The sequence below is a fragment of the Halomonas sp. A3H3 genome (assembly GCF_000982975.1).
Taxonomy (GTDB): Bacteria; Pseudomonadota; Gammaproteobacteria; order Pseudomonadales; family Halomonadaceae; genus Vreelandella; species Vreelandella titanicae.
Map to the genome: position 1 here is coordinate 3,731,608 of NZ_HG423343.1, position 109,744 is coordinate 3,841,351.

The 109,744-nt window shown below is 53.3% G+C and carries 101 protein-coding genes and 1 tRNA gene; 69 read left to right on the plus strand and 33 right to left on the minus strand.

Features of this window, described 5'->3' with window-relative positions; translation table 11 throughout:
* On the plus strand, positions 1-1,077 hold a 1,077-nt coding region (locus HALA3H3_RS16710; protein ID WP_158414248.1), incomplete at its 5' end, for a DUF4214 domain-containing protein.
* 230 nt (positions 1,078-1,307) lie between these two features.
* Here HALA3H3_RS16710 and HALA3H3_RS16715 read toward each other — a convergent pair.
* Positions 1,308-1,394, minus strand: a tRNA-Leu gene (locus HALA3H3_RS16715).
* A gap of 249 nt (positions 1,395-1,643) precedes the next feature.
* Here HALA3H3_RS16715 and rnr point away from each other — a divergent pair.
* The 9 genes from rnr (at position 1,644) to HALA3H3_RS16760 (ending at position 9,599) form a co-directional block, all read left to right on the plus strand.
* On the plus strand, positions 1,644-4,061 hold the full coding sequence (gene rnr / locus HALA3H3_RS16720; protein ID WP_022522722.1) for a ribonuclease R: 2,418 nt from the start codon (positions 1,644-1,646) through the stop codon (positions 4,059-4,061).
* Positions 4,062-4,063: 2 nt separating this feature from the next.
* Positions 4,064-4,849, plus strand: a complete 786-nt coding sequence (rlmB, locus tag HALA3H3_RS16725) for a 23S rRNA (guanosine(2251)-2'-O)-methyltransferase RlmB (protein ID WP_009287665.1) — start codon at positions 4,064-4,066, stop codon at positions 4,847-4,849.
* 219 nt (positions 4,850-5,068) lie between these two features.
* Positions 5,069-5,446, plus strand: coding sequence for a 30S ribosomal protein S6 (gene rpsF / locus HALA3H3_RS16730; protein ID WP_007113338.1), 378 nt, complete (start codon positions 5,069-5,071; stop codon positions 5,444-5,446).
* 33 nt (positions 5,447-5,479) lie between these two features.
* Positions 5,480-5,707: a 30S ribosomal protein S18 gene (gene rpsR, locus HALA3H3_RS16735; protein WP_008958980.1), complete on the plus strand. Its 228-nt coding sequence runs from the start codon at positions 5,480-5,482 to the stop codon at positions 5,705-5,707.
* A gap of 12 nt (positions 5,708-5,719) precedes the next feature.
* Positions 5,720-6,571 carry a hypothetical protein gene (locus HALA3H3_RS16740; protein ID WP_022522723.1) on the plus strand — a complete coding sequence of 284 codons (852 nt, stop codon included), beginning with the start codon at positions 5,720-5,722 and terminating at the stop codon, positions 6,569-6,571.
* Positions 6,572-6,586: 15 nt separating this feature from the next.
* On the plus strand, positions 6,587-7,033 hold the full coding sequence (gene rplI / locus HALA3H3_RS16745; RefSeq protein WP_022522724.1) for a 50S ribosomal protein L9: 447 nt from the start codon (positions 6,587-6,589) through the stop codon (positions 7,031-7,033).
* 276 nt (positions 7,034-7,309) lie between these two features.
* Complete coding sequence (gene dnaB, locus HALA3H3_RS16750; RefSeq protein ID WP_009287667.1) at positions 7,310-8,698, plus strand: replicative DNA helicase; 1,389 nt, start codon at positions 7,310-7,312, stop codon at positions 8,696-8,698.
* 107 nt (positions 8,699-8,805) lie between these two features.
* Complete coding sequence (locus tag HALA3H3_RS16755; protein WP_022522725.1) at positions 8,806-9,099, plus strand: hypothetical protein; 294 nt, start codon at positions 8,806-8,808, stop codon at positions 9,097-9,099.
* A 197-nt stretch (positions 9,100-9,296) separates the two neighbouring features.
* Positions 9,297-9,599 (plus strand): DUF6482 family protein, encoded by a 303-nt coding sequence (locus HALA3H3_RS16760; protein ID WP_022522726.1) that lies wholly within the window; start codon positions 9,297-9,299, stop codon positions 9,597-9,599.
* A 15-nt stretch (positions 9,600-9,614) separates the two neighbouring features.
* On the opposite strand, the gene HALA3H3_RS16765 is transcribed toward HALA3H3_RS16760, so the two are convergent.
* Complete coding sequence (locus HALA3H3_RS16765) at positions 9,615-10,013, minus strand: thiol-disulfide oxidoreductase DCC family protein (RefSeq protein WP_022522727.1); 399 nt, start codon at positions 10,011-10,013, stop codon at positions 9,615-9,617.
* Positions 10,010-11,599 carry a cryptochrome/photolyase family protein gene (locus HALA3H3_RS16770; RefSeq protein WP_022522728.1) on the minus strand — a complete coding sequence of 530 codons (1,590 nt, stop codon included), beginning with the start codon at positions 11,597-11,599 and terminating at the stop codon, positions 10,010-10,012. Before HALA3H3_RS16770 ends, HALA3H3_RS16765 begins: the two co-directional genes overlap by 4 nt.
* Positions 11,600-11,729: 130 nt before the next feature.
* Here HALA3H3_RS16770 and hemH point away from each other — a divergent pair, with 130 nt between their 5' ends.
* The 12 genes from hemH to rloA3 all read left to right on the plus strand — a co-directional run bounded on the left by hemH (position 11,730) and on the right by rloA3 (position 22,752).
* Positions 11,730-12,821, plus strand: coding sequence for a ferrochelatase (gene hemH / locus HALA3H3_RS16775; protein WP_022522729.1), 1,092 nt, complete (start codon positions 11,730-11,732; stop codon positions 12,819-12,821).
* 230 nt (positions 12,822-13,051) lie between these two features.
* Positions 13,052-15,391 carry a putative monovalent cation/H+ antiporter subunit A gene (locus HALA3H3_RS16780; protein ID WP_027960148.1) on the plus strand — a complete coding sequence of 780 codons (2,340 nt, stop codon included), beginning with the start codon at positions 13,052-13,054 and terminating at the stop codon, positions 15,389-15,391.
* Positions 15,384-15,815 carry a Na+/H+ antiporter subunit B gene (locus HALA3H3_RS16785; RefSeq protein ID WP_022522731.1) on the plus strand — a complete coding sequence of 144 codons (432 nt, stop codon included), beginning with the start codon at positions 15,384-15,386 and terminating at the stop codon, positions 15,813-15,815. The genes HALA3H3_RS16780 and HALA3H3_RS16785 overlap by 8 nt, the downstream gene beginning before the upstream one ends.
* Positions 15,816-15,833: 18 nt before the next feature.
* A complete protein-coding gene (locus tag HALA3H3_RS16790) occupies positions 15,834-16,181 on the plus strand; it encodes a Na+/H+ antiporter subunit C (protein WP_022522732.1) in 348 nt (115 codons plus the stop codon).
* A complete protein-coding gene (locus tag HALA3H3_RS16795; protein ID WP_022522733.1) occupies positions 16,178-17,782 on the plus strand; it encodes a Na+/H+ antiporter subunit D in 1,605 nt (534 codons plus the stop codon). Before HALA3H3_RS16790 ends, HALA3H3_RS16795 begins: the two co-directional genes overlap by 4 nt.
* Positions 17,779-18,252 (plus strand): Na+/H+ antiporter subunit E, encoded by a 474-nt coding sequence (locus HALA3H3_RS16800; protein WP_022522734.1) that lies wholly within the window; start codon positions 17,779-17,781, stop codon positions 18,250-18,252. Before HALA3H3_RS16795 ends, HALA3H3_RS16800 begins: the two co-directional genes overlap by 4 nt.
* On the plus strand, positions 18,252-18,521 hold the full coding sequence (locus HALA3H3_RS16805; protein ID WP_022522735.1) for a monovalent cation/H+ antiporter complex subunit F: 270 nt from the start codon (positions 18,252-18,254) through the stop codon (positions 18,519-18,521). The genes HALA3H3_RS16800 and HALA3H3_RS16805 overlap by 1 nt, the downstream gene beginning before the upstream one ends.
* The gene (gene mnhG / locus HALA3H3_RS16810) at positions 18,514-18,918 is read left to right on the plus strand and encodes a monovalent cation/H(+) antiporter subunit G (RefSeq protein WP_007113321.1); all 405 of its coding nucleotides are present in this window, start codon (positions 18,514-18,516) and stop codon (positions 18,916-18,918) included. Before HALA3H3_RS16805 ends, mnhG begins: the two co-directional genes overlap by 8 nt.
* 224 nt (positions 18,919-19,142) lie before the next feature.
* Positions 19,143-19,277 carry a DUF2256 domain-containing protein gene (locus HALA3H3_RS26260; protein ID WP_082116922.1) on the plus strand — a complete coding sequence of 45 codons (135 nt, stop codon included), beginning with the start codon at positions 19,143-19,145 and terminating at the stop codon, positions 19,275-19,277.
* Between the two features lie 63 nt (positions 19,278-19,340).
* Entirely contained in the window at positions 19,341-20,786 is a 1,446-nt protein-coding gene (locus HALA3H3_RS16815) for a DASH family cryptochrome (protein ID WP_022522736.1), read from the plus strand.
* An 86-nt stretch (positions 20,787-20,872) separates the two neighbouring features.
* Entirely contained in the window at positions 20,873-22,141 is a 1,269-nt protein-coding gene (locus HALA3H3_RS16820) for a lytic murein transglycosylase (protein WP_022522737.1), read from the plus strand.
* A gap of 41 nt (positions 22,142-22,182) precedes the next feature.
* On the plus strand, positions 22,183-22,752 hold the full coding sequence (gene rloA3, locus HALA3H3_RS16825) for a retropepsin-like aspartic peptidase RloA3 (protein WP_022522738.1): 570 nt from the start codon (positions 22,183-22,185) through the stop codon (positions 22,750-22,752).
* 19 nt (positions 22,753-22,771) lie between these two features.
* On the opposite strand, the gene HALA3H3_RS16830 is transcribed toward rloA3, so the two are convergent.
* Positions 22,772-23,485: a 16S rRNA (uracil(1498)-N(3))-methyltransferase gene (locus tag HALA3H3_RS16830; protein ID WP_022522739.1), complete on the minus strand. Its 714-nt coding sequence runs from the start codon at positions 23,483-23,485 to the stop codon at positions 22,772-22,774.
* Between the two features lie 149 nt (positions 23,486-23,634).
* Here HALA3H3_RS16830 and phaR point away from each other — a divergent pair, with 149 nt between their 5' ends.
* The 7 genes from phaR (at position 23,635) to HALA3H3_RS26265 (ending at position 28,214) form a co-directional block, all read left to right on the plus strand.
* Positions 23,635-24,141, plus strand: coding sequence for a polyhydroxyalkanoate synthesis repressor PhaR (gene phaR / locus HALA3H3_RS16835; RefSeq protein WP_009287676.1), 507 nt, complete (start codon positions 23,635-23,637; stop codon positions 24,139-24,141).
* 67 nt (positions 24,142-24,208) lie between these two features.
* Positions 24,209-25,495: a phosphoribosylamine--glycine ligase gene (purD, locus tag HALA3H3_RS16840; RefSeq protein ID WP_022522741.1), complete on the plus strand. Its 1,287-nt coding sequence runs from the start codon at positions 24,209-24,211 to the stop codon at positions 25,493-25,495.
* A gap of 41 nt (positions 25,496-25,536) precedes the next feature.
* On the plus strand, positions 25,537-25,977 hold the full coding sequence (locus tag HALA3H3_RS16845; RefSeq protein ID WP_022522742.1) for an acyl-CoA thioesterase: 441 nt from the start codon (positions 25,537-25,539) through the stop codon (positions 25,975-25,977).
* Complete coding sequence (locus HALA3H3_RS16850; RefSeq protein WP_009287678.1) at positions 25,977-26,849, plus strand: phosphoribulokinase; 873 nt, start codon at positions 25,977-25,979, stop codon at positions 26,847-26,849. The genes HALA3H3_RS16845 and HALA3H3_RS16850 overlap by 1 nt, the downstream gene beginning before the upstream one ends.
* 112 nt (positions 26,850-26,961) lie before the next feature.
* On the plus strand, positions 26,962-27,303 hold the full coding sequence (locus tag HALA3H3_RS16855) for a histidine triad nucleotide-binding protein (RefSeq protein ID WP_022522743.1): 342 nt from the start codon (positions 26,962-26,964) through the stop codon (positions 27,301-27,303).
* A 39-nt stretch (positions 27,304-27,342) separates the two neighbouring features.
* Positions 27,343-27,984, plus strand: coding sequence for a 2-polyprenyl-3-methyl-6-methoxy-1,4-benzoquinone monooxygenase (gene coq7 / locus HALA3H3_RS16860; protein ID WP_009287679.1), 642 nt, complete (start codon positions 27,343-27,345; stop codon positions 27,982-27,984).
* A gap of 71 nt (positions 27,985-28,055) precedes the next feature.
* Complete coding sequence (locus HALA3H3_RS26265; protein ID WP_022522744.1) at positions 28,056-28,214, plus strand: DUF1328 domain-containing protein; 159 nt, start codon at positions 28,056-28,058, stop codon at positions 28,212-28,214.
* 95 nt (positions 28,215-28,309) lie between these two features.
* On the opposite strand, the gene ettA is transcribed toward HALA3H3_RS26265, so the two are convergent.
* The 4 genes from ettA to HALA3H3_RS16880 form a co-directional block, all read right to left on the minus strand.
* Positions 28,310-29,971, minus strand: coding sequence for an energy-dependent translational throttle protein EttA (gene ettA, locus HALA3H3_RS16865; RefSeq protein WP_009287680.1), 1,662 nt, complete (start codon positions 29,969-29,971; stop codon positions 28,310-28,312).
* 168 nt (positions 29,972-30,139) lie between these two features.
* On the minus strand, positions 30,140-30,367 hold the full coding sequence (locus HALA3H3_RS16870) for a PA3496 family putative envelope integrity protein (RefSeq protein WP_022522745.1): 228 nt from the start codon (positions 30,365-30,367) through the stop codon (positions 30,140-30,142).
* Between the two features lie 188 nt (positions 30,368-30,555).
* The gene (locus HALA3H3_RS16875; protein WP_022522746.1) at positions 30,556-30,990 is read right to left on the minus strand and encodes a PAS domain S-box protein; all 435 of its coding nucleotides are present in this window, start codon (positions 30,988-30,990) and stop codon (positions 30,556-30,558) included.
* A gap of 234 nt (positions 30,991-31,224) precedes the next feature.
* Entirely contained in the window at positions 31,225-32,538 is a 1,314-nt protein-coding gene (locus HALA3H3_RS16880; RefSeq protein ID WP_022522747.1) for an MFS transporter, read from the minus strand.
* A 135-nt stretch (positions 32,539-32,673) separates the two neighbouring features.
* Here HALA3H3_RS16880 and HALA3H3_RS16885 point away from each other — a divergent pair, with 135 nt between their 5' ends.
* The 13 genes from HALA3H3_RS16885 to HALA3H3_RS16940 all read left to right on the plus strand — a co-directional run bounded on the left by HALA3H3_RS16885 (position 32,674) and on the right by HALA3H3_RS16940 (position 51,524).
* Complete coding sequence (locus tag HALA3H3_RS16885) at positions 32,674-32,943, plus strand: Rdx family protein (protein WP_022522748.1); 270 nt, start codon at positions 32,674-32,676, stop codon at positions 32,941-32,943.
* Complete coding sequence (locus tag HALA3H3_RS16890; protein WP_009287682.1) at positions 32,940-33,812, plus strand: DMT family transporter; 873 nt, start codon at positions 32,940-32,942, stop codon at positions 33,810-33,812. The genes HALA3H3_RS16885 and HALA3H3_RS16890 overlap by 4 nt, the downstream gene beginning before the upstream one ends.
* Before the next feature lie 358 nt (positions 33,813-34,170).
* Positions 34,171-35,688 carry a TolC family outer membrane protein gene (locus HALA3H3_RS16895; RefSeq protein ID WP_238326090.1) on the plus strand — a complete coding sequence of 506 codons (1,518 nt, stop codon included), beginning with the start codon at positions 34,171-34,173 and terminating at the stop codon, positions 35,686-35,688.
* 124 nt (positions 35,689-35,812) lie between these two features.
* Complete coding sequence (locus tag HALA3H3_RS16900; protein ID WP_009287684.1) at positions 35,813-37,990, plus strand: type I secretion system permease/ATPase; 2,178 nt, start codon at positions 35,813-35,815, stop codon at positions 37,988-37,990.
* Positions 37,990-39,420: an HlyD family type I secretion periplasmic adaptor subunit gene (locus HALA3H3_RS16905; protein WP_022522750.1), complete on the plus strand. Its 1,431-nt coding sequence runs from the start codon at positions 37,990-37,992 to the stop codon at positions 39,418-39,420. The genes HALA3H3_RS16900 and HALA3H3_RS16905 overlap by 1 nt, the downstream gene beginning before the upstream one ends.
* Positions 39,420-40,052 (plus strand): response regulator transcription factor, encoded by a 633-nt coding sequence (locus HALA3H3_RS16910; protein WP_022522751.1) that lies wholly within the window; start codon positions 39,420-39,422, stop codon positions 40,050-40,052. Before HALA3H3_RS16905 ends, HALA3H3_RS16910 begins: the two co-directional genes overlap by 1 nt.
* 267 nt (positions 40,053-40,319) lie before the next feature.
* Positions 40,320-43,340, plus strand: a complete 3,021-nt coding sequence (locus tag HALA3H3_RS16915; RefSeq protein WP_238326091.1) for a UDP-N-acetylmuramoyl-tripeptide--D-alanyl-D-alanine ligase — start codon at positions 40,320-40,322, stop codon at positions 43,338-43,340.
* Between the two features lie 40 nt (positions 43,341-43,380).
* Positions 43,381-44,349 (plus strand): hypothetical protein, encoded by a 969-nt coding sequence (locus tag HALA3H3_RS16920; RefSeq protein WP_236557307.1) that lies wholly within the window; start codon positions 43,381-43,383, stop codon positions 44,347-44,349.
* The gene (locus tag HALA3H3_RS16925; RefSeq protein ID WP_022522754.1) at positions 44,349-46,178 is read left to right on the plus strand and encodes a hypothetical protein; all 1,830 of its coding nucleotides are present in this window, start codon (positions 44,349-44,351) and stop codon (positions 46,176-46,178) included. The genes HALA3H3_RS16920 and HALA3H3_RS16925 overlap by 1 nt, the downstream gene beginning before the upstream one ends.
* Positions 46,179-46,469: 291 nt before the next feature.
* Positions 46,470-47,702, plus strand: a complete 1,233-nt coding sequence (locus HALA3H3_RS16930) for a retention module-containing protein (protein ID WP_199105089.1) — start codon at positions 46,470-46,472, stop codon at positions 47,700-47,702.
* The gene (locus tag HALA3H3_RS26710) at positions 47,699-50,602 is read left to right on the plus strand and encodes a type I secretion C-terminal target domain-containing protein (protein WP_022522755.1); all 2,904 of its coding nucleotides are present in this window, start codon (positions 47,699-47,701) and stop codon (positions 50,600-50,602) included. The genes HALA3H3_RS16930 and HALA3H3_RS26710 overlap by 4 nt, the downstream gene beginning before the upstream one ends.
* Before the next feature lie 72 nt (positions 50,603-50,674).
* Positions 50,675-51,151 (plus strand): hypothetical protein, encoded by a 477-nt coding sequence (locus HALA3H3_RS16935; protein ID WP_022522756.1) that lies wholly within the window; start codon positions 50,675-50,677, stop codon positions 51,149-51,151.
* Between the two features lie 52 nt (positions 51,152-51,203).
* Positions 51,204-51,524 carry a hypothetical protein gene (locus tag HALA3H3_RS16940; RefSeq protein WP_022522757.1) on the plus strand — a complete coding sequence of 107 codons (321 nt, stop codon included), beginning with the start codon at positions 51,204-51,206 and terminating at the stop codon, positions 51,522-51,524.
* A gap of 23 nt (positions 51,525-51,547) precedes the next feature.
* On the opposite strand, the gene HALA3H3_RS16945 is transcribed toward HALA3H3_RS16940, so the two are convergent.
* From HALA3H3_RS16945 to HALA3H3_RS16955, 3 genes are all read right to left on the minus strand, one after another.
* Positions 51,548-53,449 (minus strand): bifunctional diguanylate cyclase/phosphodiesterase, encoded by a 1,902-nt coding sequence (locus HALA3H3_RS16945; RefSeq protein WP_022522758.1) that lies wholly within the window; start codon positions 53,447-53,449, stop codon positions 51,548-51,550.
* 14 nt (positions 53,450-53,463) lie between these two features.
* Positions 53,464-54,165 (minus strand): transglutaminase-like cysteine peptidase, encoded by a 702-nt coding sequence (locus HALA3H3_RS16950; protein ID WP_009287953.1) that lies wholly within the window; start codon positions 54,163-54,165, stop codon positions 53,464-53,466.
* Positions 54,166-54,251: 86 nt separating this feature from the next.
* On the minus strand, positions 54,252-54,956 hold the full coding sequence (locus HALA3H3_RS16955) for an arylesterase (protein ID WP_022522759.1): 705 nt from the start codon (positions 54,954-54,956) through the stop codon (positions 54,252-54,254).
* 76 nt (positions 54,957-55,032) lie between these two features.
* Between HALA3H3_RS16955 and HALA3H3_RS16960 the strand changes: the two genes are divergently transcribed.
* The 4 genes from HALA3H3_RS16960 (at position 55,033) to HALA3H3_RS16975 (ending at position 60,664) form a co-directional block, all read left to right on the plus strand.
* On the plus strand, positions 55,033-55,833 hold the full coding sequence (locus tag HALA3H3_RS16960; RefSeq protein ID WP_022522761.1) for an ABC transporter ATP-binding protein: 801 nt from the start codon (positions 55,033-55,035) through the stop codon (positions 55,831-55,833).
* Positions 55,830-58,421: an ABC transporter permease gene (locus tag HALA3H3_RS16965; RefSeq protein ID WP_022522762.1), complete on the plus strand. Its 2,592-nt coding sequence runs from the start codon at positions 55,830-55,832 to the stop codon at positions 58,419-58,421. The genes HALA3H3_RS16960 and HALA3H3_RS16965 overlap by 4 nt, the downstream gene beginning before the upstream one ends.
* A gap of 278 nt (positions 58,422-58,699) precedes the next feature.
* On the plus strand, positions 58,700-59,617 hold the full coding sequence (locus HALA3H3_RS16970; protein ID WP_022522764.1) for an alpha/beta fold hydrolase: 918 nt from the start codon (positions 58,700-58,702) through the stop codon (positions 59,615-59,617).
* Between the two features lie 15 nt (positions 59,618-59,632).
* On the plus strand, positions 59,633-60,664 hold the full coding sequence (locus tag HALA3H3_RS16975; RefSeq protein ID WP_022522765.1) for a patatin-like phospholipase family protein: 1,032 nt from the start codon (positions 59,633-59,635) through the stop codon (positions 60,662-60,664).
* 3 nt (positions 60,665-60,667) lie between these two features.
* Here HALA3H3_RS16975 and HALA3H3_RS16980 read toward each other — a convergent pair whose 3' ends face one another.
* Positions 60,668-61,237 carry a Smr/MutS family protein gene (locus tag HALA3H3_RS16980; protein WP_022522766.1) on the minus strand — a complete coding sequence of 190 codons (570 nt, stop codon included), beginning with the start codon at positions 61,235-61,237 and terminating at the stop codon, positions 60,668-60,670.
* A gap of 176 nt (positions 61,238-61,413) precedes the next feature.
* On the opposite strand from HALA3H3_RS16980, the gene prmB reads away from it, so the two are divergent.
* The 5 genes from prmB to phaC all read left to right on the plus strand — a co-directional run bounded on the left by prmB (position 61,414) and on the right by phaC (position 66,752).
* Positions 61,414-62,373, plus strand: coding sequence for a 50S ribosomal protein L3 N(5)-glutamine methyltransferase (gene prmB / locus HALA3H3_RS16985; protein ID WP_009287957.1), 960 nt, complete (start codon positions 61,414-61,416; stop codon positions 62,371-62,373).
* 13 nt (positions 62,374-62,386) lie between these two features.
* Positions 62,387-63,478, plus strand: a complete 1,092-nt coding sequence (gene aroC, locus HALA3H3_RS16990) for a chorismate synthase (protein WP_053857021.1) — start codon at positions 62,387-62,389, stop codon at positions 63,476-63,478.
* A 62-nt stretch (positions 63,479-63,540) separates the two neighbouring features.
* Positions 63,541-64,062, plus strand: coding sequence for a hypothetical protein (locus HALA3H3_RS16995; RefSeq protein ID WP_022522768.1), 522 nt, complete (start codon positions 63,541-63,543; stop codon positions 64,060-64,062).
* A 253-nt stretch (positions 64,063-64,315) separates the two neighbouring features.
* Entirely contained in the window at positions 64,316-64,726 is a 411-nt protein-coding gene (locus HALA3H3_RS17000; RefSeq protein WP_007113285.1) for a phasin family protein, read from the plus strand.
* Positions 64,727-64,844: 118 nt separating this feature from the next.
* Positions 64,845-66,752 carry a class I poly(R)-hydroxyalkanoic acid synthase gene (phaC, locus tag HALA3H3_RS17005; protein ID WP_022522770.1) on the plus strand — a complete coding sequence of 636 codons (1,908 nt, stop codon included), beginning with the start codon at positions 64,845-64,847 and terminating at the stop codon, positions 66,750-66,752.
* A 97-nt stretch (positions 66,753-66,849) separates the two neighbouring features.
* Here phaC and ahpF read toward each other — a convergent pair whose 3' ends face one another.
* Positions 66,850-68,406: an alkyl hydroperoxide reductase subunit F gene (gene ahpF, locus HALA3H3_RS17010; RefSeq protein WP_022522771.1), complete on the minus strand. Its 1,557-nt coding sequence runs from the start codon at positions 68,404-68,406 to the stop codon at positions 66,850-66,852.
* Between the two features lie 173 nt (positions 68,407-68,579).
* The gene (gene ahpC, locus HALA3H3_RS17015) at positions 68,580-69,143 is read right to left on the minus strand and encodes an alkyl hydroperoxide reductase subunit C (RefSeq protein WP_022522772.1); all 564 of its coding nucleotides are present in this window, start codon (positions 69,141-69,143) and stop codon (positions 68,580-68,582) included.
* 387 nt (positions 69,144-69,530) lie between these two features.
* On the opposite strand from ahpC, the gene HALA3H3_RS17020 reads away from it, so the two are divergent.
* The 4 genes from HALA3H3_RS17020 to HALA3H3_RS17035 all read left to right on the plus strand — a co-directional run bounded on the left by HALA3H3_RS17020 (position 69,531) and on the right by HALA3H3_RS17035 (position 73,721).
* Positions 69,531-70,634, plus strand: a complete 1,104-nt coding sequence (locus HALA3H3_RS17020) for a polyamine ABC transporter substrate-binding protein (protein ID WP_022522773.1) — start codon at positions 69,531-69,533, stop codon at positions 70,632-70,634.
* A 101-nt stretch (positions 70,635-70,735) separates the two neighbouring features.
* Positions 70,736-71,917 carry an ABC transporter ATP-binding protein gene (locus HALA3H3_RS17025; protein WP_022522774.1) on the plus strand — a complete coding sequence of 394 codons (1,182 nt, stop codon included), beginning with the start codon at positions 70,736-70,738 and terminating at the stop codon, positions 71,915-71,917.
* 68 nt (positions 71,918-71,985) lie between these two features.
* Positions 71,986-72,894, plus strand: coding sequence for an ABC transporter permease subunit (locus tag HALA3H3_RS17030; protein WP_022522775.1), 909 nt, complete (start codon positions 71,986-71,988; stop codon positions 72,892-72,894).
* A complete protein-coding gene (locus tag HALA3H3_RS17035) occupies positions 72,894-73,721 on the plus strand; it encodes an ABC transporter permease subunit (RefSeq protein WP_022522776.1) in 828 nt (275 codons plus the stop codon). The genes HALA3H3_RS17030 and HALA3H3_RS17035 overlap by 1 nt, the downstream gene beginning before the upstream one ends.
* A gap of 6 nt (positions 73,722-73,727) precedes the next feature.
* Here the strand turns inward: HALA3H3_RS17035 and HALA3H3_RS17040 are convergent, their stop codons facing one another.
* Positions 73,728-73,937, minus strand: a complete 210-nt coding sequence (locus tag HALA3H3_RS17040; protein WP_022522777.1) for a CPXCG motif-containing cysteine-rich protein — start codon at positions 73,935-73,937, stop codon at positions 73,728-73,730.
* Between the two features lie 147 nt (positions 73,938-74,084).
* On the opposite strand from HALA3H3_RS17040, the gene HALA3H3_RS17045 reads away from it, so the two are divergent.
* A complete protein-coding gene (locus HALA3H3_RS17045) occupies positions 74,085-74,513 on the plus strand; it encodes a DUF3617 domain-containing protein (protein WP_022522778.1) in 429 nt (142 codons plus the stop codon).
* Between the two features lie 140 nt (positions 74,514-74,653).
* Here HALA3H3_RS17045 and HALA3H3_RS17050 read toward each other — a convergent pair whose 3' ends face one another.
* Both HALA3H3_RS17050 and HALA3H3_RS17055 read right to left on the minus strand, forming a co-directional pair.
* The gene (locus HALA3H3_RS17050; RefSeq protein ID WP_022522779.1) at positions 74,654-77,776 is read right to left on the minus strand and encodes an efflux RND transporter permease subunit; all 3,123 of its coding nucleotides are present in this window, start codon (positions 77,774-77,776) and stop codon (positions 74,654-74,656) included.
* Positions 77,776-78,858 carry an efflux RND transporter periplasmic adaptor subunit gene (locus HALA3H3_RS17055; RefSeq protein WP_022522780.1) on the minus strand — a complete coding sequence of 361 codons (1,083 nt, stop codon included), beginning with the start codon at positions 78,856-78,858 and terminating at the stop codon, positions 77,776-77,778. The genes HALA3H3_RS17050 and HALA3H3_RS17055 overlap by 1 nt, the downstream gene beginning before the upstream one ends.
* A gap of 136 nt (positions 78,859-78,994) precedes the next feature.
* On the opposite strand from HALA3H3_RS17055, the gene HALA3H3_RS17060 reads away from it, so the two are divergent.
* Positions 78,995-80,179, plus strand: coding sequence for a BaiN/RdsA family NAD(P)/FAD-dependent oxidoreductase (locus HALA3H3_RS17060; RefSeq protein WP_022522781.1), 1,185 nt, complete (start codon positions 78,995-78,997; stop codon positions 80,177-80,179).
* 184 nt (positions 80,180-80,363) lie between these two features.
* Here the strand turns inward: HALA3H3_RS17060 and HALA3H3_RS17065 are convergent, their stop codons facing one another.
* On the minus strand, positions 80,364-82,172 hold the full coding sequence (locus HALA3H3_RS17065; protein ID WP_022522782.1) for a sigma-54-dependent Fis family transcriptional regulator: 1,809 nt from the start codon (positions 82,170-82,172) through the stop codon (positions 80,364-80,366).
* A 225-nt stretch (positions 82,173-82,397) separates the two neighbouring features.
* On the opposite strand from HALA3H3_RS17065, the gene HALA3H3_RS17070 reads away from it, so the two are divergent.
* Genes HALA3H3_RS17070 through HALA3H3_RS17085 form a run of 4 tightly spaced genes read left to right on the plus strand, consistent with a single transcriptional unit; the run spans position 82,398 to position 86,038 of the window.
* Positions 82,398-82,925, plus strand: a complete 528-nt coding sequence (locus tag HALA3H3_RS17070; protein ID WP_022522783.1) for a 2,4'-dihydroxyacetophenone dioxygenase family protein — start codon at positions 82,398-82,400, stop codon at positions 82,923-82,925.
* A gap of 8 nt (positions 82,926-82,933) precedes the next feature.
* Positions 82,934-83,752, plus strand: a complete 819-nt coding sequence (locus HALA3H3_RS17075; RefSeq protein WP_027958417.1) for an SDR family NAD(P)-dependent oxidoreductase — start codon at positions 82,934-82,936, stop codon at positions 83,750-83,752.
* Positions 83,752-84,756: an alcohol dehydrogenase catalytic domain-containing protein gene (locus HALA3H3_RS17080; RefSeq protein ID WP_022522785.1), complete on the plus strand. Its 1,005-nt coding sequence runs from the start codon at positions 83,752-83,754 to the stop codon at positions 84,754-84,756. The genes HALA3H3_RS17075 and HALA3H3_RS17080 overlap by 1 nt, the downstream gene beginning before the upstream one ends.
* Positions 84,749-86,038, plus strand: coding sequence for an MFS transporter (locus tag HALA3H3_RS17085; RefSeq protein ID WP_022522786.1), 1,290 nt, complete (start codon positions 84,749-84,751; stop codon positions 86,036-86,038). The genes HALA3H3_RS17080 and HALA3H3_RS17085 overlap by 8 nt, the downstream gene beginning before the upstream one ends.
* A 211-nt stretch (positions 86,039-86,249) precedes the next feature.
* Here HALA3H3_RS17085 and HALA3H3_RS17090 read toward each other — a convergent pair whose 3' ends face one another.
* The 4 genes from HALA3H3_RS17090 to HALA3H3_RS17105 all read right to left on the minus strand — a co-directional run bounded on the left by HALA3H3_RS17090 (position 86,250) and on the right by HALA3H3_RS17105 (position 88,413).
* On the minus strand, positions 86,250-86,561 hold the full coding sequence (locus HALA3H3_RS17090) for a YqjK-like family protein (protein WP_022522787.1): 312 nt from the start codon (positions 86,559-86,561) through the stop codon (positions 86,250-86,252).
* Positions 86,536-86,940, minus strand: a complete 405-nt coding sequence (locus HALA3H3_RS17095; protein WP_022522788.1) for a phage holin family protein — start codon at positions 86,938-86,940, stop codon at positions 86,536-86,538. The genes HALA3H3_RS17090 and HALA3H3_RS17095 overlap by 26 nt, the downstream gene beginning before the upstream one ends.
* A complete protein-coding gene (locus HALA3H3_RS17100; protein WP_022522789.1) occupies positions 86,940-87,272 on the minus strand; it encodes a DUF883 family protein in 333 nt (110 codons plus the stop codon). The genes HALA3H3_RS17095 and HALA3H3_RS17100 overlap by 1 nt, the downstream gene beginning before the upstream one ends.
* A gap of 109 nt (positions 87,273-87,381) precedes the next feature.
* Positions 87,382-88,413, minus strand: coding sequence for a phospholipase A (locus tag HALA3H3_RS17105; protein WP_022522790.1), 1,032 nt, complete (start codon positions 88,411-88,413; stop codon positions 87,382-87,384).
* A 215-nt stretch (positions 88,414-88,628) separates the two neighbouring features.
* On the opposite strand from HALA3H3_RS17105, the gene mscK reads away from it, so the two are divergent.
* A complete protein-coding gene (gene mscK, locus HALA3H3_RS17110; RefSeq protein ID WP_022522791.1) occupies positions 88,629-91,943 on the plus strand; it encodes a mechanosensitive channel MscK in 3,315 nt (1,104 codons plus the stop codon).
* A 20-nt stretch (positions 91,944-91,963) separates the two neighbouring features.
* Here mscK and HALA3H3_RS17115 read toward each other — a convergent pair whose 3' ends face one another.
* Genes HALA3H3_RS17115 through HALA3H3_RS17125 form a run of 3 tightly spaced genes read right to left on the minus strand, consistent with a single transcriptional unit; the run spans position 91,964 to position 96,079 of the window.
* Complete coding sequence (locus HALA3H3_RS17115; protein WP_022522792.1) at positions 91,964-92,722, minus strand: TlyA family RNA methyltransferase; 759 nt, start codon at positions 92,720-92,722, stop codon at positions 91,964-91,966.
* Between the two features lie 30 nt (positions 92,723-92,752).
* Positions 92,753-94,825, minus strand: a complete 2,073-nt coding sequence (locus HALA3H3_RS17120; protein ID WP_022522793.1) for a hypothetical protein — start codon at positions 94,823-94,825, stop codon at positions 92,753-92,755.
* Positions 94,826-94,855: 30 nt separating this feature from the next.
* Positions 94,856-96,079 (minus strand): ATP-grasp domain-containing protein, encoded by a 1,224-nt coding sequence (locus HALA3H3_RS17125; protein WP_009287975.1) that lies wholly within the window; start codon positions 96,077-96,079, stop codon positions 94,856-94,858.
* A 208-nt stretch (positions 96,080-96,287) separates the two neighbouring features.
* On the opposite strand from HALA3H3_RS17125, the gene HALA3H3_RS17130 reads away from it, so the two are divergent.
* From HALA3H3_RS17130 to HALA3H3_RS17140, 3 genes are all read left to right on the plus strand, one after another.
* A complete protein-coding gene (locus tag HALA3H3_RS17130) occupies positions 96,288-96,617 on the plus strand; it encodes a DUF1820 family protein (RefSeq protein WP_022522794.1) in 330 nt (109 codons plus the stop codon).
* A gap of 88 nt (positions 96,618-96,705) precedes the next feature.
* A complete protein-coding gene (locus tag HALA3H3_RS17135) occupies positions 96,706-97,341 on the plus strand; it encodes a TIGR04211 family SH3 domain-containing protein (RefSeq protein WP_009287976.1) in 636 nt (211 codons plus the stop codon).
* Positions 97,342-97,395: 54 nt separating this feature from the next.
* Positions 97,396-98,028: a class I SAM-dependent methyltransferase gene (locus tag HALA3H3_RS17140; RefSeq protein WP_022522795.1), complete on the plus strand. Its 633-nt coding sequence runs from the start codon at positions 97,396-97,398 to the stop codon at positions 98,026-98,028.
* A 49-nt stretch (positions 98,029-98,077) separates the two neighbouring features.
* Here the strand turns inward: HALA3H3_RS17140 and HALA3H3_RS17145 are convergent, their stop codons facing one another.
* Together HALA3H3_RS17145 and HALA3H3_RS17150 are read right to left on the minus strand one after the other, a co-directional pair.
* Positions 98,078-98,671, minus strand: a complete 594-nt coding sequence (locus tag HALA3H3_RS17145; protein ID WP_022522796.1) for a YajG family lipoprotein — start codon at positions 98,669-98,671, stop codon at positions 98,078-98,080.
* Positions 98,672-98,964: 293 nt separating this feature from the next.
* On the minus strand, positions 98,965-99,867 hold the full coding sequence (locus HALA3H3_RS17150) for a DMT family transporter (RefSeq protein ID WP_022522798.1): 903 nt from the start codon (positions 99,865-99,867) through the stop codon (positions 98,965-98,967).
* Between the two features lie 280 nt (positions 99,868-100,147).
* Here HALA3H3_RS17150 and HALA3H3_RS17160 point away from each other — a divergent pair, with 280 nt between their 5' ends.
* Positions 100,148-100,756 carry an alpha-ketoglutarate-dependent dioxygenase AlkB family protein gene (locus HALA3H3_RS17160; RefSeq protein ID WP_022522800.1) on the plus strand — a complete coding sequence of 203 codons (609 nt, stop codon included), beginning with the start codon at positions 100,148-100,150 and terminating at the stop codon, positions 100,754-100,756.
* 62 nt (positions 100,757-100,818) lie between these two features.
* Here HALA3H3_RS17160 and HALA3H3_RS17165 read toward each other — a convergent pair whose 3' ends face one another.
* The 4 genes from HALA3H3_RS17165 to cysP are packed head-to-tail and all read right to left on the minus strand — an operon-like array spanning position 100,819 to position 104,628.
* Complete coding sequence (locus tag HALA3H3_RS17165) at positions 100,819-101,913, minus strand: sulfate/molybdate ABC transporter ATP-binding protein (RefSeq protein ID WP_022522801.1); 1,095 nt, start codon at positions 101,911-101,913, stop codon at positions 100,819-100,821.
* Positions 101,910-102,737 (minus strand): sulfate ABC transporter permease subunit CysW, encoded by an 828-nt coding sequence (gene cysW, locus HALA3H3_RS17170; protein WP_022522802.1) that lies wholly within the window; start codon positions 102,735-102,737, stop codon positions 101,910-101,912. The genes HALA3H3_RS17165 and cysW overlap by 4 nt, the downstream gene beginning before the upstream one ends.
* On the minus strand, positions 102,737-103,591 hold the full coding sequence (gene cysT / locus HALA3H3_RS17175; protein WP_022522803.1) for a sulfate ABC transporter permease subunit CysT: 855 nt from the start codon (positions 103,589-103,591) through the stop codon (positions 102,737-102,739). Before cysT ends, cysW begins: the two co-directional genes overlap by 1 nt.
* 26 nt (positions 103,592-103,617) lie before the next feature.
* On the minus strand, positions 103,618-104,628 hold the full coding sequence (gene cysP, locus HALA3H3_RS17180) for a thiosulfate ABC transporter substrate-binding protein CysP (protein WP_022522804.1): 1,011 nt from the start codon (positions 104,626-104,628) through the stop codon (positions 103,618-103,620).
* 252 nt (positions 104,629-104,880) lie between these two features.
* On the opposite strand from cysP, the gene rpe reads away from it, so the two are divergent.
* The gene (rpe, locus tag HALA3H3_RS17185; RefSeq protein ID WP_022522805.1) at positions 104,881-105,573 is read left to right on the plus strand and encodes a ribulose-phosphate 3-epimerase; all 693 of its coding nucleotides are present in this window, start codon (positions 104,881-104,883) and stop codon (positions 105,571-105,573) included.
* Positions 105,574-105,594: 21 nt separating this feature from the next.
* Here rpe and HALA3H3_RS17190 read toward each other — a convergent pair whose 3' ends face one another.
* The gene (locus HALA3H3_RS17190; protein ID WP_022522806.1) at positions 105,595-106,893 is read right to left on the minus strand and encodes an NAD(P)/FAD-dependent oxidoreductase; all 1,299 of its coding nucleotides are present in this window, start codon (positions 106,891-106,893) and stop codon (positions 105,595-105,597) included.
* A 103-nt stretch (positions 106,894-106,996) separates the two neighbouring features.
* Here HALA3H3_RS17190 and HALA3H3_RS17195 point away from each other — a divergent pair, with 103 nt between their 5' ends.
* Entirely contained in the window at positions 106,997-107,740 is a 744-nt protein-coding gene (locus HALA3H3_RS17195) for a phosphoglycolate phosphatase (RefSeq protein WP_022522807.1), read from the plus strand.
* 14 nt (positions 107,741-107,754) lie between these two features.
* Here the strand turns inward: HALA3H3_RS17195 and HALA3H3_RS17200 are convergent, their stop codons facing one another.
* Positions 107,755-108,669, minus strand: coding sequence for a metal ABC transporter substrate-binding protein (locus HALA3H3_RS17200; RefSeq protein ID WP_022522808.1), 915 nt, complete (start codon positions 108,667-108,669; stop codon positions 107,755-107,757).
* 633 nt (positions 108,670-109,302) lie between these two features.
* Between HALA3H3_RS17200 and HALA3H3_RS17205 the strand changes: the two genes are divergently transcribed.
* The coding region (locus HALA3H3_RS17205) for a tyrosine-type recombinase/integrase (RefSeq protein ID WP_144410435.1) at positions 109,303-109,744 on the plus strand (442 nt) is incomplete at its 3' end.

Sequence of the window (109,744 nt, forward strand, 5' to 3'; positions counted from 1 at the left end):
CAGCCGCAGCCGCAGCCGCAGCCGCAGCCGCAGCCGCAGCCGCAGCCCGTGCCTGTCCCACAACCGGTCGAGCCTCAGCCAGAGCCTACGCCCGAACCGGCCCCTGAGCCTCAACCAGCACCACAGCCAACTCCCATACCAACTGCGCTGGCCAGCTTTGTAGATGTGCTAACTGAAAAAGGCTGGGAGTGGACCGGCGAGCTAACGGAAGCACTAAGTGAGGAGGATTCATTTAAGCGTTACCCTGAGCTTAATGAATCGCTCAATCCCATCATCCGGCTGTACACCGGCATCCTAGATCGTGCTGCTGACCGGGAAGGCCTTGAGTATTGGGTGTCGCAGTTCAATGCGGGCAGTAGTTTGAACGATATCGAGCGGGCATTTATGTCAGCGGAAGAGGTCGGCACTGTGGTGCAAACCATGGGCAGTGATGACGCGGCTTTTGTGGATACCTTGTATCAATCCGTACTGGGGCGTGCCGCGGATGAAAGCGGCCGTGAATACTGGTTGGACAACCTGCAAAGTGACAACGTCAAGCGAGCTGATATTGCACTGTCGTTTGTCAATTCTGATGAGTATATCGACACCAGTGCACCTTTTGTAACGGCCACAAAGTTGCTGACCTGGGGGGTGAACCTTGAGCAGATGGATATGCTGTCGCTCGGTTTTGGTGATGAGTTGGGTTTTGCGGAGCCGTTAGTGCGACTTCACACTGGCCTTGTGGGCGAAGTGCCTGATGAAACAGCGTTTAGTGGATGGCTAGAGGATGGTCAGTCTCCAGAAGCACTAGCGGAACGTCTGCTGGAAAGTGAAGGTTTACTAACCGATGAGGAAGGGCTAATCGATACGCTTTATGCCCGGGTACTCGACCGCGCGCCAGATGCTGAAGGTGAACAGTACTGGCAAGCGATAATCGAAAGCGGTGACGCAAGTCTGACCGATATGGTGCTGGCGTTTACCGAATCCGACGAGCACCAGCAGCGAAGTCGTTCAGAGGTAGGCGATTACATCGAGGAGGCGATTAGGAGTAGCTTGGTAGGCGTTGAAACCGACCTGGAAACCTATTTGTTTGCCTAAATACCGTGGATAGACTGAGTGCACTGCCCCTTGTTGGCGGTGCGCTCAGCTCGGTTATTGAGCGCGCGAGCTACATGCCAAGTTTAGGCCAATAAAAAAGGCCTCGGTAATGATTATTTACCGGGGGCTTCTAGTAACAGTGTTAAGGAAAGTCTTTAAATTAAAGATCGAGAGAGGAATGAAAACGAGGTGACTAATCAACAATGATGCGGACTGGCCCATGTAAGTCATGGTGCCCAGGAGAGGACTTGAACCTCCACGTCCATACAGACACTAGCACCTGAAGCTAGCGCGTCTACCAATTCCGCCATCTGGGCAAGTGGCGCGTATAATACCGGGGTGATGGTTAAATGCAAGACCCCTAACGTGCTTTTTATAACGCAAATTGTATAAACAACGTCTAAGACGGTTGGGTGATTGAACGTGCAGCGCTATACTGCGCCTATGACTAAACAAAACCCTATTCATTTCAGCCTATCAAGCGTTGAAATATCCAGCCCGCAACGCAACGCGTTTGCGCCTTTTTTATGCCTCTCGCAAATGACGCCATCAAGGATGTTGATCGCATGAAGTATTGGACGTTAAGTGATGATCCGCACGCCGAGCGCGAGGCGCATAAATATGGCAACCCAGCACCAAGCAGGGAGTATTTGCTTGCAGCCTTAGAAAGCTATGGCAAGCCGATCACTCACGAAAATATGAGCCGCATGCTGGGGCTGGAAGACGAAGAGCTTATAGAAGCCGTCAGGCGCCGCTTGGCGGCGATGGAACGCGACGGTCAGGTGCTGCGTGACCGTCGTGGCGCCTATGCGCTGATCGACAAGCTCGATCTGGTCAAAGGCAAGGTGCTGGGGCACCGAGACGGCTTTGGTTTTCTGCTGCGCGATGATGGCAAAAAGCCAGATCTGGTATTGCCCCCGCGCCAAATGCGCCGCGTTTTTCACGGTGACCACGTGCTGGCGCGCATTAGCGGCCGCGATCGCCGTGGTCGTGATGAGGCGACCATTGCCGATGTGATTGCACGCAACACGCAAACTATCGTCGGCGTTTACCGTAGTAATACTCCTGAGTTTGGCATTCTGATACCGGAAAATCCGCGGATTACTCAGGAGGTGATTATTCCTCATAGTGCCTGCGGTGGTGCTAAAGATGGCCAGGTGATCTCGGCCAAAATCGTTCAGCAGCCGGCCACCCGTGTACAGCCGGTGGGTGAAGTGATCGAAGTGCTGGGTGAGCGTATGGACCCCGGTATGGAAATTGATATTGCGATTCGCAGTTACGATATTCCTGCAGAATTCCCGCCTGAAGTGCTTGATCAGACCGCCGGTATTTCGGCAGAAGTGTTAGAAGGGGATAAGCAACACCGCGTTGATTTGCGTGATGTACCGCTGGTTACCATCGACGATGAGTCTGCCAAAGACTTTGATGACGCCGTGTGTGCCTGGAAAACCAAATCCGGCAGTTGGAAGCTGCTCGTCGCCATCGCGGATGTTTCCCACTATGTACGCCCCGGTACGGCTCTTGACGATGAGGCGCGGACTCGGGGCAACTCGGTTTATTTCCCCGGTCAAGTGGTGCCCATGCTGCCGGAGCTGCTCTCCAACGGGCTCTGTTCGCTTAACCCTCATGTGGATCGCTTGGTCATGGTTTGCGAGATGAATATCTCGCAAACCGGCGCGATTAGCCGCTACCGCTTCTACGAAGCTGTGATGAACTCCCATGCTCGCCTGACCTATAACAAGGTGGCCGCCATTCTTGATGAGGAGAGCGAGGAGGGTGAAGCGCTTCGGGCAGAACACAGCGAGCTTGTTAAGCCGCTGAAAAATCTGGAAGAGCTTTACTATTTGTTACGAGAAGCGCGTGTTGAGCGTGGCGCAATTGATTTTGATACTACTGAAACGGCGATCATCTTCAACGACGAGCGCAAAATCGAAAAAATCGTTCCACGTAGCCGTAACAATGCTCATAAGCTTATTGAAGAGTGCATGCTGGCCGCCAACGTGGCGACTGCTCGCTTTCTGGATAAACATGATTTGCCTGCGCTCTACCGAATTCATGAGCGGCCAACGCCAGAACGCCTAGACAAGCTGCGCCTCTTCTTAAACGAGCTGGGGCTTTCTGTTGGCGGTGGTGATATGCCGACGCCACAGGATTATCAGGCGCTGCGTGAGGCGATTGCTGATCGCCCTGACTTCGATATCATCCAAACAGTCATGCTGCGTTCGATGAATCAGGCGGTCTATTCGCCACAGAATGAAGGTCACTTTGGCCTAGCTTATCAAGCTTACGCTCATTTTACTTCGCCGATTCGCCGCTATCCCGATCTGCTGGTACACCGTGCTATTCGTTCGGTGATCCGCGGTCCGCGCCAGACCAACACGGTGTTGCGCGTGGAGGGTGCGCCGGTTGAGCCGCCCAGCAAGTGGTGTCCGTATACCTTCGAGCAGATGCTTGAACTGGGTGAACACTGCTCAATGACTGAACGCCGCGCCGATGAAGCCACCCGTGATGTAGAGAGTTGGCTGAAGTGTGAGTTTATGTCTGACAAGCTTGGCGAGATGTTCGAAGGTACCATCGCGTCGGTCACTCAGTTTGGTCTGTTTGTGCGTCTGGATGAGTTCTTCGTGGAAGGCTTGGTTCACGTGACGTCGCTGCCTTCGGATTATTACCACTACGAAGCTGAGAAGCACCGTCTTAAAGGTGAGCGCACCGGCACGACCTACCGTTTGGGTGATGGTCTTACCGTCCAAGTGGCGCGTGTCGATATGGACGATCGTAAGATTGACTTTGGGCTGGGTGATGAAAAGCCGCGCCCACGCCGCCAGCCGCGTAAGAGCCGCGGTGGGGAAGGGGGCGCTGGTGCTAAAGGTGGTGGTGCTAAGGCATCTGGTAACAAACCATCCAATAGCGAGAAGCCTGCTACGCGTCGCGGCCCACGCCGTACGCGAAATGGCCCACGCAAACCATCACCGAATAAGGGCTGAGTATGAAGTCGGCGTCTTCACGGCGGGGCCCCAAGACCCCTGATGGTTTGGATCAGGTATATGGCGTTCATGCATTGCAAAGCTTGTTAGACAGAGGCGAAGCGCCCCGAGAGCTTTGGGTGCAGCAGGGGGCAGGGAGCCGCTTAAAAGAGCTGATTACCCAGGCCCAGGCGCATGGTGCTCGAGTAAAAGAGCAGCCCCGGGATTTGCTTGATCAGCTAACCCAGGGGGCGGCTCATCAGGGAGTGGTGGCGTTTTGTCCGCCGTTAACTCCTGAAGGTGAAGAGTCGCTCTGGCTTAAGCTACGCGCCTGGCCCTCGAATACACCACCGCTGTTGCTGATTTTGGATGGCGTGACGGATGTGCATAACTTTGGTGCCTGCCTGCGTAGCGCGGATGCCGCCGGTGCCCACGGCGTGATTGTGGCGAAAGATAAAGCCGCTCCGCTCAATGCAACGGTGCGTAAAGTCGCTTGTGGCGCCGCCGAAGTGGTGCCGGTTTATCAAGTGACTAACTTGGCTCGCACCCTGGCCAAGCTAAAAGATGCCGGTGTCTGGATAACCGGTACGGCTGGTGAAGCTGAGGCCAGCGTTTTTGACATTGATATGACCGGCCCCACCGCGCTGGTGATGGGGGCGGAAGGCAAGGGCATGCGGCGCTTGACTCGCGAAGCCTGCGATAATCTTGCCAAGCTTCCCATGGCGGGGGAGGTCTCTAGCCTTAATGTCTCGGTGGCTACTGGTATTTGCCTGTTCGAGGCTGTCCGTCAGCGCCAGCTTGCAAGTTAACCGCCGTGCTACTAAGATACACGCGCCCGTTTGTCTGCAAGCGGGTGTTAGCTGTCGTTGAAGTATTAGCTTTTGCTGAAATGAAAAGTTCTGTTTGATGCCCCTGTGGCCGCCTAGCGCGGTGGCGGAGCACTTCAGTTAACTCCTTGCTTCCCTGTCGTCGTTTATTGCGTTAAGCAATGGCACACAAAGGAAGCTGTCAAACCGCAAGGAGATCCCATGCGTCATTACGAAATCGTGTTTATGGTCCACCCGGATCAAAGCGAGCAGGTGCCGGCAATGGTCGAGCGCTACACCAGCATCGTTACCGAAAACAGCGGCACTGTGCATCGTCTAGAAGATTGGGGCCGTCGTCACTTGGCTTACCCAATCAACAAGATCCACAAAGCCCACTACGTGCTGATGAACGTTGAATGTAGCGGCGAGACTCTCGACGAGATCGAGAACATCTTCCGTTACAACGACGCCATTATCCGCAGCCTGGTTGTTCGCTGCAAAGAAGCTGTTACTGAAGCTTCCCCGATGATGAAACCGGCAGAAGAAAAACGTCCGCGTCGCGAAGAAAAACCGCGCGCTGAAGAAGAAGAAACTGCCTGATTTTATTCACTGCACGTTTTAAGGAGCTAGTCCATGGCACGTTTTTTCCGTCGCCGTAAGTTTTGCCGCTTCACCGCTGAAGGCATCAAGCAGATCGATTACAAAGATCTGGACACGCTGAAGGCTTACATCACCGAAACCGGCAAGATCGTTCCAAGCCGTATTACCGGCACCAAAGCACGCTATCAGCGTCAGTTGGCGACCGCTATCAAGCGTTCGCGTTATCTGGCACTGCTGCCCTACTCCGATAGCCACCAGTAAGCGTTTAACGTGATGCTGGCACTAGCCCGATGGCTAATGCGGGGCACGCCTTACGCTGCAGGCGGGGCGGCCTTGGCAACGCTAGTGCCTTGGCTGTTCTGGTTAGGAGCAGCCATCGCTGCGTTGATGACGCTGCGCAGAGGTTTTGCCCCTGCGCTACCGGTCATCATCGCCGCAGCACTACCAGCCGGTTGGTGGTGGGCTCAGGGTGATGTGATTCCGCTTGCCAGCTTACTGCTGGTTACGCTGATGGCCGTTATCCTGCGCGAGAGGATGCGTTGGGGGGAAACCTTGATTGTGGGGACGTTGGTCGCCGCCGTCATGGTTCAACTCGGTATCTTCAGTCCGCCAGGTGGCACTGAGCTAATGCTTGAGCAGTTGCGAGAAGGTTCAGAAGAAGTGGATCGCATGCTCACGGAATTTGTCAATCAAGGCTACGATACTCAAACCATTGCCGCACTGGTGGTGGGTGGAGTAACCGGGCTTGTGGTGCTGTTGGCAGCCATAGTGTGCTTGGCACTTGCGCGGAGTTGGCAAGCTGGGTTGTACAACCCAGGTGGCTTTCGCGAAGAGTTTCACGCACTGCGCTTGACCCCTAAAGAGCTAGCCGTGCTGGTCGTCATTGGGGTGATAGGTATGCTGCTAGGCGCTCATGCGCTGGCGATGCTTGGTTGGATTCCGCTGTTGGTAGCTGGCGTTGCGTTAGTGCACGGGTTTATTGGAATAAAGGGGATGAACGGGCTGTGGCTGGTAGCATTTTATGTGCTACTGATCACGACCTGGCCCACGATTCTCATTGTGCTGCTGTTGGGGCTGATTGATACATTCGCGAACGTTCGCGCACGCCTTGCCCGCAGCAACTGACAAGAGGTTTACGAGATGGAAGTCATTCTGCTCGACAACATTGGTAAGCTGGGCGGCCTGGGTGACAAGGTCACCGTGAAGCCTGGTTATGGTCGTAACTACTTGGTGCCTTACGGCTTAGCCGTACCGGCCACCAAAGACAACATCGAAGCGTTTGAAGCACAGCGTGCTGAGCTCGAAGCGCAAGCCGCTGAGCGTAAGGCAGAAGCCGAAGCGCGCGCTGAGCAGCTAAACGACATCGAACTGTCTTTGGTTTCCAAAGCAGGCGATGAAGGCAAGCTGTTTGGTTCTATTGGTCCGCGTGACCTGGCCGACGCGATTTCCTCTGCTGGCATCGATATTGCCAAAAGCGAAGTCCGCATGCCAAATGGCCCAATTCGTCAAACTGGCGAATACGACATCACTCTTCACTTGCACGCTGAAGTGGATGCCGTTGTACGCGTAGTGGTAGTTGCAGAGTAATTGAGCGAGTAGTTAAGTTAGTAACGACGTAAAGTCGTTACTAACGGCAGCTAATACAGCTGCCTCAAAAGGCGCGGGGTTTCTCCCGCGCCTTTTGTTTTTCCGGGTATCCGCTAGTTCTGGATATTCGCTATTTTTTGGGCGTTGCCAAAACTATCCAGCCCATCTCCCGCTGGGTATTTTAAGACAACGCCTTGATCATGTTGGTAGTCGCACCGCATGCGGCTAAGATAAGCATCTTCACCGGCTACGCAGTAGTGTTTAAAGGAGCTCGCTATGCAGGACCAGCCTTCTGCTGATACAGAAACGGCAGCGCTAAAACTGCCGCCGCATTCATTAGAGGCGGAGCAGTCGGTACTAGGCGGGCTCATGCTAGACAACCAGGCCTGGGATAACGTTTCAGAGCGGTTGGTCGCTGATGACTTCTACCGCTATGAGCACCGTTTGGTGTTCAACGTGATGATTCATCTGGCTGAAGCCGGTCAGCCGCTGGATGTGGTGACGCTTTCTGAAGCGCTGGAAGCGCGTGATCACTTGGATACCGTAGGCGGCCTGGCGTTTTTGGCAGAGCTTGCTCGTAACACGCCCTCTGCCAGTAATATTCGCGCCTATGCTGATATCGTGCGTGAGCGGGCAACGCTGCGCAAGCTGATCCGTGCGGCTAATCAAATTGCCGATAGTGCCTTTACTCCCCAGGGGCGCCCGGCTGATGAATTGCTTAACGAAGCCGAGCGGTTAGTGTTCCAGATTGCCGAGGAGCGCCCCAAAACGGGCGGCCCCATTGGCATGAGCGATCTATTGACCAAGGCGGTGGATCGTATTGATGAGCTGTTTAATCTGAAAGGTGAAATGACCGGGCTTTCCACTGGTTTTCGTGATCTGGATGAAATGACCACCGGGTTGCAGCCATCCGATATGGTGGTCATCGCCGGTCGACCCTCGATGGGTAAAACGACCTTCGCTATGAACCTGGTTGAACATGCGGTGATTTCCAGCGACAAGCCAGTCATGGTGTTCTCCATGGAGATGCCCGCAGAGTCGCTCATGCTGAGGATGCTGTCTTCCCTGGGCCGAATCGATCAAACCCGTGTGCGTACCGGGCAACTGGAGGACGAGGATTGGCCGCGTTTAACCTCAGCGGTTAATCTGCTCAAAGACAAACAGCTGTTTATCGACGACACCGCGGCCTTGTCGCCTAACGAAATGCGCTCAAGGTTGCGCCGTGTGGTGCGTGAACATGGCAATATCGCACTGGTCATGATCGATTATCTTCAGTTGATGCAGATCCCTGGCTTTAGCGAAAACCGCACCGGTGAGATTTCCGAGATTTCGCGCTCCTTGAAGGGGTTGGCGAAAGAGTTTAACTGCCCTGTGGTAGCTCTTTCTCAGTTGAACCGCTCCTTGGAGCAGCGCCCCAACAAACGCCCGGTTATGTCGGATCTGAGGGAATCTGGTGCGATCGAGCAGGATGCCGACGTCATTGCCTTCGTTTATCGCGATGAGGTCTATAATCCAGATAATCCCGACAATCAGGGGATTGCTGAGTTAATTATCGGTAAGCAGCGTAATGGTCCTATTGGCACGGTGCATATGGCCTTTATCGGCAAATATACCCGCTTTGAGGATTTGGCCCCGGATAGTTACGGCCAAGCGTTCGGCGACTAAGTTAATGATGACTGGTTTGTGATGACAGGCTAGTGATAAGTAGCTTGAGGATGGGGGGCGAGTTCGTATAATGCCTCACCCACGATATGTAAAAACGGGAGCAGCAAATGGCAGGTGGATTTCGGCGCGGTAACCGGCAGCGTCTTCCTAAGTTAGAAGGTCGCGGTGAGCTAGAGGCGATAGAGCGCGAAGGCCCTTTTAAAGAGTGGCTAGGTATGCCGGATCTTTATCGCTACCATTTAGTGGTCGCAGGCGAGAAGTATAGTTACCAGACTGAAGATGGTGAGCTGCCTGTGACGGTGGGAGATAAGGTCGTGTTCCGCTACAAAGAGACTAAAGGCGGCAACTGGATTGACCGCAATTCGCTTGGCAAAGCGATCGACCCCTCTGAATATCAATGATCGATTGATATCTTGACCTGCCGGTCAGGAACTCTCTTGCGATATTGACCTCCTAGCTATTAATGTCTAGTTATTGCTTATTGTCATTACATTGCAATGACAGGGCAATAGAAGTGTCATGGGGCGCAGTCATGCTGTGCCCTGATGACATGCCGTCTGGCATAACGTATGAAATAGCCAAATAATAGGAGGGAACCATGGAACTTAAGGATCTTAAGCAGTTTGTCGCCAATCACGACAATTTTGAAATTCGCGTGATTACCCATTCGGGCAGCCGTTTTTATCAGATTGAGCTGGAAGACGTTGAAGGCGAGCGCCATATGCTGACGCAGCGTACCAAGCCAATGCTGTTTCGCTCGCTGGATGATGCCTATATGGATCTCAAGCGCGCCGGGATTCATCGCGCTTACCTGGTACAGCATGTGCCCCACGATGAAGTGATAGGCCGCGATGCGCACTATAGTGAGCCGCTCACATCGCGTATGCCGCTTGTTTTTTAACGCTGTTCACACCCATCAACGTTTAGTCTGACGCTTTTCCCACCACTGCCCAAGCCGAATTCGGCGACGGGCAAAAAACCGGTAGCCGGCATTCATTATGCCGTGTACTCCCGGAAAGCACGAAAACCTCACCAGCCGCCGATAGCCCAACACTGCATAGAGGGCACGGCTGGCATCCATGCCGATATACCATTTCCCTTGGCTATCACGCAGGTGCAACTGGCCCATCATGGCGTTAAAGTCCTGCCCATACGCCTGAGCGTTAAAATCACGTGCCTGGATATCTACCAGCGCGATGTGTTCCCGATGGCGATGCTTTTCCAGCCACGCGACTTCCTGTTGGCAAAAGGGGCAGTGACCATCGTGAAATAGCATAACTGGCGGTGCAGCATGTAGTGGCGTGTAGCGGCTCATGGTGACTCCTGGTTGGTATTGGCCGAATAACCTGCTGTGTGGTAGGGCTGCCCGTAGTCAGGCGATGTTTCCAATTGATCCAAAAAGTGCTCAGCCTGTTGGCGGATAGCCTCGCGCTTCTCATCGGCCATGCGGTTGAGGGAGCCGTAAATCAGCTTCATACGAGGGTTCTTACTCAGGCGCTCAGCGTTGGTTTCGAGAAAGTGCCAGTAAAGGCTGTTGAAAGGGCAGGCTTTTGGCCCCGTGACCTGCTTGGGTGAGTAACGGCAGTGCTGACAATGGTCGGACATTTTGTCGATATACTTGCCCGACGCACAGTAGGGCTTCGAGCCCATTAAGCCGCCGTCGGCATGGAGCACCATCCCCAGCGTATTAGGCAACTCTACCCACTCACTGGCATCGGCATAAACCGCCAAGTACCAGTCGCATAGCGCCTCAGGTTTAACTCCGCATAGTAAGGCGAAATTGCCTGTCACCATCAGTCGTTGAATATGGTGGGCGTAGCTATTGTCGATGGTCATCTGAATAGCGCGCTGTAGGCAGCGCATATCGGTATCCGCGTCCCAGTAAAACGCGGGCAGATCGCGCTCAAAACCTAATTGATTAGCGCTTTTGTAGCTAGGCATCTGTGTCCAGTAGAGCCCTCGCACGTACTCGCGCCAGCCAAGTATCTGGCGGATAAACCCTTCGACGGCGTTGATCGGCACATCTCCGTCATAGTAGCGCTGCTCGGCGGCTTCGCAGACTTCATGGGGCGACAGCAGGCCGATGTTCATCGCAGCTGAGAGGCGCGAGTGATACAAATAAGGTGCAGAGTCACTGATTGCATCTTGATAGCGGCCAAAATCAGCCAATCCATGGTCTATAAAATGGTGTAAATCCACCAGCGCTTGTCGACGAGTGACTGGCAGGTTGAAATTATCCAGAGACCCCATATGGTCGCCAAAATGGCGCTTGGCATCGTTTAGCGCTTCTTGGGTGATCGCATCCTGGCGATGTTGAGGTAGCTCAGGGAAATCCAGTGCGGCTTTGATAGGCTGGCGATTGTCGTGGTCAAAATTCCATTTGCCGCCAACGGGTTCGTCGCCCTCCATCAAGTACCCGGTGCGCTTGCGCTGTTCCCGGTAAAAGTACTCAAGGCGTAGCTGTTTGCGGCCGCTTGCCCATTGGCTAAAGTCATCGGGTGTAGTGAAAAAGCGCTCGTCCTCAAGAAGTCGCCACGGAATCGTTGCGTTTTCGCGCTGCTGCATCTTCTCCCAAAGCCGCCATTCGCCAGGTCGGGCAACGCGTATCTCATCGCAGCCATACTGTTGTGCGATGCGTTCAGCTTCTTCAATAAGGGAGTGGCAGTTATCTGCATCATCCAGCGCGCTGTAGTGCACTTGAAAGCCTTTTTCGCGCAGTGCCTGGGCAAAGTGACGCATGGCAGCCAAAAAGAGGCCAATTTTATGGATATGATGGGGAACATAGCGCGCTTCCTCGGTAACTTCGCACAGGGCAACCACGGCATTGGCGGGCGCGTCTTGCAGCGTTGTGAGTGAAAACGAGAGCTGGTCGCCGAGCACTAAAAGCAAAGGCTTGGACATAAGTTGGCCTGTAGTTATACAAATAATGCCGATAGTATAACTTTATGCCGCCACTTTGCCGAAAAGTGATAAGATTTAATTAATTGATAGATGTACTGAGCACCATCGTTATTTTTCAGGAGCATGAGTAATGACCGAGAATGTCGTCAAGGATCAGCCGGGCGAGGGCCGCTTGGCCCATGCACCCAGCGAGCATCCGCCGGTAGCGCGCGCCAAGGTGGGTGTTGTGCTGGCAAACCTGGGAACCCCGGATGCCACCGACTACTGGTCAATGCGTCGTTACCTTAATGAGTTTCTTTCTGATAAGCGTGTGGTCGACTATGCCGGTTGGAAATGGCAGCCGTTGCTACAGCTGATTATTTTGACCAAGCGTCCGTTCTCATCGGGCAAGGCCTACCGGGGAATCTGGAATAACGAGAAAAACGAAAGCCCGCTGCTAACAACGACGCGCGCCCAGACCGAGAAGATGACCGCACGGTTAAAGGCGCTTTATGGTGACGATGTCGAGGTCGATTTCTGCATGCGCTACGGTAATCCCTCGACGGAAAGCGTGCTGACGCGATTAAAAGAGAAGGGCTGCGAGCGAATCGTGTTTTTTCCGCTATACCCTCAGTACGGTTCGCCCACCACGGCGACGGCGAATGATCAGGCGTTTCGCACCCTGATGAAGATGAAGTGGCAGCCTTATATACGTACGGTGCCCGCTTATTTTGAACATCCTGCCTACGTTCAGGCGTTGGCCAACTCGGTACAAGAAGCCTACGACGGTTTCTCGACCCGGCCGACCAAGCTGGTGGCCAGCTACCATGGCGTTCCCGAGCGCTACCTGATGGAGGGTGATCCTTACCACTGTCAGTGCCAGAAAACGACGCGCCTGCTCCGTGAGAAGCTTGGTTTTAGCAAAGAGGAAGTGGATACCGCTTTCCAGTCGCAGTTTGGCCCTGAAAAATGGGTCGGCCCACAAACCGTTAAGCATGTGGCAGAACTCGCCGAGCAGGGGCATAAGCACATTGCGATTATGTCGCCTGCCTTCTCTTCCGACTGTGTTGAAACCTTGGAAGAGATCGAAGAGGAGATTCGCGATAGCTTTATGGAAGCGGGTGGCGAAACGTTCAGCTATATACCTTGCCTGAATGATCGCGATGACCATATTGAGGCACTGTTAGCAGTCATCAACAATGAATTAGCAGGATGGCTATCGGCCCCAAACCCTAGCGTTTAGCTAGCTACTCGTCATAACTGAAAGCTAATAGCAGCCGCCCTGCGAAATTAATCGCTGTGCGGCTGTTTGCGTTTAAGCGTTTGACTGGTCAGTCAAAACTGCCTGTTATATGGTGTACAACTTTAGAATCACTATTATTCAACGCTGGCATATTATTGGCAAGGTAAGGTGTCTAACCGCTAGCGGCTGTCTTGGTGGTGAGCCTTTCGTTTTTCAGGAGGTTTCGCTTGATACAATTTGCCGTTTTAATGGGGTTCGTACTGGCGGCGCTATCGCCAATGTTAAACCACTGGTTCGGCCAGCGTGCCAGCCTAGTATTGGCTCTATTTCCTGCCGGATTGGCGGCGTGGTTGGCACTTCAAGCCCCTGAGGTCATTGAGAACGGTAGCCTGCTTTTAGAGTGGCAGTGGGTGCCTTCTCTGGGAATCAGCCTTACCTTCCTGTTGGACGGTCTATCGTTACTCTTTGGGTTATTGATTACCGTTATGGGGGCCTGCGTGCTGGTATATGCCGGCGGCTACCTTAAAGATCACCCTGATCTTGCCCGATTTCACATCGCCTTGGTCGCCTTCATGGTGTCGATGCTGGGGCTGGTACTAGCTGACGGCCTATTAACGCTATTCGTTTTTTGGGAATTGACCAGCATTACCTCCTATTTGCTGATTGGTTTTAACCACGCTGATATCAATGCACGTAAATCAGCGCGGCAGGGCTTATTCGTTACCGTGGCGGGTGGGTTAGCATTAATGGCTGGGCTGGTGCTGCTAGGGATTGCCAGCGGTAGCTGGTCGCTGGCGGAGATTCTCGATCAGGAGGCTGACCTGCGTGAACATGCACTCTACACGCCTATGCTGATCTGTTTGCTACTGGGTGCCTTCACCAAATCGGCGCAGTTTCCGTTTCACTTTTGGTTACCCAACGCCATGGCCGCGCCGACTCCGGTTTCGGCTTACCTGCACTCGGCCACCATGGTGAAAGCGGGTATTTATCTGCTGGCGCGCTTACACCCGGAGCTGGGTGGCACTGCGATGTGGGTTGGCGTTCTTTCCGTGGTCGGCGCAACCACTATGCTGGTGGGTGCGTTTTTAGCGATTCATCACACCAATATCAAAAAGCTGCTCGCTTACTCGACCATTATGGCGCTGGGCACGCTGACGATGCTATTGGGCATCGGCACCGAGTACGCGATGACCGCGTTTGTTACCTTCCTGCTCGCGCACTCGCTGTATAAAGGGGCGCTGTTTATGGTCGCCGGTATTCTCGATCATGAGACCGGCACGAAAGATGTCACCCAGATGGGCGGGTTACGCTCAGTGATGCCGCTGACTGCCACCATTGCGTTGGTGGCTGCGCTTTCGCTTGCCGGTGTGCCGCCGCTACTCGGTTTTATCGGTAAAGAACTGATGCTTGAATCAGTTCTCGGTGCCGATAGCTTCCGAACACTACTGGTGCTGTTCGCCTTTCTGGCATCTATTTTAACTATCGCCGTTGCTTTCATTGTGGCGCTACGTCCTTTTTACGGTAAGCGTCACCAAACCCCGCTTGAACCACATGAAGCCCCGCCTGGTATGCTGCTTGGGCCCGCGTTGCTCGCACTAGGGTCGCTACTGTTAGGCTTGATGCCCGCTGTGCTGGGTGCTGATGCGTTGTTAACGGCAACCGCCACTGCTATATCCGGGCAAACAGTAGAAGTGGCGCTGTCGCTTTGGTATGGCATTAACGTCGCGTTGATAATGTCGATCGTTAGCCTTGGTTTAGGCTTTTTGCTGTTTAGGCGTTGGGACAGCGTGCGTGGCAAGCTCTCTGTATTGGCACCGGTGATGCGCCATGGCCCCGAGGCTGGGTATGAAAGCATGATGAATGGCATTGTGCACTTCTCAGAGTGGCAAACTCGGCTGCTCCAAAACGGCTATATGCGTAACTACATTTTAGTGATGTTAGCGACGCTTATTGCACTGATCGGTAATTCAATTCTATTACGCCATTCGCCTGTGTTTGCCGTTGACCTGGATGTGCGTTTTCACGAGGTAGTCGTGGCTGGCACTATGGTGATGGGGGCACTGTTTGCGACCATTTCTCGATCGCGGCTGGGGGCAGTGGTTTCCGTGGGCATCATGGGTTTTTCCATTGCATTGATTTTTGTTCTGTTCAGTGCGCCAGATTTAGCGATTACCCAACTGCTGGTAGAGACCTTAACGGTTATTTTGCTGGTACTGGTGCTGTTTCGCCTGCCACGCTTCTCGAATCTTTCCACCAGCTTGGAGCGCATACGCGACGGCGTGGTGGCCGCTATGGTGGGTATCTTGATCTGCCTACTGATTATGACCTCCTGGAGCATTCAACAGTTTGAGCCCATTTCGACCTACATGATTGAGAACAGCGCGCCTTTGGCGTATGGCCGCAACATCGTTAACGTCATTTTGGTCGACTACCGTGCCCTGGATACCTTAGGTGAGATGTTCGTGTTAGCGCTTGCCGCCATCGGCGTGATCGCCATGTTAAAGCTACGCAATAACACCAAAACCACCGACAGCAGTAAAGTAGCTGCCAAGGAGCCTTACGATGGTTAAGTCAGGCACGATTATTCTTAATACCGCCGCACGGTTTTTAATGCCGCTGCAACTGATGTTTTCTATTTTCCTATTGCTGCGAGGGCATGACGAGCCGGGCGGAGGATTTATTGCCGGCTTGGTAGCGGCAGGGGCGTTTACGCTGTACCTGTTTGCCTTTGGTGTAAGTGCCACCAAAGAAGTGCTGCGCATGGTCGACCCCCGAGACCTGATTGGGGTTGGGCTATTGCTGGGAATGATCTCGGTAGTGCCTGCCTGGTTTATGGGGCAGCCATTTCTGACAGCCCAGTGGTGGACTATCCCGGTTATCGACTTTAAAGCTTCCACGCCGCTGATTTTCGATGTAGGCGTCTATTTTGCTGTGCTGGGTTCGGTCACCGGCATGGTGATGACGCTTATGGAGGTCGACAAGGATGAACCTTGAGTTAACAGGAGGCACAGCATGGAACCATTAATGGCAGTGGCGATTGGCCTGCTGTATGCGACGGCTATTTTTATGATGTTGCGTCGTTCTATCGTCAAACTGGTGATTGGTCTGATGCTGCTCTCTAATGCCGCCAATTTACTGATTTTTACCACGGCGGGCATGACCCGTGGAGCACCTCCGCTTATCCCTGAGGGGATGATGCTGCCGCCCAGCGGGGTAGCCGACCCCTTACCCCAAGCGGTTGTGCTGACGGCCATTGTGATTGCCTTTGGGGTGCTTGCCTTTGCCGTGGTATTGATTCGACGCGCCTACGAAGTCGTTAAGGCTGATGATCTCGATAAGATGAAGGATACTGATACGTGAGGCCTGAAGTTGCTCTTCCCGTCCTCTTGCCCCTGCTAACCGGGGCAGTTTCCTTGTTGTTTTGGCGCGCGCGCCCCATGCAGCGCTTTTTGGCGGTGGCAGGTAATGTTGCGCTACTCATGGTTAGCCTGTGGCTGTTTGTATCTACGTTGTCAGATGGCTATGTCACCATGCAAATGGGTAGCTGGCCAGCTCCCTTCGGGATTACCTTAATAGCCGATCTGTTAAGTGCGGTGATGGTGTTAATGACCGCTCTTATCGGTTTGGCAATGGGTGTTTACTCGCTGGCCACCACTGGCCGCGGCCACGAAAAATTTGGCTACTATCCGTTAATGCACCTGCTGCTCGCCGGGGTGATGGGGGCCTTCTTAACCGGCGATATCTTTAACCTCTATGTATGGTTTGAGGTAATGCTGGTGGCCTCTTTTGCGCTGCTGATTCTGGGGGGAGAACGCGCGCAGATGGAAGGGGCGATTAAGTACGTCACCTTGAACCTGTTGGCATCGGTCATCTTCCTGACCGCGGTGGGGCTACTCTATGGCATGGTGGGTACACTCAACATGGCCGACATTGCGTTGCGCATGGATGAGGCAGAGCACACCGGTATGGTGGAAGTGCTTGCGGTCATGTTTATGGTGGCCTTCGGCATCAAAGCCGCCGCCTTTCCGCTATTTTTCTGGCTGCCAGCCTCGTATCACACCCCGCCTGTCGCTGTTTCGGCGCTGTTTGCCGGGTTGCTCACCAAGGTGGGGGTGTATGCGATGTTCCGTGTCTTCACCCTGATGTTCGATCAAACCATGGGCTATCTCCAGGAGATTATGCTCTGGGGTGCTGCCTTCACCATGGTAACAGGCGTGCTCGGTGCCGCCGCCCAGCATGAGTTTAGGCGAATCTTGTCGTTTCATATCGTCAGCCAGATTGGCTATATGATCTTAGGCTTAGCTCTTTACACACCTTTGGCGATCGCCGGTGGCGTGTTTGCCATCGTGCATAACATGGTGGTGAAGACCAATCTCTTCTTGATCAGTGGTATCACCCACCGTTTGCAGGGAACCTACCAGCTTAAAAAAATGGGCGGGCTGTACCGAGATCGCCCTTGGCTTGCCGTGGCGTTCTTTCTTTCTGCCTTCTCGCTGGCGGGGATACCGCCGCTGTCAGGCTTTTTTGCCAAATTTGTAATTGTGCGTGCAGGCCTGGAAATTGAAGCCTATGTGGTGACCGGCATTGCACTGGCGGTGGGATTGATGACGCTTTATTCCATGGTGAAAATTTGGAATGAAGTGTTTTGGAAGTCGTTACCCGAAGATAACGACGTGCCTGCGACTGCCACGCCAACTGGTGACGACGGTCGTCTGTTAAAGCCTAGCCTGTGGATGATGTATTCGCCCGTTATGGTGTTGGCGTTATTTTCTCTGCTCATTGGTGTGCTTGCAGAACCTATTATGTGGGTGATGATGGGTATTGGTGATCAACTGTTTGAACCTTCGGGGTACATCGAAGCCGTATTGGGTGCTTCAGCCAGTGCAGACGATGTTCTGCTGCAGCCAACGGGGGCGGCAGAAGATCAACCTGAGGCGGACGCCGGGGAGACAGCGCGATGACCGGAGCCATTTGGAACCTACTGCTAGGCCTTGCTTGGGTACTGTTAAGCGGTGATTTTAGCGGCTTAAACCTCCTTGTCGGGCTAATATTTGGCTACATTACGCTGATACTCATCGAACCTCAGCTTGATTCCCTAAAAGGCTATCCTGCGCGAGTACCGCGTTTTATCGGCTTTATTGGTTTTTTTCTAAAAGAACTTGTTCAAGCCAACTTGCGTGTCGCTTTTGATATTGTCACCCCCCCTTGGCATATGAAGCCTGGGGTCATTGCGATGCCGCTTTCCGCGCGTACCGAAATGGAAATTACTCTGGTAGCCAATCTGATTTCATTGACACCAGGAACGTTGAGCCTGGATGTATCAGATGACCGTAAAGTCTTGTATATCCACGCGATGTTTTTAGACAATGAAGAGGAGCTACGGCGCAACTTAAAAGAGATGGAGCACCGGGCTTTGGAGCTATTTCGCTAATGGATACCGTCATTTTAATAAGCCAAGTCATCATGAGCCTGGCGCTTATCTTTACTTTTGTGCGTGTAGTGCGCGGGCCGAGTTTGCCTGATCGGGTGGTGGCGTTAGAGCTTTTTTCTACCACCGTGGTGGGATTGGTCGGGGTTTATGCCATCAAGTCTGACGTGGCTAGCTTTCTGGATGCCGCCATTGTGATCGCATTAATGGGGTTCTTAGCGGCAATTGCGTTTGCGCGCTTTTTGGAAAGGGGAGGCCCAAGGGATGATTGATTTCATAAAGGGCGCGTTAATCATTGGTGGTGCACTATTTATACTGCTTGCCTCAGTCGGATTGCTGCGGTTGCCCGATTTGTTAACCCGCATGCATGCCACTACCAAGGCCGCGGCGTTAGGCGTTATCTTAATTATGTTGGCAGCGGCCATGCACTTTGCTGAAGTGGGGATCGTGGCCCGCTCATTTGCCATCATCGTGTTTATCCTGATGACCGCCCCCGTGGCGGCCCACGTGATTGGCCGTGCCGGGTACTTTGTTGGCTCGAAGCTGTGGAGCGGTACCGTAAAGGATGAGTTGCGCCCGAACTATGATCCCTTAACCCATGAGCTTAAAAGCGGCCTGGAAACCCAGGAGAACGCCAAGCGCCAACCTCGCGAGACTGACCCTGACTAGGCTTGACTAGAGCAAACCACAGCGTAGTAGCCATTGAATAACCGCTGCTAAGCCACCTTCGGGTGGTTTTTTTGCGTCTGGATATGGGGTGTATTAAGACGCGAGTAATTAGTTCGCCCTTAGCAAATAATGTACAATAAAATTCATGTACAATAATTGTACTGTATAAGATAATGTGTTCATGTTTTACCCCATGCCCCGTAGAAATGTGATTAAACGTGACCATGCGACGCAAACAACACCTACCGCAAAAAGACTGTGCTCAATGCCAGCGACCGTTTCTCTGGCGGAAAAAATGGGCGTGCTGCTGGAACGAGGTGCGCTACTGCAGCGAGCGGTGCCGTCGTAGTGCCAAGTAGCCAAGCAAGCCACGGTGATAGCACCAAGTTCTGGGCAGGAATGTACCCTTAGGAGGCACAAGCATGTACAGCACGATTGATATTGTCTGGCTGCAAGACGACCTGCGTATTGCTGATAATCCTCTTTTACACTTTGCCTCTCCTCCTAGTTATCTGATGTGTATCTACGTGTTAGATGAGCGATGGTTCTTGCCATTATTTGACGTCGAATCTACGCCGCGTATTGGGCCTGCGCGGTTGCGCTTTTTATGGCAAAGCTTAATGGAGTTGCGTGGTGAGCTCCTAAAGCGTGGCAGTGATCTGCTGGTGCGCATTGGCAAGCCCAGTGATGTGGTGATTGAGTTGGCGTCAAAGCTAAACGCACGAGAGGTGCGTGTTGCTGACCATGCAGGGGTTGAGGAATTCGCGCATATTCAGGCGGTTGAGCAAGGCCTGCCTAGTCAAACGGCCCTCAATTGCATAGAGAGTGGGCGACTCATTGATCGAAAGGCGCTGCCTTTTGAGATGGAAGCGCTGCCTGGGAGTTTTTCTGCCTTTAGGCGCAGTGTGGAGAGCGAATGTGCTGTGCCTGCCAGCCGCTGCGCTCCAATAACGTTGCCCCCTTGGCCCGAGGCGGCAAGGGGATTTCCGCCGCTAAAAGCCGTCTGTGAGCAGAGCGCTACCTGGCAGCCCGATCCTCGCCAAGGTTACGCTTATAGGGGAGGAGAGTCAGCGGCTCATGGGCGTCTGAAGGATTACTTGTGGCGTCAACAGGGCGGTGAAACCTACAAGAAAACCCGCAACGGGCTATTGGGGGCTAATTTTTCAACCCGCATTTCACCCTGGCTGGCGCGAGGTTGCCTGTCAGCTCGTCAAGTCTATGAGGCTGTGAAAGCGTGGGAAGCGGAAAACGGCAGTAATGAATCAAGCTACTGGATTGGCTTCGAACTGCTCTGGCGGGAGTATTTTATCCGTACCGCTCAGTTGGAAGGGGCGAAAATGTTTGGCTCACGCCAGACTGACCAGCCGTGTGCCGCTTTCGATGCCTGGCGTAACGGTACCACGGGGTTGCCGTTTGTGGATGCCGCTATGCGGGAACTACTCCACACTGGCTGGCTATCCAATCGTGCCCGGCAAAACGTGGCTAGCTTTTTAGTTAAAGACTTAAAGGTAGATTGGCGTTTGGGGGCGTTATGGTTCGAGCACTGCCTGATTGATTATGACGTGGCCAGCAACTGGGGCAATTGGCGCTATATTGCTGGTGTTGGTCGCGATCCTCGCCAAGATCGTTACTTTAATGTGCTCAAACAGGCGGGCCATTACGATCCCCAGGGGCTCTATGTTGCTCACTGGCTGGAGCAGCTCGAAACACTGCCCAATGGCCTTGAGCGCCATCAGCCGTGGCGTGCAGACCCCTTGAGGTTTGATGCTCCCTGCGTTGTGCCCGAGCAGTGGGAGCGATGGCTAATTCCTCGCTGTGAAGTAGGCACTTTAGCTGAGTCGTCCGCCGTGGAGAGCGTTATAAAGTAATTATCACCTTCGGCCAGACCCTAGTATCTACCTCTTTTCTAGGCCATCATTCCAGATATGCCAAGGACTGCCTAAGGATCGATATAATGTCTGGTAATTTCTCTATTGGGCGGCGCTGCAGCCCTCTTTTGTGTGTTTCCATAGTCGCAGCGCTAAGCGCTCCTTTCGCGTCAAGCGTAGCGGTCGCTAACCCTCAGCTAATGTCAGAAGTCGATACTCAGGCTGCTTCTGAGGTTAGCTACGCTAATTTTCAGCAGTGGCTTCGAGATTTTCGCCAGTACGCTGCAGGCCAAGGGATCAGCGAAGCCACATTAAGCAACGCCCTGGATGGCGTTCGTTATCGTGAGCGTGTGATTGAACTCGACGGCTACCAGCCCGAATTTGTTCGCCCTATTTGGGAGTATCTGGATACCGCGGTTTCATCCACGCGTATTACTAACGGTCAAGAAAAGCTGGCTGATCACCGTGACACTGCTCAGCAAATGGAGCAGCGCTATGGGGTGCCAGCAGAAATAATCGTCGCCATTTGGGGCATCGAAAGTAACTATGGCAGTAATTTTGGCGATTTTTCGACGTTGGAGTCTCTGGCCACGCTGGCTTACGATGGTCGACGCCGTGACTTTGCTCGAGGTGAGCTGCTCGCGGCGTTACGGATTATTGATCAAGGTGATATCGCTGCTGAAGACATGAAGGGCTCCTGGGCTGGGGCGATGGGACATACTCAGTTTATTCCCAGTAGCTTCGAAGCCTATGCCGTCGATGGCGACGGTGACGGTCGGCGCGATATTTGGGACAGCATCCCCGATGTCATGGCATCAACGGCCAACTATCTTGACCGAGCCGGATGGCAAACCGGTCAACCCTGGGGTATTGAGGTACGCCTGCCCGAAGGGTTTGATTACGCCCAGACCGAACGCCGCAGCAGTGCCGAGTGGCGCAACCAAGGCGTACAGGCGCAGCAGGGCGAATTGCCGAACTTCGATAGCGCCGCTATCGTGGTACCCGCTGGCGCTAATGGCCCTGCATTTTTGGTAGGTGCTAATTTCCGTGCGATTTTACGCTATAACAATGCCACCAGTTATGCACTGGCCGTTGCGACTTTAGGCGATGCGATCGCTGGACGCGAGGGCATTCAGCACAGCTGGCCCCGGGATCAAGCGCCACTTACTCGTGACGATGTTCAAGAACTTCAGCGCGCGTTGAACCGGGTAGGATACTCTGTAGGCGGCGCGGACGGCATTATGGGGCCCAACACCCGGCAAGGTTTGCGGAACTTTCAGCGTGATCAAGGGTTAATACCGGATGGGTTTGCGACCCAGGAGCTACTTGAACAGCTACGCCAGCGTTCGCAGTAAGCAGTGTTAAAAGGGTGCTTCTAATTTCCAAGGATGATGTTATGCAGTTGATAGATAAGATGTTTTTTAACAGAGTGATGTTAGGTGCCGTGTTGTTAGGTTCTGGTCTGTCTGCTTCCATGGCGATGGCAGATGATGACCAGGTATTCGGCTGGGTTGAAAAAGCCACCCTGCAACCCTGGGATATCGAGGTAAAAGCCAAGCTCGATAGCGGAGCATTAACCTCTTCATTAGACGCTCGCGATATAGAGATGTTCGAGCAGGGTGACGAGGAGTGGGTGCGCTTTCGTTTGAAGCTTGAAGATCAAGCAAGCGGAGACGTATTCAGCGACCAAATTGAGCGGCCGCTTTATCGAGAATTGGCTGTTCGCGGAGCAGGCGGCCGCGACGAGCGTCCCGTGGTGTTGTTGGAAGTTTGTATGGGCGACACCATTTACGAAGAGCAGTTTAGTCTACGTGACCGTGAAGAAATGAACTATCCGCTGCTGCTCGGTCGTCGTACCATTAGCCACCTTGGCTTGCTGGATGTGCGTGAAACCTTCTTGCAGGAGCCCGAGTGTGGGGAAAACTCTACCGTTGTGCCCCACGACCCAGAAGATGAACAGTCCTAACTTACCTATCGATAAATGCTTAAAACAGCCGTGATAGAAGCGCGGTCACGGCTGTTTCAACGCGTAAAATGCGCGGGCCTAGATGCATACCCTCGCAACCTGCTAGCATTAGTTGCTCTACCTCCCAAGCAATAAAACCGCCCTCAGGGCCTACCAATAGCAGGGTAGGTTCACTTATGTCTCTTGGGCAAGCGTTGGGCATGCCAGGATGGGCTACGAGTCCGCGGCGTTCGCTGAGTAAGCCAGGCAGTTGCTGCTCCAAAAAAGGACGAAAGCCTTTGCTCAGGGTGACCGATGGTAGCTGGGTGTCGCGGGCTTGCTCTAAGCCGAGTACCAAGTGCTGGTGGATTTTCTCCGGGCGTAACTCAGGGGATTGCCAGTAGCTCTTCTCAACCCGTTTAGTATGTAGCAGGGTGATCTCTTTGACGCCTAGTGCCGTCACATGCTCTAACGTACGCGCCAACATACGGGGACGGGGCAGAGCCAATGCCAAATGTACGGGTAACGGTGGCGGCGGTGGCTCATCAAGGTTTTCTAATTGGAAATACGCGCGCTCAGCGTTGAGCTCTTTTAGCATCGCTTTGCCCATGGCGCCGCCTTGCACACCCACGGTGAGCCGGTCGCCATGTGCGGATCGATGGACATCACGAAGGTGTTTTAGTCGGCGTGGATCGGTGATGCAGACGTGGCCGTCATTGGTGAGATCGTTGGGATTGAGCAGAATCAAATTCATAATGATGGTCTATTGGTCACAAAGCAGGCACGGTACGCCTTGCTAAACTATTAAGGTGGCTTGCATAGGCGCGTGGTGCAGGCACAATATCAGCAACGGAACCAGTAACGGGAATAAAAAAGTCCCTATCGCGTTTAAGGAGATGCGCCGTGCGCGTAATTCGCAAATATGCAAACCGCAGGTTGTACGATACTCAGCAGAGTCGTTATGTGACGCTGGAAGACCTGCGTCGGTTAATCATCGAAGAAGAGCCGTTCAGGGTGGAAGATGCCAAAAGCGGAGAAGACCTGACGCGGACTATTCTGCTCTCTATCATTATTGAGCAGGAGCAAGCGGATAGCGAAGCGGAAGTGTTTTCAAACGATCTTCTAGCGCAGCTTATCCGGGTTTACGATATGACCTCACCGTTGCCGCTGTCGCGTTACCTCGAACAGGGTACGCAACTGATGTTGGAGCAGCAGAAACGTTTGCAGAGCCAGTGGAAACAGGCAATGCGCAACACGCCGTTAGAATTTATGCGTGAGCTTGCCGAAGAGAACATGCGCTTTTGGCAAAATACCTTGAATCAGCCGGGTCAAGCCGATGAGTCGAGTGATGCTGAGCAGCCTGAGAGCGATAGCAACGATACCAGCAAAGATAACAAACCCTCCTCCTGACCCCACTTGGTGCTGCGCTGTGGCATAATGCCGCCGATATACGCTCTCCCGTTTGAGAAGGATGCACATGAAGGTTTTGATGATAGGCGGCGGTGGTCGCGAGCACGCCCTGGCTTGGAAATTGGCGCAATCTACCCAGGTTGAGCAGGTCTTTGTCGCCCCCGGCAATGCCGGCACCGCGGCGGAAGCGAAGCTGACCAACGTAGCGATTGCCGCAACGGATCTCGACAGCCTGGTCGCTTTTGCCCGTGATGAGCAGATTGGCTTGACCGTGGTGGGGCCGGAGGCTCCCTTGGTTGAAGGTGTTGTTGACCGGTTCCAAGCGGCCGGTCTGACTATCTTTGGCCCTACTCAGGCGGCTGCTCAGTTGGAAGGCTCAAAATCATTTACCAAGGACTTCCTGGCCCGTCATGATATTCCTTCGGCTGACTACCAAACGTTTACTGACGTAGACTCTGCGCTTGCCTATTTAAGCAAAATGGGCGCACCCATTGTGATTAAGGCGGATGGCCTAGCAGCGGGCAAAGGCGTCATCGTGGCGCTGAGTGAAGCCGAAGCTGAGGCTGCTATTCGCGATATGCTGGAGGCCAATGCCTTCGGCGGTGCAGGCGCTCGCGTGGTTATCGAAGAGTTTCTGGAGGGCGAAGAGGCGAGCTTTATTGTCATGGTGGACGGCGAGCATGTGGTACCCATGGCCACCAGCCAAGACCACAAACGCGCTTATGATGGTGATACCGGCCCTAATACCGGCGGTATGGGCGCCTATTCACCAGCGCCTGTGGTCACGCCCGAGGTTGATGCACGTATCATGGAGCAGGTCATTCTGCCCACCGTGAGGGGCATGGCTGCAGAAGGCAATGCTTATACAGGGTTCTTATATGCAGGCCTGATGATCGACGCGGCGGGTAACCCCAAGGTTATTGAGTACAACTGCCGCTTTGGTGATCCTGAAACTCAGCCAATCATGCTGCGCTTAACCTCTGACTTCGCTGAGCTTTGCTTAGCGGGTGCCCAGGGCAAGCTGGATGGGCAACGCTGCGAATGGGATTCCCGTGCAGCGGTGGGCGTGGTGCTGGCGGCCGGAGGCTACCCTGGCAGCTACCGCAAGGGTGACGTGATTCACGGTTTAGCTGCGGCTGAAGAAACGGGCTGCAAAGTGTTCCACGCCGGTACCGCGCAGGATTCCCAGGGCGAGATTATTACGGCAGGTGGCCGTGTGCTGTGTGTAACGGCATTGGGCAATAGCGTCTCAGCGGCGCAGCAGCAAGCGTACCAAGGCGTTAATGCTATTCACTGGGACGGCGTCGAGTGTCGCCGTGATATCGCCTTCAGGGCGATTGCCCGAGAGGAGTAAGCACGCCTTACGCTAAGCTAATACTGACGAGGAAACAGGGCATGGAGCGTGTCAAGCTGGACTTTCCCGCTGAGGCGGTCATACATCGTCACCCCTTGACCGTGAGGGTAACCGATATGAACTACGGCCGTCACTTGGGGCATGATGCGCTGGTATCACTGCTCCACGAGGCGCGCATTCAAGCCTTTGCTGCACTGGATCTGCCTGAGTGGGATATGCAGGGATACCCTTCGGTGGTCGCTGATCTCGCCGTTCAGTATCAAAGTGAAGCGCGCTGGCCCGATGGCCTAACGATTGCCACCGCTGTACCCGAGCCCCAAGGCAAAGCGTTGACGATCTATCAGCGCATCTACCAGGCAGATTCTCAGCAGGTAGTCGCTACCGCACGGATCAATCAGCTACTGATTGATCGTGCTACTGGGCGTCCTGTCGAAGTACCCGAGCAGGTTAAACAAGCGCTTTCCCACGCGAGGTATGGCTGATGTCTCGGGAGTATCCGATTATCGCGGTAACCGGTTCCTCAGGGGCGGGTACCACCACCGTGAAGCGCAGCTTTGAGCGCATGTTTCTGCGCGAAGATGTGCATGCAGCAATGGTCGATGGCGATGCCTTTCACCGCTATACCCGTGATGACCTGCACCGCATCTTCCGAGAAGAGCCAGAACGCAAAGACGAACTTTCGCATTTTGCCGTAGAGGCGAATTTGCTGGATCGTCTGGAAGGGTTGTTTAGTGAGTATGGCGAACACGGTTCGGGGACTTTTCGGCACTATATCCATGCTGAGGATAAGCAGAAAATTGAAGCAGGCTGCCGGGTAGGTACTTTCACCGAGTGGCAGTCGCTTCCCTGTGGTACCGACCTGCTGTTTTATGAAGGTTTACATGGTGGGCTGGTCACTGAGGAGTATGACATTGCCCGCCATGTGGATCTGTTGGTTGGTGTGGCGCCAACCATGAATCTTGAATGGATTCAAAAGATCGACCGTGACACTAAGCTGCGGGGCTACTCACAAGAAGCGGTCATTGACACTATCCTGGGTCGGATGGATGACTATGTGCGCTACATCCAACCGCAGTTTTCGCGTACTCATATCAATTTTCAACGTGTGCCCACCGTCGATACCTCTAACCCCTTTGAAGTTCAGGATATTCCCACCGACGCTGAGTCGTTCGTGGTCATCCGTTTTCGTGATCCCTCCACCGTTGATTTCCCTTGGCTGCTGGCGATGATTAAGGACTCGTTTATGACCCGTCCGCACACGTTGGTGGTGCCGGGGGCGCGGATGTCGCTGGCGATGGAGTTGATTCTTGCCCCCTTGGTTAGGCATCTTCTTTCCCAGAGACGATTTCGTTAAAAGGTCGTGGGCTTGAAGCTACCTCTCACCGGTGCAATTCATCGGTGCAATCATCAGACTGGCAGAGATAATTCGACACTTAAGTGGCAAGTAGTTAATAAAGGAGAGCTGTATGGATTGTCTGTTTTGTAAAATCATTAACCGTGAAATTCCCGCTGATATCGTTTATGAAGATGACCACGTGTTGGCATTCAATGATATTGGCCCCCAGGCGCCTACTCATCAGCTAATCATTCCTAAAAAGCATATCGCCACGCTCAATGATATCGATGAGGCTGATATTGCCACAGTAGGGCGGCTTCAGTTTACCGCCGCCAAGCTTGCCCGCGAGCAGGGGTTTGCTGAAGATGGCTACCGCGTGGTGATGAACTGCAACGAAATGGGCGGACAAACGGTCTACCATATTCATATGCATCTACTCGGTGGGCGTGCATTCACATGGCCTGCCGGTTGAGTTCGGCAGATCGCTATCGCAAGTCAACGGAGTGTTGCCATGGATCGTCAACAGAGTCGTTCAGATCGCCTGATACATCAGTTCGATACCGTTTTACGAACGCTTATGCCACACGCTGCTTCACCACAGCGCACCAGCCCCGCTGAAGGTGTGGCTGAGGGAACGTTCGACGATCAAGAACGCCGCCATGCAGCAGGTTTGATGCGTATCAACCATTCTGGTGAGGTGTGTGTTCAAGCGCTGTATCAGGGGCAGGGCGTGACCGCTAAACTTCCTCATGTGCGTCACCAGATGGAGCAGTCGGCGCTAGAGGAGATCGACCATCTTGCCTGGTGTGATGAGCGTCTAGAGCAGTTGCAGAGCCGAACAAGCTGCTTAAACCCGTTGTTTTATGCCGCTTCCTTTGGCATTGGCGCGGCCACTGGGGCGGTCAGTGATCGTATTAGTTTGGGATTGGTTGCCGCGACCGAAGAGCAGGTAGGTAAGCATCTTGATTCACACCAACAGTCGCTACCCCGTGGTGACAACCGCTCCCGCGCCATACTGCGCCAGATGGCAGTTGATGAAGCTCACCATGCTCAGCTTGCCTTAGAAGCGGGGGGCGTTCGCTTTCCGGCACCGGTGAAGTGGGGCATACGGCTGGCCTCTAAGGTAATGACTAAAAGCGCCTATCATCTCTGAGACATATTCACGTTGCATAATGGGTTAAGTGGCGGTGTAGGGAAGTCGTTACCAAGGAGAGGAGCAAGAAGATGCTAGGCAATGCAGTGCTGTTTTTAATTATTGCGATCATCGCTGGGGCGGTCGGTTTTTCTGGCATTGCCGGGGCGGCGTCCACCATTGCGCAAATTTTGTTTGTGCTGTTTCTTATTTTGTTTCTTGTGTCATTTTTTACCGGCCGCAGACGTTAGGGCTTTGCGCTAGCGTCAGTGCAAACACAAACTAAAAGGCCCCGCTCTGCGGGGCCTTTTGCTGTCAGCATTGACTGCCAGCGTGATGCTAATGATTAAGCATCAATACGCTTATACTTCATGCGCTTAGGCGTATCGTTTCCGACCCGCTTTCTATGATCCTCTTCGTACTCCGCGTAGTTGCCTTCAAATAAGACCACTTCAGAGTCACCTTCAAAGGCCATAATGTGCGTGGCGATACGGTCAAGGAACCAACGATCGTGAGAGATCACCATAGCGCAGCCCGGGAAGGCTAGAAGCGCGTCCTCCAGTGCCCGCAGGGTTTCAATATCCAGGTCGTTGGAGGGCTCATCGAGCAGCAGCACGTTAGCGCCTTGCTTGAGCGTTTGGGCAAGCTGTAAGCGACCGCGCTCACCACCGGAAAGCTCCGACAAACGCTTCTGCTGGTCGTTACCCTTAAAGTTGAAGCGACCCACATAGGCACGCGAGGAGACTTCGTAGCCGTTAATATTAAGGATATCCTGACCATCCGAAACGGCTTCCCACACGCTCTGCTTGTCATCTAAGCCGTCGCGTAGCTGTTCGACGTAAGCGATATCGACCGTTTCACCCACCAGGACTTCGCCTTCGTCCGGCTGCTCTTTACCGGTAATCAGTTTAAAGAGCGTCGATTTACCCGCACCGTTACCACCGACGATACCAACGATCGCACCCTGGGGAATGGTGAAGGAGAGGTTCTGGTAGAGCAGCTTGTCATCGAAGCGTTTAGCCACATCACGAAACTCAATGACGTTATCGCCCAGGCGCGGGCCAGGCGGAATATAAATTTCATTGGTCTCATTACGCTTTTGGAAGTCGCCAGACTGCATCTCTTCAAAGCGGTTGAGGCGTGCTTTGCTCTTTGCCTGGCGGCCTTTGGCGTTACTGCGCACCCACTCAAGCTCTTGCTTGATGGCTTTCTGACGCGAGGCTTCCTGCTTGGCTTCCTGGTTCAAACGCTGATCTTTCTGCTCCAGCCACTGGGAGTAGTTACCCTCGAAGGGTATGCCTTGGCCACGATCAAGCTCCAAAATCCAACCCGCCACGTTGTCCAGGAAGTAGCGGTCGTGGGTGATCGCCACTACTGTACCGTTATAGTCGTGAAGGAAGCGTTCAAGCCAAGCCACCGATTCTGCATCCAGGTGGTTGGTAGGCTCGTCAAGCAGCAGCATATCGGGGCTGGAGAGCAGTAAGCGGCAGAGTGCTACACGACGGCGCTCACCACCTGAGAGGTTACCCACTTTGGCATCCCAGGGGGGGAGTCGCAGTGCTTCGGCAGCAACGTCAAGTTTGCGTTCCAGGTTATGCGCATCAGCAGCTTCGATAATATTTTCAAGCCGGGCCTGCTCGCTGGCTAGCGCATCAAAGTCGGCGTCGGGCTCTGCGTAGGCCGCATACACCCCATCCAACTTCTCCTGGGCATCTTTGATCGCCCCCAGTGCTTCTTCGACGGTGTCGCGGACGTTTTTCTCGTCATCTAGCTGCGGCTCCTGTGGAAGGTAGCCAACATTGATGCCAGGCATCGGACGAGCTTCACCTTCAAACTCTTTATCGACACCGGCCATAATGCGCAGCAGTGTGGATTTGCCCGAACCGTTAAGCCCCAGAACGCCGATTTTGGCGCCAGGGAAAAACGAGAGCGAAATATCCTTGAGAATTTGCTTTTTGGGCGGCACTACTTTGCCAACCCGGTTCATGGTGAAAACGTATTGCGCCATGGAGATCCGTTAAGTTGTTGAAAAGAAGAAAGCGACAGCAGCAGACTGCTGGCTCTTATTGCTGGCTGAAGCGTGATGATAGTGGTCTGCACCAGGAAAGGCTAGGCTACTTGAGGTGTTGGCTAGCCAGGCCCGCTCATTTGCTGAGAAGGCCAAGCTGCTCAAGGATTACTCTTCTTCGTCCCAGTCATCTTCGATGGCGCGCTGAAGTCGTCGCTCTTCCAACCACGCCTCGACTTGGCGCCGCGCGCGTAAGCTGTCAGCTTTGCTCGGTTTGCTTCTGTTGTAGTGGTCGTCATTGACGGCGTCTAAGCTTTCGAACTCATCTGAGTCGAGTGTTTCGTTGCCTAAGGTTTCATGACTTAGGGTCTCACGACTTAGGGGATCACGGCTCATGTGATGTCCTCCAACCCAGCCGGCGTGCCGGCGTAACAACGGCTTCACGCGAGTACATGTGCAGTTTATTAAACACATGCCAACTGCAAAGTGAAGCGCCTAGCGCAATTCAAGCGCCTTGCCGCTATATAACGCCAGTTGGGATGAAGTTCAAGCTTTATAGTTTTTTTTAGTGAGAAAGTTAATGATTAGCTGTTTTCTCGCTGCTTTTGTAACTCCGCTAGCGCAAGCTGTGTTTCTACACGCTCCGTTACATCTTTTTGCACGCCAATGTAATACATCAGCTTGTCTGCTTCGTCATAGACCGGCGTAATGGAAAGTTCATTCCAAAACATGGTGCCGTCTTTGCGATAATTACGCAGTACTTCTCGAGAAGGTCGGCCCTCGTTTAGCGCATCTCGAATGGCGACAAGCGCGTCCTGGTCGCGGTCTTCGTTCTGTAAAAAGCGGCAATCGCGATACAGAATTTCATCAGCACTATAGCCCGTCAAGCGCTCAAAGCCTTTGTTGACGTAGATGAGGATATTTTCATCCCCTTCCTGTTCGGCAACGACAATGCCGTCTTCCGATGCGTCAACAATACGTTCGAGCAATTCTGGACTGATCAATGGAGATCGTTTCATCAAGGGGTTCCTGTTGCAGCTCCAATCCTTTCCGTCGTTCACAGTCGCTTTCGCCCATGAGCTAACGGAGTTTCCAATCACTTATTATAGGCAGCATAGCAAAGGCGCCACTACATCACTGCTATTCGGCCCTATCATGGCGAGCGTTGTCACGCATTGCAATCGCGAACGCTACGCTAATGTAGGTAGAGCTCTCGATAGCACGCTTGAATACATGTGGTTACCAGTGGCGCGTCACTCGACTTCAGGTAATTGATGGGTGCTAAGTATGGCCCCCACGGCGGTAGCCGCTAGCATGAGGAGTAATGTGCCGCTACCAAACCACTGGGCAAAGGCGCCAATAAGGCCACCTACAATCAACATTAATACGCCGGTTAAGGTATTCGAGAGCGCCACGTAAAGCGCACGATTATCTTGGCTGGCCATATCGACGAGGTAGGTTTTACGCCCTAAGCGTACGCCGTGGTGAACAATCACGAGTAGTGCATAAACTGCCGCATAGGGCCATATGCTGTGTGTCCACTCGCCGGGTAACCAAGCTAAACTAGCGCCCATTATGCAGCAAATGGCGGTACCGATCGCCGCATCGCGCATCACGCCACGGCTCGACTGATCCGCCCGTTTCCCCCATACCGGGCTAGCTACCATCGCGGCCAGCCCCGACACCACAATCAGTATGCCCAGGCCTCCCAGGTCGGTGCCGCTTTGGTTTTGCCCTAGCAGGGCGATGTAGGGTAGGGCGAGTGCACTTGAGAGCAGCAGCGCCCTGGCAAGGTTGAAGTGTAAAAAAGTACGGTCATCTTTTAACAGCGACAGTCCCTGTTTAATACTGTCCCAGCCGTTTTCGCCGCCTTCTACTGCCCCAGGGGCTTCTTTGATGCGTGCGGCGGCGATGGCATTGATTAGCCACCCGCAGGCAGCTATGGCCAGCAGTATCGCCACCACTAAATGGCCGGGTCGGCTCTCAAACAACATTAGCAGTGTCCCAGCGACCAGCGTTGCACCACCAGCAATGCTGCCGCTCCAGCCCATTAGCGTACCGCGGCGGCGCTTGGCAATGGTTTTGCCCAGCACATCTTTTGTGGCAATTGAGGATAAGCCACGTGCCAGTGAGAGCAGAACTAATGCTGTGAGCACTAACGCTCCGCCCAAGGTGCCGGTGGCGAACAACGCCAGTACGGCAAGCGTTAAGGCAGCGAAGGCTTGGGTCAGCGCGCCGACCACCCACACCCATTTGCGCTTAGGTTTTAAGCGAATAAACCCCGCTACGAAGATTTGCGGCAGCAGGGCACCCGATTCTCGGATGGGGACCAGCAGACCTACCATCCAGATGGGAGCGCCAATAATGCCCATCAGCCAGGGTAAGACTAAACGCGCGCTCGACAGCTCGTCAGCCAGTTTATTGCCCAAAGAGGCCCATATATGTAGAAAAAAATTACGCGGTTGTTCGTCGCAGGCGCTTTCAGGTATGTCGTCGCACATGCGGCTGTCGTCATCGCCCGTTAGCCACTCATACAGGCGAGTTTGTGAAACGTTATGTTCGGCCATTGGGACTCCTTCTTAATCGACCTATCTCAAGCGACCTGTCTCAAGAGAGCTATTTCAAGAGAGCTATCTCAAGCCATCTCAAAATGACAGAATATCCTTTTAGAATGCCACATTAACTTGCCTGGGAGATCAGGGATGTCACGTATTCAAATCCGTTATTGCACGCAATGCCAATGGCTGCTGCGCAGTGGTTGGTATGCACAGGAGTTGCTCTCAACCTTTGGTGAAGATTTAAGCGAGGTCTCATTAGCCCCTTCCCATGGCGGTACGTTCGAGATCTGGTGTGATGATCTGCTGTTATGGGAGCGCAAGCGCGATGGCGGTTTCCCAGATATCAAGCTTCTTAAGCAGCGTGTACGCGACCAGTTGGAGCCGGGTCGAGATTTAGGGCATATCGACCGATGAATCAGGATAGGCAAGCAATCCTGTTTGGCTTAGGGGCCGTCGCATTATGGTCGACGGTGGCAACGGCCTTCAAAGTGGCACTCGCTTGGATGAGCCCTCTAGAGCTGATGTGGCTCGCAGCGCTTGTTTCTTGGGCACTGATGGGGGCGCTGGTCATCAAGCAGGGAAATATCGCCACAGCGTTGCGCACCGGTTGGAAGACAGCAGCGTGGGCAGGGCTTATGAACCCAGTGGCTTATTATTTGGTGCTCTTCGCCGCCTATGACCGTCTCCCAGGGCAAGAGGCGATGGCACTAAATTACACCTGGGCCTTAGCGATGGCGTTTTTGGCCGTGCCTTTGCTCGGGCAGCGCTTAACGCGTATGGATATTGTTGCTGGGCTGGTCGCCTACGCAGGCGTATGGGTGATAGCAACACGAGGCGCGGTTTTAAATGTCTCTTTTGCCGACCCGTTAGGGGTCGTGCTGGCACTCGCTTCGACTCTTCTTTGGGCGCTGTATTGGCTGCTTAATGCGCGGGATAGCCGACCACCCCTTGTTGGCCAGTGGCAAAACTTTAGCGTTGGCCTACCTGTGTTGACCCTATTGCTATTACTGGGCCCTGGTTACCAGTGGCACGGTTGGCCTGCCTTTGGTGCTGGTGTGTATGTGGGGCTATTTGAAATGGGGGTGGCCTTCATTCTGTGGCAGTTGGCAGTGCATAAAGTGTCGCGCACGGCCAAAGTCTCCAACCTGATTTTTCTCTCACCTCCTGTATCACTGCTGTTACTTTTCCTGGTAGTGGGAGAGCCTATTTTGCCTTCAACGTTGATTGGGCTAGTGCTGATACTGCTGGGTCTCGGGCTGCAACAAGCACAGAAAAACGAATAATTCTGAATATTTTTTTGTGTTTTAATGGTGTTCTTATTGTAATTTTTTGTGACATTTGGTTTTATAGCCTCAGGATGAGTAGGAAATTAACTAAATTAGGCTAAGCTCAGCTAATTAAGTTTTATCTACCATGTGTTTACTTCAAAAATTGGGCGCTCGTAGAGGGACACAGGCTCACTTCGGGATGAGACTTCGCGGGCTTACGCTTGAAGCAATAGTGCAGCATGGCTCAATGGGTCACACGAATAATGAGCTGCGTGCGATGAGTGCCACATCATAGGGAACGCTGACGATGAAAAAAAATGCCGTATCGAGACTAAAAAAAACCTTCTGTCACCATGTTTTTAAGCCGCTGACAATGACCACGTTAGCGTGTGTCCCGCTTACGGCATTAGCGCAGTCGCTACCCGCTAGCCTCTACGCGCCAGGTGCCACTGATCTTCCCAGTACTATTCAACAAACGATCATTACTAATCCCGATGTAAACGCTGCATGGGCGAACTTTAGCGCTTCTGGGAGCGATGTCAGAGTCGCAAAGGGTAATTATTTGCCTTCTATTGATATCTCTGCGGGCGTGGGTCGGCAAGACCAGCAAAATGATGGGCGCGGAAGCTATAGCAGTGACTTTGCTGAGCTCACGCTCACCCAAATGGTGTTTGATGGGTTTGCCACCCGTAGCGAAGTAGAGCGTTTGGATCGCACTCGGCTGATTGCCTATTTTGAGCTGCTGGGTGCAAGTGAAGAGGTGACGCTTGAAGCTTTTCGCACCTACCTTGATGTGCTTCGCTACCGCGAGATGGTGCGTTTAGCTCAAGATAATTACCGCGAACACCAACGTGTGTTCTCGCAAATTGAAGAGCGTGCGCTTTCCGGGGCGGGCCGTGGCGTTGACCTAGAGCAAATTAGCGGCCGTTTGGCATTAGCCGAATCCAACTTGATGACCGAGGCGTCGAACCTGCACGATGTAACGGCTCGCTATCAGCGTATCGTAGGCGAACTTCCTCCTCAGAATATGTCGCCTGCACCTAGCTTGGCCGATGAACTACCCGCTGGTGTCAACCAAGCGATCGAAATGGCATTTGAGGGGAACCCTGAGTTCCATGCCGCGATTGAAAATATTGCTGTGCAACGTGCGGAACAAGAGGCTGCGAAGGCCGCCTTTATGCCCCGCCTGGATATACAGGGACGTACGGGCACCAATAATCAAGACGACTCGATAGCTGGGCGCAGTGATGAGCACAGTATTCAACTGGTCGCCAGCATGAACCTCTATCGCGGTGGTTCTGATAGTGCAGCTTTTGATGCGGCGGCCACGCGTATTGAACAAGCTGTCAACCAGCGCGAAACGGCCTGTACAAACGTACGTCAAACCACGCAAATTGCTTATAACGATACCCAGCGTTTGGGTGAGCAATTGAGCTATCTGAATGATCATCGCCAATCGATCAACCGGGTTCGTGGGGCTTACCAGCAGCAGTTTGATATTGGTCAACGTACTTTGTTGGACGTGCTTGATAGTGAAAACGAGTACTTCGAAGCCAGTCGAGCCTACGCGAATGCAGAGTTTGACTTAACTTTGGCTCAAGCGCGTACGCTAGCAGCAATGGGGCAACTTATGCACACCCTTGAAGTGGTGCGTGACGATATCCCCACTCTTGACGAATTGGGGTACGACGACGCCACACTTAGCGCTGAGATGGCCTGTGGAACGGAAGGGCCTCGTGGCTTTAATTTAGAAGACTTTACGCGCGGTATTTCTTCGCTACCCACTCAAGTAGATATGATAGCTTTGTCTTATTCCGCCAATGAGGAGCCAGTCATTACTTCTCAAAATCTACAATTGAGTCACGAGGATACGTTTGTCACTAACGGCTAACGTGTCTGGATGTTTCTGTATAAAAAAACAGGGTTGTTCGTCGTCTGGCGGCGAAGGATTAGCGGCTTTCGCTAATCATAGGGGAAATAGATGCCTAAATAGGCATTAGGGGAATGAGGTCTCTGTGACACAAACCAAGCTGGAAAGGCCGGCCGCTGCAAATGCTAGCGAGCAGCCAGTAGGCGATGAGTTACTCGAATGTTTGAAAGCGGTTGCCTCATTTCATCAGCATGAGGTGTCATCAGAGGCCCTTAGAGCTGGCTTGCCCTTGGAGCAGGGCAAGCTAACGCCTTCCGTATTTGGTAGGGCTGCCTCCCGTGCTGGACTGACGGCGCGAATTGTTAAAAGCAAGCTGTCGGCGCTTAACCCAGCGCTCTTCCCCGCTATTCTATTGTTGGAACCAGGTAGGGCGTGCGTGCTGTTGGGAATTGATCTCAAACAGCAAAAAGCGAACGTCATTTTTCCTGAACTATCTGAATCAAACGTTGAACTGCCCCTAGATGAACTCTATGCGGGCTATAGCGGTGAAGCTATATACGTTCGTCCTAAGTTTCTAGTGGATAACGCGTCTGAACCAGGCGTCAAGAAGCGCCGCGACCAGCACTGGTTTTGGGGCGTCATTCGCGAAAATAGATCTCTCTACCGCGATATCGTGTTGGGGTCGGTGGCGATCAATGTGTTCGCCATCGCCATGCCGCTGTTCGTGCTTAACGTCTATGACCGAGTAGTGCCCAATCAGGCAACGGAAACGCTATGGGTGCTGGCAATAGGCATCTTTATAGTGCTGTGCTTTGATTTGGTACTCAGGCTAATGCGCAGCAGCTTTGTCGACTTAGCTGCTAGCCGTGCGGATGTGAAGCTCTCTTCCTCAATCATGGCTAAAGCATTGGGCCTTCGTTTAGAAGAGCGCCCCGCATCAACCGGCTCGTTCACTTCGACGCTCCAGTCTTTTGAGTCGGTACGCGCGTTTATTGGTTCTGCGACCATTCTGGGGATTGTCGATCTTCCGTTCGTACTGATGTTTGCGGCGATTATCGCGCTGATTAATCCCTGGCTAGTGCTGCCGGTATTGGTGGGCATCGTGTTTGTGCTGCTCTACGCGCTGGCTGCTCAGGGTAAGCTTCATGAACTTTCTCAAACTACCTGGGAAGTCGGCGCACAGCGCAACTCACTGTTGGTGGAGTCTATTTCCCAATTAGAAAATGTTAAGGCCCTGCGGGCTGAAAGCCGTATCCAGCGCCATTGGGAAAAATCATCGGCCTTCCTTTCCCGTACTGGCGCGCAGCTTAAGATGGTGAGCACCTCAGTCTCCAGCGTGGCCCAGTGGGCGCAGCACAGTGTGGCGGTGTGCGTCATTATCGTCGGTGTGTATCAAATCATCGAAGGTAACCTCACCCAGGGTGGGTTGATTGCCGCTTATATGCTCTCTTCCCGGGCGATGGCACCTATAAGTCAGGCTGCAGCGCTGCTGGCGCAATATCATCAATCCTCCACGGCGCTTGAGTCACTCAATGCGGTAATGGATAAGAAGGTTGAGCGCCATGAAGGCAAGGCTTATGTAGAAAAGCCCAGCTTCGCCGGCAATATACGCCTTGAGAAAGTCACTCTTCGTTACCCCAATGAAGAGCGCGAGGCGCTAAAGGATGTATCGATAACTGTCAAAGCCGGTGAGAAAGTTGCGCTACTTGGCCGCATTGGTTGCGGCAAATCTTCATTAAACAAGCTAGTGCTAGGGTTTTATCAGCCAACCTCGGGGGCCGTGCTGGTTGATAACGTGGATATTCGCCAGTTAGACCCACTGCAGCTGCGCCGTCATATTGGCTATGTTCCTCAAGACGTTAGCCTGTTTTCAGGATCTCTGCGGGACAATATTGTGGCGGGTGGCGGTAGCGACCGCGTTGAGGATGAGGCATTGCTTAGAGCGATTGACTTGGCCGGCCTAGAGTCACTCGTCAACAACCATCCACATGGCGTGGATTTGCAAGTAGGTGAACGCGGCCAAGCACTTTCCGGCGGGCAAAAACAGTCTGTCGCCATTGCCCGTGCGCTAGTGCAGGATCCGCCTATTTTGCTGTTAGATGAACCGACAAGCTCTATGGATAATGCTAGCGAAGAAGCGTTTAAAGCCAACCTTAAAAACGTCGCTGCTGGCAAAACCATCCTAGTGGTCACGCACCGTACCTCGCTCCTCTCATTGGTCGACCGAATTATTGTCATGGATGCCGGCAAGGTCGTGGCGGATGGCCCGAGGGATACAGTGGTAGAGGCATTGCGTAAAGGCCAGATCGGGAGGGCATCGTAATGGCGCGTAAACCCTCTTCCACGACCGAGCAAAAAGGTTTTGACGCCATTGGCCGTTTCTCAGAAAAAGGCCAAAAACCATTTCGCCCTTTTATGGATCGGTTGTTTGCCAAGCGTGTGACCTCTGCCCACCTAAACCGCGATTGGGCAAGCGATACCGACTGGGCGCGTATGCAGCAAGAGCCCATTCGTGCACGGTTATTCCTCTATACCGTCCTGCTCACTGTGGTTGCGTTGTTAGTGTGGGCGTATTTTGCTTCTATCGATGAAGTAACCCGTGGGGCAGGGCGAGTGATCCCTGCAAGCCAACTACAGCGTATCCAGTCTTTTGATGGTGGCGTTGTTGAACAGATCTTTATTCGCGAAGGGCAGGTCGTCGAGGCAGGTCAAGTGCTGATGCAGATCGACCCTACGCGCTTTGTTTCTGATTTTCGAGAAAACCGTGCCCAGCGTTATGCGCTTCAGGCGCGTGCTGAAAGGCTACGTGCGCTAGCAACGGGCACTGCGTTTGAGCCTTCCGAAGAGCTCCGTCAAGAAGTGCCTGACATTGTGATGCAAGAGCGCGAGGTTTATGAAAGCCGTCGTGAAGAGTTGCGCGAACAAGAAAATGTGCTTAATGACCGCATTCGTCAGCGTCAGGAAGAGCTGCGAGAGGCGCAAGCTCGCCGTGATACAGCCCAGCGTGAAGTCAATATGGCCAGTCAAGAGCTTAACTTGACTCGCCCGCTGTTGGCTTCGGGGGCTGTGTCTGAGGTAGAAGTGCTACGCTTAGAGAGAGATGTATCTAGTGCCACAGGGGAGCGTAACCAAGCGGATGCCGCTGTTTCACGTTTAGAGGCCGGGGTGGAAGAAGCAGAAGGGCAATTGCTGGAGCTGGGTGCCGAACGCCGGAGTGAGTGGCGGAATGATCTGGCTCAAACGTTGGGCGACCTAAATGCATTGCAACAATCGGGAACTGGTTTGCAGGATAGGGTACGACTGACCGAAATTCGCTCGCCGGTTGATGGTATTGTTCAGCGCATACATATCAACACCATAGGTGGTGTTGCTCAGCCAGGGGGAGAGGTTGTTGAAATCGTGCCTACTGACGACCAACTGCTGGTTGAGGCGCGCATCGCCCCGCAAGATATCGCCTTTTTGCATCCTGGGCAGCCTGCGACTATCAAACTGACGGCCTATGACTATGCCATTTATGGTGGCTTACAGGCCGAGCTTGAGCGTATTAGCGCCGATACCATTACTGATGATGACGGTAATACCTTCTATCAAGTGCGGGTGCGCAGTTTAGAAAACGAAAATGTCGCCGATAAACTACAAGTAATTCCCGGCATGACGGCGCAAGTGGACATAGTAACGGGCAAGCGCACAGTGATGCAGTTTATGCTGAAACCTGTCTTAAGAGCGTGGCGTGATTCCATGGGGGAACGCTGATGAAGCATTGGTTCATTACGACGGATGGAAACTTAAAAGCGCGTTGGAAAAAAGCGTTTCCCGAGATGGTAGCCTCCAAACCAGATGTGTTTATTAATAAAACACAGCCTAATGATGTGGTTTGGCTGTCTACGACTGTTGAAGGGTGGTCAGAGCTTATCGGTACCGTAACTGCCAAGGGAGCTGTTGTTGTTGTACTAAGTTACTCGCCGGATGACCGTGAGGCGTTAAGGTCACTGGATCTGGGGGCGCGGGGATATGTTCATACGCTTGCTGCGCCCGAGGTACTTAAGCAAGTGGCGTTGGTGGTCACTAACCAAGGCGTGTGGGTTGGTCAAGAGTTGCTTGCTAAGGTGCTTGGAGGCTCTTTTAAAGCGTTGCAGCAAAGGGCTGAAGGTGGCAGTTCTTTCAATACAGAGCAGCTTGGAGATTTAACCGACCGTGAACGGGGCGTTGCACTTGCTGTGGTGCGCGGCGCTACAAATAAGGAAGTCGCGCGTCAGTTAGATATTACGGAGCGTACAGTAAAAGCGCATCTTAGCGCTATTTTCAAAAAGCTGGCTGTTCGAGACCGCTTACAGCTTATTTTGAAGCTAGCACCGGTAGTGGAACGCATTCCAGAGCGCTTTTAATGTTTATAACTTAGCGCGAGCAGCGCCTCTATATGTTGCAGCGCTTATTCAATACATTTCTGTCCCTCACATTAGCCTCTATTATTGAGCAACTTAATGCCGGGTATTAAAGATTCTTCACTGTATTGCTCGCTTCCATTAAGTAAGTCGAGTGCTGAACACTCCTCCCGAGCGGCGGAAATTTCGCATGTGTTGGATAGCATGGGTGACACCGTGATGCCTATGTGGTTGGACAGACACACAGAGTTTGCGGAATTTTCGCAGGTAATGTTGATTTCAGTAAGCGATGGCTATGAGCGTGCACAAGTCACGTCTGTGCAACTTGATTTGAGCAGCTTGCAGGCAGGCAACTGGGCGGCGTTATTACCCACTTTGAAGCAAGCAGTGACAAGACTGGAGCGAAAGTTCTCCCATCCTTTGGTGTGGTGTCGGTTGGAATGGCCTTTTGCCGTACGAGAGTGGCAGTGGCAGGCGCTAAAACAGGAGATGAAGCGCTATAAGCGCAGCTATTTTCGCAGCGGCCTAGCCTTTGTTGGTAAGAGGCTCCCGCGACTTTTGTTGACTGAGATGGAGCTAAACGCCAATGCCTGTTTGTACGCAGGAGGGCATGTTGAGCATGCTGAAGTCAACCAACATCACCTTGAGCGCTACATGAAAGCGCGTCACGGCTCAAGCCAGATGCCGGACTTTGCCGACAACATGACGATGTGGAGTTTTTCCACTACCGGCATATTTGTGGATGTTAGCGGTGAGACAACAAGTGTGCATGCACTGGAAACCCGACCAAGGCGCTGGAGTAGGCGGGAGATGCCACCGCTGACAGTGGCTTCCACAGGGGAACTGATAGCCCGCTCGACCCGCTTTTTAGGCAAACAGGTTGGCCAGGATGGTCGATACATATATGGCTATTTTCCTTGTTTTGATCGCCTCATTAATACTTACAATGTATTACGTCACGCCAGCAGTACTTATGCTTTGTTGGAGGGGTATGAGGCTTGCTCTGATCAACTGCTTTTAAGTGATGAGCAGCTTGGGCTGGTACGCCAACAGATATCTTGGGCGCTTTCGGGCTTATGTTCCGAGTTTGTCGTTCATCGCCAAGGGGCGGCCTATGTGGTGGATAGGGGCGATATCATCAAGTTGGGAGCCAATGCGGTCGCCATTCTTGCGTTGGTGAAGTATCACCAAGTCATGGGAGATGATCGTTATGCTGATTTGGTGGATGCACTGGCGCTAGGGATTTCAAGAATGCAGGAAGCCGACGGTAGCTTTGTGCACGTACTCAATGCTGCGGATTTATCGGTTAAGGAAAAGACCCGGATAATTTATTACGATGGTGAAGCCGCTTTTGCTCTGATGCGACTTTACGATCATACCCGCAATAGTCGTTGGCTGGACTGCGTTGTCAAAGCGTTTGACTACTTTATCGCTAACGGGCACGAAAAGGCACATGACCATTGGCTTGCTTATTGCGCAAATGAATTGGTGGCGCATTGTCCAGAGCGACAATATTTTGCGTTTGCGGTGCGCAACATAGAAGGTTATGTCGATTTTATTCGCGAGCGGGTGACCACTTTTCCAACACTGCTTGAGCTGTCAATGGCGTTTCACAAGACGCTGCTCAAGCTGGAGACACGCCCTGATTTAATCGATGTGCTGAACGGTTTTGATATCAATGCGTTTTATCGGGCACTGCACGCCAGAGCGAACTATCTTCTGAATGGTTTTTTCTGGCCGGAAGTAGCGATGTACTTTAAGTCACCCGCTACTATCCTGGATGGTTTTTTTATTCGCCATCACGGTTTTCGCGTAAGGATTGACGATGTAGAGCACTACCTTTCAGGGCTGGTGGCCTATCAGCAACTGCTGTGTAAGGGAAAATATGCCAGTATCAAGCCACCGTTAGAAAATAAGCTTGATGCAGAGGCTATGGCCTCGGCAACGGGGGGAGAATGGATAACATCTCCTCCTGATAAATGGTTGGCAAGTGGAGTATGCTGCTGGCCGAAATCCTTTCAACCTGGGCAGGTGGTTGTCGCTCGGGGCAAGGAGATGAGCAAAGGTTTTTTGCCATTCGCGGCGGTGAAATCACTGGTCACTAAAGGTGCTTCCTCAGTGCTTTGTGATGATGGCGAGGTATATCGTGATATCGGTGTGCCCGTGTTACAGGTAGACGATATTCGCGCAGCAACACTGGCCATAGGGCAGTGGCAACGGCGCTGCTACGCAGGTCGTGTCGTTGGTATTACCGGAAGCGCAGGCAAAACAACGGCAGTGGCGATGCTAGCCCATGTGCTGAGCTACAACAGTTCAGTAGGGCAAACGCAAGGCAGTGCCAACCTGCCGATTGGTATTGCCTGGAACATCGCTTCAATGCCTCCAGAGGCGCCATACTGGGTTGTTGAAATGGCCATCGGCTCCATGGCCCACAATACGGATATTGCTCGCCCTGATATCGCCATTGTTACGAATATCGCTGCGTCGCACCTGGAATATCACCACTCGTTGGACGAAATTGCTCGTAAGAAAGCGCTTATTTTTCAGGGTATGCCAGCCAATGGGGTCGCAATTCTCTATCGTGATATGCCGCAGTATGCCTATCTTGCTGAGCAGGCAAGGAGCTACCACCTAAAAGTAGTCAGCTTTGGCGAGCATGCTGACGCTGACATACGCATGCTTGAGTTTTCAGGCAATAGCGGGCGCATTACGTTCGATGGCGCTTCGTATGAACTATGCATGAGCGCCGCTGGGCGTCATATGCTGCTTAACGCTATGGCAGTGCTGGCAGTGGCCAGGCACGACAACCTTCCTTTAGACACCGTTATGGCTCGCCTAGCCTCTTTTCAGGCTGTGGCAGGGAGGGGGGAGGTGCGGGCCATTGATTACCACGGAGTGGCGATCACTGTGTACGATGAAGCTTATAATGCCAATCCGTTATCGATGCGTATGGCACTGGAAGCTTTCTCCGCACTACCTGTCGATGCGGATCACAAGCTATTGATTATTGGCGATATGCTGGAGCTTGGCTCAGAATCAGAGGTGCTGCACCTGGAGCTTGTTCCCATACTTAACGCGTTATCGGCCAGGCAAATACTGCTGTGCGGTCAACATTGCCAAGCGTTAGCGCCACTACTGGGAGGGGAGGCCGCCGGAGTGTTTCATTTCTCGGGTGTCAAAGCACTTGAAGCAGCATTGCCTAACCACATGATGTCGCAAGATAGCGTACTTGTTAAGGCATCCCATGGTATTGGGTTACACGCGCTTTTTTCACACCTGACCCGTGGATAAATACTTATCGTCAAGCCGGCGCTGGTGGGGCGCTCTGCTATTGCTTTGTGCGATAGGCAAGCTAGCGCCTGCTGTTGCTCAGTCGCAGCATGAAGCCGGTGAATGCTACTACCTGCAGGGTGATGGATCGCTCGAGGAGTTGGCAAATGAGCCGAATCCTGCGAAGGGTTTTGATGACATTCACTTCTTTGTCGAGAGCCCTGACCAGAGTGCGGCGCTAAACGCAACGCAACTTGAAGACTTGGAGCTTCAGTTGGCGGCTGCCGATGCGCTTTATCGCGACGTGCTGGGGCTCACACCACCTTTGCTCATGCCACGCTATCAGCGTGCGCACTTCATTATGGTGGTTTTACGTACTGATCAAACACGTAGCGGGCAGGCTTATGACGAAGTTGTACGCAGCGCTGCCTCGCCAGATTGTCATATTCGCATGGCTCTGGGTGGGCATGTGAATGCAGCACGGAGCTTAACGCCTGCACATGAACTGTTTCATCTATACCAAAACGCACACATGATGTTCAAGCAAGGTTGGGTGCATGAAGGGTTGGCTCGCTGGTCGGAATCGCTGTTGAGAGGGGATGTACAACAGGGGGATTCCCTGCCCGCTAATATCGAGGCGCTTGAGAGGGTGATGCAAGAGAGCTACGGCGCAGCGCCATTTTGGCAGCGGTTGTTTTACCTGCTTGACCCCCAAGGGGATATATCCATTCCTGATGCGCTTCGAGATATACGCTATCACGATGGCAGCCAAGTAGTGGCGGTGACCGAGCTTTATGGGAGCGCGTTTCTGCCGCTGCTATTCTCTTCACTAAACGAGGCCGGGAAGGCCCTTGCGACCCAAGAACAATGGCCAGTGTACAGCTGGGCAGAGGCACAGCAGCGCAGTCTGCGCCACAATGAGGCCATCCTATCTGCAGTGCATCATGCAGTTTCAACGTATATGTCGGTAGCAGATCAGCCGGAAGAGTTACGTGTATTCATGCAACTTATTAAGCCAATGACTGATTGATGAGCAATCTGGTGACTGAGACGAATGAGATCCATGGCGATCAGGTTCGTGACTTAATGATGGCGCTGGCTCGCGAGGTGCTGTGGCCATTTCGCTGGCGCGTGGCCACTATCCTGTTGATGCAGATCGCAACTCAAGTAATGCTGTTGGCAAGCTTGGTACTCCCCTGGCAACTGCTCCAAATGTTGATAACTGGCCGTAGCCGCATCGACGGATGGGTTTTCTGGACGGATGCCAACAGTGAAAAAATAGCGGTTCTGATCGCATTGGCAGTACTCTGTTTTTGTGCCTATGCCTTGCTTAAATGGCTAGTTAAAAAAGCCATTGCCAGCCTTTCAGCTTCAATACTGCAGCACTTGAATAAAACTCGGCTAGTTGCCAACCATCGATTACTTGGTAAACGTGTACTGGGTGTTGTGTTAGGCGCCTTATCATCAGCAGTTATTGCCATACTGTTCTGTCTGATGATCGCTCTTCTACATCCTCTTCTAGCACTATTGGCTGTTTTATGTGTGCTTGGGTTGGTGATGGTGGTGGGCTTTTACTACCGCTTTGAAAGGGTGCAAAAAATCCAGGATACGCTTCAAGGCAATGTTCTCACAGTGATCAATATCAGTTTTGTACTGGGTTTTCTGATCATTGTGCTGGATTATCTTAATGGCACTATGCGGCCACTGTTGACGCTATTCATACTGCTGCTGGGAGTACGCCAATTAATGGCGGCGAGTGTCAATGGGCTAGTAAGCTTTTTGAGCATCATCAAGCGTTTTCAGCAGATTAACATGTTGCTTTTGCCGCGCTCTCAACAGATATCTCTCTTTTCAACCACGGATTTTGTTCAACGTTTTGAACAAAGGGCTCTCAAACAGTGGCTGTTACCGTGGCTGGTTGAGCGTAAGCACTGCAACAGCGACATTGATGTTTTACAGTGCCGCCTGATTCATGGGCGAGCTATAGCACAGGTATTGATTCGTGATACTGATGCCAGCGGTGTCCCACGTTATAAATTGCTCAAGTGTTATGTCTCAGCGCGAGAAAATGAAGCTCTGCATGAAACCGCGCTGCTGAACGAAGTAAATGGCCATTACCATGGTGTCATTCCCGCTGTGCCGATCTTGTTGGAGAGTGGTAGGTTGCCGTGGTGCTCTTTTGTATTGTTGGAGATAGGTGGCCAACTTCCTCAGTGGAAAAACTCAGAAGAACGAAAACCCTGGATGACTGAGCTGCGTCAATGTCTGCTTCATGTCCCTTTGCCTAACCGGCTTATTGCGCAATACACAGCAACTTTTGCCTCTTTACCCGAGCGCATGAAGAAAATAGACGCTTCGCATTTTGGGTATTTGACGCAAGAGGATAAAGAAAGCTTTCAAATTGATCATTTTATGCGGTTATGGCCCCTTATGGTGGCTGAGGTGGAAAGGATTCCCAAGAGCCTGACGGTGCAAAATCCGAGTAGTGCACGCATGGCGAATATAGATGGCCATATGCTTCTGATGGACTGGTTTGGTTGGGTATACGACACGGTTGGGGCATTCTGGCCATTATCTGCAAAACTGCATGCCGAAGTGCTTGAAGTGATTGGCAACCAGTGGGAGGGTTCAAATACTCAGCCACGCTGGTTTGAATTTGATACCCCGGTCACTGCTGCGAACTACGTTGCATTGGCTGCACGCGCGCACGAATTTTGTCAGCGTTGTCATGCTAATAACGATTCTGGTGCACTCAATATGATGGCTGGTCTTATTAAAGCTTATGAGGCAGTCAATCATAGCCATTCTTTCTCTACCCTGCGGCGTGATATTGCCAGCTTGCACCATAGTGTAAATTAGGAGAAAGGGTAGCTACTGTTCATCAGCTCCTGTATCAGCTTCTTTGATCAGCTAGCGTTAGCGATCTCTGTTCTTTTGTTCGGTGAATTGGCTGTAAGTGCCCCCTGACACGACAGTTGCGAACCTCACCAACACACTCTTCCTATTATTTTGCCCGTATTGTCCACCGGTACAATATGCAACTGTCTTAATCAAGACTAGCCTTGTTCCAAAATGCCGCTAATAGCTATTTTTCACAGGGCTTGGCAAAGCGGCGACCTCTTTAATTAAACGGTGGGTGGAGAACAGCGCATGGCAACGGCGACGGTTACAGCGATTTCAGGTCAGGCATGGGCACGTGACGAAGACGGCAACTTGCGCGAACTGCGCATTGGCGACGTTCTTCAGGAGGGCGAAACGCTCATCACATCTGAGGATGGTCGTGTGGAGCTAGACTTTGCCGACGGAACAGGCGCTAACGTTGTCGAGGGTGGCCAAGAAGTTGCTGTTACGCCCGAGCTTGATGTTGACGCAATTGTAGCCACAGATGCCAGCGCCCAAGACGACGATCTTGAAGCGCTACTTGCCGCTCTTGACGACGAAGAAGGAGATCTCCTCGATCTTCTTGACGCGACTGCTGCCGGTGGTGGCGCCGGCGGCGGTGGTGGCGGTAGCGATTTCGTTCGCGTTGCACGTATTGCTGAAGAAACCGACCCATTAAGTTTCGAGGCTGCTGAAGGCGGTTTAGACTCCGCTGAGCTTGTTGAATTTGATGATGTTGCGTTGGCTGCCGACGCGGATGCGGACGCAGATGCAGATGCAGATGCTGATGCGGATGCAGACGCCGATGCGGATGCAGACGCCGACGCAGATGCAGACGCAGACGCTGATGCTGATGCTGATGCCGACGCCGATGCCGATGCCGATGCGGATGCTGATGCGGATGCGGATGCGGATGCGGATGCAGACGCTGACGCGGATGCGGATGCAGATGCGGATGCAGATGCCGATGCGGATGCAGACGCCGATGCAGACGCGGATGCCGACGCAGATGCAGACGCTGATGCCGATGCTGACGCGGATGCAGATGCCGATGCAGATGCAGATGCAGATGCAGATGCCGATGCAGATGCCGATGCAGATGCCGACGCGGATGCAGATGCAGATGCCGACGCGGATGCCGATGCCGATGCCGACGCGGATGCCGATGCCGATGCTGACGCAGATGCGGATGCTGACGCTGACGCTGACGCGGACGCCGATGCAGATGCAGACGCGGATGCTGATGCCGACGCGGATGCTGATGCCGACGCCGACGCCGACGCCGACGCAGATGCCGATGCGGACGCTGATGCAGATGCTGACTCAGATGCCGATGCGGACGCTGATGCGGATGCCGATGCCGATGCAGATGCCGATGCAGACGCGGACGCTGATGCAGACGCCGATGCGGATGCTGATGCAGACGCCGATGCAGATGCCGACGCTGATGCCGACGCTGATGCCGATGCAGACGCGGAAACGACAGCATCAGCGCCGAAGTGACCGGCGAAGACGCCGCGGGCAACGCCTACAGCGCCGAGGCCGACCGTGAGTATGCGATAGATGCAGCCCCAGAGACTGCGGATGGACAAGTAACAGGTGAGGAAGACACTGCTTTAATATTGAAATGGAGTGACTTTAATATCACTGACGATTCACCTGCTGATGAACAGGGAATTGTGATTACCAATTTGCCAGCCTCTGGAACATTGGAGTTCCAAGATACCGATGGGCAATGGCAGATTGTGGCTGAAGATGCAAGTTTCTCCAGAGCAGAAATAGATGCTGGGCAACTGCGCTTTATGCCAGACACTAATGAGTCGGGCTTCGACAGTTATGGCGGTGAAGGGGTAGGGAACCAGGAAGCTGACTATGCTCAGTTGCAGTTCCTGCCCACTGATGCCCTCAATGAAGGGGCTGAAGCTACCCTCACAATTGACATCAGGCCGGTGGCCGATGCGCCCGCTATCTCAGTGTCGCTGGGTGACACACTAGAGTCTGTACGTGCCTCTGTCATTACGGTTGAGCATAACGGCTCTACTATCACCATTGAGGGCTCTGACATCAGTGCTGAAGGAATCAGTGGTGAGGTTATCAAACCACCGTTTAGTGACGGCAATCTAAATCCTGGTAGTGCCAATAATACTAGCGGTGTGGATGTCATTGCGCTTACCGGTGACTTCGATAAGCTGGTGAATGGCAGCCAGGCAGTCAATTCGATCAATGGTGATGACAAAGACTATGTCTACTTAAACAAGCCATTGACAAGCTATGCCGTTAATCTGGGCGAGCAGCATCAAAACTCAGGCTATGACGGTACTATCACCGATTTGGCAACGGGCGTGACTATTAGTGTTAATAACATTCGTGGGGTCATATATGGCGATGGCTCAACTATGTTGCCCTCTGATGCGACTACCACTATTACCCAAACCGGCTATGACGTTATCGAAGTCGAGCTCTCTACGCTATTAGCGGATGAGGACGGTAGCGAGGTACTTTCAGATATTGTTTTGACGAACATCCCAGCAGGCGTGGAGCTGACTGGTGAGGGCGTAGTTAGCCAGTCGGATGGCAGTTGGCTGGTGACTAATCCTACAGGGGATAGCATCGAACAGTTGATGTTGACGATGAAAGTGCCTGTGAGTGCCGGAGCGTTTGATATCACGGCTACGGTAACTTCTAGCGAGATATACGAAGATGCCGCTGGAGACCAGCAAGTCATAGATAGTGAAACAAGCACTGATACCACCGCAGTGGAGCAATATAATATCGTGGTGGGTTCACCCGGCGGAGACTCTATTGGAGGTAGCAGTGCGAATGACATCATTATTGGTGATGTTGCTGGTCTCCAGTTGGTGCCAGGTGAAAACTATAACCTGGCATTCATGATGGATACATCGGGCAGTATGTCGAATGCCGATATTGCCAATGCTAAGGCATCTCTGACCGAGGTGTTCAATACTCTTAAAGAGAGTGTAGGCGAGGATAATGCCGGCACTGTAAACATCTTCTTGGTAGAGTTTGATACTCAGGCAGGCAGCAATGTCAGTGTTGATCTGTCGGATCCACAAGCGCTGTCGAAACTGCAGACAGTGTTAGATGGATTCCAGAAAGGTGGCGGTACCAACTACGAAGACGTTTTTAAGACGACGGCCAACTGGTTCAATACAGATTCTGTCCAAGCCAATTCTGGTACTAACCTGACTTACTTTATTACCGACGGTTTGCCAACGTATTATCAGGGCAATGAACAGGAGAGTGTAGTTATAGGCTCCAAAGGAGGTAGCCGCTGGAATCTTACAGTCGACGATATTGACTATGTCCCAGGTCAAGCCTACTCGATGAATATTGATGGACATGTTCGTGAAGTTATTGACTCAAGCGGAAACGTAAATCAGTGGACTCATAGCTCTGGCTGTGGCGGAGGAAGTTGGAGTAGCAGTGTTATCGGTCAAATAAGGCCCGATGGAGATGGCGCATACGAGATTTCTGCGCTTGCTGGTGATGGTAGAAGCACCACGAATACGGTTGTCCAGAACTCGTCGGAAGCGTTTGAGCTATTAGACGGTATGTCGTCGGTTAATTCAATTGGCTTGGGCAGCAGCTTGAATGAAAGCAGCCTCCAGGCTTATGACTCCGATGGCATTGTCCAATCGAATATCGACCCTGAACAACTTGCTGATGCTATTCTTGGCGAAAATGTCCAATTGCTGTCCGGCGACGACACAGTATCCGGGGGTGAGGGCAATGATATCCTGTTTGGAGATCAGGTGACCTTTGCAGGTATTGAAGGTAATGGCTTACCATCCATAAAGTCTTACATTGCCGGGCAGTTGGGTATCGCAGATCCTAACCAAGTTTCTGCCGAGCAAATTCATCAGTACATCACTGACAATCATGAAGAGTTTAATAACTCTATGGAGACAAGCGGTAATGATATCCTCATCGGCGGTGATGGCGATGACATTCTATTTGGACAAGGTGGCAATGATACTCTGATTGGGGGGGCTGGTGACGATATGATGTATGGTGGTACCGGTGCCAATACATTTATGTGGGAGTCTGGGGATCAAAACCAGGATGCAGAGCAAGCTCCTGCTATAGACCAGATAACCGGGTTTAATATGGGTAAATTTGGAGCCGATTCAGAGTCTGATCGCTTGGACATCGCAGACCTTCTTCAGGGAGAAAATGCAGATAACCTAGATCAGTATATAATGGCTGAACAGCAGGGAGATGATGCGGTATTGCATGTTAAATCTGATGGAGGCTTAGCATCAGATGGCAGTAATGCTGATCAACGTATCGTCTTGAAGGGCGTGGAAATTCCGCAGGGTGGTAGCTCTTCCGACTTTATCCAAAGCATGCTGGATGATGGTCAACTTAAAATCGATCAGTAATTAGTACTGTTTGGCAATAAAAAATGCCCCGCACGCTATGTGTGGGGCTTTTTTCAATTGTGAGGGGGGAATATGTATTTTGATGAGATACAGCTTTTACGTTGGATGAAAGGTGATAAATTAGCCGTTGAGTATATAGAAATTATTTGTGATGTTGCTCATAAATGGGATGACTTGATTGATAAGGATAAAGTGCTTAGCGACGACGATATTAATAAGCTTTTTTTTGATATATTGATTAAGCTTCCAAGGAATACTTTTTATCGTAAGAATTTTGAACACATGAATTCAGTGTTGATGAATGCTATCTCTAACTGGCAAGTTGCAACCCAGTTGGAAAGGGAGGGGGGAGACTACGAAACGAGCATAGCATTTATACTGCGCTCCTCCTATGTAGATCTAATTACGCAAGCTGCTTTGATATGTGGTGGAAATAAATGGGCATGCCAAGTGGGAAAAGAAGTAAGAAAGATTACCCATAATGAAACCTATGAGGGCTATCTTACAAATCTAGCAACTGAAAAAAATGCTCGTTTAGCGAAAAAATAAAGAATCGAACCTATTCTCATTAGTAGCCAGTGAACCTGCATGGGAGTGATCTATGCTCTACACCAAACGTAATACATCCGGCGAGATCCTGATGCTCAGCAAAGAGCCAACGTCAGAGTGCAACGAAACGATTGATCCTGATTCACCTGAGGTACTGGCTTTCCTTGCTGATCAGCCAGGATCCTCAGCACACTTTATAGCGTCTGACTTAGCGTTTGTGAGGGTGGTAGAAGATATTCTTGAGGTGTTACTAAACAAGGGAGTCATCACTTTCACTGACCTTCCGGAAGCTGCACAGGCGAAAGTGATGGAGCGTAAGTCCTTGCGGGTTAAAAATGATGTAGGTTTGCTAAGCGACGACGACACTATCTAGTCGTCGTCGATTGCGTTTATGCGTTAAAGGCGTACGCCTGGTCCGGTGGCTCCATCGACACCCACGCGGAACAGGCAGGCTATTTCCTCATCGTCTGCAACGCCTTCCCCTATCACCTGAATGCCCAATGAATGGCAGAGCGTAGCCATGCCGCGGACAATGGTTTGCTGCTCATTCGAAGCATGCAGTTGGTGAATAAGACTGCTATCCATTTTTAAGTAAGCAAGACCCACATCGTGTAAATCTGCAAGTTTGGTGAACTCTGCCCCCACATGCTCTATACCAAACGTGCAACCAAGGGGCCGTAAGGCGGTACAAAGCCCTCGTAAGCTACCAATCGCGTGCGTGCTAAGCGTGGCGGGCACTTCAAAGCAGAGCTGCTTGGCCAATAGTGGGTGTGCTGCCAACAGAGTCCGTAGCTCGTTAACGAACTGTGTATTAGTGATCGATGCCGCAGAGAGGTTAATGCCTACCGGCTTTAGATCATCTTCTAGATTAGCGAGCGCTTTTTTGACCACGGCTAAATCAAGTGCAGGCTCCATCTCAAAGCGGGTGATCCAGGGAATAAAGACTCCGGCGGTTTGCCACTCCCCACCTAGCAGTAAGCGAGCCGGGCATTCGTAATGGATGATGTCTCCGTGAGCGTCTACTACCGGGAAGTACGCTAACTCAGGGCCAACCAGGATTGCTGCTTCCAGTGCATTTCGCCATTCGGCATGGCTGCTGTAGAGTGAAATACGCTTGCGCTGACGCACGACTACCTGTTCAAAGGACGTTAGGCTTTCGGCTTGTGCCAAAGCGTCATCCAGGGTGGCTAACAGTGTGCCGCGATCATCATGTGGAGCATAAGGAACAATCGCCGTTGGTAGATAAATCTCCACGTCGGGCTGCGTGGCGGCTACCTCGGCTAACGCTGCCATCACCTGAATTCGAAGCTCCTCTACATCATCCATAAGCGGCAGCATAAAGATAAAATCGCTGCCGTTAAGGCGGCCTACCATTGGTTCTGCCGACGCGCTGTCCAATTGCCCCAACTGGGTAACCAGCGTATTTAATAGTTGGTCTGTGGCAGCGTAGCCGAGCTGCTCATTGAGTGACTCTAATGCCTGTACGCGAACCATAATCAACATGCCCGTTGCGCGGGCATCTTCACTGCCCAATTGAGACGAAAGCTTACCCATAAACACGTCGCGATTCAGCGCACCGGTGACTCGGTCATGCTGTAAATGGCGGCGTAACTCGTCCAGCTTATGGCTTTCATGACTGAGCATCTGATGGACATTGGCAGAAAGCACGTTCATTGCTTGAGTGACTTGGCGTAACTCCAGCGTGCGTGGCTCCTTAATAGTGGTAAACCGCCGCGCACTGATATCTTGCGCCTGAGTGACGACGCGGGAAAGGGGGTGCTTAATACCACGAACGATCACGGTAGCAATCGCTAAACTAATTACTCCGGCAAGTAAAAACCAAGCAGCGAGTTCCAGCATGCTGCGCCATAAAGAAGCGTAGGCAAAACTGTGTTGGCTCTCAAGCTCCAACGTACCGTACTGTCGCCAGCCATCTTGAATCGTCGCGGTGCCGTTGGGCACATCAAACTCAATAAGCTGACGAAACCAGGCGGGCACATCGCCACTATACTCTTCGGCGGAGCGTTCAATAAGTACGCTATCGTCCGTATCGCGCAGGGTGATTCGGCGGTAGTAGCCGGTGTCAAATTGAGCTGCGATTAACAGTTCGAGGGTGACAAGGTCTTTATCGAGCTGGCTCATTGAAAGCGCCAGAGCGGTAGCATTGTCAGCGTTCTTAATGCGCACTTCCTGTTCGATATAATCGCGGCTAGTGGTAATACTAATGGCAAGACTACCAATGAACGACAGCAGCAGCAGGGCGATAATGGCAATCCAAAGTTGTTTGATAAGTGACATCGTGCCAATTCCTCTTAAATGAAACCCTGGGTTTGCATACGTTCAATGACGCTGCGCCAGCGTGATAGCCGAGCCAATGGGTCTGCGCGGGATTCAGAAGAACCACCTGCCCAAAGTCCATCGCTATTAAAACTAAACAGTGGGTCGAGATCAGTACGCTGAGAGGCAGGGGTGATAGACGGTACAATATTGTCTAGCACCAACGGTTCTGCATCTGGGGTCGAGTAATAGCCTAGCACCATGTGGGCTTGGGTAATTTGACTACGCCCAATGCGCGCACGGACATAAATCATGCGTAGGTACTGACTAGTAATGCCTAATTGTTTAAGGGTAATGTACTTGGCAATGGAGTAATCCTCGCAATCTCCCTGGCCTTTACCCATTGCTTCCAAAGGCGTAGCCCAATAATCCTCTTGCCCCCACACCTGGATATCGTCAATCCACCGGATGCGGCGATTAAAGAAGTCATTAACCCCACGCAGCTTGGCTTGAACGTCTTGGTTTTGTAGCTGTTGAAGCAGGTTAAACCACTCCTCTAATACGGACAAACCAGCCTGCCCATACTGTTGCTGCATGCTTTGGCGTAGGCGTTGTGGATCAAACGCTGCGGCAGGCGTTGGATGAATGCCAAGACCTGCGCCTAACCAAAGCGCGCCGACTGTTGCTAAGAACTGTCGACGCGAGAATGTAGGAGTGTGATGCGAGGATGCAGGCATGAGTCGCCGTTAGTAACCGCCAAATAGGGCTTAAGATTACAAGCTGACGAGTGGAAGTGCTACACCTCTCAGTCAAAAGGCTGAGGTTATTGAACCGCTGCCTGATGCGTTGTTTCTAATAGGGGTTCAATGAGCGGCTCAAGTTCGGGCCATACATTGTCGAGGATAATCGGCTGAGCATCGGCGGTAGGGTGAATGCCATCGCTCTGCATTAACGCCTCGTTCAGGGCGATATCCTCCAATAAAAAAGGCACTAGGGAAACGTCATACTCTTCCGCCAGCGAGTGGAAAACCCCGGTGAAGGCGTCTCGGTACGCTTGGCCATAGTTAGGCGGGATATCGATCCCCAGTAGCAGCACCTGAGCACCAGCGTCTTGGCTCTGCTCAATCATACTGGCTAGGTTTGCCTGCATTTGATTGGGTGATAAGCCGCGTAGACCATCGTTGCCGCCCAGCTCAATGAGAACAATATCCGGCTGCCGCTGTCCGAGAAGGTCAGTGAACCTTTGTAATCCTCCAGACGTCGTTTCACCACTAATGCTGGCGTTAATGACTTGGGCATCATCTCCCAAGCGTTCTTCCAGTAGGTTCACCCAGCCCTGATCACGCTCTATGCCGTAAGCGGCGCTTAAGCTATCACCCATCACCAGCAGGGTGGGGCCTGGGTTTGTGTCTGCGTTGACAGGCTCTGCGTTGATAGACGATGAGGCAAAGGTGACTATCAGCAGCACCAGCCATCCGGTTACCATTCGGTTCAGTCCATGCCATGCCATAGGGATGCCACGCTTCATGTCTTATTCCTCAAGTTCAAACTCTTCAAGTTCAAGCTCCTTAGATAAAGCTGCCAATGCTGCTACGGATATATCCATGTCGAGCGAGGCATCCCAAGGTGAGCGCCAAGCTACTACCGACAACCAAGCGGTAGCCGATGTTCCCCGCGGCACTGTTAGGCAAGCCGTGCTGCACGCTGACAAACTTTCTAAAAAAGTCACCAGCGGTGAACGCTCGCTCACCATCTTACACGACCTGTCGCTGAGCGTAGCGGCGGGAGAGAGCGTAGCGATTCTGGGTAAGAGCGGTGCGGGTAAATCAACGCTTTTGGGGCTATTAGCGGGTCTTGATACGCCAAGCGACGGTGAACTAACGCTGTTTGGACACGCATTAAGCCGTTTGGATGAAGATGGTCGAGCAGCGCTGCGTGCCGGACGAGTAGGCTTTGTGTTCCAGAACTTTCAATTGCTGCCCACTTTGAGCGCGCTTGAAAACGTCATGTTGCCCCTTGAATTATCGCCCCGCGCCGGGGAAACGCAAACTGCAGCTCAGTGGTTGGAGCGTGTTGGGCTTGGTGAGCGAGTGAACCACTTACCCAAACAGCTTTCCGGCGGCGAGCAGCAGCGCGTTGCCGTGGCGCGTGCTTTCGTGACCGACCCCGAGCTGGTATTTGCTGATGAGCCCACCGGCAACCTGGATCCGGATACCGGTGGGCAAGTCATAGATCTGCTCTTCCAGCTCAACCATGAGGCGGGCACTACGCTTATTCTGGTTACTCACGACCACGCCTTGGCGCGGCGCTGCGATCGCTGCTTGCGGTTAGATCATGGCAAGTTAGAAGCCGTACTTGAAAACATCGTACCAACTGCCGCTTCGATTGATGAGGGGGCGCAATGAGTGATGTGAATTGGCGTTTAGCCATGCGCAGCCTTAAGCGAGACCTGCGTGCAGCCGATGTACGCGCGCTCTTTATTGCCCTGGTATTGGCCGTCGCAGCTTCCACCATGATCGCGTTTTTTCTGGATCGTCTAGAGCGCGGCTTGGAGCGCCAGGCAGGGCAGATGCTGGGCGGTGATCTGGTGCTGGAACAGCGTGATCCGTTTTCAGCCGAGCTGCGAGAGCGCCTTGAAAGCGCCGGTTTTATACTCAGTGATCAAGTCGACTTGGTGTCGATGATTAGCCGCGACGGGCGTTTTCAACCGGCTAGTTTAAAGGCCGTGGATGACGTCTACCCTCACTACGGTGTTTCTCATGTCGATTTTGGAAATGGCACTGAGCAAATAGACTCAGGCCCCCAGCCCGGAGAAGCATGGGCCGACCCTCGGCTGATCGAACTGGTCGAGATCGAGTTGGGTGATCGCGTCCAGGTGGGACAAACCGAGCTCACCGTAACGGGCATCATCGAGCGTGAAGCGGATCAATCCGGCGGTTTTGGTAATTTTAACCCACGCTTAATGCTGAATACTGCGGATGTCGAAGCCACTGGCCTAGTGCAGGAAGGCTCGCGGATTGAGTTTGAGATTTTAGCGGCGGGCTCACCTGCGGCGCTTGATCAAGTGCAAGGCCTGCTGGCCGAACTACGCCGCGAAGGGGTAGAAGTACGTGACGTACGAGTAGACCGCCCACAGTTGGGCAATGCTTTACAGCGAGCTGAAAGTTATCTGGGGTTAGCCGGTTTAGCCGCGGTATTGCTAGCGGGCGTGGCGGTTGCGATGTCGACTCGCCGCTATGTCGAGCGTCATTTGGATACCGCGGCATTGCTGCGCTGCTTTGGTGCAAGTCAGCGCCAATTAGTGACCATCTTTACCCTTCAGTTAATGGGGCTTGCGTTAGTGGCAGCAGCCATTGGCGCGCTGCTTGGGCTCATTGGTCAAGCGGTACTGATTTGGCTATTGGTAAGCTTTCTACCTATGACGCTACCGCCTCCTGGTCTCATGCCGTTGGGGTTAGGCGTGTTTACGGCCCTAGCCGTGCTGGTGGGGTTTGCTGGCCCCACGCTGCTACGGATTAAACGGGTCAGCGCGTTAAAAGTGCTGCGCCGTGAGCTCGACCCATTGCCGCCTTCGGCTTGGTTAGTTGTCGGCGTGGCCAGTATCGTGTTTGGCGGGCTGCTATGGCTCTACTCAGGTAGCCTACCATTGGCGATCGGACTGTTAATCGGCGGGGCGCTGCTGCTGGGTGTGCTGTGGATGATTAGCGCCTTGTTGCTAAGCGGCTTACTACGCGTTGTTCAGCGTTTTTCTGGGCGCAGTGAATGGTCACAGGCGCTACGTTTGGGTGGCCGTCAATTGGCAAGGCGTCGTCAAGCGGGTCTAGGGCAGTTGCTGGCCTTCTCGGTGACCTTCTTTGCCATGGCAATGATTGTCTTGGTGCGTGGCGACCTGCTAAGCACGTGGCAAGACCAACTGCCTGAAAATACGCCCAACTACTTTGCCATCAATATCCAACCTTCAGAACGCGACCCTTTTGAAGCGGCCGTTTCGCCGCGTGTAGAAACCCGAAGCACTCTCTATCCAATGGTGCGCGGGCGCGTCATTGCGATTAACGATCAGCCTCCCACCGATGCCGTACCACCGGATGCCCGTGGCGACAACTCACTGCGTCGTGAGCTCAACCTTACTTGGCAATCTGAAGTGCCAGAAGGCAACCAAGTGGTGGCTGGCGAGTGGTTCACGCCAGCGCAGCTGGGTAGCAACTCAGGCAGTGAGAGCAGCGATGAAAGCCAAGGCTGGATGAGTGCCGTGGAGGCAACACCACAGTCGGGGCCTGTGCCCATTTCAATGGAGGATGGGCTCGCCGAAAGGCTTGGGCTAAGCATTGGTGATGAGATGACCTTCTCGGTGGGTAGCGACGAGATCACTACCCAAATTACCAGCCTGCGCAGTCTGAATTGGGATAGCTTCCAGCCTAATTTCTTCGTTATTTTCCCGCCGGGCGTGCTGGAGCAGTTTGGCCATAGTTACATCACCGCTTTTCACCTGCCAGACGCGGAACAGGGACTGATTCGTGAGCTGATCACCGACTTCCCAGGCGTCTCGTTGCTTAATGTGGACGCGATTTTAGGTCAGGTGCGGGATGTGCTTGCCCAGGTCACCCGGGCAGTGGAGTTGGTGCTCGCCTTGGTGCTACTGGCAGGGATTAGCGTGCTGTATGCCGCGCTGACCGCAAGCCGCCCGGTGCGTGCCCATGAAAGCGGCCTACTGCGCGTATTTGGCGCAGGCAGCAGAATGATTTCACGGGTACAGGGGGCCGAGTACGCGCTGTTGGGTTTTGCCAGTGGTTTGATGGGCGCAATACTTGCGGAGCTAACCTCGGCCGTACTGTATATTTACCTGCTGGATCTCACCCCGCGTTTGCACCTGGGACTATGGGTTTTCCTTCCCGTTGGCGGGGCGCTATTGATCGGTGTCATTGGGCATGCGCTTTCGCGGGGGTTGCGTCGCCAAGCGCCGGCAGCCAGCCTCGGCCTACTGGGTGAAGCTTAATCCGGTGAGGATTTGACGACTCATGAATCAGCGGGCCAGCCAAAAACCGACGACGGTGGCGCTGATGACAGCTACAAAAAAGACCAGATTACGGGCGCGGGTATCACGACGTGGTTTCATAACGGCACCAATACAGTGTTAAGTACAATGTTAAGTACAAGGTTGAAGTAAAATATGCCTAGCATGGTAACGTTTGTCGTCTGCGCCGTCATCTTACTGATCCAGTGACGCGACCGTTCGTTCAGGATCATTAGCTGTTTATTCAGGACTGTTACTCTATGCCCCAAATCACCCCGGTAGCGCTCTCTGTTGCGCCAAAGCCGCTTTCACTTGCCCAAGGACGCTTAGCGGCGCTGAGCTGGGGGCGTGCTGACGCCCCAACCTGGTTAGCCTTACACGGCTGGCTGGATAATGCGGCCAGCTTTACCCGGTTAGCCCCGCTGTTGGTCGAGGCGTTGGATATTCGTATTGTGGCGCTGGATTTTCGCGGCCATGGTCATTCGGCACACGCGCCACAGGGCGGTGACTATGCCTTATGCGACTATGCTCTTTGGGACTATTGCCATGATGTATTGGATGCCATGGAGTCCTTGGGGCTGGAGCAAACCAGCTTACTGGCCCATTCCATGGGGGCGGCAGTGGCCTGCTTGCTCGCCGCTTCGTTACCCGAACGCGTCGAGCGGCTAACGCTGATTGATGGACTTGGGGCGCTCAATACACCCATTGAAGAGACCGCCAGCCAGCTGCGTAAGGGGCTTACAGCCTACCGTCGGCCGCTGTCACGAGCGCCGCGTTACCCCGATATCGAGAGTGCCATTGCTGCGCGTGTTGCAGGCGGGGTCACGCCGCTGGATAGCATCACGGCAACGCCGCTAGTAGAGCGTAACACCCAGCCTACTGCTGATGGTCATGTGCAAATGCGCACCGACAGCCGGTTACTGAAGCCGTCCCTGGTGCGCTTTACCCCTCAGCAAGTGCTATCGCTACTGGCGGAAATTAACGCACCGCTGCTATTGATAGAAGGCGAGCAGGGAATTTTAGGCGAGCGCCAATGGGCTCAAGAGGCACGGCAAGCGGTCAAAGGATTAACCCGAAAAGTGCTCAAGGGGGGCCACCATTTACACTTGGAGCCTAGAGCAGTGGCGCAAGTTGCCACGGTTATCGGCACTCACTGGGGTAACACTGGTGCCGTTTAAGGGAGGGAACGCAGCATGAATGAATTGGCTCACGTGAGCAGTGGCAATAAAGTCGCTCTGGTATTGGGCAGCGGTGGTGCCCGTGGCTACGCGCATATCGGCGTGATCGAAGCACTGGAGGCGCGGGGATTCGAAATTATTGCCGTATCAGGGTGTTCAATGGGCGCAGTGATTGGCGGTATTTATGCCGCGGGTAAGCTGCCTGAATACCGTGACTGGGTGTGTCAACTCGACTACCTGGATGTGCTCAAACTGGTTGACGTAACCTGGAGCTCAATGGGGGCGATGCGTGCCAGCAAAGTCATGAGCAAACTGGAAGCTCTGGTCGGCGATATTCTGATAGAAGACCTAGCGATCCCCGTCACCACGGTAGCGACAGACCTGGTGCGGCAACGGGAAGTGTGGTTTCAAAGTGGCCCCTTGCTGCAGGCGATTCGTGCCTCAATGGCCGTGCCGGGTGTTATAACCCCTGTTCATCTGGGCGAGCAGGTGCTGGTGGATGGCGGGCTGCTCAACCCGCTGCCGATTATGCCTATGGTAGCCGCGCACCAAGCAGACTTTGTGGTAGCGGTTAATGTGACTGCCCATAGCCCGTTGCCGGTGACCTTGGAGGAGTTACTGCCTAAAGAGGAGGAAGAAGCCGATAGCCGCACCCAAAGCGAGATCGACCGCGATCAACGCATGAGCAGTTGGATAGGCGATGTACGCGCAGCTACCCAAAAACTGTGGGCAGGGCTGGGTGCCAATGGTGATGGCGCAAACGGGGAGAGCGACGACAAAGAGCTAGAAGAAACCACTGAAGCGCGCGGCAAGCGCGAGTGGAGCAAGCTCGATATGATTTTGGAGTCATTCGATATTACCCAGGCGGCGTTGGCCAAGTACAAAGTGGCAGGATATCCACCCGATGTGCTGATCGAAATCCCCAAAACGGTGTGTAGTACTTACGAATTTTACCGGGGCCGAGATTTGATTCGCCTTGGTCGCCACTTGGCAGATGAAGCGCTGGAACGCCGGATGCCCAGTATCGCTTCCGATGCTACCGAGTAACGGCTACTGACCCCGCTTGCGCAGTAGGATGTACACTGCCCCAGTGCCACCATCGAGATCGATGGCCGAGCAGAACGCCAACACCCCCGGCCACTCCCGTAGCCAGGTATTGGTATGGCTTTTGAGTACAGGAAAATCAGAGGTGGTGCCCCACGCTTTGCCATGCACCACCAGCACACAGCGCAGACCTTGCCCCGCTGAATCACGCAGAAAACTCTCCAACTCCGTGCGGGCCTCCTCCAGCGTATAGCCATGCAGATCAAGCCCCGCCTGCCATGCGGTTTGGCCGCGCTTTAGCTGGCTAAACGTGCGCCATGGCAAGTCGGGCACGCTGAACTCGAGGTACTCTGAGGGGCGCACGGCTTCCACCCGGCCATCCGAAGTGCGCCCGCTGGATTGAGGGGCGCTGCTCTCAACCGCCGCGTTGCGCCGTGCTTCATGGGCCTTAACGTCGCGCTTGGGTTTGCCAGGGTCGGCCTGATTGGTGGCGATAGGGCGTACCCCCGCCGCCTTCAAGGCGTCGCGGAAGGCACTGATATCGTCATCATTTGGCAGGTGGCGGTGTCGCGTCATGTCAGGCTCGGGTGGTAGAAAAATGGGGGTAGCACGGGTGAATCAGTTAAAGAAGCACAGTATAGCGGGCTGAGCGTTGCTGTGAACCGGGCGGCGTGAAAGGTACAATCTTTTATTCGTCATATGGCTCAGGTTCTATTGCCTGCAGTCATGATTATCGTTAACCAGGAGCCGCTGTGACCACGCATCTAAATGTTGAGCATTCTCACTCAACCCTTTCCCTGTCGGAGTCGTTGCTGGTGAGCCAGCTCTTTACGCTGCGCGACTACCTGCGCTGGGTCTCCAGCGAGTTTTATCTGGCGGGCCTGCACTATGGCCATGGTACCGATTCTGCCTGGGATGAGGCGGTGGCACTCTGCTTGGGCGCGCTGCACCTGCCGTGGAATATCGACCCCAGTGTGCTAGAGGCGCGGCTGCTGCCCGTGGAGCGTCAGCGGATTATTGCCCTGGCGCGGGAGCGTGTTACCACCCGCCGCCCGCTGCCTTATCTGCTCGGCGAGAGCTTCTTTGCCGGTCACCCGTTTAGCGTTGACGAGCGCGTGCTGATTCCGCGCTCGCCGATTGCCGAGTTGATTGAAGACGGCTTTGCCGCCTGGTTTCCCGAAGAGCCGCCTGCTAGCGTGCTGGATCTATGCACTGGCTCCGGTTGTATCGGCATTGCTACGGCACTCTATTTGCCCACTTGTGAAGTGGCGCTTGCTGATATCAGCCAGGATGCCCTGGCTGTGGCACGGCAAAATATTACCCGCCATGATGTGGGAGACCGGGTGCGAGCGGTGGAATCGGATGTATTCAGCGGCTTGGAAGGTCGACGTTTTGATCTCATCGTCTCCAACCCGCCCTATGTTGATGCCCGCGACTTGGCCACCATGCCTGCTGAGTTCCGCCATGAACCCTCCTTGGCACTGGGGGCAGGCAGCGATGGCTTGGATATCGTGCGGCGCATACTCCGTGAAGCGCGGGAACACCTAACCGATGAGGGTTGGCTGATCGTAGAAGTCGGCAACTCTGATCGCCATGTGGAAGCGGCGTTTCCCGACGTGCCTTTCCTATGGCTTGAATTCGAGCGTGGCGGCCAGGGCGTATTTGCCTTGAGCGCCGCTGAACTCGACGCCCATGTGGCGTCTTTCCAGTGAGGAACTAATCGCCATGTCTGGCAATACGTTTGGCAAACTATTTACCGTCACTACCTTTGGTGAGAGTCACGGCCCTGCGCTCGGCGCGATCGTTGATGGCTGCCCGCCTGGGTTACCGTTAAGCGAAGCAGATTTACAGCATGATCTGGATCGCCGTCGGCCGGGCAGTTCGCGGCATACTACCCAGCGCAAAGAACCTGATCAGGTGCGCATCCTGTCAGGGGTGTTTGAAGGCAAGACCACCGGCACCTCTATTGGCCTGTTAATCGAAAATACCGATCAGCGCTCTAACGACTACTCAAAAATCAAAGAGCAGTTTCGGCCAGCGCATGCGGATTACACCTACCACCATAAATATGGCCACCGTGACTACCGCGGCGGTGGGCGCTCCAGCGCCCGTGAAACCGCTATGCGAGTGGCGGCAGGGGCGATTGCCAAGAAATATTTGGCCGCCCAAGGTGTTCAGATTCGCGGTTATATGAGCCAGCTAGGCCCCATCAAGATTGATTTCAAACAGTGGGAAGCGGTGGGTCAAAATGCCTTTTTCTGCCCTGACCCGGAGCGCGTAGCAGAACTGGAAGCCTACATGGATCAGCTGCGCCGCGATCAGGATTCGGTAGGTGCTGAGATCACCGTGATTGCCGAAGGGGTGCCGGTAGGGCTGGGCGAACCGGTGTTTGACCGCCTGGATGCTGACCTGGCGCATGGTTTGATGAGTATTAATGCGGTAAAAGGTGTGGAGATAGGCGCAGGGTTTGGTTGTGTCGCTCAGCGGGGCAGTGAACACCGTGACGAGATGACGCCTGAAGGCTTTCTCTCCAATCATGCTGGTGGCGTGCTGGGCGGTATTTCCAGCGGCCAACCCATTGTGGCTCGTTTGGCGCTAAAACCGACGTCCAGCATTACCACGCCTGGCCGCTCTATCGATATCCATGGACAGGCCGTCGAAGTGATTACCAAAGGGCGTCACGACCCCTGTGTGGGTATTCGCGCAACGCCCATCGCTGAGGCGATGATGGCGATTACGTTGCTGGATCACTGGCTGCGTCATCGCGGCCAAAATAGTGAGGTGAGCGTTGATACGCCGCGTTTAACCCAGCGCTAGCGCAATACGGTGAGGTTTGCAGTTCACTGCTACACTCAAACAAAACAGTGCAGGAGCCGCCTATGAAGATTAACGTTGAATTTGATCTTACCCCGGACGAATTTCGCCAATCTCTGGGTCTGCCGGATGTCGAAGCTTTCCAGAAAAACCTGCTGGAAAATATCCAGCGGCAAATGGAGTCTGGGGTAGAGGGCTACGACCCCATGAGTCTTATGAGGCCCTTTCTCCAGCAGCCGATGATGCAGCAAGGGCTCTCGCAGGGACTGTCTCAAGGGCTATCTGAAGGACTGTCTCAAGGGCTAGCCAACTTCGGCACTTATCAGCAAATGATGCTGGATATGTTGCGCCAAGCGGGCAGCGCCAGCACTAATGCCACTAGTGCGTCCTCGTCTAACGGCAGTGCGGCTGAACAGGGTGGTAACACCAGCTCTAAAAGCAGTGCGGCGAGTTCCAGGGCGAGCAGTACTAATAATAGTAGTGCCAATAAAAGTACCAGTAGTGGTGGTAAGGCCAAGTCAACAGCGTCGTCGCGCTCCCGTTCCGGCTCAAGCACACGTTCAACATCCAAGCGCAGTGATTCATAAATCAGTAACGATAGACTGGCAAAAATAGATTGTGGGGAAGTGGATTGAAAGATCGCTGATGGCGATGTGAGAGAGGCAATGCGGAGACGTTTTGCAGCGTTACTGAATGCAGCTACTTAAAACAGTGTCGCTGTTGCAATGCAGCATGCCAGGGACTACTCTTTTTGCAGTGCAGCAAATCAAGGCAAGACAAGCTACATCACGATGAGTCACTCCAAGGCTCATGCCAAGGAACTAAACAGGAGCAGACACTATGCAAGACAATATGATGGACGCCTTCAACGCCCAAACTAAGCAAATGTTTGAGCCCATGCGTAAAATTAATTCGCTGATGCTCAACAACATGGAAAAAATGACCCAGTATCAGCTGGAAGCCATGAAGCGCTACAGCCAGATGGGTACAGAGCGCATTCGTAGCGCCACTGAAATTCAAGACGCAGAAAGCCTGCGTGATTTCGGCACCAAGCAAGCTGAAATGATGAACGAGCTTTCCCAGCAGATGCAGGAAGACGCGCGCGTCATGAGCGAAATGAGCCTGCAGTTTAAGTCTGAAATGGAAAAAATGTTCAGCGAAGCCGGTCAGCAAATGTCCGAGCAAGCCAAGGCGGCTACAAAAAGCGAGCAACCTGCCAAAGCCTCTAGTCAGTCATCGCGCAAAAGCTGATTAGTGACCTCATCGCGGCGCCCAAGGGCGCCGCGATGCATTTATAAGTTTTAATTTATATATGCTTACATAGCCAAAGTGGTCGGTGCGCCCGATGATAGGCGTAGGGAGAATGAGTATGCAGTCAGCGTGGCACAATCCGTTCCAGGCAATATCACAAGGGCTATCTGACAGCCTGTCTGAAGGGCTTTCTCAAGGACTGCCTGAAGGGTTATCCCCAGAGGAAATTGAAGCCTGGAATAATCAGCTTAAAGAGATTAGCGAACAGTACCAAGGATTGATGCAGGATCTGCTTTCCCGTATTGCGCCCAGTGAAGCCGCCGACTCAATTTACAGTGATATGCGTGAAAGCTTTGAAGCGGGTGCTCAGTCATTAATGCAAAACCCTACGCTGCTGTGGGAAACCCAGAACCGTTTGCTTCAAGACCAGTGGCTATTGTGGCAACAGGCCCTGCGTGGCATGGCTGGCGAGCAAATAACGCCGCTGATTACCCCGGCTAAAAGTGACCGTCGCTTCAAAGATGAAGCCTGGACTCAAAACCCCCACTATATGGCCATTATGCAGCAGTACTTACTGTTCTCGCAGATGGTGGAAGAGCTGGTTGAAAACTTAAGTGGGTTGGATGAAACCCAGAAGCGTAACTTGATGTTTTACGCGCGCCAGTTGGTCAACGCGATGGCGCCCACTAACTTTATAACTACCAATCCAGAGGTCATGCGCTGCACCATTGAAACCCGTGGTCAAAACCTAGTGGATGGTCTGGCCCGTCTACGTGAAGATTTAGGTAACTCTGGTGAAGGCATTAATGTCCGCATGACAGACCGCGCCGCCTTTGGCGTAGGCGAAAACATAGCGGTAACGCCCGGTTCAGTGGTGTATGAAAACGAACTGATTCAGTTGATCCAATACACGCCAACGACGGAAAAGACCTTTAAAACGCCATTGCTAATGGTGCCGCCGTGGATCAATAAGTACTACATTCTCGATCTGCGTGAAGATAATTCCATGGTGAAGTGGCTGGTGGATCAGGGCCATACGGTGTTCCTGATCTCCTGGCGTAATCCTGGCCCGGAGCAGCGCGATATTACCTGGGCCGACTATATGCAGATGGGGCCGATCAGCGCGATAGAAGCTATCGAGCAGGCCTGCGGCGAGAAGTCGGTTAATCTCCTCAGCTACTGTGTCGGCGGCACGTTAACGGCATCTACGGTAGCGTACCTCACCAGCACCCGCCGTGGGCGCAAAGTAAAGTCGGTGACCTATATGGCCACGCTGCAGGATTTTCGTGATCCTGGCGATATCGGCGTATTTCTCAATGAGCGGGTGGTTGAAGGGATCGAACAAACGCTAGAAGCGAAGGGCTACCTTGATGGCCGCTCGATGGCTTACACTTTCAATTTGTTGCGTGAGAATGATCTGTTTTGGTCGTTCTACATTAATAACTATTTGAAGGGCGAAACGCCTGCCGCCTTTGATCTACTCTACTGGAATACTGATGGTACCAATTTAACCGCAGGCACCCATGCCTGGTATTTACGCCATATGTATTTAGAGAACCGCTTGGTTGAGCCAGGTGGCATTGAGCTGGATGGCGTAAAAATTGATCTGCGCAAGGTGTCGGCGCCCAGCTATTTTATCTCCACCAAAGAAGACCACATCGCCAAATGGAACAGCACCTACTATGGGGCGTTGCTACCCAAGGGGCCGGTGACCTTTGTGCTCGGCGGCTCGGGGCATATCGCAGGTATCGTCAACCCACCCCATAAGAACAAGTATAGCTACTGGACTAACGACACACTGCCCGAAAGCCATGAGGAGTGGCTTGCAGGTGCTACGGCTCAGGAAGGCTCCTGGTGGCCTCACTGGCAGGCATGGATGACCGACAATGGCTATGCCAATAGCGAAAAAATGGTGCCCGTGCGCCAACCAGGGGACGGTGAACTCAACATTATTGAGCCTGCGCCGGGCCGCTACGTGAAGATGACAATCCCCGAAGTGTTGGGGGAAATCCCGTCTTCTTCGTAATTGGCATAGGCGAATAGCCTAAGGTTTCGCGAGCTGAAACTCCCTCCCACTAAAAAGCCCGCTGACATTTTTGTCAGCGGGCTTTTCTTCGCCACTGTCAGTTTCGAATGAGATAGTCGAAAGCACCCAGCGATGCCTTGGCGCCTTCGCCCATGGCGATGATGATCTGCTTGTAGGGCACGGTAGTTACATCGCCTGCGGCGAAGACGCCGGGCACGGATGTCATACCGTGAGCATCGACGATGATCTCACCGCGGGGCGTCATTTCAATCGGAGAGCCTTTCAACCACTCGGTGTTAGGCACCAGACCAATCTGAACAAAAATGCCTTCCAGCGCGATGGATTTGCTCTCGTCGGACGTGCGGTCTTTATAGTTCAAGCCATTCACACGGCTGCCATCGCCCGTTACTTCGGTGGTTTGTGCGTTGAGGATAATATCGACGTTAGGCAGACTCTTGAGCTTTTTCTGCAGCACTGCGTCGGCACGCATCTCACCCATAAACTCTACGAGCGTGACATGGCCGACAATACCCGCCAGATCGATCGCCGCTTCAACGCCAGAGTTACCGCCACCAATCACCGCTACCCGCTTACCTTTGAACAGCGGACCGTCACAGTGAGGGCAGTAAGCCACCCCTTTGTTGCGGTACTGCTGTTCGCCGGGCACGTTCATTTCGCGCCAGCGGGCACCCGTCGCCAGTACCAGGGTTTTGCTCTTAAGCGTCGCACCCGACTCAAAGGTGACTTCGTGCAGTCCACCTTCCGCCTCGGCTGCTTTAAACGCCGTGGCAAGCTGCAGGTTCATGACATCGACTTCGTAATCTTTTACGTGCTCTTCAAGCGCGCTAACTAGCTTGGGGCCTTCGGTATGGGAAACGGAGATAAAGTTTTCAATTCCCATGGTGTCAGCCACCTGACCACCGAAACGCTCAGCGGCAATGCCGGTGTTAATGCCTTTGCGTGCTGAGTAAATGGCGGCCGCCGCGCCTGCCGGGCCACCACCAATGACGAGCGTATCGAAAGCGGCTTTCTCGTTGAGCTTTTTGGCATCGCGTTCGGCGGCACCAGTATCAACTTTGGCCAAAATCTGCTCAAGGGTCATACGGCCTTGATCGAACGGCTTACCGTTCAGATAGATGCTTGGCACCGACATGATTTCCCGCGACTCAACTTCGTCCTGAAACAGTGCCCCGTCAATAGCGACGTGACTAATGTTCGGGTTGAAGATAGCCATGAGGTTAAGCGCTTGAACCACGTCAGGGCAGTTCTGGCACGAGAGCGAGTAGTAAGTCTCGAAAAGCATCTCGCCGTCGAGGGCTTTGATTTGGTCGAGTAGCTCAGCAGACGTTTTAGGCGGATGACCGCCGACTTGCAGCAGTGCCAACACCAGCGACGTGAACTCGTGGCCCATGGGGATGCCGGCAAACACCACGCCAGTCTCTTCACCCGGGCGGTTGATCGCAAACGATGGCGTGCGGTCGTCCTGGCCATCGCTGTGTAGGGTAATTTTATCGCTCAGGCTGCTGATGTCCTCAAGCAGGCCGAGAAGTTCTTGCGACTTGGCACCGTCATCGAGGGAGGCAACGATCTCGAACGGCTGAGTCACTTTTTCCAGATACGCTTTTAACTGGGATTTTAAATTGGCGTCCAGCATGACAGTAGCTTCCTCGCAAGTAACAGACGTATTAAATACACGCGTGTGACGGCGCTAATCATTAATAATTTAAAACTGTTTTAAAACAGAACGCCCGGGCGAAACCCGGGCGTTGAACCTGCACGCTCTTGCGCCACGCAAATAAGAGCAAGCGCGTGAAAGCCGTAGGCAGTTTAGATTTTGCCTACGAGATCCAGCGAGGGCGCGAGTGTTTCTTCACCTTCTTTCCATTTAGCCGGGCACACTTCGTTCGGGTTGGCACGAACGTATTGAGCGGCTTTCACTTTACGCAGCAGCTCTTCGGCGTTACGGCCAATGTTGCCAGCGTTGATTTCGACAATTTGGATTTTACCGTCGGGGTCGACAACGAAAGTGCCGCGCTCAGCAAGACCCGCTTCTTCAATCAACACTTCGAAGTTACGTGAAATCTGCAGCGTCGGATCGGCGATCATTGGGTACTGCAGCTTGCCGATGGTCTCAGAGCTGTCGTGCCATGCTTTGTGAGTGAAGTGGGTATCGGTCGAAACGCTGTAGATCTCAACGCCCAGCTTCTTGAACTCGGCATAGTGATCGGCCAAATCGCCCAGCTCAGTGGGGCAAACAAAGGTAAAATCGGCGGGGTAGAAGAAGAAAATAGACCACTGGCCTTGCAGATCAGCTTCACTTACGTCGACGAATTCGCCATTCAGGTAAGCAGTGGCTTTAAACGGTTTTACTTCAGTGTTGATCAAGGACATTCAGATAATCTCCAGTTGTCATGAGTGAAGGGTTTATAAAGTAGTGCTAATGCTAACGGCTAGCGACTAATGTCTAAAATTAAAAAAAGCCATCTAGCCAATAGTATTGCCCTATTGGCGTACCACAAGATCCTGTTTTACTGGCTACTTAATGGGGTCGGTAGGGCAAAATACAAGAATTTTTCACATTGGCTTGCGGTAGGCGTCACTGCACCGCAAAATTCGCACGGTCAGTAATATGGCCTACGCTATTGTTAGCCGCTGAGGGCTGTTGCCGGCAGCAGCAGGGCGCACTTGGTATGAAGACACTTGGCAAAACATTTGGCTGAATTGTTTAGTGAATGCTGAATTGTTTAATGACTAGTTGAGACAACAGGAGCAGTGATAATGGGGAACATCCACAAACTTTCCGCGGCCGTTGCGGCTATCTCATTCGCCGCAGCGGCTAGCGCTGCCCACGCTGAAGAGGTGCGGGTATTTAACTGGTCAGACTACATTGCCCCGGAAACGCTGGAAAAATTCACCGAGCGTACCGGCATTGAAGTGACTTATGACGTTTATGACAGCAATGAAATTTTGGATGCCGCACTGCTCGCCGGGCGTTCCGGCTACGATGTGGTGGTACCTTCTACCTACTATTTTACCCGCCAAGTGAAAGCCGGTGTTTTTCAGCCGCTCAACCATGAGTTACTAACCAATTTAGACAATCTCAACCCCGAGCTGATGGCCAACCTGGAAACTATCGACGCCGGTAGCGAATACTCGGTTCCCTATATGTGGGGCACCAATGGGATCGGCTATAACGTTGACCGGGTAAAAGAAATTCTGGGTGATGACGCGCCGGTAGATAGTTGGGCACTGCTGTTTGATCCTGAAATAACCGCTGCATTGAGCGAAGCGGGCTGCGGCTTGTCGATGCTGGACTCTGCCGATGAAATGCTCTCGCCCGCCATGGCGTACCTGGGGTTTGATCCCCTGAGTGAAAATCTGGACGATATTGAAGCGGCTGGCGAACTGATCGCCGACGTTCGCGACGACATGACTTATTTTCACTCTTCCCGCTATGTGTCCGATCTGGCGAATGGCGATATCTGCGTGGCCGCTGGTTACTCGGGTGATGTTTTCCAGGCCGCTGATCGTGCTGAAGAAGCAGGGCGAGATTTCACCATCGCCTATAGCATTCCTAAAGAAGGCGCCGCGCTCTGGTTCGACATGATGGCAGTACCCGCCGATGCGCCTAATACTGAAAACGCTCACGCCTTTATCAACTTTATTCTTGACCCGGAAATCGCTGCTGAAATTACCGAGTACGTGCGTTATGCCAATCCTAACGCGGCGGCCGATGAGTACCTCTCTGATGAAATCATCAATGACCCGGCTATTTACCCAGAAACCGAGGTCATGCAAAACCTATACGTGCAGGCTGAAAAGCCTCAAGATGTGCTGCGTGCCCGTACGCGCATTTGGAACCGCGTAAAGTCTGGTCGTTAAACCGACGTTTATCCGACGGCGAGCCTGGAGTTAATTCTCTATGGCTCGCTGCTCGTCTTTTTTAATGCCCGGATTGCCGGGCCTTTTGATGGGAGTGGCGAATGGTCACTACGCCCCTGTCGAACGAGCCTTCATCTGCTTCGCCAATCACTCCTTCTTCGTCGCGCCCCCAGGGTAAAACCCCGCGGTTTGCTGAAGATGTGGTGCTGGAAGTAAAACGCTTAAGCAAGCGGTTTGATGATGCGCTGGCGGTGGATGATGTCAATTTGCAGGTTAAGCGCGGAGAAATTTTCGCGCTATTGGGTGGTTCCGGGTCAGGTAAATCAACCCTGCTGAGGATGTTGGCGGGGTTTGAAACTCCTTCTGAGGGCCGTATTTTATTAGACGGTGAAAATATCACCGCTATGCCTCCGCACAAGCGGCCTATCAATATGATGTTCCAGTCCTATGCGCTATTTCCGCATATGACGGTGGCGCAGAATATTGCCTTTGGCTTAAAGCAGGACAAGCTCCCCAAAGCGGATATCGACGCTCGCGTCGCGCAAATGTTGAAGCTGGTGCATATGGAGCGCTTTGCCAAGCGCAAACCGCATCAACTTTCTGGCGGTCAGCGCCAGCGTGTAGCACTGGCGCGTTCGCTGGCCAAGCGGCCCAAACTGTTACTGTTAGACGAGCCCATGGGCGCACTGGATAAAAAACTGCGCACTGAAATGCAGCTTGAAGTGGTCGAGATCATCGAACAGGTGGGCGTTACCTGCATTATGGTCACTCACGACCAGGAAGAGGCTATGACCATGGCCGACCGCGTGGCGATCATGGCCGATGGCTGGATCGAGCAAATAGGCTCGCCGATCGATATTTATGAAAGCCCGGTGAGCCGCATGGTGGCGGAATTCGTCGGTACGGTGAATCTGTTTGAAGGCGAGATTAGCGAAGATGCTGCTGACCACTGCCGCATCGTCGCTCCCGCGCTCGAGCGGCCCATCTATATTGACCACGGTATTACCACCCAGGCGGTAGATCGGCGGGTTTGGGTCGCGCTGCGTCCTGAGAAGATTTGGCTTACCCGTGAAAAGCCTACTACGGAGTACAACTGGGCCGCTGGCAAGGTGGATGATATTGCCTATTTAGGCGGTTTCTCGCTCTACTACGTGCGCACTCAATCGGGCCAAATCATTAAAGTCAGTATGGCCAATACAGAGCGTCGCGGTGATCGACCCACCTGGGAAGACAGTGTGTATGTCTACTGGGAAGATCACAGTACGATTGTTTTGAACCGCTAGCGTCTTGAGCTGCTAACGTTTTGAATTGCGATAGTGGCGCATTCCTTACCGCGAGGAGACTGCCTTTAATGAAGTTATCTCGTTTTTCAGCACTGCTCAAACGCTTGCAGCTGGGGCGCCGAGCAGTGATTGCGTTTCCGCTCGTGTGGCTGACGCTGTTTTTTTTACTACCCTTTGCGCTGGTGCTCAAAATCAGCCTCTCCGAAGCGGCGATTGCGATTCCGCCCTATGGCCCGCTGCTTGAGTACGTCGATCAGACGCTGCATGTCTTTCTTAATCTGGGCAATTATCTCTTTCTGCTCTCAGATTCATTATACATAGCCGCCTATTGGGGCTCGGTGAAAACGGCGTTTATTGCCACGCTGGCCTGCTTGTTGCTCGGTTATCCGATGGCGTATGCCATGGCCCGAGCCCCGGCCCGCTGGCAATTGTTGTTACTGCTGCTGGTCATGCTGCCGTCATGGACGTCGTTTTTGATTCGTGTCTATGCCTGGATGGGAATTCTAAGCAACAGTGGGTTAATCAATAACCTGTTGATAGGGATTGGCCTGATTGATTCGCCGCTGCGCATGATGAATACCCAGTTTTCAGTAACTATTGGCATTGTTTATGCCTACTTGCCGTTCATGGTGCTGCCGCTATATGCCCACTTAACGCGCATGGATAACTCGTTGTTAGAGGCCGCTGCAGATCTTGGCTCGCGCAAGTTCAATACCTTTATCAAAGTCACCTTGCCGCTCTCTACGGGCGGCATTGTGGCCGGTTCGATGCTGGTGTTCATACCTGCGGTAGGGGAGTTTGTGATTCCTGAACTGCTGGGAGGCCCTGATACGCTAATGATCGGCAAAGTGCTGTGGGAGGAGTTCTTTCTCAACCGCGACTGGCCCGTGGCGTCGGCGCTGGCCATGGTGATGCTACTGCTATTACTGGTGCCGATAGTCTGGTTTCATCGTTACCAGTCCAAGGAGCTTGAATAATGAGCATGCGACGGCCGAGCTTCTCAACGGTCATGCTGGTGCTTGGTCTGCTGTTTCTTTACCTGCCGATGTTTGTGCTGGTGGTGTATTCGTTTAATGCATCGAAACTGGTCACGGTGTGGGCGGGGTTTTCCACTCAGTGGTACGGCGAGCTGTTTCGAGATCAGCAGATTTTGTCGGCGGTATGGACGAGCCTGCGCATCGCGTTTTTCGCGGCCAGCATGGCGGTTTGCCTGGGCACCGTGGCAGCCTTTGTAATGACACGCTATGGTCACTTCCGGGGCAAAACGGCGCTGTCGAGTATGGTCACAGCGCCGCTGGTGATGCCCGAAGTCATCACCGGTCTTTCGCTGCTGTTGCTATTTGTGCAGATGGCGCAGATTACCGGCTGGCCAGCCGACCGGGGTATGGCAACCATTTGGATTGCTCACACCACCTTTTGCAGTGCCTATGTGGCTGTCGTGGTGGCTGCGCGGCTGCGGGAAGTGGATCACTCCATTGAAGAGGCCGCCATGGATTTGGGTTCACCTCCAGTGAAAACCTTTTTTTCTATCACGCTGCCGATCATTACCCCCGCGCTGGCTGCAGGCTGGCTGCTGGCGTTTACCCTCTCCCTGGATGACCTGGTGATCGCCAGCTTTGTTTCCGGGCCAGGGGCCAATACGCTGCCGATGGTGGTGTTTTCGTCGGTGCGTATGGGGGTGTCGCCGAAGATCAATGCGCTTGCTACCTTGATCATCCTAACGGTCTCGCTGGCGACGCTGTTGGCGTGGTTTTTTATGCGGCGTAATGAGACCCGGCGGAAGGCTGCTCTACGAGACGTTTAGATCACGCTATAGCACGTCGTCATCGCGCCCGGCGACGACGCTTTCAAGTTCTCCGGTCACCGGTGAGACGATGATCTGTAGCTGGATGGGCGCGCAGCATTGATGGCAATCCTCCCAGGTATCATGGCTGCCCTGTGACGTATCAATCAGAAAGGTCAGCGGCGAATCGCAGTATGGGCAGTGGAAGTCATAATTGACCAGGGCGTCGTCTTGCATTGTTGGCTACCTTGTATAGCGGATGCGCTAAATCAGTTTCTTACCCAATGAGTGTAGCAGTGTGGTCGTCGGGTAGGGCATCGTAGGATTGAATCAGGTAGGATATCCCAGGATTTAAGTTCCCAAAGCAACGCAGCGAGAGTAGCGATGATGTTACGTAACATGGCAGTAGCGGCCCTAGTGGCCTTTCCGATGGTCGCGTTGGCTGAAACCCCCAATGTCACCGCTGGTGAGTGGGAGTTTGTGAGCAAAACCAGCGTCACCGGCGAAATGGAAATTCCGGATCAAACGGAAACCGAGCGCCAGTGTATTAGTCAGGAAGAGCTTGAGGGAGCTGAATTTGGCTTCATCGAGGAAGAAGAAGGCTGCGAGCTGCTCGACCAGGAGCTCAATGCGGATGGTCTCAGCTACAGCATGGTGTGTCGCGCTGAGGGTGGCGAAGCTACCATCGATGGCGAAATGCGTTTTATGGGCGAGCGTATCGAAGGCAGCGTCGATATCCTTACCCAGTCCCCCATGGGTGAGCTGAGCATGAATACCGTGATTGAAGGCGAGTATCTTGGCGAGTGTGAGTAATCGCTAGCTCTCTTTTCAAAGGGTGCCAACAGGCACCCTTTTTCATTGAGGTCGTCATTGCGAGGAGCGCAGCGACGCGGCAATCTCAAGCGTGCGGTGGCCTCTAAAAACCAGATTGCTTCGCTGCGTTGGCAATGACATCAGTCAGATGGTGCATTAGCAATTTCCTCCTCTAATCGCCTTTTCACTGCCCCGGGCGAACCGGTGTGGCGCGCCAGCAAGTCGTAAGCCACAGGCACCACAAACAGCGTAAACAGCGTGGCCGAGCCGACCCCCGCCATAATCACGGTGCCGATAACCAAGCGAGACTCAGACCCCGGCCCTGTCGAGACAATCAGCGGAATGGCGCCGGCCATGGTGGTCACGGCGGTCATTAAGATAGGTCTTAAACGCGTTACAGAGGCTTCAATCAACGCCGAACGGAAGGCTTTACCCTCATCGCGCAACTGATTGGCAAACTCGACAATCAAAATGCCGTTTTTCGCCGCTAGGCCAATTAGCAGCACCAAGCCTACTTGGCTGTAGATATTAAGCGATTGACCGCTTAGCAGCAGGGCGAGCAAAGCGCCGCTCATTGCGAGCGGCACCGTAAGCATTATCACAAAGGGGTGAATCAGACTTTCGAACTGCGCTGCTAACACCAAAAAGACCACAAGCGCGCCCAGTATTAGCAGGAAGGCGGTGGCGCCACTGGCTTGCTGGAAGTCCCTTGAGGCGCCTGCCACATTGGTTTGCGCCTCTTCCGGCAGTAGCTCCGCGGCGCTCTGCTCTAAATAGGTCAAAGCTTCGCCAAGGGGGTAGCCATCCGCCAGGTTGGCTTCAATGGTAATCGCCCGTATACGGTCAAAGCGGTTCAAAGTGCTGGCGCCAGCAAAGTCGGAGAGGGTGACCAAACTGGCCAGAGGGATCAGCTCACCTGTGCGAGCGGATCGAACCTGAATGTTATCCAACGCCCTCGGGCTGTTTTGACTGCCGCGGTCACCTTCCAAAATGACGTCGTACTCTTCACCATCATCAACATAGCGAGTGACGTTACGGCCACCTAACAGCACTTCAAGCGTTCTGCCGATCTCGGTAACCGTAACGCCTAGCGAAGCGGCACGCTCGTAGTCAATATCGACTCTTAGCTGCGGCTGGGTTTCGTTGTAGTTGCTCTCTAGTGCCATCAAGCGCGGGTTGTTTTCACGCACATGATCGATCAGCGTATCGCGCCAGCGGGCAAGCTCTTCGTAAGTCCCGCCGCCCAGCACAAACTGCACCGGCTTCTGGGTACGCTGCCCAAACCCCTGGCGCATCACCGGGAAGGCTTGTACCCCCGGCAACGTACGCAGCTTTTCGCGTACTTCGCCCATGATCTCCCAGGCACTGCGTCGACTGCCCCAGTCGGCCATATTGACGATAATAAAGCCGCTATTGAAATTCTCTATGTTGCCGTAGCCACGGGGGGCGCGAACGACTACGCGCTCCAACTCACCGCTCTCCACCAGTGGCGTCATCCGCGCTTCGATCTCATCCATATAATCCATCATGTAGTCGAAGGTGGCGCCTTCAGGGCCATTCACTAATACGATAAAGTTACCGCGATCCTCTTGAGGCGTGTATTCGTTGGGCAGTACCGTGGCCAGCCAGGCGGTGGCGCCAATCAATAATACAAACGCCGCGACCACCAGCCAACGCATTTTGAGCATCCATTCTAACGTGGCCTGGTAGCGGCGTTGTGTGCCGCTGAGCAACCACTGCACGGCTTTGCCAATCCGGCTGTCGTGCATGCCAGGCTTAAGAATTTTAGACGCCATCATCGGCGTAAGCGTCAGTGCCAGCAGCGTAGAGACTACGACCGCGGCGGCCATGGTCAGCGCGAACTCGGAAAATAGTCGGCCAATATCGCCTTGCAACATACTGAGTGGCAAGAAAACCGCCACCAACACCAGAGTGGTGGCAATGACTGCAAAGGCGATTTGCCGGGTCCCGCGAAAGGCGGCGACTAGCGGCGTCTCGCCGTAGTCGTGCATACGCCGGTTAATATTTTCAAGCACGACGATGGCATCATCGACAATCAGACCGATCGCCAGCACCAGCGCCAGCAGAGTTAGCAGGTTAATTGAGAAATTCATCGCGGCCAGAGCAGTAAAGGCGCCAATAACGGCAATCGGAACGGTCACCGCGGGTACCAGGGTGGTGCGCAAATTGCCCAAAAACATAAAGATCACCACCACCACCAAGCCCATGGCGATAAACAGCGTCATAACGACCTGCTCAATCGCTCCGGAGACGAACAGCGAGGCGTCGTAGTTCAGGCTCAGTGACATCCCTTCAGGCAGCGTACCTTGCAGGCGTTCAAGTTCGACCTGAACGGCTTCAGAGAGCTCTATCACATTGGCCGTCGACTGCATGATCATACCCAGGCCGACCATGGGGATGCCGTTAGAGCGGAAGACAGAACGATCCTCCACCGCGCCGACCTCTACTCTTGCTACGTCAGCAAGGCGCACCAGATAGCCGTTTTCCTCCTGGTTTTGAGGAGAGCTGAGGGCGAGGCGCTGAAAATCTTCGGCACTGGCAAAACTACGGGGGAGGCGGACAATAAACTGCCGATCCTTGGATTCAAGCGAGCCTGCCGGTAGCTCTACGTTCTCTGCCCGCAGTGCGTCTTCGATATCGCTAACGGTGAGTCCCCGTGCGGCCAAGGCATTGCGATCCAGCCACACGCGCATGGCGTAGTCACTGCCGCCGCCGACACGCACCCGTGCTACCCCTGGCTGAACGGAGAGGCTGTCGACCAAAAAGCGGTTAGCGTAGTCGGTTAGCTCAGTAATGGAATAGTCGTTTCCGGAAAGGCTTAACCAAACCACCACTTCTTCGCTGCTATCGGCTTTGGTGACCTCTGGGTTGTCAGCGTCGTCGGGTAGGTTGCGCAGCGCACCGGAGATGCGGTCGCGAATATCATTGGCGGCGGCATTGATATCCATATCAATGCCAAATTCGATCTCGATCTGAGAGCGTCCATCCTCGCTTTGCGAGGTAATCAGCTCAATGCCTTCAACGCCAGCAATGCGGTCTTCTAATACTTGGGTAATCCGTGTTTCGACGACGCTGGCCGAGGCTCCGGGGTAGCGGGTATCGATGGTGACCACTGGCGGGTCGATGGTGGGGTACTCTTGCAGCGGCAGACGATTGAGTGCCAGCAGGCCAAAGGCAATAATCAGCGCCGCGATTACCATCGCCAATACCGGCCGCTGAACAGAGATATCCGATAAACGCATTAGCGGTCGGCCTCCAACAGCGCTCGTATACCGGTCTCGTCATCGGCGATCCCGAGTAACCTGGCTTCTTGCCCGTCACGGGCCAGCTGTAGGCCATGAAAGACAATTAAATCGTTGGCGGCGAGTCCCTCGAGAATTTCCACCTCGCCATTGCGGCGCTCGCCTATCACCACTTCACGCCGTGCCAAGCGTGTGCTGCCTCCACTCTGTTCAATTAACATCACGAAGTGACGGTCACCGCTAGGCTCAATGGCCGCCTCAGGGATAACAACCGTATCGCGTACGTGCTGTTGAACGATCACTTCCATCAGCATGCCAGGCCGCAAGCGGCCATCGGTATTCTCGAGATCAGCGCGGACGCTTACGCTGCGCGTGACTGGATCCACCCGTGTGCCGATGGTGGCAATTTCACCGCTAAAGAGGGCGTCAGGGTAGGCGGCAGTTGTGGCATTGAGCATCAAGCCTGGTGAGAGGCGGTCGAGAAATACTTCGGGGACGCTGAAATCTAGCTGCATAACATCCAATTTATCGAGCGTCACCAGATCCATGCCTGGAGTGACCAGGGCGCCAACACTGATATTGCGAAAGCCGACACGGCCACTAAAGGGGGCTTTTATCTGGTAATTGGCCAACTCCGCTTCAATCGCTTGAATATCGGCATCTGCCTGGCGCAGCCGTGATTGGCTATCTTCTACATCGGCCCGAGCCGCCAGGTTGCGCTCTTGCAACTGGGAAGCGCGATTTGACGCATTACGCCGCTCTTCGCGAAGTGCCTGGGACGCCCTCAGCTGCGCCTGCTCCTCGGCATCCTCCAGACGAATAAGCAACTGGCCTTCTTCGACCTGTTCGCCGTCACGGAAATTGATCTCGGCAACGATATCCGTGACGGTAGCCGATAGTGTGACGCTCTCATCGGCACGGAGGGTGCCCAAGGCTTCTATTGGATCCGACCAGGTAGTCATGATCGCCCGGGTGCCTATGACTGACGGCGCCGATTGGGCGAGCGCTACGCTGGAAAGCAGAAGAGTGAGAGGCACGAGTGCGAGTTGCAACAGCCGTCGTTGATGAAAGGGCAAAAGCATAGTGTTCTCAGCGTTAGATAATATTTATACAGTTATTGTATATGGTAATTGTATCCGCATAATAATTTTTAAGTGCGACCCTGTTAGAATGCCTGCCTTTTACGACGGGAGTCGCTCTCAATATGAGCTGTCCATTATGATCTATGACGTTGTCATCATCGGTGCTGGCGCCGCAGGCTTAATGTGCGCAGCGCAAGCGGGCTATGCCGGAAAGCGGGTCTTAGTGCTTGATCATGCTAACAAAGCGGGCAAGAAGATTCTCATGTCCGGGGGTGGCCGCTGCAACTTTACCAATCTTGGCACAACGCCACAGCACTTTTACTCTTCAAACCCTTACTTTTGTATTTCGGCGCTCAAACGTTACCGCCCTGAGCACTTTGTTGAGCTGGTCGAGCGCCATGGCGTTGAACATGTTGAGAAAACGCCGGGTCAGCTATTCTGTGCAACCTCGGCTAAAGATATTGTCCATACGTTACTAACCGAGTGTGAGTGGGCTGGGGCTGAAATCAGGCTCAGCACCCAGGTTACCCGCGTGGAGCAACAGGGCAGTGCCATGCGTCTAACGACTTCGATAGGTAAAATCGATGCTGGGGTGGTCGTCATCGCGAGCGGTGGGCTTTCCATTCCGAGCATGGGCGCGACGGGTTTTGGCTACGACATTGCCCGTCAATTTGGTCTAGAGGTATTCGCTACGCGACCCGGGCTGGTGCCCTTTACCTTAAGCGATAGCTGGAAAGCGCGCGCAACTGAGCTCTCTGGTTTGAGCGTGCCAGTGGCTGTTAGTGCTGGCAGTCGCCGCTTTGTGGAACCCATGCTGTTTACCCACCGCGGCTTGTCTGGGCCGGCGATGCTGCAGATATCCAGCGTTTGGCAGCCAGGGGAGAGCATTAGTATCGATCTACTGCCCAATGAAAACGTGGCGGAATCCCTACGTGAGGCACGCCAAGAAACGCCTAAGCGTCAGCTCTCGACTTGGCTTGGCGAACGCTTTCCGAAACGCTTTGCGCAAGCACTGCTGGAGTGGTACCCCGACCATGACTTGGCGCGGCCCCTGGCCCAGTATGCTAATGCCGCATTGGATGAGTGGGCGCAAAGACTCAACGCTTGGCAACTGAAACCAGCAGGAACAGAAGGTTGGCGTACCGCAGAGGTAACCATGGGCGGGGTCAATACCGACGCGATTTCGTCCAAAACCTTTGAGGTTAAAGGCTTACCACAGTTGCGCTTTATCGGAGAAGTATTAGATGTAACGGGAGAGCTAGGCGGGTATAACTTTCAGTGGGCGTGGGCGAGTGGCGTAGCCTGCGGGCAGGCTGTTTAATAAGCTGATCAAAGATTTGCAAGTGCCGTAAACCGATACACTGGCTGTATTAAGCCTCTTGTGTTTTGGCGATGGGTTCAAGTTTAGGGGCTGTTGACGTTTCGCTTATGGCAGCGCTGAAAAGTCAACAGAGCCTAGGGCAATGCTGCCAAGAGGTCGGCTGGTAGGTCGATCAGGCGCTTCCTTACAAGTGCCGAAACAGACTAGGATCTAATCCAGCTTTTTGAATTCGATAGGCTAGCTTAGCTCTCGTTACGCCTAGTTCTCTGGCGGCCTTCGACACGTTGCCATCTGTTTTATAAAGTGCATTTGACAAAATTTCTGCCTCACTTCTCCGGTGACATTTAGCGCTCTTCTGCGTATCGTCAAGCTTACCCCGGCCCAATAGATCAGGCCCACTTGTGCCAGCCTCCAGTTCCCCTGTGGGATCAATATTGAGACCTGACTGACCAGGGGGGTTGAGTTTTGTGGCAAAGCCAACGTCATCAAACATATGAAACACATTGAGCGGTTCAGAATCTAGCGCGTTAATCACGCCACGTTCTATTAAATTCTGCAGCTCGCGAATATTTCCAGGGTAACTATAGTCTAAAAGTGCTTCACTAGCCTTTCGGGTGAGTCCTGGAATATTTTTTTTATAAACGTTTGAGTAGCGGTATAAAAAATGTTCGATCAATAAGGGGATATCATCCTGGCGTTCTCTAAGAGGGGGAAGGCGAATAGGAAAAACATTTAAGCGGTAATAAAGATCCTCTCTGAATAGTCCATTCTGCACTTCCTTGAAAAGATCTTTATTTGAGGCGGCAACAACCCTGACGTTAACTTGGATAGGGTGTGCTCCACCGACTCTTTCTATTTCGCCATTCTGCAGGGTGCGCAGAAGCTTACCTTGTGCCTCATAACTTAATGATGGAATTTCATCAAGAAATAGTGTGCCCCCATTGGCTTGTTCGAACCGACCCGGTCGACTTTTTTCTGCACCTGTAAACGCACCTTTCTCTACGCCAAACAGCTCTGCCTCAACCAATGTGTCAGGGATTGCAGCACAGTTAAGGGCGATAAAGGGGCCGTTTGCCAAGTTGCTTTTGCGGTGAAGCTCGTTAGCAAACAAGTCTTTCCCAACACCGGATTCTCCATTGAACAGTACCGTGGCTGGCGTTGGCGCGACTCTTTCGATCTTCTGCAAAGCAATACTGACGGCTGCTGAAATACCCACGATCTTTTGGGTATCTATTTTCTCACGGATAGAGGCAGGAGATGACGCTGTCGTCACGCCAGGGGTTTGTCGAGACGACTTACGCGCTCTAGGCGCAAGGTATTCTCCTGGAGTGAGCCAGCTAAGGTCATGGGTACTGCCTATTTCTTGGTTTGTCATCTCACCTACGATTCGGCAGAAAGAGCCGCCGCAGCCAGCACACTCCAACTCACGATATATCACTCGCTTACCGTAGAAAGCACTGGCGTAGCCGCTGGCATAACCTAGCTGCATCCAGCAAACCGGTTCACGTGATAGGCCGTACGCATTTATATGTTCGGCGGCCTCGATTGAACCATGCCAAAGGAACTCGGCATTGAAAATACCGTTCGGGATGTCGTGGTCGCGTCGTACCGTTTCGACTTTAACCATCCCCATGACTGCATGTAACCGCTCCCCCGCGGTCAACGCACCAGCTTCATCGTTTAGTGGCCAATGTTTTCGTACAAAAGCTGCGTCGGCAGATCCAGCTGAAAAACCTACGCGCATCAGCAAGCTGCATGCTCTAGAAAAGCCTAGTGATTCAATGATTTCCCTGCGCAACACACCAAATGCATTAGCCCCAAGTAGCACCATGCGGCGATCATCGAACCAAATTTTTCCATCGTTAGGGGTAAGGCGCAGCCTCTCTGTCAAATCACGTAAAGTGGGTGGGTCTCCATCATCAAGGCCTATCTTACAAGAACTCGCTTGATTGGGTTGCGTTGTCATTTTCGAAAGCATCATTTTTTTTGTCATGTCTTTCTCATTTTTTTATTAAAAATATTAAATTAATTAAATACTGGCGAGTCTTGTTCAATCCTTCAGTTGTACTTTAGTCGTGTCTAGTCTCTTAACTTCCTTTGAATAATAAGAATTTTACTTGATTTTTTATACTAAGGTCTAGGTTTTGAGTAGTTGGCATAGCAATTGCTGAATAGTTCTCTGTAATACATCGTTTCCATAAATAAAGTGAGAACAATAATGGCTAATGCACCCGCTAGTAATGCTTATCGTATCGTAGAAGTTCCTGAACCAATGAAGGCAATGCAAGACCGATTTGGGCGTGAGGGAAGCTATGTAGGGCTCTCTGAGGTAGAAAGCCCATGGGTTCCTTTTGGTGATAATGCAGCTATACGGCATCTGGCCTTTGATGTAAGAAATAATGTTTATTGCAATATTTTATGGATTAAAAGCCCTGGTGTGATTGGTACCCATAAGCACCGAGGAATGGTATGGGCTGTAGGAATGGAGGGATCTTTCCGATATTTGGAATACGACTGGGTTTGCGGGCCTGGAGAGTTTATAACGGAAATGCCCGGACAGGCTCACACGTTAGTGACCGACGATGCTAATGGAATGAAAGCTCTATTTTGGATGCAGGGAGCTAACGAGTTCTTCGATGAGAAGGGGGAGTGGGCAGAAACGCTGGATGTTTTCTGGTTCATCAATCACTACGTCACTTACTGTGAAGAACACAATATCCCCATCAATGAGCAGTTATTTCTATGAGGTGGGGTATGCGTGTATTAGAGCAATTCAGCGTAGAAGGGCGTTCAGCCCTGATCACGGGGGGAGCCTCAGGTTTAGGACTTGCCTATGCCGAAGCGTTGGCAGAAAACGGCGCTAACGTGACACTAGCGGATATAAACATCGACGCAGCCGAATGTGAGGCACAAAGGCTCCGTGACGAAGGCTGCAAGGTTCATGCTGTCCAGCTAGATGTCGCTGATCGAATGCAGACCAGTCGAGCCTTCGAAGAACATGTCCGCCAGTTTGGCAACTTGGATATTGTTTTTGCTAATGCGGGGATCGATCCTGGGGCAGGGTTTTGGAACCCTTCAGGAGGGCGAAATAGAGATGGTCAGATTGACGTTTTAGATCCAGCCCGCTGGGATAGAACAATTTCTATTAATCTGACGGGGGTCTTTAATACTCTGCGAGTGGCAGCTAAATACATGAAGCCACGGCGTCGAGGATCAATTGTTGTCACGTCCTCCAATGCTGCCTTTATTACAGAGCCTGTGGTCGGGCTTGCTTACATGCCTGCAAAAGCGGGAGTGTCCCATTTAGTACGTCAAGTTGCCTTAGAGTTGGCAGAGTTCCGGATCCGGGTCAACACTATCGCGCCCGGCGGTTTCGTAACCAACATTGGTGGTGGCTGGTTGAAAGACGAAGCAGTTCGCCAGGCCTGGAACGCCAAGGTACCTCTAGGGGAAATCGCTGATCCTGAACAGATCAAGGCACTGGCGCTATACCTAGCCTCTGACGCCTCTTCCTATATGACCGGTGCTCAATTGGTTATTGACGGAGGCACTTCTCTTGGGAGGGTGGGCTGATGCGTGCTGCCGTCTTTCAGGGGTTACACCAGCCTTTAGATGTTTGCGAACTTCCAGACCCTACACCAGGAGACGATGAGGTTGTCATCCAGGTGAAACGATGTGGAATTTGTGGCTCCGATCTCCATATGACTGAGGATCCCATTTTCGGCATTTGTCCTGGCGATGTGCTGGGTCACGAATATGCAGGCGAGATAGTCGCTTTAGGTCGAAAAGTCAGTGATGTATCTATAGGAGATCTTGTATCCGTTATACCTTTCCGAAGTTGCGGTTATTGCGCTGCATGCCGTTCTGGGAATCCTGCTTGGTGTCTAGATATGGCGTTGGAGGGAGGGGGATATGGTGAATATGCCGTCACCGCTGCGCGCCAGTGCGTACCTCTTCCTCTCAATGCAAGCATGGACGACGGTGCAATTGTAGAGCCTTTAGCCGTTGCTCTCCATGGTCTCCAGCTATCCGGCATGAAACCTGGTGACCGTGTCCTCATCCTTGGTGCTGGGCCTATCGGGTTAGCTGTCGCTTTTTGGGCGCGCCGCTTTGGCGCTCAGACGGTTGTCATACAGGATATTACCCGATACCAAGAACAACGTGCCTATGACATGGGGGCGACCGGTTTTGTTTGTGATCCATATCAACCCATTAAAGCTGCAGAGCGGTCACTTGGAGGTTCAGCAGACATAGTATTCGAGTGTGCGGGCGTTCCTGGTCTCATTGCGCAAGCCATTGAGCAGGTTCGCACGCACGGTACGATTCTGCTTCTTGGTTTATGCACTAAGCCTGACAGCTTTATACCCTTTAGTGCTTTATCAAAGGAAATACGCCTTCAAACTGCCGTTTTCTTCTCACGACGTGAATACGAAAGTGCGTTGGATATTCTCGATTCTGGCGTTGTAGAGCCTCGCCATTTAATCACCGAGACCGTGCCACTTAACAATGTGCCAACCGCATTTGAAGCGTTAAAAAAGCGCACCCATCAATGCAAGGTGTTAATAAGCCATGACTAACAATAATACAGCTACCCTGCCTAACACGCCCAATAACACTCGTTATCAAATCCTTTTAGTTACTCTATTGAGCCTTAACTTTGGCATTGTATTTTTTGACAGGAATGCACTTAACTTCCTGATGCCATTTGTTCAGCCAGAGTTGGCCTTGACAAACCTACAGATAGGCCTAACAGCCTCTGCGTTATCAGTCACCTGGGCAATATCTGGTTTAATATTTGGTGCAATGTCTGATCGAAGTGGCCGAAGAAAGATATTTTTGATCATGGCGACGATTGTGTTCTCTCTCTGCTCTTTTTTATCAGGTCTTGCCACCTCATTCTTATTGCTTCTCGGTGCTAGATTGCTTATGGGTGTTGCAGAAGGCCCTATCCTGCCTATATCGCAATCAGTAACGGCAATAGAAGTTACTCCTGAAAGGCGGGGCATTGCTATGGGGGTCATGCAGAACTTCGGGTCAAATTTATTGGGTTCTTTTGCTGCGCCGGTTGTCCTTGTGGCTGTTGCTTCTGCTTTTGGCTGGCGAGAGGCGTTTTTCCTTGCAGGGCTTCCAGGTCTTCTAGCCGCTGGACTCCTCTGGTGGTTAATGCGTGAACCGACAGCATCTTCAGTACCTATCGCAACGGGTGTGAATCAGTCCTGTCAGCGCCCAAGTCTCAAAGAGGTCTTCGCTCATCGAAATATGCTGCTATGTTCGCTTATTGCGGTGTTATTGATTGGATACTTAGTAACTTGCTGGTCTTTCATGCCAATTTACCTAACCAGTGTACGTGGTTATTCTGCTGAAACCATGGGGTGGCTGATGGGAACTTTAGGCATCTCGGCAGCGGTCGGAAGCTTCGTCGTCAGCGGTATCTCTGACAAAATTGGTCGTAAGCCAGTAATGGTAATTACCCCATTTATGGGGCTCATCCTCACCTTAAGCGCCATGTATTTTGATGGCTCGGCTATTATTCTGGCAGTGTTGTTTTTCTTTGGTTGGGCATTGAACGGCATCTTTCCGCTTTTTATGGCCACCGTTCCCTCTGAAACCGTCGATTCGCGCCATATTGCAACAGCCCTGGGTTTTGTAATGGGTATTGGTGAGATATTGGGAGGTGGGGTTCTACCGGCGCTAGCAGGCGCTGCGGCAGATAGTGTTGGCCAATCCGCACCGTTGTGGTTAATGAGCGCTATTTGTGTGATTGCTGGAGTCCTGGCTTTGGGGCTCAAAGAGACCGCACCAGCAGTTCTGGTTAAGCGTGCTCAGGCGCCTGATGTTTCGGCATCTTTCAGCAGTTAGTCGCTAAATACCGATAATCACACAAGAAGCTCAGCTTTCGGGCCAAATGTGTCGGGTATAAAGCGAATAGCGAGCTATTTAACGAAAGTGATCAAATTAAGTTGGCCGACAGGCCAGAATTTTTCACTGAGTGGCCGCCTTAAACGATGTTTGGCTAATCTCCGCTCGCTGGCTTCTAAGGTACAGTCAGCGAGCCGCACAGCCGTCCAAATTAACTAGCCACTTTGGCTAATAATTTAAGTTTTTTGAGTAGCATATAGCCCGCAAGGACTTTTCTGCCTGCCGCCATTGCTCCACCTGGGTGGCGCATCAGCTTGAATGCAGCAAAGCCGCCAATGGCGTAAAGCGGCAGCTTGAAGCTTTGCCAGTTTCTATCCAGTGGTGAGGCGGCTTGCTGTAAAAATTCGCTATCGACCAAAATATCCACGCGCTGCTGCTCTAGCTCGGCTAACAAAAGCGCTTTGCGTTCAGCGCGGCTGAGCGGTTTGGTTGGTGGCTTAGCGGTGTCTGCGGATGGTTTCATCACTTGGCTCCTCAAGCAGTGCTCGATCAGCAGCAAGCTGTTTGAGTGTTTCTTTTAACAGAGAGTGTTGCTTGGACTGGCGAATCGCAATAACCGCGAGTAGCAAACTGGCGCCGATCAGCACACCTGCACTGATGGCAATGGCGGTTAAGCGATAGGTATCCCAGAATATAACCACTACCAGTGCCGTCAAAGTGGCAATACCCAACAAGAGCAGCAGTAAGCTAGCTCCTGCCAGAAGAAGTAGAACCAGTAAGCGAGCACGCTCCTCTTCTAACTCAAACACCGCCAAACGCAGGCGGGTTTCGCTATTCGCAATCAGCGATTTCAGCAAGCGTTTGGCGGCAGAGAAGACGCGTTGGGTGGGGCCCAAAGCCATTAGCGACGACCGAGCAGCATACCCACAACCATACCTACTGCGGCACCAATGCCAATACTTGTCCAGGGGTTTTCATGGACGTAGCGATCACACGCATCGGCCTGATGAGTCAGCGAGTCGCGGGTTTCGTCATAAATACGCTCGCCACGAGCTTCAAGACGTGCACGAGTGTCTTTCAAACGACGTTCGGCGCGAGTACGTAGATCGTTCATCTCTCCGCTGGCATCTTTAGCGGTCGCATTGACCAGCTCTTCAACGGTTTCACTCAAGTGGCGCAGATCATCTTTGAGTTGATCGGCTTGAGTAGAGTAGGTGGGTTGACGTTTAGCCATGGAGTCTTCCTTTGACGAGTGAATGATTGGGCTACTAACTATTAGTTACTGTATTTTTGCTGCTGACTACAAGCATAGCAGTCAGCTAGTAACAGACAAGCAAATGCGTCTATCGGTTCAGCCCTGTCGCACTAAATAAGGGATTTAAACTAAACCCAAGGCTCAAGCGGTGCACGCGATGATCATAATCGATCATGCTTTCACCATATCCGTAGTAGTACTGTACATGCGCTCGCAAGCTGTTGAAAGCGGGCCAGCTGTAATCAATCTGGGTGCCGATATTGCCAGCGCTGGGATTGCCGCGTAACTGACCGCTCACTTCATGGTTATTATTGAGACGCTTGGCGAGGCGAATATCGCCGTATCCCATGTAGCGTTCGATATCCGGGTTGTCGTCATCCTCTGAGGATTCCGGTACCCGCCAGTGGGGTGCCAGGGTGAACGCCCAGTCGCCGCGCTGGAAGGTGCTTTCAAGGTATACCCGGTTCCAACTGCGCGAGAGAGGATCTGAGCGACCATTAGACTGGTGATTGAGAGATACTCGGTTGCGGGTATTCACCCAGCCAAGCGCTTCCCAGGCATTGTCAAAGTCGATAAACACTTCCGGCTCGTAGTTGGTTTCCCTAAAGGGTGATGAGGCGTCGGTATTATAAGCCTGCCACCAACTGCGCTGGGTGTAGCCAAAGTAGACGTCGCCGTAGTTACCGAATACCTGTTCAGCCAGATTAACCTTGGCACTGAACTGGAATTTTAACTCCACGCGATCTGCGGGGGTGCCGTTAGCCACCGTGCGGAAACTTTCACGATTTTGGTTAGCATTGTAACTAACAGGGAACAGATAGTTGGTGCGGTGGGTGGTGATTGAAAACGGATTCCGGGTTGATTCCTGCTCAAGTTCACGGCGATCGCTTAAATCTTCCCTTGCAGCCTCTTCAGGCAACTGTTCAAACGGTATGTCTAGCGCGGCGTCTTCGGGGTTTTCTATCTGCTGCAACTGTTGATGCAGATCATACAGTTCAGCATTGAGGGCACGGATACGCGCCTCAATCTCTTGCTGAGACTCGGCAACGGCATTCACACTAAACGTAGCAAGGCTCAGCAGAACAATAAGTTTCGTCAACGGCAATTTTCGGGTGACCATCAAGGTGACTCGCAAAATGAAGGAATAAGTAAACGCCAAGCTTGTTTCTATCACGCCGCCTGTGGAAGTCAACACCTCTGATTGCGCTGACCACCAGAACGCCTGACAATAACCTCATTCTCCGTCTCTGCGGAGCATTTGATGTCAGCGAGGCCCTAAGTAACGTGTTGATACGTAACGTGGTGAGATGCGCCTGTAAGTGGAGTATAACCTGTTTGTTCCTGCTGCTTGTCATGAGCAGTGTCGCTATTAATCCAGCCTACGCTGCGCTTCAGACCAATATGCTGGAGCGGGTGCCCGAGCAGGCTGAATTGGCATCAAGGCTTGCTCAGTTAGAAGCCCTTGAAGAACCCTTGACCGCCCAGCAGGCCAACGATAAAGAGGCCCTGGAAGCGGCCCTCGAAGCTTATGAGCGGCTGGCTTCTGTTGACGAGCGTCTTGCCGCGCTAGATACCCGGGTAGAACAAGCCCCTGAAATGTTAGCACGCCTGCAGCGCGAGTTGAGCGAAGCGGAAGAAGCTTCGCAGCAGCTAACGGTTGCCGACTTGAGCGACCGCCCCCTCGACGAGCTGGAAACGTTGCAAACTAATGCCGTGGTCGAGCTGCAGCAGTTGCAAAGCCAATTGGCGGAAGTGAACTCGCAACTGTTAGCCGCTCAAACACTCCCTGAGCGGGCCCAGCAATCCATTGCGGAAACCCTTCAGCGCGCGGAAAGTTTACGCCGACAGCACGATGAGCGCGAGGCTTTGCTGGCGGATCGTCAACTTTCTGCCCTTAGCGATGCGCAACTGATCCAATTACGCCTTGAACGGGCGCTGGCCGAACGCGAAGTAAGCTTTTATCAGCGCGAGCTAAGCGCTAACAGCCGCCTGCGCGAATTAGCTCAGGAGCGGCGCGATGTGCTGATGCTGCAGGTCGATTATCAAGAGCAGCAGCTAACGATGTTACAAGGGGTGATTGATCGGCAGCGTCGGTTGGCCTCTGAACAAGCCATTGCCGACGCTGCCAGGGATAACCCGCTGATCGCCGCGGGACATCCGGTGGTGGTGCAAGCGCAGCAAACCAACCAGACCCTAAGCCTGGAGCTGCTACGGGCAACCGACCGTGCTAATACTGTTGTGCGTGACAATATTGAAGCCCAGCGGCAGTTGGAGAACGTGCGTCAGCTACAGCGTAGCCTTAATGAGCAAATCGAGGCTATTCGCGGCAGTCAACTGCTGTCGCGAATTCTGCGCGAACAGCGCAAGTCGCTGCCTCCGTTGTCTGCGCCCCGGGATTTGCAGGACGAAATTGCCGACCTGCGCTTAAAGCAGTTTGATTTAGTCCGCCAGCGCGATCAGCTACGCCAAAGCGAACAGTATGCTGCTACGCGGCTGTCCGAGGAGGGCATAGAGGCGACGCCGGGACTGATCGATTCCCTTTCGCAGCTTTATCAATCCCGCCGTGAGCTGGTCGAGCAGTTGGAACAGTCTTACGGCAGCTTATTAAGTGCGGCGATTGAGCTTCAGCTCAACCAGCAGCAGCTGGTCACAACGACCAGTGAGCTGCGTAAAACCATTGATGAGCAGCTGTTTTGGGTTGCTAATAGTCGCCCTTTGGATATCAATTGGCTGCGTCAATTGCCCCGCAACCTCCAGCTGGAGTGGCAGGAAGGGGAGTGGCGAGCCATTTTACCCACTCGCTGGAAAGGGCTCTCTTGGGAGGTGCTCAGAGGGGCGCCCCTGATGGTATTAAGCCTGGTATTAATCGGGTCACGACGCCAGATTAAAGCCCGATTGGATAAACTGCACTCGCAGATTGGTCGGTTAAAAAGCGATACCCAGCTGCATACCCCCAAAGCGGTGCTGCTGAATGCGCTGCTAGCGCTCTCCGGCCCGCTGGCCTTGGCGGGGGTTGGGGTTGGGCTCTTGGGGGCAACTGGGCCATTGGCTAATAGCGTTGCCCCTGCGCTGCTTCAGTTGGCGTTAAGTTGGGCGGTGGTCGCCTGGGGCCGCAGGCTATTGGTCGCCGATGGCGTGGCCGAGCGCCACTTTACCTGGTCTGCGCACTACAACGCTCGGTTACGCCAGCTGTTAGGTGGGCTCGGCATTTCCTTGGTGCCTGTCATAGCCATTGCGGCGATGTCTGGAGAGATGGAAACCCCGCTGGCACTGCGTCCCGTTGCGTTGGGGTTGCTGTCGCTTGGGTTGTTGGCGATGAGCTGGTGGCTGGCGCAGTTGATACTGGCGCATATCCCTATTTTTGGCGTGCGCCTGTTTCGCTTGCTGTTGGGGCTTGCGATGGCCTCGGTGCCGCTGATGCTGTTGGGATTGGTAGTTTGGGGCTACGAATACACCGCGTTGCACCTAGTGGGGCGATTCGCGATCACGCTTTACTTGCTGGGGTTATGGGTTGTGGTGGAGGCGACCTTGGTAAGAAGCCTTGCGGTGGCTGCAAGGCGGCTTGCCTATCGCCGTGCTCTGGCGCGCCGTCGTGCTCAGGTGCAGGAAGGGGCGGAAGGTGGTCTCGAAGTCGTGGAAGAGCCGCCGCTGGATATGGAGCAGATCAATAGCCAGTCGCTGCGGCTTTCCAAGTTGATTGTCTTGATCGGCTTCAGTGCGCTGCTTTATTTGGTCTGGTCAGACTTGCTCTCGGTGCTCGGCTATTTGGACAACGTGTCATTGTGGGAGGCGCAAGAAGGGGATCTGGTCGATAACGCTCTATCGATATCCGACGTCTTTGCTGCACTGCTGATTGTCGCTATTACCTTTATCATGGCAGGCAATCTACCCGGCCTGTTAGAAGTGATGGTGCTATCCCGGCTGTCATTGAAACAGGGCAGCGCCTATGCCATTAGCTCGCTGCTCTCCTACACCATTGTGGGTACGGGGGTTGTCATGGGGCTGTCGACCCTGGGCGTTTCCTGGGACAAGCTGCAGTGGCTGGTGGCCGCCTTGAGTGTGGGGTTGGGGTTTGGCTTGCAGGAAATTTTTGCCAACTTTATATCGGGCTTGATCATCCTGTTTGAGCGCCCGATTAGGATTGGCGATACGATTACCCTGGGAAATTTGCACGGCACCGTCAGCCGTATCCGTATCCGTGCGACCACTGTCACCGATTTCGACCGTAAAGAGATTATTATCCCCAATAAAACCTTTGTGACTGACCAACTGATCAACTGGTCATTGTCGGATAATATCACCCGTGTTGTGCTCACCTACGGTGTGGCCCACGGCTCCGATATGGCCAAGGTGCACCAGCTATTACGTAAGGTGGCGGACGAAAACCCCCGCGTGCTAACCGACCCAGAGCCTCAGGTTTTCTGTTTAAGCTATGGACAGCACAGCCTCAATTTTGAACTGCGTATTTTCGTCAATGATCTGCTCGACCGGCTGTTTGCTGCCGATGAAATCAACTGCCGTATAGATGCGCTGTTTCGCGAAGCGGGTATACGCGTGGCGTTTGAGCAGATGGATGTGTGGCTACACCCTGAGCAAGGCGAGGAGGTTAAAGTGCAGTCGGCGAATCAGTTGCCCCCTGCGTCTACGTAATGCACTTTAAGCTCTCTTTTTTAAGGCTCTTTTACTGCATGCAGGAGAAATTCTCGGTTGCCGTCGCCACCGGTGATCGGGCTCTCCTGCCAATGTTGAATGGTAAGTCCGCAGGCGTCGCAACTGCGACGAATGTTGGCCTCCACTTCTGCAAAGCGTTTAGCGTCGCGTACCACGCCACGTTTATCCAGGGCGCCAGGGCTTAGCTCAAACTGCGGTTTCACCAGCGAAATCAACTGACCGCCCGCTGGCAGAAGGGCAGCAATCTCGGGCAGAATCAGCGTTTGCGATATAAACGACACATCCATGATGGCGCTATCAATGGGGAAAGCAGCAAGCGCGCTATTGAGGGCTTCGCTACTACTCATTGAGCGCGCATTTATCCCCTCCAGGCAGGTGACGCGTGGGTCGCTGCGCAACTCAGGTGCAAGCTGTCCGTGGCCAACCTCTACACCAATCACATGGTGGGCGCCAAAGTGCAGCGCACAGTCGCTGAAGCCGCCGGTTGATTGACCAATGTCGAGCACAACAGCGTCATCAAAACGCAGCTCAAGCGCTGTGAGCACCGCCTCTAATTTCAACCCTGCTCGGGACACATAGCGCTCTTCGGGATCGTCCTCTACTTCAAACCGGGTATCGTCGGGCCATTTTTCGGATGCTTTGGTTAACGGCTTACCGTTCTCGGCAAGCCGTATCCGCCCGTGCCGAATAAGCCTTTGGGCGCGGGTACGCGAGTTGGCCAGCCCCTGGATGACCAACAATTGATCGAGTCGCATCATAGTGATTGAAAGTGTCGCTAAGCGTACTTGTTACCCTTCGTCGCGAGGCGTTTCGGGTAGCGGTGAATGGGGGAGGGTTGAGTTGGAGCCTTGATCCGCCTGTAGCTCGGTAGGTGGAAGGCGCGAGGCTCCCCAGCTCCGATGCAGGAAGTGTCTGACATTTTCCACCTCTTCGCTGGTGACGTCGGCGATGTCAACGCGCTCCAGGGGATCATAGTGGTAAATATACAGCCGCGATGCAAAGCGCTCAAAAGGCAGCGAGGCTTCGCCAAAACGTTCACCATTGCCCGATGTACTCACAATGACGCCATCGCCCCAATCCTGCCCGCTATCATTGTTGGGATTATAGAAGTAAATCCGCATAACATCAGAGGGGTCGAGAGAGGCCCGCAAAATAGTAATCGCGTGCCAGCCGATAAAACGCGCCGCGCTATCGGTGACCGCAATGCCCGCTGGCTGAGGGTGAATCAGCGGCTGGTTGCCATTGTAATAAGGGTGATAGTAAGCGAAGAAGTGGCGTATAAAGTCGTCAACATCGCTTAGTTGACCTGTGGCAACGTCGACATTGATGCGAAAGCCGCGGCCAGACCACCAGCCGTGAAATTCAGGATTCACCCAGCGGTGAGGGTCACCTTCACGGCCAATGCAGCGCCGGCCCATTTCGGCATAAATTCGATCCAAGTGCGGCACGACAATCAGCGAAACCGGGTCGAGATCGATGGGTAACTGGGTCGCCACACCTGAGAGACTCGCCATTGATGAAATGGCTTGTCCTTCAAAATGCATAATGATTTCGTCATCCCGGGCCGCCCAGGCCACCATCTGCAGCAGGTAATCTGGGTCGTTATAGGCCCACATGGAGAGCGCCCGTGCCGACTGGCAGGTAGGGTTGTTGCCCTGACCAACGCCTAGCGGTAATCCCAGCATGCAGAGCACGCCCTCAATCAAGCGTGCCCGGGGAGAAACAGTGTCGCCATAGGCCATGGAGAGTCGCGACTGTGCCCACTCTGATAGCGGTAGATTAAGCTGACGCCACATTGCCGGTGCTACCGGCGGCTGATAGAGAATGCCGCGTTCAAGCATCAGCGCCAGGCCGTAAACCGCTTGAGCGGTAGCAGGGTAAACGCCGCCACGAATTAGCGCTTGAACAAGCTCGCGGTAGCAGAGCAGGCAGTCGCGGCCGGTAGATGAAAGGCCCAGTGCTTCGGAGAGTAAGTGATCCCCCTCTTCGAGTAGATGACGCAGTAATACGGCGTGATATGGCGATACCAGGCCGGTGTCGTGCATCGCCCGGGCGAAACCGGTGGATTCAGCCTGCAAAGCAGCCTGATCCATACGTTCTAACCGATCACGGTAAACGTCGACCCCAGGGTCTTCACGACAGGCTTGAGTTGGGCCATAAAGCGAACTCACCAGGCGGTCGGCGCCCTGGCCGCTGGCGCCAAGATCAATTTCCGGGTTGGCCTGACACAGCGCAATTTGGGTGATCATCTGTTTGATCGAATCAACCTGAATAGGGCGCTGTTTTAAAATGCGCCAAATCTCATCGATCAGGCGATCAACAATGTGCTCGTAGCCGATGCGCTCGGCTAAATGCTGGAAAAGCTGGCGGGGAATAGTGGCCAGGCGCCCCTGGGTTTCCCGCTCCGCTTCGCTGGGCGGTAAAAACAGTAGCCACAAATTGATCGCCATTACCTGAGTCAGGTAATGGTGAGCATGCTCTGCGGACACCAGTGGATGCTCAAAATTGCCTTTAGCCACAGCTAGGAGCCGAAGCTCGCTTAGCGCCTCAATGACGACAACATTGGCATCCGCGCTTTTCAGCGAGAAGGTTGTCAGAGTCGGCACCAAATATTGGGGTGTTTCCCAATCGGAGCCCAAAAACACACCGGAGTCCTCAAACGCTTGCGCGCGGGTCTCCAGTGCTGCACAACCGCCGTCCTGAAGCAGTACTCGACGCGCAGTGTCCATCACACGCGGCAGCTTGGCGGGTTTTGAGAAGGCGGGCGCCTGGGTAAGCAGGCGAACGGCGTCATCAAATTTGCTCAACAATCCATTGAGCTTGCTATCTTCTTGAGAAGACGTCACTTGATCTGTCTCCACGGTGACTCCTTATCCCAGCGTTAGCGGGGATTATACATAGAAGTCGAGGTCTTCTTGGCGTTTTAGCAGATCGCGAATCGTATGCGCATCCTCGCCTTTGAAGTAGACCAGACCCCAATGGGTACCAAACGCGGTGCGTTTAGTAACGGTTTCTTCTACTGGTGAGGTTAGCTCATGAGACTCGAAGTAGGGGTGATCTTCGGTCTCTTCGGGAATTTCCAAGCGGCTGACCACACGACGGCGGGGGTAAACGCCAAAGCAACCGGCAAAGCCATCGGCATCGACCACTTCTTTCGGAAAGAACGTGGCCACTTCTTCTTTCGTGGTTTTCGGGTCGAACACCAGCATGGAAGCCTGGTAAGCATTGAAGCCGTAAACACGCTCTAGCAGCTCGAATACCTTGAAGCCGGGCGGACGGTAAGCTACTTCGCCAAAGTACATCTCACCATCGCTGGTGACAAAGTATTCCGGATGGATCAAGCCAAACTCAATGTCGAACGCTTTAATTAACTTCTCGATCTGTTGGGTGATCTGTTCGCGGTAAATCTCAAGTTCAGGCGATGCGGGCACAAACACTGAGTAACCCAGCGTCACGTACTCTGAGATGTTCAAGAAAGCGATTTTGCCATCGTGAACCCATGCTTCAACGGCAAATTCCCAGCCATCCAGGTGCGATTCCATCAGTACCGGGAACTCTTCTTCCGGGATGGTATCGACTTCATCTGGGGTACGAATAACGCGATGACCAAGACATCCTGCTTTATCAAACGCTTTAAGGTGAATCGGGTCGTTGGGGTCGCCGTCCAGCTTAAGCAGTGTCTGGTTAACGCGCTTTAGGAAGCGCACGACATCTTCTTTATCGTGGGCTTCTTCAAAGATACCCACGCGGATGCCGCCAAGTTGGGCGCGACGCTTCATCAACGCTTTATCGCGTAGCAGCAACGACTGACCGTAAAGGCGCGGGTTATCCAGTAGCACAGAGTTGATGGCCCCGGCCCACTCAACGGTCTCTTCGTAGAGTGGAATGGCGACATCGACGCCTTTCTCTTTAAGCGTCTCGGCAATTTCCATCGAGCGGTCATTGAGTCGCTCGAAATTCCAAGGCACGTAGGGAATGTCGTGTTTTTGGCAATACTCTTCCGCCCAATCAGGTGCAACGACAATGTAGCGACGGTCAAAATTTTCGGCCGCTTCAATCGCATTGAGGCTCCAGCCTAACAGAGCGATATAGCCCTTATTTGGATCCTTCTGCATGTTGATGACTCCTACTTGGTGAAAAAATATTATTGCTAAACCACGCTAGCTACCATACATGAGAGGCGCATGCCCGGCTAATGAGCGCTTTGTCCGTCGTATTAACGCTAAGCTTGCTAAGGGTTAAGCCTAAAGGCGCGGCGATGGGAATATGGTAAGCTAGGCGGTTCAACTTTTAATGTACGAATGGCAAGAGGATTAGGCCAAGATGGCGGCCAAGCCGATCTACCGTGTGGTGGTCCACCAGCAGGGTGAAATTTGGGATTTATACGTCCGAGAAATCTTTCAAAGCGAACTCTGGGGCTTTATTGAAGTCGAGGAGTTTGTCTTTGACGATGCTTCACGGGTAGTGGTTGACCCTGCAACTGAAAAATTGCAACGAACCTTCGATGGCGTCAAGCGTAGCTACCTACCGTTAAATGCGATTGTGCGCATTGATGAAGTAGAGCGCGAAGGACCATTGAAAGCGGTCAAAACCGATACTCGGGTAGCGGAGTTCCCCCGTCCCTTTCCGTTGCCCCCGCGCGGAGAAGGGTAAGCGTATGAGACAAGCGCACCGCTAAGTTAGGCGATAAGCGCTGTTGGCTTCGTCCGCCTTGCAGCGTTTTTAATCAGGACATGATGTCATGCTAGTAAATAGAACTCGTTATCGAAATTACGCCGCTGCGGCTGGCATTTTACTCAGTGTTACCAGCCTCAATGCCACTGCCCAATCTGCTAACCAAGCCTGGGTGACCGATGAACTGAGCACCTATGTGCGCAGCGGCCCAACTGATGGTTACCGCATTATTGGCACGCTCAACGCAGGCGAGCAGGTAGAGGTGCTGGAAACCAGCGGTGACTACACCCGAGTGCGCAACAGTGATGGCAATGCGGTCTGGGTGTTGAGCAATGAGCTTCAAGAAACACCCAGTGCGGTTGAACAGCTACCTGCGTTAGAAGCCCAGGTAGAGGAACTCACCGCCGAGCTTGAGGGCATCAATGAAACCTGGGAACAGCGTACGGCCTCAATGACTGAGACTCTAGAGTTGCGTGAGAGTCGCATTGCCGAGCTTGAGGCCAGCAACCAAGAGCTGGATGCGCAAGCGGAGCAGTCCCGCCGGCAAGTTAGGGCGCTTCAAGCGCGGCTGGAAACCCAGGAGGAAGACCTGCTGATGCGTTACTTCATGTATGGCGGCGGTGTGGCTGGCGCAGGCTTGTTGGTGGGACTGATTGTGCCGCACCTACCGCGGCGGCGTAAAAAGCGTGACCGCTGGTTTTAACGGCGCGATAAGCCTCCTCTTCGCTAGTGCAATCGACTTCACGGTGGCCAAATAATGAGCGATCAATGGCGCAAGCGCTGGCAAGAAGGGCGTATAGGCTTTCACCTGCAGCAGGCACACCCGGCGTTGCTGCGTCATTGGGCGTCGCTCGGCGTTGCTAAAGGCACCAAGGTATTGGTGCCGCTGTGCGGTAAAAGCCTTGATATGCGCTGGTTGGCAGACGAGGGTTATCCCGTTCTGGGAATTGAGTTTGCCCCGGAAGCCATTGAGCAGTTTTTGGCTCAGCGCAGCACATCGGTATCCCGCTACCGTCAGGCAGATTTTACGATTTCCCGCCAAGGCAGCGTGGAGCTATGGTGCGGGGACTTTTTTCACCTGCATATCCAGCAAGCCGCCGAGATCGGGGCATTTTATGATCGCGCCTCGCTGATAGCGTTGCCACCTGCAACAAGGCAGCGCTATGCGTTTCACCTTGCTCAGTTGGTGCCGCCTGGTGCCAAGGGGTTGCTGATTAGTTTGTCGCATCCTGAGGGCAGTGCTGGGCCGCCTTATAGCGTGCCCAACAGCGAAATCGAAAGCCTGTTCACCCCCAACTTCACGCTGACGTTTCTGGAACAGGGCAGCCCCGATGAGCGTGGCCGAACGGAAAGCGTATGGGCACTTGAACGACGCGGGCCGCGGCTCTAGGAGTAAAGAGGCGCAGCCCGAGTCAGAGGTGTTTCTATAAAGGGTAATCTTAGCGTGCGAGTAAATTGGCCAGTTCTGGATCGCTAAAGGCGCGGTTCATGCCATCGCTAAGTAGGTCGCTAAGCATCCGTGCGTTGCTGTCGGCATCGGGCTTAAGGGCGTAGCCCTGGGTACGGCGCGAGGTGTAGGTGCCCGTATAGGTAGTGCCCTTGTTTTTAGCAATAGCGCGGAAAACGCCTTCAAGACGCGCTTCATCTACCAGTGGCTGGCCGCTGTCGCCACGGGCGTAGTTCAGGCTGGCAAGTTCCAGCGTCAAGCTCGGGCGGCCTTCGGCCTGCTCGGTGGTGGGGCTAAAGCCCATATCGCGTACCGCGCGCTCAGCTTCTTCTTGCAGGCGTGGAATTAACTCGTGGCTACTCACGGTAATGTGCGCCGTCGACATGCCGCCGCCTGCTCGATTGCCAATGATGTCGCTCTCGCGTCCATCCTGGGCAATCACAGTCACCTGCTGGCCTGAGCCAACTTGCGGCACCTGGGTACTGCGTTCAGGGCTGAGCTGTAAGTATTGGGGGCTTGCGCAACCAGCAAGCCATGCACTGGCAAGCAGTACACCCGAAATCCGTAAAAAGTGACGCCGAAGCATGGTCTTCCTCCGCTATGGCTAAAACGCCAGTATAACGCGGGTAGCGCGTTGGCGGTATGTTCTGGCGATGCGGCTTTGCTCAATCACTTCCAATGTCTCACTGTATATTGCCTTTGCACACCGTTGTGAATGAGAAAGCAGTGAAACAAGCTAGGCTTTGTACGAAAACTGCCTGCGCTCGACAATACCGCGTTAAAAATCGCCTCGAAATGCTCATTTACACCCCGTAAACTCCGCTTTCTCGTTGATTTTTGCCTTGTCTAGTCTTTGCTCGCCGACTTTTCGTACAAACCCTAGCTCGTTAGGCTGTTTTTTTGAGAATCGGGACTCACGATTAGCCAAACGGAAAGTAAAACGATCAAAGAGCCAAGTAAGAATCCGCTGGAAATCGTTTCATCAAGGATTAAAAAGCCCCATAACACAGCGAAGGGTGGCACCAAGAATGTAACGGTGAGTGACCGTAACGGCCCAATGTCGGCAATCAATCTAAAATAAAGGATATAAGCGAGGGAGGTGCATAAAAAGCCGACTGCGAACAGGCTGATCCACACATCACCTTGAAGCCAGTCGATACTGGGGCCAGATGAAATATTCCAAAGCAAAAAAGGGCTGAGAAAAGCGGTAGCGCCTATTTGACTGCCAAACGCAACCAGCGTTGAATCCAGGCCACCCTGTTGGGTTATCCACTTGCGGGTAAGAAAGCCAGCAAAGCCGTAACCAATAGTGGCTATCATGCAGGCAGCCACGCCAATATAGATGTTGCCAACGATACTTGAGTCACCCACAGTGGTGATAACAGTGATGCCAACAATTCCTAGCGTTACGCCCAGCCATTTTTTTATAGTTAAACTCTCGCTAAAGATAAAAAAGCCAATCATGGCACCTGTTAAAGGCGTTGTCGCATTTAGAATCGCTGAATAGCCAGTAGGTAGTAGTGTTGCTGCTATGCTGTACATAAGAAATGGGATGCCTGAATTTATAGCACCCAAAATCAAAATTTTGCCTAGTTTGCCTCTGAACGCCAGGCTTTTACGTATGATAACGATGATAAAAGCCAAACCAATGAGGCCAAAAAAGACTCTAAAAAATGCTGTGTTGATTGGACCTATCGCCGGTGAGGCGATTCTCATAAAAAGGAAGCTTGCTCCCCAGATAGCGGCTAGCGACAGCAGTCGTATATAGTCTATTGCTCTCATTTTATGTCCCTTTTCAAGATTTTCTCTTAGCCTCAAGCCGCTAAGTGATGGTTGGTTTTTTTAAGTTTTTTATCTGGAGTGGTCAGGGTGTTTCTTGGTTTTTTACTCCATGGCAATGCAGTATTGGCTTTTGATAGCATCGAAAAAACCCGTTTCTTGCTCTTGTTACGTGTTTTTAAACCGGAATGTGAAGGCTTATGGTTTGAGGCGTCGGGGTTGGCTTCGTGCCACGGGGCGGCTGGCGCCGCTTTCCGCGGCTTCGGGCATTAGAGGGGTGAAAATGGATCTGTTTGAAAACGACGATATGAAGTTGATTAATCTGCTTCCAAGGGATGGTGAGGTTTACTACCACGGTAAAGTCTTGGATACAGTTACCGCCGATATGTATCTGGATAAGTGCCTAAGCGAATTAACCTGGGAGCATGATCGTGCGTTTATTTACGGCAAAGAGATCGTTACAAAGAGGAAAATAGCCTGGTATGCGGATAAGCCGGTTTCCTATACATACTCAGGATATGCAAAGATGGCGTTAGTATGGCCTGATTTTTTACGAGAGATTAAGCAGGTGGTGGAGAGCCACTGCGGGGAGATGTTTAATTCGTGTCTGGGTAATTTTTATAGCTCAGGCGATGAAGGCATGAGCTGGCACAGTGACGCCGAAAAAGACCTTGTTGAGAGTGGATCAATCGGGGCGTTGAGCCTAGGCGGCGCAAGGAAATTCTCGTTTAAACATAAGCCAACAGGGGAGAGCGTGTCGCTTAATCTAGAGCACGGCAGTCTGTTAATTATGAAAGGCACCACACAGAAAAATTGGCTACATAGCCTGCCTAAAACCAAGAAAGATGTTGAGCCACGTGTGAGCCTGACCTTTAGGCAAATGCGTTTTTGAGCTAATGCGATGAAACGTCAACGCTAGCTGCTCCATTTAGGGCAGCTAGCGCTTCAGCAGCTTTATGCCACGCGGCTTTGCTCCGTCGCTTTCGACTCAGCGTTGGGAAAGCGTCGCCAGTGGCGGGGGTGGGCGAATAAGCGTTGCCCGCGGCGTAGCGCCAAGTGCTCAAAGTCAGTATGGCGCACGGTAGCCAGCCAAGGCTGGGCGAGCCAATCCGCCTCTAGCTCCACGCGCACTTCCGCGCCCACCGGTGAGATCGCCGTGATAGTGACCGGTAGATGGCTCTCAGAGGTGGGTTGCTCGGTTAGCCGCACTTCATGGGGGCGTAGCAGCAGCTCTTCATGGCCATCGGGTAGATCCACGTGCCAATAGGCATCGCCACAGGTAAGTACGCCGTTGGTCACTTTGCCTTCCAGATGGTTCACATCGCCTAAAAACTCAAACACAAAGCGGTTTTTGGGCTCCCGGTAGAGCTCATCGGGAGTATCAATTTGCTCAATACGGCCGTTGCTCATGACTACGACGCGGTCGGAAAGCTCCAGCGCCTCTTCCTGGTCGTGGGTGACAAAGACGCTGGTGAAATTGAACTCGTCATGCAGGTGGCGCAGCCAGCGGCGTAACTCTTGGCGCACTTTGGCATCAAGTGCGCCAAAAGGCTCGTCCAACAGCAGTACTTCCGGTTCCACTGCCAAGGCGCGGGCTAGCGATACTCGCTGCTGCTGGCCGCCGGAAAGCTGAGCAGGGTAGCGGTTGGCGAGGTGCTCCAGCTTGACCATTTCAAGTAGCCTAAACACCCGGGTGCGAATCTCACCGCTGCTGGGGCGGCGTTTACGCGACAACACGGTCAGGCCAAAGGCCACGTTGTCGTAGACGCTCATATGGCGAAACAGCGCGTAGTGCTGGAAAACAAAGCCAATTCGCCGGTCGCGCACATGTACATTGGTCACGTCGCGGTCGCCAAACAAAATCTTGCTGGGTTGTGCGTTGCGGTCGGCATTTTCCAAGCCGGCAATAATCCGCAGCAGCGTCGTTTTGCCCGAGCCCGAAGGGCCAAGCAGGCCGACTAGCTCGCCTTCGTGAATATCCAGGTTGATCGGCTCTAACGCCTGGGTAGTGCCGAAGTGCTTAGCGATGTTATGTAAGTGAATGCTCATGCAAATGCCTCCCGGCGCGCTGCGCGCCATTCCAGCCCGGCCTTGGCGGCGAGCGTCAGTAGGGCAATAAAGGCGAGTAGCGCCGCGCAGGCAAACGCCCCTACGGCATTATAATCCTGATAAAGCTGCTCAAGGTGCAGTGGTAGCGTATTGGTCTTGCCGCGTATAGCGCCGGAAACCACTGAAACAGCCCCAAATTCCCCCACCGCACGGGCGTTGGTAAGGATAACGCCGTACAGCAGTGCCCAGCGGATGTTGGGCAGCGTGACGCGCCGGAAGGTCGTCCATCCGGAAGCACCAAGCGTCACGGCTGCTTCTTCTTCACGGGAGCCTTGGGCCTGCATCAACGGGATCAGTTCCCGGGCCACAAAGGGGCAGGTAACAAAAATAGTCACCATGAGGATGCCCGGCCAAGAAAACATCAGCTGAATATCATGGCCGTCCAGCCAAGTGCCGATCCAGCCGTTGCGGCCATACAGCAGCAGGTAAATCAGACCCGCGACAACGGGAGAGACCGCAAAGGGGATATCGATCAACGTTTGCAAAATGCGCCGCCCAGGAAAGCTGAAGCGCGTGACCAGCCACGCCAGGGCAACGCCAAATACCAGGCACACGGGAATGGTTAGTAGCGCAATCATCAGCGTCAGACCAATCGCGTGCAGGGTGAAGGTGTTACTGACGTTCGACCAGAAAACCATAACGCCCTGGGAGAATGCCTGGGCAAAAATGGCCACCAGCGGCAGCAGTAAAAACAGTGCTGACAGCACCAGAGCGGCACTTATCAGCAGGCGCCGGATAAGCGGCGCATCACCAATTCGACGCATTATCCCTTACCTCCATGCAGACGGCGCACAAAGCGGCCCTGCCAAATATTAATGGCCAGTAGCAGCGCCAGCGAGACAAACAGCACCACTGAAGCAATCGCCGAGGCCCCCGCATAGTCATACTCTTGCAGCTTGACGAAAATCATCAGCGCGGTGATTTCTGTTTCGTAAGGCATATTACCGGCGATAAAAATGATCGCTCCGAACTCGCCTAGCGAACGAACAAACGCCAGCCCAGTGCCGGTCACCAAGGCAGGCCAGATATGCGGCAAGATCACGCGGCGAAAGGCCACGCCGTCGGTAGCACCCAATGACATAGCGGCTTCATCGACTTCCACTGGCATATCTTCCAGCACCGGCTGCACTGTGCGCACTACAAACGGGATGCTGGTAAAGGCCATAGCCAGGGCGATGCCCACCCAGGTGTAAGCGACTTGAAACCCTAGCGGCTCCAGCAATCCACCCATCCAGCCGCTACTGGCATAAAGGGTTGCCAGCGTAATGCCTGCCACTGCGGTGGGTAGCGCGAAGGGGAGATCCATTAAGGCATCGAGTAAGCGCCTGCCAGGGAACTCGTAGCGAACTAACACCCACGCCAGCAATAAGCCAAATATGGCGTTGATAATCGCTGCAACGGCTGCCGCGCCAATGGTGACCATATAGCTGGCAACCACGCGTCCTTCGGTGATGATCGCCCAGTATTGGGCAAAACTAAGCTCCGCTAACTGACCGAACAGGCCCGTAATAGGGAGTAGTAGCACCAGCGAGATAAACAGCACGCTGATACCCATAGAAAGGCCAAAACCCGGCAGCACGCGGGTGCTGCCGGTTCGCCAGGAGGCAAGTTGACTCATAGTTCAGGCTGGCTCATGAGTGAATATTAGCGGCGCTGTAACTGGTCGAGAAGGCCACCACCCTCAAAGTGGGTCTCCATGGCTTCATCCCAGCTACCAAACACTTCATCTACTTCAAGCAGTTCGGTTTCCGGGAACTGGTCGGCGAACTCTTCGACCACGGCTTCGTTATGCACTCGGTAGTTGAAGCCTGCCAGTAGGCGTTGAGTTTCTTCTGTGTAGAGGTACTCAAGATAGTTCTGGGCCAAATCGCTGTTACCGTTGCGCTCTGCGTTTTCACCAACAACGGCAACGGGGAACTCTGCCAGAATGCTAACGGGTGGCACGATGACTTCGTAGTCGTCACTGCCATACTCTTTGCGAATGTTGTTGACTTCAGACTCGAAACTAATCAGTACATCGCCAATTTCACGCTCGATAAAGCTGGTGGTTGCGCCACGACCGCCGGTATCAAACACCGCTACGTTGGCTAAGAAGGTGCGCATGAACTCTTCGATTTGCTCTTCATCGCCATCGAACTCGTTCTCGGCAAAGCCCCAGGCGGCTAAGTAAGTATAACGACCGTTACCCGAGGTTTTCGGGTTGGGGAAGACCATCTGTACATCTTCTTTGACTAAGTCGTCCCAGCTCTCAATTCCTTTAGGGTTGCCTTTACGCACTAGGAAGGCGGTGGTGGAGTAGTAGGGGGAGGCATTGTTCTCAAACGCATCCTGCCAATCTTCGGCCACCAGTCCAGCATCGGCGAGTACCTGCACGTCGGTCACCTGGTTAAAGGTCACCACATCGGCACGTAGGCCCTGAAGGATGGCACGGGCTTGTGCGGAAGAGCCGCCGTGAGACTGGCTAATGGCAATCTCTTCACCGTGTTCTTCCTGCCACCAGGCTTGAAACTCAGGGTTGATCGCAGCAAACAGCTCGCGAGCGATATCGTAAGACGAGTTGAGTAGTTCACGCTCTTGGGCGGCGGCGGTTCCACTTACCGTAACGCCTAACGCAATGGCAATCAGGCTGCGGCGGAAAATTGTTGGCAGTGCCATAGAGAAACTCCTTAAAAACAGTAAGCGCTTAGTATCGCGATATTGGCAAGGTTAAATCTATCAATGTGGAATTACAATCATGCTTTATATTCTATTTAAGAATATGTGTGTGATGAGATGCGCGACGCGTATACGTGGTTCTGTTAAGCGGCTCTGATAAGATAGCAGCTTGGCTTTGCTCTCTTGCCTGCACACTCGCGGGTATATCGAGTGTCTACACTTCGTCTACTGATTGATAAGCAGGAATGGAATATGACCGCTGCGCAGGATTTCTTGATTGCCCCCTCTATTTTATCGGCTGACTTTGCCAGGCTGGGTGAGGAGGTGGATAACGTGCTGGCTGCAGGCGCGGATGTGGTGCACTTCGACGTCATGGATAATCACTATGTGCCCAACCTGACCATCGGGCCCATGGTGTGTAAGGCGCTGCGTAAGCATGGCGTCACGGCGCCCATCGACGTGCACCTAATGGTTAAACCGGTAGACCGCATGATCAGCGACTTTATTGAGGCGGGCGCCAGCTATATCACCTTTCACCCGGAAGCGTCTGAGCACGTTGATCGCTCGCTGCAGTTGATCCGTGATGGTGGCTGCAAAGCCGGCTTGGTATTTAATCCGGCCACGCCGCTCTCCTATCTCGACTATGTGATGGATAAAGTCGATATGGTGCTGCTGATGAGCGTCAACCCAGGTTTTGGTGGGCAATCCTTTATTCCCGGCACGCTGGACAAGCTGCGTGAAGCGCGGGCGCGTATTGATGCGTCAGGACGGCCTATTCGCTTGGAAATCGACGGTGGGGTGAAAGTGGATAACATCGCCGAGATCGCCGCAGCGGGCGCCGATACCTTTGTGGCAGGTTCCGCCATTTTCAGCGCCCACCAAGCCAGCGACCCGCACGGCTATGACACGGTGATCAAGCAGATGCGAGCGGCGCTGGCCAAGTAAAAAGTCAGTGTCGAGTGTCGTTTAGTGCAATTTCATGCGCGGTTTTAAGTAACGATTAAGCTTATCGACCAGCCAGGCCAGCCCCGTCTTCGGCGCCCCATGAATAGAGAGCTGGTGCATGCGGTAGAGCGATGCATAGGCTTGGCGAGCCAGCCAGCCCTCTAAAAACAGGCCGCGGGAGGCGGAGCTGCGCATCAAATTACCTACCGCATCGTAGCGGGCCAGCGATACCAGCGAGCCGTGATCGCGATAGCGGAAATCGGCTAGCGGTTTGCCTTCCAGTTTATTGACCAGGTTTTTGGCGAGCAGCTTAGCCTGCTGGTGAGCAGCCTGGGCGCGAGGAGGCACCGTGCCGCTTTCACCCATCGGGCAACTGGCGCAGTCGCCTAGAGCAAAAATTTCCTCATCATCGACGCTTTGTAGGGTGCTTTTTACTTCAATTTGGTTTTTCTTATTCGTTGTCAGGCCTAGCTCCGCCAAAAACGGCGGCGCTTTGATACCCGCTGCCCACACGTTGATATCGGTTTTGATCACTTCATCGTCACCGGTGATCAACTGATGCGCCTGAGCTTCTTTAACGGCGGTGTCGGTATGGACGGTTACGCCCATGCTCTCAAGCTCTGTTTTGACAGTTTGGCTGACCCGCTCGGAAAGCCCTGGAAGCAAGCGCGGCGCCGCTTCCAGTAGGTGTACGCTGATTTGCTGGTGGTCAACGGACGTCACCCCATAGGCATTGAGCATGCGCGAAGCGTCAAATAATTCGGCCGCAAGCTCTACCCCTGTTGCACCGCCGCCGACGATACCAATGGTTAACTGAGTATGTTGGCGTAGGTTGGGGTCGGTATAGCGCAGAAAGGTGTTGATCATATCGCGCTGGAACGCCTTGGCCTGCTCGGGCGAATCAATAAAGTGGCAGTGCTCCGCCACGCCGGGCGTGCCGAAATCGTTGGAAACGCTGCCTATGGCCATGACCAGATAGTCATAGGCAAGCTCGCGGGCGGGTAGTACCTCTTGCCCATCTTCATCATGAATCGGCGCTAATTGCAGCGTCTGTTGCTCGCGATTAATGCCGGTTAGCGAACCGCGCTGATAACGGTAGAAGTGAGCCGATGAATGCCCGCGAAGATCCACCTCGTCCATGCTGGAGTTCAGTACACCGGTGGCCAGTTCGTGGAGCAGCGGTTTCCATACGTGGGTGGTATTGCGGTCTAGCAGCACAATTTCTGCGCGTTTGCGCTTACCCAAGGTGCGGCCTAATCGTGTGGCAAGGGCTAAGCCGCCAGCACCGGCGCCGACAACCACGATTCTGGGAGTGGGCATATCACTACCTCCTTAACTAAATTAGCCCCAGCATAGAAGGTTCTGATGCGTCTGACTAATGCGAACGTTTGCTTTGAGCAGGTAAAATGGTTTTTAAATCAAAATGGGGCAGAGCGCATTGAAAATACATCCAAGTCACTACTCAGAACGACACCCAGTGCTACAGGGAAAACGGCTAATTGCCTTCGACTTGGACGGAACGCTGATCGATTCAGTGCCCGACCTTGCCGCCGCCGTGGCACGCACGTTAAGCGAGCTGGATTTACCTGAGCCGAATGAGACAAAGGTACGGGATTGGGTGGGCAATGGCACGCCGGTATTAGTGGAACGAGCTCTGACCTGGGCGTTGCAAGCCCCGCCAGAACTTAGCCTGCAACAGCGCGCCTATGATGCGTTTATGGGGCACTACGGCGCTGCACCTAATGCCCTGACAACACTCTACCCTGGCGTAAAGCAAGCCCTAGAGGCGCTGTACCAGCAAGGTCTGACCCTGGTGCTGATTACCAATAAGCCCGAATGCTTCATTGAGCCGCTGTTAAATCACTTCGAGCTGCTGAACTATTTTACCCTATGTCTCGGCGGTGATTCTTTGGCCGAAAAGAAGCCCCACCCATTGCCGCTGCTTCACGCTGCGCACTATTGCCAAATACCGCCAACTGAATGTGTGATGGTCGGCGATTCACGTCACGATATGGCGGCTGGAAAGGCGGCAGGCTTTACTACTCTGGCGCTGCCCTATGGTTATAACCATGGGGAGCCGATAGAGAATAGCCATCCCGACCTAGTACTCAGTTCGTTAACTGAGTTGCTGTTGAACGCACCTCGACCGACAAAGGTCATTGACTAGGCTTGGTCGGTCGCTTACTCGGCCGTGGCGCCCCCTAGCGCGGTATGCATCACTTCAGCGTTATGGCGCAGCATGTCCGCGTAGTTGGCAGCGGGGCCATCTTCACCGCTCAGCGAGTCGACATACAGCGGACCTGCTAGGGGCAGTGAAGCCTCCCGGGACAGGGCGTCCATATGGATACTAGGTGTAGTGCTTTCAAAAAACAGCGCAGGGGGGCGTTTCTCGGCAAGCTGTTCGCTGATCTTGGCCATTGCCTGGGCGCTGCCTTGGGTCTCGTGGTTAACCCCCCACACCCCTTGAGCATCAAAGGCGTAGGCGCGGGCAAAATAACCAAAACCTGCCTCACTGGTTAGTAATGTGCGGTTAGTTTGTGGAATACCTTCAAGCCGCTCTTTTACCGCTTGGTTAAGATTGTTCAGCGCCTTGCGTGCCTCATCAGCGCGGGTATAAAACGCATCGGCTTGCTCGGGTAGATGCTCGGCCAGGGTCTCAGCAATGACATCGATGTAGGCTGCAGCGCCCTCTGGATCCATCCACATATGCGGGTCTGGCTCGCCTTTATACTGCCCGGTGGAAATCGTCAGCGGCGTATAGTCGGCCTTTTTAGCCACTTCCACTAGCGTTAGCCGGTCGTCAGACATCGCCTCAACATGGCGTATCCAAGGCTCTAGTCCAAGCCCGTTATAAAACACAATATGCGTCTCTTCTAACGCCAGTACGTTGGGTGGGGTTAGCTCCCAGCGGTGAACATCTTCTCCCCGTGGCACAATGACATTGACGCTGACAGTGTCACCCGCCACTCGTTTGACCAGCTCCTCCATGACTGAAAAGGAGGCAATTACGCGCAGCGTTGTGTTGGCATAAGCTGGCGCAGCGCTTATCAGCGCGACGAATAAGAGCGCCCACACCCAGGTAAACCACTTTGACATCCCACGCTCCTAACTGGCTAAAAAAACTATCGAAAAAGACGGCAGATAATAAAGACTGCGGTGGCCCGTTGCCAGTTCCACTGCAATGCGAGGCCGCAAGAAGTATTACCCAAGGGAGGATTCCCTCAAGTGAAAAGTGCCACTATGCTGAATAGTATTACACTCCTAAGCATAGCGTGCCTTATGACTGGCTGAACGGTTTCTTATTCGCGGCATCGGTGTGGCATCCCCAAAGCTGTGATTTATCGCCCATAGCGCTGGTGGTCTAAAGGGGAGGGGGCTGGTTGACACTTAACCCCTGCAAGGGAGTGCTCGGTTGCGGTATCATCACTCCATTAACGGTTTAATCTGTGGTCGAAATGACACAACGGAGTAAGTGGGGCAATGGCGCAAGCTCAGTCGGTGCATAAACAGCCATCACAGGAACAGTCAGCGCAAAAAGTGGTGATGCTGGATAATCACGACTACCCTCCATAGTACTGTATATAACTCCACGAAGCGAAACCGACCCCGCTAGACGCCTCGCCAGTTCTACATATCACTCCATAAGACTCCACATAAATTAGGCCTAGACCTGGGTAATATCCTGGGTAACACTATCAGTACACTCATTTTCACGAGAGCGTTACCCAGGTGCCGATCTCAGATACCAAGGCCCGCAAGGCTTTGCCCGCTGCTAAGCCGTATCGCATTCCAGATGCAGACGGTCTTTACCTCGATGTCCGTCCCAGTGGTAAAAAGTATTGGCGCATTCGCTATTTTCTACACGGAAAAGAGAATCTCTATACGCCCGGGCAGTACCCGCAAGTCACGCTAAAAGAGGCGCGTCAGCAGCGGGACGCTGTGAAGCATAACGCTAGCCAGGGTATCGATCCCAAAGCATTGCAGCAGGAAGAGCGCGACCGCTCACGGCGTAGCCAGGAAGATTCCTTCGAGTCTATCGCTCTGGAGTGGTGGGAGAAGCACCAACCCCGCTGGACTCCCCACTACGCCCAGCAAGTAAAAAAAGGCATAGAGCGGGAAATGCGCCCGGCGTTTGGTTCTAAAAACATCCGCCAGGTTACGCCCGCCGATG

Coding starts and splice junctions, on each gene's coding strand:
- rnr (WP_022522722.1), top strand. CDS start 1,644: ATGAAGTATTGGACGTTAAGTGATGATCCGCACGCCGAGCGCGAGGCG.
- rlmB (WP_009287665.1), top strand. CDS start 4,064: ATGAAGTCGGCGTCTTCACGGCGGGGCCCCAAGACCCCTGATGGTTTG.
- rpsF (WP_007113338.1), top strand. CDS start 5,069: ATGCGTCATTACGAAATCGTGTTTATGGTCCACCCGGATCAAAGCGAG.
- rpsR (WP_008958980.1), top strand. CDS start 5,480: ATGGCACGTTTTTTCCGTCGCCGTAAGTTTTGCCGCTTCACCGCTGAA.
- HALA3H3_RS16740 (WP_022522723.1), top strand. CDS start 5,720: ATGCTGGCACTAGCCCGATGGCTAATGCGGGGCACGCCTTACGCTGCA.
- rplI (WP_022522724.1), top strand. CDS start 6,587: ATGGAAGTCATTCTGCTCGACAACATTGGTAAGCTGGGCGGCCTGGGT.
- dnaB (WP_009287667.1), top strand. CDS start 7,310: ATGCAGGACCAGCCTTCTGCTGATACAGAAACGGCAGCGCTAAAACTG.
- HALA3H3_RS16755 (WP_022522725.1), top strand. CDS start 8,806: ATGGCAGGTGGATTTCGGCGCGGTAACCGGCAGCGTCTTCCTAAGTTA.
- HALA3H3_RS16760 (WP_022522726.1), top strand. CDS start 9,297: ATGGAACTTAAGGATCTTAAGCAGTTTGTCGCCAATCACGACAATTTT.
- HALA3H3_RS16765 (WP_022522727.1), bottom strand. CDS start 10,013: ATGAGCCGCTACACGCCACTACATGCTGCACCGCCAGTTATGCTATTT.
- HALA3H3_RS16770 (WP_022522728.1), bottom strand. CDS start 11,599: ATGTCCAAGCCTTTGCTTTTAGTGCTCGGCGACCAGCTCTCGTTTTCA.
- hemH (WP_022522729.1), top strand. CDS start 11,730: ATGACCGAGAATGTCGTCAAGGATCAGCCGGGCGAGGGCCGCTTGGCC.
- HALA3H3_RS16785 (WP_022522731.1), top strand. CDS start 15,384: ATGGTTAAGTCAGGCACGATTATTCTTAATACCGCCGCACGGTTTTTA.
- HALA3H3_RS16790 (WP_022522732.1), top strand. CDS start 15,834: ATGGAACCATTAATGGCAGTGGCGATTGGCCTGCTGTATGCGACGGCT.
- HALA3H3_RS16800 (WP_022522734.1), top strand. CDS start 17,779: ATGACCGGAGCCATTTGGAACCTACTGCTAGGCCTTGCTTGGGTACTG.
- HALA3H3_RS16805 (WP_022522735.1), top strand. CDS start 18,252: ATGGATACCGTCATTTTAATAAGCCAAGTCATCATGAGCCTGGCGCTT.
- mnhG (WP_007113321.1), top strand. CDS start 18,514: ATGATTGATTTCATAAAGGGCGCGTTAATCATTGGTGGTGCACTATTT.
- HALA3H3_RS26260 (WP_082116922.1), top strand. CDS start 19,143: ATGCGACGCAAACAACACCTACCGCAAAAAGACTGTGCTCAATGCCAG.
- HALA3H3_RS16815 (WP_022522736.1), top strand. CDS start 19,341: ATGTACAGCACGATTGATATTGTCTGGCTGCAAGACGACCTGCGTATT.
- HALA3H3_RS16820 (WP_022522737.1), top strand. CDS start 20,873: ATGTCTGGTAATTTCTCTATTGGGCGGCGCTGCAGCCCTCTTTTGTGT.
- rloA3 (WP_022522738.1), top strand. CDS start 22,183: ATGCAGTTGATAGATAAGATGTTTTTTAACAGAGTGATGTTAGGTGCC.
- HALA3H3_RS16830 (WP_022522739.1), bottom strand. CDS start 23,485: ATGAATTTGATTCTGCTCAATCCCAACGATCTCACCAATGACGGCCAC.
- purD (WP_022522741.1), top strand. CDS start 24,209: ATGAAGGTTTTGATGATAGGCGGCGGTGGTCGCGAGCACGCCCTGGCT.
- HALA3H3_RS16845 (WP_022522742.1), top strand. CDS start 25,537: ATGGAGCGTGTCAAGCTGGACTTTCCCGCTGAGGCGGTCATACATCGT.
- HALA3H3_RS16850 (WP_009287678.1), top strand. CDS start 25,977: ATGTCTCGGGAGTATCCGATTATCGCGGTAACCGGTTCCTCAGGGGCG.
- HALA3H3_RS16855 (WP_022522743.1), top strand. CDS start 26,962: ATGGATTGTCTGTTTTGTAAAATCATTAACCGTGAAATTCCCGCTGAT.
- coq7 (WP_009287679.1), top strand. CDS start 27,343: ATGGATCGTCAACAGAGTCGTTCAGATCGCCTGATACATCAGTTCGAT.
- HALA3H3_RS26265 (WP_022522744.1), top strand. CDS start 28,056: ATGCTAGGCAATGCAGTGCTGTTTTTAATTATTGCGATCATCGCTGGG.
- ettA (WP_009287680.1), bottom strand. CDS start 29,971: ATGGCGCAATACGTTTTCACCATGAACCGGGTTGGCAAAGTAGTGCCG.
- HALA3H3_RS16870 (WP_022522745.1), bottom strand. CDS start 30,367: ATGAGCCGTGATCCCCTAAGTCGTGAGACCCTAAGTCATGAAACCTTA.
- HALA3H3_RS16875 (WP_022522746.1), bottom strand. CDS start 30,990: ATGAAACGATCTCCATTGATCAGTCCAGAATTGCTCGAACGTATTGTT.
- HALA3H3_RS16880 (WP_022522747.1), bottom strand. CDS start 32,538: ATGGCCGAACATAACGTTTCACAAACTCGCCTGTATGAGTGGCTAACG.
- HALA3H3_RS16885 (WP_022522748.1), top strand. CDS start 32,674: ATGTCACGTATTCAAATCCGTTATTGCACGCAATGCCAATGGCTGCTG.
- HALA3H3_RS16890 (WP_009287682.1), top strand. CDS start 32,940: ATGAATCAGGATAGGCAAGCAATCCTGTTTGGCTTAGGGGCCGTCGCA.
- HALA3H3_RS16895 (WP_238326090.1), top strand. CDS start 34,171: ATGACCACGTTAGCGTGTGTCCCGCTTACGGCATTAGCGCAGTCGCTA.
- HALA3H3_RS16905 (WP_022522750.1), top strand. CDS start 37,990: ATGGCGCGTAAACCCTCTTCCACGACCGAGCAAAAAGGTTTTGACGCC.
- HALA3H3_RS16910 (WP_022522751.1), top strand. CDS start 39,420: ATGAAGCATTGGTTCATTACGACGGATGGAAACTTAAAAGCGCGTTGG.
- HALA3H3_RS16915 (WP_238326091.1), top strand. CDS start 40,320: ATGTTGATTTCAGTAAGCGATGGCTATGAGCGTGCACAAGTCACGTCT.
- HALA3H3_RS16925 (WP_022522754.1), top strand. CDS start 44,349: ATGAGCAATCTGGTGACTGAGACGAATGAGATCCATGGCGATCAGGTT.
- HALA3H3_RS16930 (WP_199105089.1), top strand. CDS start 46,470: ATGGCAACGGCGACGGTTACAGCGATTTCAGGTCAGGCATGGGCACGT.
- HALA3H3_RS16935 (WP_022522756.1), top strand. CDS start 50,675: ATGTATTTTGATGAGATACAGCTTTTACGTTGGATGAAAGGTGATAAA.
- HALA3H3_RS16940 (WP_022522757.1), top strand. CDS start 51,204: ATGCTCTACACCAAACGTAATACATCCGGCGAGATCCTGATGCTCAGC.
- HALA3H3_RS16945 (WP_022522758.1), bottom strand. CDS start 53,449: ATGTCACTTATCAAACAACTTTGGATTGCCATTATCGCCCTGCTGCTG.
- HALA3H3_RS16950 (WP_009287953.1), bottom strand. CDS start 54,165: ATGCCTGCATCCTCGCATCACACTCCTACATTCTCGCGTCGACAGTTC.
- HALA3H3_RS16955 (WP_022522759.1), bottom strand. CDS start 54,956: ATGAAGCGTGGCATCCCTATGGCATGGCATGGACTGAACCGAATGGTA.
- HALA3H3_RS16960 (WP_022522761.1), top strand. CDS start 55,033: ATGTCGAGCGAGGCATCCCAAGGTGAGCGCCAAGCTACTACCGACAAC.
- HALA3H3_RS16965 (WP_022522762.1), top strand. CDS start 55,830: ATGAGTGATGTGAATTGGCGTTTAGCCATGCGCAGCCTTAAGCGAGAC.
- HALA3H3_RS16970 (WP_022522764.1), top strand. CDS start 58,700: ATGCCCCAAATCACCCCGGTAGCGCTCTCTGTTGCGCCAAAGCCGCTT.
- HALA3H3_RS16975 (WP_022522765.1), top strand. CDS start 59,633: ATGAATGAATTGGCTCACGTGAGCAGTGGCAATAAAGTCGCTCTGGTA.
- HALA3H3_RS16980 (WP_022522766.1), bottom strand. CDS start 61,237: ATGACGCGACACCGCCACCTGCCAAATGATGACGATATCAGTGCCTTC.
- aroC (WP_053857021.1), top strand. CDS start 62,387: ATGTCTGGCAATACGTTTGGCAAACTATTTACCGTCACTACCTTTGGT.
- HALA3H3_RS16995 (WP_022522768.1), top strand. CDS start 63,541: ATGAAGATTAACGTTGAATTTGATCTTACCCCGGACGAATTTCGCCAA.
- HALA3H3_RS17000 (WP_007113285.1), top strand. CDS start 64,316: ATGCAAGACAATATGATGGACGCCTTCAACGCCCAAACTAAGCAAATG.
- phaC (WP_022522770.1), top strand. CDS start 64,845: ATGCAGTCAGCGTGGCACAATCCGTTCCAGGCAATATCACAAGGGCTA.
- ahpF (WP_022522771.1), bottom strand. CDS start 68,406: ATGCTGGACGCCAATTTAAAATCCCAGTTAAAAGCGTATCTGGAAAAA.
- ahpC (WP_022522772.1), bottom strand. CDS start 69,143: ATGTCCTTGATCAACACTGAAGTAAAACCGTTTAAAGCCACTGCTTAC.
- HALA3H3_RS17020 (WP_022522773.1), top strand. CDS start 69,531: ATGGGGAACATCCACAAACTTTCCGCGGCCGTTGCGGCTATCTCATTC.
- HALA3H3_RS17025 (WP_022522774.1), top strand. CDS start 70,736: ATGGTCACTACGCCCCTGTCGAACGAGCCTTCATCTGCTTCGCCAATC.
- HALA3H3_RS17030 (WP_022522775.1), top strand. CDS start 71,986: ATGAAGTTATCTCGTTTTTCAGCACTGCTCAAACGCTTGCAGCTGGGG.
- HALA3H3_RS17035 (WP_022522776.1), top strand. CDS start 72,894: ATGAGCATGCGACGGCCGAGCTTCTCAACGGTCATGCTGGTGCTTGGT.
- HALA3H3_RS17040 (WP_022522777.1), bottom strand. CDS start 73,937: ATGCAAGACGACGCCCTGGTCAATTATGACTTCCACTGCCCATACTGC.
- HALA3H3_RS17045 (WP_022522778.1), top strand. CDS start 74,085: ATGATGTTACGTAACATGGCAGTAGCGGCCCTAGTGGCCTTTCCGATG.
- HALA3H3_RS17050 (WP_022522779.1), bottom strand. CDS start 77,776: ATGCGTTTATCGGATATCTCTGTTCAGCGGCCGGTATTGGCGATGGTA.
- HALA3H3_RS17055 (WP_022522780.1), bottom strand. CDS start 78,858: ATGCTTTTGCCCTTTCATCAACGACGGCTGTTGCAACTCGCACTCGTG.
- HALA3H3_RS17060 (WP_022522781.1), top strand. CDS start 78,995: ATGATCTATGACGTTGTCATCATCGGTGCTGGCGCCGCAGGCTTAATG.
- HALA3H3_RS17065 (WP_022522782.1), bottom strand. CDS start 82,172: ATGACAAAAAAAATGATGCTTTCGAAAATGACAACGCAACCCAATCAA.
- HALA3H3_RS17070 (WP_022522783.1), top strand. CDS start 82,398: ATGGCTAATGCACCCGCTAGTAATGCTTATCGTATCGTAGAAGTTCCT.
- HALA3H3_RS17075 (WP_027958417.1), top strand. CDS start 82,934: ATGCGTGTATTAGAGCAATTCAGCGTAGAAGGGCGTTCAGCCCTGATC.
- HALA3H3_RS17080 (WP_022522785.1), top strand. CDS start 83,752: ATGCGTGCTGCCGTCTTTCAGGGGTTACACCAGCCTTTAGATGTTTGC.
- HALA3H3_RS17085 (WP_022522786.1), top strand. CDS start 84,749: ATGACTAACAATAATACAGCTACCCTGCCTAACACGCCCAATAACACT.
- HALA3H3_RS17090 (WP_022522787.1), bottom strand. CDS start 86,561: ATGAAACCATCCGCAGACACCGCTAAGCCACCAACCAAACCGCTCAGC.
- HALA3H3_RS17095 (WP_022522788.1), bottom strand. CDS start 86,940: ATGGCTTTGGGCCCCACCCAACGCGTCTTCTCTGCCGCCAAACGCTTG.
- HALA3H3_RS17100 (WP_022522789.1), bottom strand. CDS start 87,272: ATGGCTAAACGTCAACCCACCTACTCTACTCAAGCCGATCAACTCAAA.
- HALA3H3_RS17105 (WP_022522790.1), bottom strand. CDS start 88,413: ATGGTCACCCGAAAATTGCCGTTGACGAAACTTATTGTTCTGCTGAGC.
- HALA3H3_RS17115 (WP_022522792.1), bottom strand. CDS start 92,722: ATGATGCGACTCGATCAATTGTTGGTCATCCAGGGGCTGGCCAACTCG.
- HALA3H3_RS17125 (WP_009287975.1), bottom strand. CDS start 96,079: ATGCAGAAGGATCCAAATAAGGGCTATATCGCTCTGTTAGGCTGGAGC.
- HALA3H3_RS17130 (WP_022522794.1), top strand. CDS start 96,288: ATGGCGGCCAAGCCGATCTACCGTGTGGTGGTCCACCAGCAGGGTGAA.
- HALA3H3_RS17135 (WP_009287976.1), top strand. CDS start 96,706: ATGCTAGTAAATAGAACTCGTTATCGAAATTACGCCGCTGCGGCTGGC.
- HALA3H3_RS17140 (WP_022522795.1), top strand. CDS start 97,396: ATGAGCGATCAATGGCGCAAGCGCTGGCAAGAAGGGCGTATAGGCTTT.
- HALA3H3_RS17145 (WP_022522796.1), bottom strand. CDS start 98,671: ATGCTTCGGCGTCACTTTTTACGGATTTCGGGTGTACTGCTTGCCAGT.
- HALA3H3_RS17150 (WP_022522798.1), bottom strand. CDS start 99,867: ATGAGAGCAATAGACTATATACGACTGCTGTCGCTAGCCGCTATCTGG.
- HALA3H3_RS17160 (WP_022522800.1), top strand. CDS start 100,148: ATGGATCTGTTTGAAAACGACGATATGAAGTTGATTAATCTGCTTCCA.
- HALA3H3_RS17165 (WP_022522801.1), bottom strand. CDS start 101,913: ATGAGCATTCACTTACATAACATCGCTAAGCACTTCGGCACTACCCAG.
- cysW (WP_022522802.1), bottom strand. CDS start 102,737: ATGCGTCGAATTGGTGATGCGCCGCTTATCCGGCGCCTGCTGATAAGT.
- cysT (WP_022522803.1), bottom strand. CDS start 103,591: ATGAGTCAACTTGCCTCCTGGCGAACCGGCAGCACCCGCGTGCTGCCG.
- cysP (WP_022522804.1), bottom strand. CDS start 104,628: ATGGCACTGCCAACAATTTTCCGCCGCAGCCTGATTGCCATTGCGTTA.
- rpe (WP_022522805.1), top strand. CDS start 104,881: ATGACCGCTGCGCAGGATTTCTTGATTGCCCCCTCTATTTTATCGGCT.
- HALA3H3_RS17190 (WP_022522806.1), bottom strand. CDS start 106,893: ATGCCCACTCCCAGAATCGTGGTTGTCGGCGCCGGTGCTGGCGGCTTA.
- HALA3H3_RS17195 (WP_022522807.1), top strand. CDS start 106,997: ATGGGGCAGAGCGCATTGAAAATACATCCAAGTCACTACTCAGAACGA.
- HALA3H3_RS17200 (WP_022522808.1), bottom strand. CDS start 108,669: ATGTCAAAGTGGTTTACCTGGGTGTGGGCGCTCTTATTCGTCGCGCTG.